The organism is Catenuloplanes indicus (assembly GCF_030813715.1).
Taxonomy (GTDB): Bacteria; Actinomycetota; Actinomycetes; order Mycobacteriales; family Micromonosporaceae; genus Catenuloplanes; species Catenuloplanes indicus.
On the sequence record NZ_JAUSUZ010000001.1, the window covers coordinates 2,046,924 to 2,162,266 of the forward strand.

Here is a 115,343-nt window from a genome sequence, read left to right on the forward strand (position 1 = left end):
ACCGAGTACGGCGTGCCGATGTCCACCGGCCTCGACGACGCGGACGCCAACAGCACGGACAACTTCGTCCGGCACATCCGCGCGGTCACCCAGGTCATGCGGGACAACCGGATGGGCGGTGTCTACTGGCCCGCGCTGGGCGGCAAGCCCACCGGCACGTCCGGCTTCGACCACTACTCGATGTTCTCGCTCACCGGCAGCGGCACCGCCCTGGACCTGACCGTCCGCAACGCCTCCGGCCGGGACCGCATCCGGTACGGCTGGGGCCTCTGACACCGCACGTCCAGGGCCGCCGCGATGCGTACGCGGACCCGCATGCCCACCTGCCTGCGGGGCGGGTCGCGCGCGTGGGCCCGGAGGCGGCGGGGACACCGACCGCCTCCGGGCCCGGCTTCGTCACGGCCCGGAAGACCAGCAAGGGTGCGAAGGGCTCATGGAGTGTCCGGGCGGAACAGTCGTGGGGCGAAATCGATGAGGTTCTTCTGCCAGGCGTCCCAGCCGTGCGGGCCCTGCGTGACCCCGGCGAACTCGTACCGGATGCCCAGGCGGTCGAACGCGGCCATCGTGGCCATCGTGAAGGGGTACACGAAGTCGGTCGCGTTGCCGACGTACACCCGGAGCAGTCGTGTGCCGTTGTTGATGGCCTCGGCGTCGTAGCCGGTGGGATCGACGCCGCCGCCCGGTGTGCCGATCGCCGAGGAGAAGGTGCCGATGTAGGCGAACTCGCCGGGGTGGTTCTTGAGAACGTCGTATGTCTGGAATCCGCCCATCGACAGACCGGCGAGCGCCTGCCGTGCCGGATCGTCGGCGATGCGGTAAGCGGCGCGGGCCGCCGGAACGATGTTCTCCCGCAGCTCCCTCGTGAAGTCGGGAACGTTGCCGTTGCCCATCACGACCACCATCGGGACGATGTCGCCGTCCCGGAACTGGTTGTCGAGGATCTGCTTGGCACGGCCCATCTCGACCCAGTCGGTGTAGCTCTGGCCGCCGCCGTGCTGCAGATAGAGCACGGGGTACGCAGCCGGCCGGTGCGGATCGTAGCCCGGCGGCGTCCACACGTACGCCGAGCGTTGCTCTCCGGCCACGGTGCTGTGATAGGTGAGCGTCTCGACCGTGCCGCCCTGGCCGGGCGGGGCGTCGGTGAGCAGGCGTGCCCGCTCACCGGGGACGAGGAACGTGCTCCAGGTCGGCTCCGTGGTGATGCTCGCCGGGTTCGAGGTGTCCTTCTTCGAGACGCCGTCCACGAGGAATTGGTAGTAGTAGAACCATGGCTTGAGCGGTCCCACGGTTCCCCGCCACCGGTCACCGGCGCGGGTCAGCGGAACGTTGACCCAGCTGCCGCCGGGGGCCCAGTTGCCCCAGAGCGTGACCCGCTCCGCGCCGGTGAACTCGGTGCCGGTCTCGACCGTGACGAAGGTGTCGCCGTTGGCGAGTGTGGTGAGCCATGGAGTCGGAGTCGTCCCGGGCGCCGGGGGCGTGAATTCGTGCCGTAGGGGAAGGTGACCGTGGCTCGGGCCGTGGTCCGGCGCGGAGCGGAACAGCCGGGGCACGAAATCGGCCAAATTCTCCTGCCAGGCCGTCCAGTTGTGACCGGCGTCGGGGTTGACCCCGTCGAATTCGTGCCTGATGCCGGCCCGGTCGAGCCGGCGCAGCAACCGGTAGCTGGGGTTGTACGACGGGTCGGTCACATTGCCGGTGTACAGCCGCAGCAAGCGGGTGCCCCTGTCGACCGACCGGGCGTCGGCGTGGAAGCCGTCCTCAGGGTAGGCACCGGCGAACGACCCGACGTAGGCGAATTCGCCCGGGTGGGTCAGTGCGGTGCGCAGGGCGTGCGTGCCACCGGCCGACGCGCCGGCGAGTGCCCGGTGCCCCGAGTCGCGGGCGACGTGGTACCGGGCGTGCACCGCGCGCACGAGGTGCTTCAGCTCGTTGCGGAAGTCGGAGGTGCCGCTGCCGCCCATCACGACGACCATCGGCTCCATCCGGCCCTCGGCCGAGAGACGGTCCAGGATCTGCCGGGCGCGTCCAAGCTCGGTCCAGTCGGCGTGGCCGCCGCCCGCACCGGGCTGGAGGTACAACACCGGGTACGGCCGGCTTCGGCGCGCGTCGTACCGCGGCGGGGTCCATACGTTCGCTGCCCGGCCCCGGTAGGTGATCGTCGTGATCGCCCCACCCCGGCCGGCGGGCACGTCGGTGAGGAACCGCGCGGAGTCACCCGGGATGAACACGGTGCGCCAGCTCGGATCCGAGGTGACGGTCGCGGTGTTCGTGGAATCCGCGAAGATCCTCGTGCCGTCGCCTCTGAGCCGGTAGTGGTACAGCCCGGCCGGCAGCGGCCCGATCACCGACGTCCAGGCATCACCGGAGCGGACCAGGCCGAGTTCCGACACGTTCGAGGACGGGCCGAAGTTCGCCTCGACCACGACCGACGACACGGTGCCGACGGCGCTCTGGACGTCGGCGGCCGGAACCCGGAACGACACGAAACCCTCGGACACGGTGACCCAGGGCGCCGCCGCGGCGGACACCGGTTGCGTCCCGGTCAACGCGGACGCGCCGCATATGACAGCGGCGACGAGGACCGCGACGAACCGGCGGCGTACGGCGGAACGGCGCGATCGCCGCCGCGGACGGGAAGTGGGCGTCATGTGGACTCCTCCTGGAAGGCGATCCGGCCCCTCAGGATTACATAGACGACAATAAATTTGCATGCCGCACCGGACGGCGCCGGGCTCTCGCGGGCCGTCACCCCGCCGGGCGAGGCGCGGCCGCCACCGCGAGCACTGTCGGGCCGGGCTGCGGGTCCGACTCGGTACAGTGCTTTCGCAAAAGCGCTTCGGAGGGAATCCGGGCGGCACACCGGAATGGGGCGGACGTGGCGGCGGATCAGCGGGTCACCATCTACCAGGTCGCCGACCGCGCTCAGGTGAGCATCTCCACGGTCTCCAACGTACTGAACAAGCCCGACCGGGTCAGCCCGGCCACCCGCGCCCGGGTGCTGGCGGCCGCCGACGAGCTGGGGTTCGTCCCCAAGGCGCAGGCGGTCAGCCTGGCCCGGCGGGCGGCCGGCCGGATCGGCGTGATGGCGCCGTTCACCTCGTACGGGTCGTACCTGCGCCGCCTGTCCGGGGTGCTGACGGCAGCGCGCGAACTGGAGATCGATGCCGTGGTCTTCGACCACGTGTCGGCCGCCCTGGCATCGTCGCCGGTACTGGCCAGCATGCCGCTGCACGGCCGGCTCGACGGCCTGATCGTGATGGGCCTGCGCATCGAGGACGCCATCGCGGACCGGCTCCGCGAGCGGGGCCTGCCGACGGTGGCCGTCGACGCGGACAGTTCGCTGTTCAGCCGCGTCGTGATCGACGATACCGACGGGGGCGGGCTGGCCGCCGCCCACCTGCGCGAGCGCGGGCATCGCCGGGTCGGGTACCTGCTGGAGCGGCAGGTGTCCGACTACGAGTCACAGGCGATCCGGCGGCTGTCCGGCTTCCGCCGGGTGATCGAGGCGGGCGGCGGCGAGGTGATCGTCGCGACCAGCGACAACTCCGTCGACGCGGCTCGACGCGCCGCTGCGGCGCTGCTCGATGCGGCGGACCGGCCGACGGCGATCATGGCGCATCACGACACGCTCGCCGTCGGCGTCCTGCTGGCCGCCCGCGATCGAGGGCTGCGGGTTCCGGCGGACGTGGCCGTGATGGGATTCGACGACGGCGAGACGGCGACGGCGGCCGATCTGACGACCGTCCGGCAGCCGTTCGAGGAGTCGGGCAGCATCGCGCTGTCGGTGTTGCTGGGTCACGTCGACGGCACCCGGCCCCGGTCCACCACCGTGCTCGACGTGCGGCTGGTGCAGCGCTCCACGACCTGAGAGACGCCCTGGTCGTCGGCGTCCTCCGGCGTCGCGCCGACAATAAAAGTGCTTTTATAGAAACGCTTGACACGCCTGTCTCGATGCGGTTTCGTGCTTGTTACGCGAACGCGGGACGGGCCGCCCGTCCGGCGTAGCGGGCCCCACCCCCTGATCCCAGCGCCGCCCGGCCCCCGGCGGCAGCCGCACGCCGGCCGGGGCGACGTACCGATAACCACGTCATCGCACGGCCGATGGTGATCTCCTCATCACCGGACGTTTCCGCGCTCCTGGAGGCCTCACATGGCTCACGGAACCACCAGCCGCTCACTGTTGACCGCGATAATCCTGGCCGCCCTTGTCGCCACCACCGCGTGCAGCCCGCCCGGCGGCGACACCGGCAGCCCCGAACCGGGCACCAGCGCCGCACCCGCCACCGCGACCTGCGGCACCGCCCCGGTCACGCTCAAGGCGTACTTCGAGACCGGCTTCCCGCTGCCGAAGAGCCTGGCCGACGAGTTCACCAAGCAGTACCCCAACGTCACCTGGGACATCCGTGAGGACCAGTTCGCGGTGATCACCCAGAACGCGCCGCGCGTGCTGGCCGACGACCCGCCGGACCTGATGCGCCTGCCGCAGGTCTCCGAGCTGGTCAAGGACGGCCTGCTGAAGAATCTCGACGGCTACGCCCAGACGCTCGGCTGGACCGGCTGGCCCGGCTCCCAGCTGCAACAGATGCGGGTCGGCGCCGACGGCGAGCGCGGCGACGGGCCGCTCTACGCGATGGGCCTCAACTTCAGCATGACCGGCGTCTTCTACAACAAGAAGCTCGCCGCACAGATCGGCATGACCGAGCCACCGGCCACCCTCGCCGACTTCGACACCGCCCTCCAGAAGGCCAAGGACGCCGGCATCACCCCGATCAACCAGTTCAACGGCGGCGCCACCGGCGGTCTGGCCTTCCCGCTGCAGAACCTGATGGCGGCGTACGGTGACGCGGGCGCCATCAACAACTGGATCTTCCAGCGGTCCGGCGCCACCATCGACACCCCGACGAACCTGCAGGCCACCCAGCACCTGCAGCGGTGGATCACGTCGGGCTTCTTCGCCCCGGACGTCAACTCCCAGGACTACGCCACGATGATGAGCCGCTTCATCGAGGGCAAGAACCTGTTCATCTTCAACGGCGACTGGGAGTCCGGCAACCTCGACAAGCAGATGGCCGGCAACGTCGGCTTCTTCCTGATGCCCCCGGCGCAGGCGGGCGGCAAGCGGGCCGCGATGTCCGCACCGCTGACCTACGGCATCGGCAGCAAGGCCAAGAACGCCGACTGCGCCGCCTTCTTCCTGAACTGGGTCGCCACCGACCAGAAGGCCCGCGACATCGCGGTCACGGTCGGCGGCTCGCACCCGATGGGCCCGGCCGACGCCTACATGCCGGCCGTCCAGGAGGGCAGCGTCACCGCGGCCACCCTCGCCGCCGGCGCGGTCATCGGCCAGGACAACGGCGCGATGGACTTCATCGCCAACGCCACGGGCGCCATCTACGCCAAGAGCTGGACCCCGCAGCTGCAGAAGCTGGTGGCCGGCCAGCAGAACCCGGAAGCCCTGCTCGACGAGGTGCAGAAGGACTACGAAGACCAGGTCAAGAACTGATGTCGGCACAGGTCGAGGGGCGGCGCGCAGGGCGTGCGCGCCGCCCCCGGGCGATCTGGCTCGGCTGGCTGTTCGCCGCGCCGGCCATCATCATGTACGCGACGTTCGTCATCCGGCCGCTGCTGCTGACCGTTCAGTACTCGCTGTACGACTGGAACGGCATCGGCGCCTCGACCTGGGTGGGCCTGGACAACTACCGGAGGCTGCTCACCGACGAGGACCTGTTCTCCTCGATCGTCCACGCCTTCGAACTGATCGTCTTCTTCAGCGGCATCCCGGTGCTGCTCGGCCTGTTCGTGGCCGCCACCATCCGCGACATCGCGGCCAGCCGGCTGGCCGTGATCGCCCGGACCGTGCTGTTCCTGCCCCAGGTCATACCCCTGGTGGCCGCCGGCATCATGTGGAGCTGGCTGCTGTCCACCACCGGCACGGCCAACGAGCTGCTGTCCGCCGTCGGGCTCGGCGACCTCACCCGCGCCTGGCTCGGCGACTTCGACACCGCGCTGCCCGCCGTCGGCGTGATCGGCGCCTGGGTGCTGGTCGGCCTCTGCACCCTGCTGCTCCTGGCCGGGATGAGCAAGATCGACCCTGCACTGTACGAGGCCGCCCGGCTCGACGGCGCCGGCCCGGTCCGGGAATTTTTGTCGATCACCCTGCCCAGCCTCCGGCAGGAGATCGGGGTCTGCGTCACGGTGACCGTGATCGCGGCGCTGGCCAGTTTCGACATCGTCTACATCGCCACCCAGGGCGGTCCCGGCAACGCCACCATGGTGCCCGGCCTGGAGATCTACTACCTGGCCTTCTCCGAGCGCGAGGTCGGCATGGCGTCGGCCCTGGCCGTCACCCTCGTCGTCCTCGTCCTGGCCTGCGTCCTGCCCATCCAGCGCCTCACCCGGGACGGTTCGTGATGACCACCATGCTGCGGGAGAACCTCACCGGGCGGATCCTGCTCGTCCTGCTGATGGCGATCACCATCCTGCCGTTCGGCAGTCTGTTCGTCACCGCGCTGCACCCGTCCGGCACCTACCCGTCCGGGCTGTCCTGGCCGGACGATCCGCAGTGGGGCAACTTCCTCGACGCCTTCCAGGCTGCCGACATGGGCACCCTGCTGTACTCCAGCGTGCTCATCGTGGTCGGCGTGGTGCCCGCCTCACTGCTGTTCGGCACCATGGCGGGCTTCGCCTTCGGTCACCTCCGCATGCCCGGTCACCGCGCCGGCTTCCTGCTCTTCGTGCTCGGCCTGACCCTGCCGTTCGAGGGGATCATCACCCCGCTCTACTACCAGGTCCGCGACATGGGGCTGCTCAACACCCGATGGGCGATCATCCTGCCGCTCATCGGCCTGTTCATGCCCTTCTCCGTGCTCTGGATGCGGGCGCACTTCGTGACCATGCCCAGCGACCTCTCCGAGGCGGCCCGGGTCGACGGCGCGAGCACCTGGCAACTGTTCCGCCGGATCCACGTGCCGCTGGCCATGCCCGCGCTCTCGTCCCTGGCGATCCTGCTGTTCCTCTGGACCTGGAACCAGTTCCTGCTGGCCATCGTGCTCGTCGACGAGCCCGCGAAACGCACCATGGCCGGCGCCCTCGGCGCCTTCCAGGGGCAGTGGGGCACCGACATCCCGCTGCTGTGTGCCGGCGCCCTGCTGATCCTGGTGCCGACGCTCACCGTGTTCCTGATCTTCCAGCGCCGGTTCGTGGCGGCGCTGCTCCAGGGTTCGATCAAGGGCTGAGACATGCAATCACCACTCCTGATCGCCGGCGTCGGCCGGCGCGGCGGGCGCACCGCGATCCCGCGAACCACCGCCGAGGACGTGCCGGCGCGGTCCAGGATCACCGATCGGCGGCCGGCATGAATCCGGCGCAGTCCTACACCGACGACGAACGGCGCCACTTCCTGCGCTACACCCGGACCGCGAAGTGGCCGATGCTCCAGCGGTTCCCGATAGACGAGGACGGCCATCTCGGGTTGCTCGCCGGAATGCTGGCCACCGATCCGGGCACCGTCCGGTCGATGATCCACGACATGTGCGACGAGAACCGGGCCACCGCCGCGCGCATGCTCGCCGACGACCACTACCGCAGCGCCGTCACCGGTCTGCCGTTCCGGCCGGGCGACCGCGTCGTCGCGATCGGCGACTCGATCACCGCCGACCGTCTGGGCTGGTTCGAGTTGCTGGCCGCCTCGGTGGACCCGGCCGCGGCCACCCTGGTCAACCTCGGGGTCAGCGGGGACACCACGGCCGACGTCCTCGAACGTTTCGACACACTGGAGGCGGCCCGGCCCAGCCACGTGCTGCTGATGATCGGCACGAACGACGCCCGCCTCCACGGCCGTGCCCACGCGTACCGGATGGCGACCGTCACGGAGACCGCACGCAACCTGGCGTCCCTGATCGACCTCATCACCCACCAGCTCGGCGCCGCGATCACCGTGATCACACCGCCCGCGGTCGACCAGGACCGCATCGACGCCCATTTCGCCACCGCACCCGTGGGCTGGACCGCCGAAGCCGTGGCCGAGATCGCCGGCGTGATCCGCACGATCGCACCACACGCCATCGACCTGCACGAGGCCACCCGGTGCCACGCCCCGCCCGGATTCCTGGAGGCCGACGGCGTTCACCCGACCCCCACCGGCCACCAGCTCATCCTGCGCCAGATCCTCCGCCGTCTCGGCCGCTGCTGACCGTACGGCCGGCGGCGACGAACGACGCCTCGGCACCCGGACCACCGAGATGATCTGTTCCCTGCGACCCTGCTGACGGCCGGGTTGTTCCTACCGGCATGATGTGCCGCTGTGGAAACGTGTCCGCAGTGCGCCGCCGGCCTCGTCGCGCCCGGTGGCGGACCGCCGTGGTGCCCCGCCTGTGAGTGGAACCTCGACGCGTACGACGAGCGGCGGGTGCCGCAGCTCGGGTGGCGGGTGCTGGACCGGCGTGCGCACCGGCTCGCCTACCGGCTGACCATGGACCCGTCCCGGGCCGGCGGGCGCGCGCGGTGGCTGCTGCTGGCCGCGTCCGTGCTGCTCCTGGCCGTGATCGCGGGAATCGCCGGGCTCGGCGCCTGGATCGTCTACACGACCTGGCTCAGCTTCGCCACGGTGATAGGCGTGCTGTTGCTGCTCCTCGGGTACGTGTTGCGGCCGCGCCTGGGCCGGCTCGACCCGGACGCCGACCGCCTCGCACCGCAGAACGCGCCGGCGCTGTTCGCGCTGCTGCGCCGCGTCGCCGACGCCACCGGCGTGCCGATGCCGGACGTCGTCCTGGTGGACAGCCGGCTGAACGCCTCCGCGTCCGCGGTCGGGTTGCGGCGCACGAAGGTGCTGACCATCGGCCTGCCGCTGTGGGCGGTGCTCACGCCGCAGGAACGGGTCGCGCTGCTCGGGCACGAACTCGGCCACTTCGTCAACGGCGACGTCCGGCGCGGGCCGCTGACCGGCGTCGCCACCCGTACCCTCGGCGAACTGTCGTTGATGTTCCGCCCCGCGGCGCCGAGCGGCGGCTCGCTGCTCATGATGGCCGCGGACCTGCTCGCACGGGCGGTGCTGCGCGTCGCCCACTCGGGCACGGTCGCGGCGTACGTGCTGCTGGTCTGGCTGAGCATGCGGGACAGCCGGCACGCCGAGTACCTCGCGGACGACCTCGCGGTCCGCGCCGCCGGCACCGAGGCCGCGGTCTCCTTCTTCGACCTGCTGGCCCGGTCCGAGACGCTGGACATGTACGTGCGGCGGGACGCCCGCGCCGGGCTGTCCCCGGCGGCGGCACGGGCCTCCGTGGCGGCGCTGCGGACCGCGGACCCGGTCGTGCGGCAGCGCTCGATCCGCGAGGAGGTGTCGATGTTCGCCAGCCATCCGCCGTCCGGGCTGCGAGCACGCCGGATCGCCCAGCTTCCACCGGCGGCGCCCGCGGTGCTGCTCACGGACGCCGACGACATCGCGATCGACGCCGAACTGGACAAACGGTACGCCTCCGCCCGGCGCGAGATCGCGATCGGCGGCTGAACGGCCAGGACGCCGCGGCGGCGTCCTGGCCGTTCCACCGGGTGATGACGACGCCGGTCGCGCGGGCCTGCGCCGGCGGCGGGACAGGCCCGCGGTGTGGGTGGTCTTTCCGCCACGGGCCGGCGCGCAGGATGCGGCACGTCGGCTGTCGTCGTCGTGCAGTTCCTGGTCGCGACCCGGAACCGAGGTGACCGGGACGACTCGGCCGGCTCGCTCCAACGACCGACCATGACGGCCGGATGTCGCGAGCCCGGTGTTGTCGCCCGAACGGTGAACGGTGATTCACACTCACTCCTTCGGGCGGACTGTGCGGTGTGGAGGTGCGGGTTACCCTCACTCAGTCCATCCAGTTCGGTCACGGGGAGCGACGTGCACCTGTCACTGCGCACCGACGACCTCGACCAGGCGCGTGGCGCGGTCGTCGACGGCTACTACGGCTCACGGCTCGACGTGCTCGGCACGTCGGCACCGGTCGGCGCGGTGTTCGACCTGCTCATCAACAACGCCATGACGATCGGGCTGATGCGCTTCGGCGTGGACGTGCGCACCCGCACGCCCGAGCTCGGCTCGTACCACGTGAACCTGCCGCTGAACGGCAGCATGACCTGGGAACAGCCGCACGCCGGGCGGCGGACCGCCACCCCGCAGGAGGCCGCGGTCTACCGGCCGCGGGGCTACACGCTGGTCGACCGCTGGCCGGCCGGCACCCGGCTGCTCGCGGTCAAGGTCGACCGGGACACGATGGAGCGCACGCTCGGCCGGATGATCGGCCGCCCGGTCGAGGAGCAGATTCTGCTCGGCCCGGCGATGAACGTGGCCGACGGCCCCGGCCACACCTGGACCGGCCTGGTCCGGCTGCTCGCCACCCAGTCCCGCGGCCCGGACGGGCTCGCCGGCCATCCGCTGCTCGGCCCGCAGATCGCCGAGGCCGCGGTACGCGCGCTGCTGCTGTCCGTGGACCACCAGTTCGCCGGCCTGCTGCACGACCCGTTCAGCCGGCCCGCCACCTCGGCGTCGATCCAGCGGGCGCTGGACGCGATCCACGACGCGCCGGAGCTGCCGTGGACGCTCGGCGAGCTGGCCCGCCGGGCCCGGGTCAGCACCCGCACGCTGCAGCTGGGGTTCCGGCGGCACTGCGGCGCGACGCCGACCGCGTACCTGCGCGACGTCCGGCTCACCCGTGCCCACCTGGAGCTGCGCGTCTCCGACCCGGCCGCCACCCGGGTCACCGAGGTCGCCAGCCGGTGGGGTTTCGTGCACATGGGACGGTTCGCCGCCAGCTACCGCGCCCGGTACGGCTGCCAGCCCTCGGACACGCTGCACGGCGCCGGCCCGTAGACGGGCTCAGCCGGCGGCCAGTACCAGCTGCAGCTCGAAGCGGATCACCGGGTCGTCCAGGTCGTCGCCGAACGCGTCGCGCAGCCGGCCGAGACGGTAGCTGACCGTCTGCGGGTGCACGAACAGCTCCGCGGCCACGGCCGTGCGCGAGCCCCAGTGCCGCAGCCAGCTCTCCAGCGTGCGCAGCAGCTGGGCGCGACGGGCCTGGGTGAGCCCGTCCAGCGGTGCCAGCCGGCGGGCGCGCAGCGTGGACAGCGCGCCCGGCACGCCGCGCAGCACCAGCGCGGTCAGGTGGTCGTCGGCGAACACCGGGGCCGGGCCGGTGCCGGCCAGCGCGGCGGCCCGCTCGGTCAGCGCGACCGCCTCCGGCAGCACGGCCCAGGCGGCGGCCGGGCCGACCACGGCGTCCCGGCCGGTCAGCGCCTCGGTCAGGACCGCCCGCTCGGCGCGCGGGCCGGTCCGGATCAACAGCACCGCGTCGGCCGCGCGCTCGGCGACCAGGCCGTCCCCGCCGAACCGGAAGCGCACGTCCCGCGCGTGCTCCAGTGGGAACAGCACCGGCACCAGCGTGTCCAGCGCCGGCCAGCCGATCGCGGCGGCCGCGTCCCGTACCGTGGTGGTCTGCCCGCCGCCACGCAGCAGCAGGTCGGCGACCTGGCGTCGGCGGCGCTCCCCCTCACCGGCCTGTTCGCGCAGCTGGCGGGTCAGGCCGTCGGTGCAGGCCGCGGCCAGCTCGTCGACGTAGGCGCTGACCGCGTCGGTGAGGTCGATCAGCTCGTCGACGGTGACCGGCCGGAGTCCGGCGAGCGCTTCCGAGGCCAGGCGCAGCATCAGCCGGGACGCGGTGCGCAGCGCGCCGAGCAACAGCTCCGGGCCGCGGTTCTCGCGCGCCTCGGCCGCGCCGAGCGCCACGAACACCTCGCGGATCCGCGGCGGGAGTGCGGGCTCGTCCGTGCCGGCCAGGTCCGCGAACCGTTCCAGCGCGACCTGCACCGGGGCCCGCACGTCCCGGTCCAGGTACGTGCCGTCCGCGAACGCCGGTGTGGTGGCCGCGACCGCGTCCGTGATCGTGCGCGCGGCCGAGGGCAGCCGGGGGCGCATCGCGGCGGCCAGATCGGCGGGCAGGCGATGCCAGGGAGTGGCGTCCACCCCGGCATTTTGTCACCCGGTGATAAAGCACGGCGGATATGTTGCTGTCATCGGGACGGTGCACTGCCCTGCGTACCGGCGCGACCATGGGGTTGGACACGCCCGCCGACAGGCAAGGACCCGCGACTGTGAAACACCGGATGTCACGCCAGCACGTGGTCGACATGTGCCGGACCATGCTCGACCGGGGCTACCTGAAGGCCACCGAGGGCAACGTCTCGGTGCGCGTGCCGGGCCACGACCTCTACGCGGTCACGCCCAGCAACTACGACTACGACCGGATGCGCGTCGAGGACGTCTGCATCGTCGACTTCGCCGGCAAGCACGTGCCGGACCCGGGCGGCGCCGGCGGCCTGGTCCCGTCGATCGAGTGCGGCATGCACGCCAACGTCTACCGCGAGCGGCCGGACGTCAACGCGATCGTGCACACCCATCAGCCGTACGCGTCCGCGCTGGCGTTCCTGCGCAAGGAGATCCCGGCGCTGACCGACGAGCAGGTGCGCTTCCTCGGCAGGAAGGTCGCGATCATCGACTACGCGCCGTCCGGCACCGGCTTCCTCGCCAAGAACGTGCAGAAGAAGGTGGCCGGCGGCGACAACGCGTTCATCATCGCCAACCACGGCGTGGTCGCGCTCGGCACCGACCCGAGCCGTGCGGTGTTCAACATGGCGCTGCTGGAGAAGGTGTCGATCGCGTACCTCATGGCACTGGCCAGCGAGGCCGGCAAGGTCTACACGATCCCGGCGCCGATCCGGGAGATCGCGTTCGGCAAGCTGCGCAAGGACGAGAAACGGATCGCCGCGCAGATCACCGAGGCCGTCGAGCCGGTGCGGATCGCCGACGACGAGGAACCGCCCAGCGTCGCGCAGACACCGGCGAAGCACGACAGAGCCGGCTACATGATCAGTGAGTATCTCGACGTCGACGACACCATGCGCCGGCTGAAGGCACTGGTGGCGCAGCCGGTCCGCGGGCTGCGCCACGACGCCATGCTGGACGTGCTCAACTACTTCGAGACCAAGTGCACGGCCAGCAAGGAGATCACCGAACGGGCCAAGCGGCGCATCCCCGGCGGCGTGCAGCACAACCTGGCGTTCAACTACCCGTTCCCGCTGGCGATCGAGGCCGCGCACGGCGCACACCTGACCGACCGGGACGGCAACGTCTACATCGACTTCCTGCAGGCCGGTGGCCCGACCATCCTGGGCAGCAACTACGCGCCGGTCAACGAGCGCGTGGCCGAGGTGATCAAGGAGTCCGGGCCGGTCACCGGCCTGTTCCACGAGTACGAGCTGAAGCTCGCCGAGATCATCCACCGGTACATGCCGCACATCGAGATGTACCGCTCGCTCGGCTCCGGCACCGAGGCCGTGATGGCCGCGGTGCGCGCCGCACGCGCGCACACCGGCAAGAAGATGGTGATCAAGGTCGGTGGCGCCTACCACGGCTGGTCCGACACCATGGTCCTCGGCCTGCGCGTGCCCGGCACGTACCGGATGAACGCCAAGGGCATCCCGTTCGGCGCCACCGGCCGTACCCGCGAGGCCTTCCCGCATGATCTCGGCGTGCTCCGGCGCAAGCTGATCGAGAACCGGGTACGCGGCGGCACCGCCGCGGTCGTGGTCGAGCCGTTCGGGCCGGAGTCCGGCACCCGCCCGGTGCCCAAGGACTACAACGCCGCGGTACGCAAGCTCTGCGACGAGTTCGGTGCCCTGCTGATCTTCGACGAGGTGGTGACCGGCTTCCGGACCGGCCTCGGCGGCGCCGCCGGCTACTTCGGCGTCACCCCCGACCTGACCGTGTTCGGCAAGGCGGTCTCCGGCGGCTACCCGATGGCCGGTGGTGTCGGCGGCCGGGCCGACGTGATGGCCGTGTTCGGCTCCGGTCTGGACGGCAAGAGCGGCGCGCACATCCAGGTCGGCGGCACGCTCTCGGCGAACCCGCTGTCCTGCGCGGCCGGCTACTTCGCGATCGAGGAGATGGCCCGCACCGACGCTCCGGTGATCGCCGGGCGAGCCGGTGACCGGCTCACCCACGGGCTGCGCAAGCTCATCGACACGTACGGCCTGCCGTACGTCGCCTACAACCAGGGCTCGATCGTGCACCTGGAGTGCAGCGGCGTGATGCTGCTCGACATGCGCAACCCGGTCAAGCTGCTCAAGGAGAACAAGGCCCGCAAGCGCCTGATGGAGCAGATGGGCGCCGCCTACGCCGCACACGGCATCATCACGCTCGCCGGCTCCCGGATGTACACGTCGCTGGCCGACACCGACGACGTCATCGACGACGCGCTCGCCCGCTTCGACCAGGTCTTCGCGCAGGTCGAGGGGGTGTAGATGGCCGTACCGCCGCAGGTCCTCGCCATCGATCTCGGCACCTCCGGGATGAAGGCCGCGCTGGTCGCGGCGGACGGCACGATCACCGGCTGGGCCGACCGGCCGGTGCCGCTGCACGTGCTGCCCGGCGGCGGCGCCGAACAGGACCCGCACGCCTGGTGGGATGCGCTCGGCGAGGTCGTCGCGGACCTCGGCCGGGCGTTCCCGGAGCACCTGCGCGCGGTCACCACCATCTGCTCGTCGACCCAGGGCGAGGGCACTATCGCGGTCGACGCGTCCGGCGAGCCGCTGACCCGGTGCATCAGCTGGCTGGACATGCGCGGCGCCGAGCACCTGCGCCGGCAGTTCGGCGGCTTCCCCTCGTACGACGGGATGTCGGTGTTGAAGATCGCCCGCTGGCTGCGGCTGACCGGCGGCATGCCGTCCCCGACCGGCAAGGACCCGGCCGCGCACATGCTGCTCGTCCGGGACACCATGCCGGAGATCTACGCGAGGACGGCCGCGTTCCTGAACGTGCTCGACTGGATCAACCTCAAGCTGACCGGCCGGATCGTGGCGACCGTCGACTCGATCCTCACCTCCTGGGTCACCGACAACCGCGACCCGGCCGCGATCCGCTACTCCCCCGCGCTCGTCTCCGCCAGCGGCATCGACCGGGACAAGTTCCCGCCGATCGTCGCCTGCACCGAGGTGGTCGGCGACCTCTCCCCCCAGGCCGCAGACCACCTCGGGCTCCCCACGTCCGTACGGGTCGTCGCGGGTGCGATCGACAACACCGCGGCCGCGATCGGCGCCGGCACGGTCCGCGACGGCGACGCCCACCTCTACCTCGGCACGTCGTCCTGGATCGCCGCGCACGTACCGGCGAAGAAGACCGACGCGCTCACCGGCATCGCCGCGGTCCCGTGCGCGGTCCCCGGCCGCTACCTGATGACCGCGCTGCAGGCCACCGCCGGGGCGAACCTCACCTGGCTGCGCGACAAGATCGTCGAGTACGACGACCCGCTGGTCGCCGCGGGTCACGTCAGCCGCGACGAGAACCGGATCTTCGACGCGTTCGACACGATCATCCCCACCGTGCCGCCCGGCGCCGACGGCGTGCTCTACATGCCCTGGCTGTACGGCGAACGCGTCCCGGTGGACAACCCGCACCTGCGCGCCGGCTTCCTCAACATCTCGCTGCACACCTGCCGCTCCGACCTGCTCCGCGCGGTCTTCGAGGGCGTCGCGCTGAACACCCGCTGGATGGCCGGGCCGGTCGGCAGGTTCCTCGGCGCACCGCTGTCCACCATCGTCATCACCGGCGGCGCGGCCCGCTCCCGTTCCTGGTGCCAGATCTTCGCCGACGTCCTCGACATCGAGGTCCGCCGGGACGCCGCACCGGTCGCGGTGAACGCGCGCGGGGCCGGCTGGATCGGCGCGGTCGGCACCGGGCAGCTGTCGTTCGCCGACATCCCGGGGCTGGCCCGCAACGACGAGGTGTTCACCCCGGGGCCGCAGCGGGCGGCCTACGACCAGATCTTCGACACGTACGCGTACGCGTACCGGCGGCTCGCACCGCTCTACAAGAGACTCAACGGCCGGTAACCGTCCGGGTGATACCCCCCAATTCATGCCAGCGTCGGCGGTGACGCGCGGCGCGCGGGTGGCGGCCGGTGAGAATTCCGGGCATGACCATTCGGCGATACGCAGACATATCCGGCACGTCCTCGACCAAGGGCTCGTTGCGTCGGCGGGCCGTCACCGGCGTGCTGGGGGCGCTGCTGGTGGCGCTCCCGCTGTCCGCGTGCGCGAACGGCGGCGGCGTGGCCGGCGCGGGGCCGGGCACGCCGGTGCCGTCGACGGGGGCGTCCGCCTCGGGTGAGCGGATCGACGAGGCGACGCTGAAGGAATCGACGCTGACGCTGCCGGCCTGGACGAACACCGCGGCCGACTTCTGCCCGGCCGGGGAGTACACGTTCACCGACGGCCAGGCGCCGACCAAGGACACGATGACCGTGGACATCGAGGACGTCGCGTACGTCGACATCGACGCGGACGGCTCCGAGGAGACCGTGGCGATGCTCGTCTGCTACATCGGCCAGGCCGGTGAGTACCAGGTGATCGCGTTCGACCGGGACGGCACCGGCCCGATCGAGACGGTCGGCACCGTGGTCATGGCGAAGCTGATGGACGAGCCGGACGGCAGCATCGTCAACATGGACGGCATCCGCGCGGACGGCAACGCGGTCGCGGTCCGGGTCGGCGACCGGTACGTCTGCTGCGGCGGCGACCCCGACCTGATCAACTGGCAGTGGCGTTCGTACGGCTTCAGCAACGGCGCGTTCACCCAGGTCTCCGGCGACCGCGAGTTCCCGCCGAGCCGCTGACCGCGGCTGCGCGTCGCCGCCCGGGCGGGTGCGCCCGGGCGGCCCGGCTACGCCGCGGTGGCGGCCGCGATCGCCGACCGGAAGTCGGGGGTCGCCCCGATCTGCGCGAGCAGCACGTTCGCCGCGTTGTAGCAGTCGAATCGTTCGATTTTCCCGTCGCGGAGATACCACAGGTCCGCAGTCGGTACGTCGATACGGTTTCCGGTCGGCGGGATCTCACCGGCCGGGGTCGGGAACGCGCCGAGATGCGTTCCCTGAATGCGTAGTTCGACGGCCACGACGTCGCCGAGCGCATGCACCTCGAGAAGCTCACGGTGCACGTCGGGGAAGACGCCGGCGAACCCGGTCAGCGCCTGCGGGATCTGGTCGCCGCGGAAGGTCAGCGCATTCGGCATGTCGTTGAACGTCCCGTCCTCGGTGAACAGGTCGCGGAACCCGTTGCCGTCGAGAACGGCACCTTCCGCCAGCCGGTAAGCCTCGCGCACGACCTCTTCGTTGGTTCTCATGTCCGCTCCCTCGTCGATGCCCACCCGAACGACGCTAGCAAGTTTTTGACCGAATGGTCAATAACGTAAGGTTGCTCACATGGCCCGCCCCCGCAAGTTCGTCGAGCGTGATGTCGTCAGCAACGCCAGCGAGGTGTTCGCGGTGCACGGCCTCGCCGCCGCGACGCTGGACGACCTGGTACGGGCGACCGGGCTGGGGAAACAGAGCCTCTACAACGCGTTCGGCGGAAAGCGGGAACTGTTCCTCCGCGCGCTCTCCGAGGACCGGGAAGAGGCGACGCGCGCGGTCACCGAAGCGCTCGGACACGACGACGCGTCACCACTGGAACGCATTCGCGGCCACATGCTCTCGATGGCCATCGACTTCAGCAGCAGTGACCGGCGGGTCTCACTCGCCACGCGCGCACTGGTCGAATCGACCGGCGAGGAGGATCCACTGTCGACGGCCACGAAAGCCGGCATCGACGAGCTCGCCGGAGTCTACGCACAGTGCCTCGAACACGCGCGGGAGAACGGGGAACTGCCGGCGGACGCGAACGTGCAGTCGCTCGCGGTCTACTTCGTCGCCGTCACCCGGGGAATGGAACTGCTCGGCCGCGCCGGCGTCGGCCGCGCCACCCTCACCGCGGTCGCACTCGACGCACTCCGCACGCTGCACGGCCCGCGCACGAAGGACAGCGACTGACGCCGCTAACCTGTGCCGGTGATCCGCGGAGCGGTGTTCTTCGACGTCGACGGCACGCTGGTCCCTCACACCAGCAGCGGGCAGCACCTGGCCGATTTCCTCGGGCACGCGGCGGCCGTCCGCGAGGCCGAGGCCGGCTACGCCGCGGGCACCCTGACCAACGAGCAGGTCTGCGACCTTGACGGCCGCGGCTGGGCGTCCCGGACCCCCACCGAGGTTTGCGGGTTCCTCGCATCGCTGCCGCTGCTGGACGGCATCGCCGAGACCGTCGGCTGGTGCCGCCGCCACCGGCTGGCGCCGCCCCTGGCCACGATCGCCTGGGACGCCGTGGGCGCCTACCTCTGCGACCGCTTCGGCTTCGACCGCTAGTGCGGACCCCGCCTGGAGGTGAAGGACGGCCGCTACACCGGCCGCGTCGCCGCCTACTTCGACGAGATCGGCAAGCGCGACTTCGCGCTCGCCGCGGCAGCCGACCTCGGCGCGGACCCGAAGCACTGCGCCGCCATCGGCGACAGCCGCTCCGACCTGCCGCTGTTCGCCGAGGTCGGCCTGGCCGTCGCCGTCAACGCCACCGCGGCCGCGCGCGGCCGCCCACGAGTCCGTCGACGGGAACGATCTGCGCGCCGTGCTACCGGCCCTGCACGCATGGCTGGAGGGTGCGCCCTGACCGCTTCAGTCCTCGTCCGGCGCGTGGTCGTTGTCGGTGAAGACGTGGTCGTTGTCGGTGAAGACGTAGTCGTTGTCGGTGAAGAAGTCGTGCAGTGCCTCGGTGACGGTGCCGACGTCGGAGCGGAAGTGGCTCTCCTGCTGGCGCACGAGGAACCAGGCCATGAACCCGAGGAGCAGGCCGCCGGGCACGCCGATCAGCAGCGGGCCCGGGTGCACGCCGTCGAACACCACGCTCGCGGTCGAGCAGACCAGCAGCAGCACGGCCGGGACGCCCATCAGCCACGGCCAGATCAGCCCGGTGGAGACCTTGTGGACCGTGGCGACGAGCACCGGCCCGGCGCCGTCGTCGATGACCCGGCCGGTGACGCGGGCCGGCGTGAGGAGGTGGCCGGCCGGGCCGCGGCGCCCGGTCACCTGCCCGTCGTCGGTGACGTCGAGCTCCAGCACCCCGTACGGACTGTCGTGCTCCCGGATCCACTCGATCGCCTCCGCGACCGACCCGGCCCCGGGTATCCGCACGGTCACCTCATGCTGTCGCGCCACCGCTCGCCCCCACACCGATCGACAAGATCCACAGGGTACGGCACGAGCCCCGCCGCGGCTGGACCGGCGGACGTACGATGACGCGGAACTCATTGACCTGCGCAAGTACGTCCCGACGATTTCCAGCGGGTGATGCGATGACAGCGGCGAACGGCGGCCGGCGCACACGAGCACGACCGGGATGGCGAAGTCTCGGCTGGTGGAACTCGCTGGCCGGCATCTTCACCGCCGTCGCCACCCTGGCCGCGGTCGCGAGCGCGGTGGTGGCGACGCTCGCCTGGCTGGTGCCACGGCCGGCCGGTGACGGCTCCGCCGCCACGAGCGGGCAGGGCACCCGCGCCGGCGCGCTCGGAACGCTGCCCCGCACGCCGGTGCTGGGCCTGGAGTTCCACCAGGCCGGCGCCGCACGCGCGCTGACCGAGCAACGCGAACTCGTGCCCGGCGCACCCGCGCACCGCAACGATGTTCCGGTCATCCGGGTCGGGCTGGCACGGCAGCCGTTCGAGATGCTCTTCCCGAGGCAGTACTCACGCCCCGGCCTGCACATCTGCGCCTGGCGGGACTCGTCCATCTTCTCCGTCCACGACGGCGCGGATCGGGAGGACGTGCCGTTCTTCCGGTCCGGCACCGGGATGGCCGAGTACGAGTTCGGGAGCGGCACGCTCGAGCTGGGCAACGACCGCCACAACTACAAGGCCGGCAACCGGATCGCGCGCCATTCGGAGACGCTGGACAAGATCGATGTCGCGTACCTGCCGCACGACGGCGACGTCTACCTGACCGTCTTCATCGACATGAATCAAAACTACGTCATCGACTACAACGAGTACGAGTTCCTGCTGCTGGCCATGGAGTGACCGGTCAGAGCGGCGCGGTGGAGCCGGCGGCGAGGGCGTCGCGGACGCGGACGAGCGCGTCACGGATCATGGCGCCGTAATCGTCGCCGGGGAGCGCGTCCAGGGCCGCGGTGGTCTCGGCCAGGTGGTGGCGGGCCAGGTCGGGGTGCCCGGCCCGCCGGTGCACGTCGGCCAGGTTGAGGTGCAGCGTCGGCAGGAACGCCCGCGCCCGCCAGGTGTCGTCGTAGGCACGGGTCCGCTCGTCGGTGAGATCGGGGAACGCGGCCAGCGCCCGCTCGTCCCAGCGCAGCTCGTCGGCCACCGTGTCCTGGAGATCGGCGAGGTAGTGCGCGACGCTGCACCGGTGCAGCGGGTCGCCGGCGGAGTCCCACAGACCTTCCAGCACGGTACGGGCACCGGCCCGGTCACCCGCCACGCTCATCTCCTGAGCCCGCCGGATCTCGTCCATCACCACGTCGGTCACTGCCCGTCCTCCTGCATCACGTGTCGTCACGGCACCTGGGGACGAGCGTGGACCCTCGACCTGGTCGAGGGTCCAGCGCGTGGAGAGACGTGGTCAGCTCATCGGCGTGACGTCCGGGGCCGGGCGGCCACTGGGCTCGCTCGTGCCGCCGCCCGGGTCGTCCTCGGACGGGTCGGAACGGTCGCGTTCGGGCGTGTCGGTGAGGTCGATGGGGCGTTCGATGTCGGGCATTCCGTTCGGATCCGGAACCGTGGTCATGGCATCCTCCTGATCTCGCTCCCCGTCCGCGTACCCCCGGTAACGCACACCATGCGGCCGTTCTCGTCGATGGACGGCCGCGGTGGTGGTCAGTCGAGGTACCAGACACGTGCAGCTCGTGGCCGAACGCGGTGTGCATGACGACCACGACGGCGACGGCGAGCGCGGTCAGGACCGCGAGCGCGGCGGCGGGCAGTGCGGGCCGCGGCCAGCAGGTAGTCGCGGCGGACGGCCCGGTCCGCGGACAGTGTCAGCAGGTCGGCGGCCCACTCGCCGCGCTGGCGGTCGCGGAACCCGGCGGGCAGCAGCAGGCCGAGTGCCCAGAGCCAGCGCCGGTCGGCGGCGCGCAGGGCCGCGCGGGCGTCGCTCACCACGCGAATCCCTCCCGCACCTGCCGGGTGCCGCGGCGGCGCCGCGCGGCCCGGGACCACTGCGCGGCCTCGGCGACGCCGTCCGCGGTCAGCCGGTAGTAGCGGCGTCGGGGGCGGCCCTCGACGTGCGGGTCGATGTCGTCGTCGCGGCTGGTCAGCCAGCCCGCGTTCTCGAACGCGACCAGGATCGGGTAGATCGTGCCGGGTTCGAGGCCGGCGCGCTGGGCGAGCTCCAGGCCGTACCGCTCCCGGGCCGGGTCGTCGAGGAACGCCTGCACGGCGAGCAGCCGTGGCGTGGTCATCCGCAGAGCCGTGGCAGAACTCTATATAGCTAGTCTTTGTTCTGCATAGGGTCCAGTTGTGCGGTCAGCCGGGCCAGGCCGTCCCGGATCAGGTCGCCGTAGTCATCGTCGCCGAGCGCGCCGATCCGGGCCCGGGCCTGGTCGAGGTGCGCGCGGGCGGCGCCGAGTTCGCCGAGCCGGCGGTGGCAGTCGGCGAGGTTGAGGTGCAGCGACGGATACAGCCCGGCGACGGTCAGCGGCACGCCGGCCCGCGCCAGCCGGTCGTCGGTCAGCTCCGCGACCGCGGCCAGCGCGCGCTCGTCCCAGAGCAGTTCCTGCCGTACGTCGTCCTGCACGTCGGCCATCGAGTGCGCCAGCACGCAGACGTGCAGCGGATCGGCCCGCTCACCACCGATGTCCGCCCAGACCCGCGCGAACATCTCCCGGGCCTCGTCCCGCCGCCCCTGGCCGTGATGCAGAGCCACGGCCTCGCCGATCCGCGTCATCGTAGGATCACCGGTCATGTGCAACACCTCCTCCGCGGGCATCGAACCATGGACACCTCGCGTGGTGGGGGCGGCGCCCGAACCCACGATGCAACCGGCAGGGAGGAGCGTCGGCGACGACCGGCGCCCCATGCCACCTGGCTTAAGTTGATCACGGAATCTGACCTGGGTTTCACGAAGCACCCCACCGCGTCTGCTCCCTGCCCGCGGTACCGCACGGGACGGCATCTGCACCGGCCAGGGACTCGCGGCCCAACCGGGTCCGCTTCAAGATCAAAATAGGCCGGGTGGCATGCGGCGCCGGCACTCCTCCCTGCCAGCCTGTGGGCGCAAGCCCTCCACCGTCATCGCTTTGCGCTGCTTACCTGACCACCCGCCCTACCCAAACACCCACATTTGCCTTGCATCCGCTCACTTCCTGACAACCAGCCGAAATGCCTCGCAACCGCGCAAGGCCCCACCCCCTACGGCGCACAGCACGCCCCGCTCCGGAGACTCGGCCCGCGCGGAGACTCGGCCCGCGCGGAGACCCGACCCGGCCCGGAGGCGCGGCCCGGCCCGGAGGCGCGGCCCGGCCCGGAGGCGCAGCCCGGCCCGGAGGCGCAGCCCGGCCCGGAGGCGCAGCCCGGCCCGGAGGCGCAGCCCGGCCCGGAGGCGCAGCCCGGCCCGGAGGCGCAGCCCGGCCCGGAGGCGCAGCCCGGCCCGGAGGCGCAGCCCGGCCCGGAGGCGCGGCCCGGATACCCGATCCGGCCGGAGTGCCGATTCGGCACGGAGGTACGGCCCGGCCCGGAGGCGCGACCCGGTCCGGCGCGGGAGCGCCGGGCACCACACGAACGCGCGAAGCGCAGCGTCGGGCCGCGCTGCGCGGCGCGGCGCAGTGGCTGCCTCGGAGCGCGTGCGAAGCCCGCGTCCGAAATATCGCCATATCTCGCGCCGCCGCCGAGCGTCCGTGTCCGCGGGAATCCCACCCGCCCGGCTGAGTGATCAATCAGTGGTACAAAATGGCGATCAACTTCGATATTTGATCTCCTTTTCGCACCACTGATTGATCACTCAGCGCTGGCGGCGTCGCCTTCGCGCCGGGGCGGCGGAGAACCGCCGGACGCCTCACCCCCCGATATCGCGATATTTCGGGCATGGGGTGCGGCGGCCACCGGCTCGGTGGTGCGGTGCGAGATCTGCACGCCGCTGCCGGCTGCCTCGATCCAGCGTGTGCCGGGTGAGCAGCGTCGGCACGCCGCGAAGCGGCCACCCCCACACCTCGGTCTTCGATCCACACGGATGGAAGATGATCCCGGGCATGTGACCCGCCTGCGGCGGCGAGCGAAGCGCACGGCCTGCACCGCCGGCGTCGGCCCGGGACCGGTCGCGTGCGAAGCACGTGGATCGCGGGCGGTGCGGGTGTGCACTGCCGGTGTCGAGGCGGGACCGGCAGGCAGGAGCGCCAGCGACGACCGGTACCCCATGCCACTCAGCTTAAGTTGATCACGGTCCTGACCTGGGGTTCACAAAGCACCCCACCGCGTCCGCTCCCCGCCCGCCGCACCGCACGAGACGGCATCTGCGCCGGCGAGGGACTCGCGGCTCACCAGGTCCGCATCAAGATCAAAACAAGCTGAGCGGCATTGGACCGGCGCCCGCGGGAGCACGCCCGGCGCAACCACGCCGGAAGCGGGAAAGGACCGTGCTCCCGCGAAGCGGGGTGGTCAGTGCTCGCGCAGGTGGGCGAGGGCCGCGATGAGGCGGTCCTCGATGTCGGCGGGCCAGGGGAAGGCGGCGGTGACGGCGCGCTGGTGGGCGAGGCCGTGCAGGCCGAGCCAGAGCGCGATCGCGTCGGCCGCGGGATCGGTGCCGGTGGAGAGACCGGCGGCGGCGCAGTCGGCGAGCGCACCGGCGATCAGGGCCAGGCTGTCCGCGCCGAGCGTGGCCAGGTCCTTCTCGGTGACCGAGGACTCGCCGAGCGCCGGGACCCAGAGGCCGCCGAACATCGTGCGGTAGCGCTGCGGGTGGGTGCGCGCGAAGTGCAGATAGGCGGCGCAGATCGCGCGCAGGCGGCCGCGCGGGTCTCCGGCGGCCGGCGCTGCCGCGCGCAGTGCCGCGTCCAGCTCGGCGAACGCGCTGCGGACCACGGCCAGCATGATGGCCGGCTGGTCCGGAAAGTGCGGATAGATCGACGGTGCCGCGATGCCGGCGCGGCGGGCGATCGAGCGGAGCGTGAGCGCGCGTTCGTCGCCGGTCTCGTCGAGCAGGTCCACGGCCGCTTTGACGATCTCGTCGCGCAGCAGTCCGCCCTGGCCGCGGCGGTTACGGGAGCGGGCGGGGGCCTCGGTGTCGGTCATGTGCCCAGCCTAACTTACGGCCGTTACCTTGCATGCGTTAGCTTACGTGTGTAAGCATATCGGCATGGAGGCACTCATGAACGCCACGCACACCGTCACCGAGATCGTCATGCCCGGCCCGGTCGAGCCGGACGGGCTGCAGGTCCGCACCCGGCCGATGCCGGAACCGGCCGCCGGGCACGCGCTGCTGCGGATGGACGCGACCGGCGTCAGCTTCGCCGAGCAGCAGATGCGCCGCGGCAAGTACTACGACCAGCCCGCGTTCCCGTTCGTCCCCGGCTACGACGTGGTCGGCACCGTGATCGCGGTCGGCGCCGGCGTGGACCCCGCGATGATCGGCCACCGGTTCGCCGCGATCACCAAGATCGGCTCCTGGGCCAGCCACCTGGAGCTGCACGCCGGAGACCTGGTCGGCATCCCGGACGGGGTGGATCCGGCCGCGGCCGAGACCGTGGTGGTCAACGGCCTCACCGCCTGGCAGATGCTGCACCGTACGGCCAAGGTCCGGCGCGGCGGCACGATCGTGGTCCTGGGCGCCAACGGCGGTGTCGGCACCACGCTGGTGCAGCTGGCCCGGCACGCCGGCATCACCGTGATCGGCACCGCGTCGCCGCGCCACCACGACATGCTCCGTGCGCTCGGCGTCACGCCGGTCGACTACCGCGACCCGGCGATGTACGACCGGATCCGCGAGGCCGCACCGGACGGCGTGGACGCGGTGTTCGACCACGTCGGCGGCCCCGGTCTGGAGCGCTCCTGGCAGCTGCTGCGGCACGGCGGGACGCTGGTCTCGTACGGTACCGCGGCCACCAAGGACGAGGCGGGCAACTCGCAGCTGCCGGTGCTGAAGCTGTTCGGCCGGCTCGCGCTGTGGAACTACGCCCCGAACGGCCGCGGCGCACACTTCTACAACCTGTGGGCCGGGCACCGGAACATCTCCGCGTACCGGGCCCGGATGCGCGAGGACCTCACCGCGGTGCTGCGCCTGCTCGCCGACGGCGTGCTCACCCCGCAGATCGCGGCGCGTTTCCCGCTCTCCGAGGCACCGGCCGCGCTCGCGCTCGCGGAGTCGCGCACGGTGGCCGGCAAGGTCGTGCTGGTCCCGGACGCGGCCTGAGCCGTGCACCGGCCGGCCGCACCCCGCACCGGCGCGGCCGGGCGGGACTGCCCGCGAGCGTCAGCGCCGTCAGCGCGTCCGGTCCCGGCCGGGCGGAGCCTGCTGAAGGCGGGCGGCCAGGCCGTCGGCCGCCCCGGCGGTGAGCCGGTCGCGCAGGTCCGTGGACAGGTGCAGAACCACCCGGCCGGCCGCGCCGCCGGCCCGGACGAGCGCGACCGCGCTGTCCGGGTCACCGTCCGGCACGCAGGGCAGCGGATCGATGCTCATCACAGGGCCTCCCGGTCCGGTCACGAGTCGACGGCCTCCTCGGCCTCGGCACAGGCGGTGATGCCCATCTCCAGCGCGGTACCGAGATCGTCGTCGTCATCCCGGCGCAGCGCGTCGAAGATCTCCTGCGCGCGCCGCATGCACGGCAGCAGCGCGTCGCGTTCACCGGTGATCTCGGAGAGCTGGTCCTCGGTGTTGTTCAGCCGCGCGTCGAGGTCGTCGGCGCGGCTCTCGGTCTCGGTGATCGTGGTGTCCCGGTCGCGCAGCAGCGCCTCGGTCGCGTTGTGCCGGCGGCGCTCGTTGACATACAGGCCGAGCCCGATCCCGGCGAGCACGAGCAGCAGCAGGCAGACCACGCCGAGCACCAGCGTGGTGACCGGCAACTGCTGGCGTGCCGGTGGCGGCGTGGAATAGGCGGGACCGGCCGGCGCGGGATACGGCTGACCCTCCGGCCCGTACTGCGGGTACGACATGACGCCCCTTTCGGCTCTGCTGCGAGCGTATTGACCATGGGGAGTACGCGGTGATGGTCGTTCGACCACCATCGCCATCGACGGGGATACGATGTGCGCGTGCCGGGCGCGGTGGAGCAGAGGCTTCTCGACCAAGGGGTGACATACGCGCTCGGGTTGCGGATCGTCGTGATCGGACTGTCCAGTTCGGTCAGTCTGGCGCTCGCCGCGATGCCCGACCGGGCGGTGGCGGCCGTCATGGTGACCGCGTTCAACGTGTGGAGCCTGCTCTACGCCCTCGTCATGGTGCGCGGCGGCGCACGTGCGCGTCAATGGCTGCCGGTCGCGGACGTGGCGGCGGTCTGCGGCATCTGCCTGAGCATGTCCTGGACCGTCACCCCGGATCCGCGCGGTGGCGCCACCTGGGTGCTGATCGCGCTGAACATGGTCGTGGTCACCTACCCGTGGCAGATCGGCGGCCGGGCGCTGGCCGTGGCGACCGCGGTGATCATCACGGTCTACTACGCCGGTGCGACGCTCGCCGATCCGGGCGGCTGGCTCGCCGATCCCACGCTCGGGCCGTGGACCGCGGCCGAGGCCGCGCTCTCCTTCGGCCTGTACCGGTTCGTCCGGCGCAGCGCCCGTACCTCGGACCGGATCATCGCCCGGACCGCCGGCCTGCGCCGGGCCGCGGAGATCGCGGCCGCGCGCCGGTCCGGCGAGCGGGAGTACCTGGCGGCACTGCACGACACCGCGGCGGCCACGCTGCTGATGGTCGGCGAGGGTGTGGTCGCCCGCCCGGAGCCGTGGCTGTCCGCGCAGGCCCGGCGGGACCTGGCCGAGCTGCACCGGTCCAGCGGCGCGCACGGCGAGGCCGACCTGATCCCGCTGCTGCGCGAGACGGTCCGGCACACGGCGCTGCGGGTCCGGTGGAGCGTGCCGGCCGCGGTGACGCTGCCGGCCGCGGACGCGGTCTCGCTCAGCCGCGGCGTGCGCGAGGCGCTGACCAACGTGGCCCGGCACGCGGGCACGGACACCGCCGAGATCCGGATACGTGACGACGGCGCGCTGGTCACGGCCGAGATCGTGGACACCGGCCGCGGCTTCGACCCGGCTCGGATCGACGCGGACCGCTACGGGCTGACCCGGTCGCTGATCGAGCGGATGACACGCACCGGCGGCCGCGCCCGGATCGACAGCCGCCCCGGCCACGGCACCACGGTCACGCTGACCTGCCCACGTCCGGCCGAGGACGACCGCGGCGACCGGGAGGTGATCACCGCGTCGTTCCAGCGGGGCCTGCGCTGGGCCGCGATCAGCATCACGCTGGCCGTCCTGACGCTGCTCGACCTGCCCCGGCTGCTGGCCGCCGGCGCCGCGTACACCGCGCTCTGGCCACAGCTGCTGGCCTGGTCCGGGCTGGTCGCGGTGACGCTCGTGGTGGCGGTCGCGACCTGGCGGGACCGGCCACCCGGCCGGTGGCGGTGGGCGCTGGTGGCGCTGGTGTTCGCGCTGTCCGCGCTGGCCACCGCGACGGTGCGCCCGGAGTTCCGGCTCGGCGCCGCGCACTGGTCCGAGGGTGACGCGGGCTGGCCGATCGTGCTGCTGCTGATGGGCGGGCGCGTCGGCGTGCTGATCGCCGTGTTGGCCGCGCAGTACCTGATGACGTTCGGGCAGGCCGCGCTGGCCGGGGAGGCCGCGCTGAGCGTCGCCGGTGCGATCAGCGCCACCTGGGCCGTGCTGTCCTACCAGCTGGCGATCGCGATGATCGCGGCGGTGCTGCGCGGCATGGCGGGCAGCACCGCGCGGGCGGTGCGCGCGGCCGAACGGGTGCGTACGTCCGAGGCGGTCGCCCGGCACCTGCACGCCGACCGCACCGGCCGGATCGCCGCGCTGGCGGCCACGGCCGTACCGTTGCTGGCGGGTCTGGCCTCTGCGGAGCTGGACCCCGGCGACCCGGATGTGCGGCGGGCCTGCGCGGCCGAGGCGGCCCGGATGCGGCGGCTGATCGCCTCTGACGACGCCCACCCGGACGCGCTCGCCCACGAGCTGCGCGCGGCCGTCGAGCAGGCCGAGCGCGACGGCGTCGCGGTGACGTTCGCGGCGCACGGCACCCGCCCGGACCTGCCGCCCGGGGTACGCCGCCGGCTGGCGGCACCGGCCATCGCCGCGCTCGCCACCGCGACCGGCCGGGCCCGGCTCACCGTCACCAGCACCGGCGACACCGTCACCGTCAGCGTGGTCGCGGCCTGCGCGCCACCGCCACCGGCCGCGGACGGCGACGGCGTCCGGCGGTCCGTGCTGGCCGACGGTGATCGACTGTGGATACAGGCGTCCTGGCAGGGAGAACGATGATCACTGCGGTCGTGGTGGACGATCACCCGGTCGTCATCGCCGGGGTGCGGTCCTGGTGCGCGACGGCCGAGACGCCGATCGAGGTGGTCGCGGCCGGGCCGACCGTGGCCGCCGCGTGGCTGCCGCCGGGCGACCGCGCCGGCGTCGTCGTCCTCGATCTGCAGCTCGACCCGTCCGGCCCGGCCTACGGCGACCTGAAACGCCTGGTCGACGCGGGACGGCAGGTCGTGGTCTACAGCATGCGCGCGGACCGGGAGACCGCGCTGACCGCGCTGGACATCGGCGCGTTCACCTACCTGACCAAGGCTGAGGGCGAGGAGCACCTGGTCGCGGCGATCGTCGCGGCCGCGCGCAACACGCCGTACACGCCGCCGACGCTGTCCGGTGCGTTCGGCACGGACGACCGGCCGCACCGGCCGCGGCTGTCCCCGCGCGAGCACCAGATCCTGATCGAGTGGTTCCACTCCGAGTCCAAGGAGATGGTCGCGCGCCGCCTGGACATCACCGTCCACCGGGTCAACTCCGGCCTGGAGCGGGTCCGGGTGAAGTACGCCAACGTCGGCCGGGAGGCGCCGACCAAGGCCGCGCTCGTCGCCCGCGCGCTCCAGGACGGCCTGATCACGACCGACGAGCTGTGACGATTTCACGCACCGACAAGATCAAATTCGCCCGGTGTACGTACGGTGCCGTCAGCATGGCCGCGACCTCGATCGCCCGCCAGCTGGAGTCAATTCATGATCGTCAGCCGCCGCACGCTGCTGCGCGCCACCGCCGCCGGCCTCGCCGCCCCGACCGCGGCCGGACTGCTCACCGGCTCACCCGCGTCGGCCGCGGCCACACTGCCCGGCGTCGAGTCGTTCGTGGCGACCTACAAGACCAACGTCAGCACCGACCTGACCGTGGCCGGCAACGCCGCGGTACGCATCCTCTCCGGCATGCGGCGGCTGTGGCGCACCGGCGCGGAGTGGAACACCGGCACGGTCCTCGACCACGCGGTACTGCGCGCCAACATCCGCCACGTCGCGAAGGTCACCCGGGCCCGCACGCCGCAGCAGGCCGCCCGCGCGTTCATCCAGGACCGGCAGCACCAGAGCTACGCCGCGGCCGCCGGGCTCGGCCCGCTCACCGCGCTCTACCGGGAGGGCGCGCTCGCGGTCACCGGCATCACCACCGCGCCGGACGGCACGCCGCCCACCAAGATCGACGACGCGGTCCCGGCCGGTGCCCCCGCCGGTGCGGCGCTCGGCGCGGGCTCCGTCACGTCCGCGCTCGGCGCGGTCGTCACGCTGGTCAACACACTGCGCGGCCCGTTCTCCTCCGGCAACCCGGCCAAGACCGCCTACCAGTACCCGCGGCCATGGCGGATGACCGAGTCCAACCGGGTCGTCGACACCGGCACGGTCGACGCGCTCGGCTACCCGGTGTACGACTCGCCGGTCACGGTCGCGGCGCAGCTGCTCCGCCAGCGCAGCACCACCCCGGCCGAGGACGGCGGCCTGCCCAGCGGGCACACCAACGCGTTCCACCTGGCCGCGCTCGCCTACGCGTACGCGATCCCGGAACGCTTCCAGGAACTCATCACCGCGGCGCTGGACCTCAGCGACACTCGCATCGTCTCCGGCATGCACTCCCCGATCGACGTGATCGGCGGCCGGATCCTGGCCACCGCGCTCGCCGCCGCGATCCTCAACGACCCGGCTAACGCGCAGCTCAAGGCGCAGGCCCGGGAGCAGGCTCGGACCTACCTGACCGCGCGGGCCGGCGGCGACCTGTTCGCGTTCGCGCACAACGGCACCGGCGACGACTACCGCGACCGGGCCGCGAACGCCCGGCTGGCACTGCCGAAGCTGACCTACGACCTGCCGCGGACCGGCGCGCGCGGCGTGCCGATGATGGTCCCGGCCGGGGCGGAGGTGCTGTTGGAGACGCGCCTGCCGTACCTGACCGCGGAACAGCGCCGTGAGGTCCTGCGCACCACGGCGCTGGAGTCCGGTCACCCACTGCTGGACGGCCCGGAGTTCTGGGGACGGCTCAACCTGTTCGCCGCCGCGGACGGCTACGGCGCGTTCGACCGTACCGTGCAGGTGGTCATGGACGCGGCGGCCGGCGGTTTCGCGGCCGCGGACACCTGGCGCAACGACATCGGCGGCCGCGGCGGCCTGGTCAAGTCCGGCTCCGGCACACTCACGCTGACCGGCGGCAACGACTACCGCGGCGGCACCCGGCTGCGCGCGGGCACGCTGGTCGCGGGCACGGTCGACGCGCTCGGCCGCGGCGACGTCGAGGTGACCGGCGGCGAACTGCGGGTGCCGGGCGCGCTGCGGGTACGCGGCCGCTACGACCAGCGGGCCGGTGCGCTCGCGGTCACGGCCCCGGCGCGCGGCGCGGCCGTCACGGTGGAGGACGAGGCGGTACTGGCCGGCACGCTGACCGTGGACGGCCGCGGCGGCGAGGCCACCGTGCTGCGGGCGCGGCGGGTGCGTGGCCGCTTCGCCAGGGTCGTCGCCACCGGCGGCCGCCGCGCCACGGTCACCTACACCCGCACCGAGGTCCGGATCCGCCTGCACGGCTGACCACCCGGCGTGCCCACGCCCCGTCGTGGGCACGCCGCGTCATCGCCTGGTGGCGACGCCGGCTCCGGCGGCACCGAGGCGCCGATGCACCTGTCGTGATGTCCCGGGCGCGGCGTGCCCGGACGCCGGCCTTCCGCACGTATGAGCGGCCGGAGTGGCATGGGCCCCGGTGCCCGCGGAAGCACCGGGGACGTGCCCACGCCGGAAGCGGAAGGGCCGGGGTGCGAAAGCGCGTCGCTATCTCTGGTAGACGTCCGGGATGCCGTCCGCGTCCGCGTCGCGGGTCTCCGCGATGGCGAGGCGTTTGTAGTGACGGTTGCGCAGGCGCAGGACCACGGTGGCCAGTAGTGCGGAGATCAGCGACCCGGTGAGAATGCCGATCCGGGCGTGGTCGTCCTTCTCGCTGCCGACGCCGAAGGCCAGCTCGCCGATCAGCAGCGACACGGTGAAGCCGATGCCGGCCAGCAGGGACAGGCCGAGCACGTCCCACCAGCCGATCTCGTCGCCGAGTGAGGCGCGGGTGAAGCGCTGCACCAGCCACGTCGTGCCGAGCACGCCGAGGCACTTACCGGCGACCAGGCCGAGGATGATGCCGATGGTGACCGGGTCGCGCAGCGTGGCACCGAGCCCGCCGGCACCGGCGACGGAGACACCGGCGGCGAAGAACGCGAAGACCGGTACGGCCACGCCGGCGGACAGCGGCCGCCACCGGTGCTCGAAGTGCTCGGCCAGGCCCGGTCCCGGGCCCTCGGATCTCCGCACGACCGGGACCATGAAGCCGAGCAGGACGCCGGCGACGGTGGCGTGGATGCCGGATGCGTGCACCAGGCCCCAGGTGAGCGCGGCCAGCGGCAGCAACAGCCACCATGAGCGGACCCGTTTCTGCACCAGGAACGCGAACAGGCCGAGCGGGACCAGCGCGGCCAGCAGCGGCAGCACGGCCAGCGAGCCGGTGTAGAACACCGCGATGATCACGATGGCCAGCAGGTCGTCGACGACCGCGAGCGTGAGCAGGAACGTACGCAGCGCGGACGGCAGGTGGGTGGAGATCACGCCGAGCACGGCGAGCGCGAACGCGATGTCGGTCGCGGTCGGCACCGCCCAGCCGGACAGCGCGCCCTGCGCCGAGGTCGCGTTGACCGTGGTGTAGATCAGCGCCGGTACGGCCATGCCACCGGCCGCGGCCGCGATCGGCATCACCGCCCGCCGTGGGTCCCGCAGGTCACCGGCGACGAACTCGCGCTTGAGCTCCAGCCCGGCGACGAAGAAGAAGACGGCCAGCAGCCCGTCCGCGGCCCACTGCGCCAGTGTCAGGTCCAGGTGCAGCGCATGCGGGCCGACCCGGAACGCGCCCAGCTGCTGGTACGCGGCGGACCACGGCGAGTTCGCCCAGATCAGTGCCGCGACGGCGGCGGCCAGCAGGAGTATGCCGCCGACGGTCTCCGCGCGCAGGATGTCCGCGATCCGGCTGACCTCGGGCCAGCTGCCGCGGCCGAACAGGTGGCGGGCGGGGCGGGTCGGGGCACCGGACACGGGACTCCTCTGGGCAGACTGCGGCTGGGACTCGCCGACCAGTCTTCCCGGCACACCTGGGTTCGAACCTACCGTGCCCGGCCGCCCGGCACAGCGTCGCAGGTCACGAGCGGCGGGCCGCGACCTTCCAGGCGACCTGCTGGACCAGCAGCGTCAGCACGCCGGCGAGCACGATCGCCACCAGGTTGATCACCAGCTGGAGCGCGGAGCCCCAGGCCTCATTGCCGACGCCGTAGGCGATCGCCACCGCCGCGTTGGCCGCGGCCGGGACCGTGGTGACCGAGATCAGCACGCCGACCAGCGTGCCGGCCTTGGACGAGGTCAGCGACAGTATCCCGGCGACACCGGCGAGGAACCCGACCACCCAGGACAGCGCGTCCGGCCGCCAGATGAAGTCGGTCAGCGGCCGCTCGGCCACCAGCATCGACGCGTCGAACAGGCCGAACGCGGTCAGCAGCCAGGTGGCCAGCACGGTCACCGCCATCCCCACCGGGAAGCCGATCACCAGCGCGAGCACGGACCGGCGCAGCAGGTCACCGCGCCGCTGGACCAGCCCGACGCACAGCGCGGCCAGCGGCCCGAACTCCGGGCCGACGACCATCGAACCGACGATCAGGATCGGCTGGTCGAGCAGTACGCCGATGCCCGCGATCACGCAGGCCACCGACATGAACGCGAGGAACGACGCGGACAGCGCGGTCTCCTCGCCGGTCTTGTGCTCGATCTCGTGCCAGACGACCGCGTCGACGCCCAGACCGGGGGTACGGTCGGCCGCGCGCTCCGCCGCACCGGAGATCGCCAGATCGACGCTCTCCACCGAGATGGCGCCACGCTCGTCGACGCCGAGCCCGCGCAGCGCGTCCAGCACACCGCTGGCGCCCTCCCGCACCACGTCGAACTCGATCAGGTCACCGCGCGGCGACCGGGCCGCGCCCGCGACCACGGTCAGGTGCGTGACCGCCTGGTCGGCCAGCAGCATCTGCTCGACCTTCGCGGTCATCGACTCCGGCGAGATAACCCGAATATGCAGCACGACGGCAGTTTAGAGGCGCTTGAGCCGCCTGCGGCCGGCGGTCAGCACCTCGTCGGCGAGGCCGGGGTCGGCCCCGGCGACGGCGCGGGCGATCACCATCGCGCCGACCATCTGGGAGAACAGCGCCACCGCCTGCTCGCGGGCCTCCGCCGGGGTCGTCCGGGTGCCGGACTGGCGCGCGCGGTCCTGGACCATCTCGGTGATGGCGCCGAGGTATCCCTCGAGCCCGTGCCGGTACTCGGCCTGTGCGGCGGCACCGTGGCGTCCGGCGTCGGCGGCCAGCGCGGCCGAGGGGCAGCCGGTCTCCGGGTGGTCGCGGTGCTCGGCCGTCAGGTAGCCGTCGACCATGTCGTGCAGGGCCGCCCGGGCGGAACGGGGGTGCGCCTCGCGGATGGCGGCCAGCGCGGCGAGTGAGTCGGCGAACCCCTGGCGGTAGACCTCGAGGGCGAGGTCCTCCTTCGAGGAGAAGTGGTTGTAGAACCCGCCGTGTGTCATCCCGGCGGCCTTCATCAGCTCCTCGATGCCGATGCCGCCGACGCCGCGCAGCCGGAACCCCTCGCCCGCGGCCTGCACGATCTTCTCTCGGTTGCGCTTCTTCTGCTCCTGGGTGATGCGTGGCACCTCGGGCACCTCCTCCGCCGACGATGATATCCGACATCAAAGTGCTCCTCGCTTGACAGTTTACGATGTCGGTCATCATCATTTTTTGATGTTGCATGACATCAAAATTGTGCGGAAGCACCGGGAACGGAGACGTACGTGAAAGCCCTCGCCTATGAGAAGGCCCACTCGCTGGACGCGTTCGCGATCGAGCTCGTCGACACCGCGGAGCCACGGATGCGCGACACGGACCTGCTCGTGTCGGTCCGCGCCGTGGGCATCAACCCGGGTGAGGCGGCGATCCGGCGGACGCGCAGCGCCGCACCGGGCGGGCGCGTCATCCTCGGTTTCGAGTTCGCCGGCGTGGTGAAGGCGGCCGGGCCGCGGGCACCCGGTTTCGCGGCCGGTGATCGCGTGCTGGGCACCGGCGACTGGTCGCGGGACGGCGCCTGGGCCGAGCGGGTCGCGGTCGACCACCGCGTGGTGGCGCGGATCCCGGACCGGCTGTCCTTCGTCGACGCGGCCTCCCTGCCCATCGGCGGCCTCACCGCCTGGGAGGCGGTGTTCCGCGATCGGGACGGCCTGGCGGCCGGCATCGACCGGGTGCTGATCGTCGGCGGCGCGGGCGGCGTGGGGACGATGGCGGCGCAACTGCTGAAGACCCGGACCTCGGCCGTGGTGGTGAGCACGGCGTCGCGTCCCGAGTCCCGCGAGTGGTGCACGGCGGCGGGTGCGGACCTGGTCGTCGACCACACCGGGGACGTACCCGCCCAGCTGCGCGACGCCGGCCTCGATCGGGTCGACCTGGTGCTGTCCACGGCCGGGACGGCCCACAACCTCGGCTGGATCGCGGCGGCGCTGCGGCCGTTCGGTCACCTCGCGGCCGTCGACCTGAACGGCCCCGTCGATCTCGGGCCGCTCATCGACAGGTCCGTGTCGCTGCACACCGAGACCGTCTTCAGCCGGATCACGGCCGGCGGTGACGCCGCCGCCCAGGGCGCCGTCCTCGCCGAGCTGGCGGCGGACGCAGCGGCGGGCCGGCTGCGCCCGATCGTCACGACGGTGCTCGACGGCCTGCGGGTGGAGACCATGCGAGCGGCGCACGAGCTGGCCGAGAGCGGCCGGACGATCGGGAAGACGGTCATCGCCGTCTGAGACGCGTCAGCCGGGCCGCCCAGCGGGTGCGATCAAGGGCAGGGCGGGGTAGACCGTCGATATGACACCGGTGCTGCCCGTGCTGTTGATGACCACGATCGGACTGGTGCCGGTGGGCCCGGCGCCCGGCGCGCCCGGCGTCGACCAGCAGTATCTTCCGGCGGACAAGTCGGGCCTGCTGACCTCGCGCACGCCGCAGAGCCTGGTCTGGGCGACCGTGCAGCGCGAGGGCGGGCTCGGCGAGATCTTCTATCCGACGATCGGCGGGCCGAGTGCCCGGTCGCTGACGTTCGCGGTGACCGCGCGCGGCGGCCTGGCCGAGGCCACCTCGGTACGCACGGAGCAGCGCGACGGGCTGCGCTTCCGGCAGGTCCTCGACGGCCGCGGGTGGCGGCTGACCGCCGACTACACCACCGACCCCGCCAGGTCGTCCGTGCTGGTCGACCTGGACTTCGCGGCGCCGCGCGGCCACGAGCTGTTCGCGATCTACGACCCGGCGCTGGGCAACTCCCGGGGCGGCGACGCGGGCCGGACCGTCGACGGCGCGCTGACCGCCACGGACGGGGACGTGTCCAGCGCGCTGGCCGGTGCGTTCACGGCCACGTCCAGCGGGTTCGCCGGGGTCAGCGACGGGCCGGCCGACCTGCGCGACGGGCGGATGGACTGGCGTCACCCGTCGGCCGAGGCCGGTTACCTGGTGCAGACCGCGGCATTGCGCACCGGGCGCAGCACGCTCGCGCTCGGCTTCGGCGGCACCGAGAAGGAGGCGCTGGACACCGCGAGAACGTCGCTGCGCACCGGTTTCGACCGGGTCGCACGCGCGTACGCGTACGGCTGGCAGGGTTACCTGAAGGGGTTGAGCGCGCCGCCACGGGTCGCTTCGCGGCAGCTGTGGGAGACGTCCGCGATGGTCCTGGCGGCGCTGGAGGACAAGACCCACCCCGGCGCGTACGTGGCCGCGCCGGCCTCGCCGTGGGCGTTCGGCACGGACGATCCCTCCGGTCCGTACCATCTGGTCTGGTCCCGTGATCTCTATCAGATCGCCACCGGCTTGCTCGCGGCCGGGGACCGCGCCGGCGCGAACCGCGCGCTCGACTTCCTGTTCGGCGTGCAGCAGAGGCCGGACGGCTCGTTCCCACAGAACTCGCAGGTCGACGGCACCCCGGTGTGGGGCGGGCTGCAACTGGACGAGGTGGCGCTGCCGATCGTGCTGGCCTACCAGCTCGGCCGCGCGGACACCTGGCCGGCGGTCAGACGCGCGGCGGACTTCCTGGCCGGCTACCCCGGTGCGCCGTTCACGCCGCAGGAACGCTGGGAGAACCAGTCCGGCTACTCCCCCAACACGATCGCCACCGCGATCGCCGGGCTGGTGTGCGCGGCCTCGGTCGCACAGGGCCACGGCGATGCCGCCGCGGCCGGGCGCTATCTGTCCGTCGCCGACGACTGGCGTGCCCGGGTCAAGGCGTGGACCGTGACCACGACCGGCCCGTACTCGGACGAGCCGTACTTCCTGCGCCTGACGAAGGACGGCAACCCGGACGCGGGTACGGCGTACGACATCGGCGACGGCGGGCCGGCCGGCGTGGACCAGCGCACCGTGGTCGACCCGAGCTTCATCGAGCTGGTCCGGCTCGGCGTGCTGCCACCGTCGGACGCGGACGTGCGCAACAGCCTCGCGGTCGTCGACGCGCAGCTCGGCGTGGCCACCCCGCGCGGGTTCTTCTGGCACCGCGCGTCGTTCGACGGGTTCGGCGAGCAACTCGACGGCAGCCAGTGGGAGTACGACGAGCCGCCGGGCTCGCGCGTCTCCCGGGGCCGGGCCTGGCCGCTGCTCAGCGGCGAACGCGGCGAGTACGAGATCGCGGCGGGTGATCTCCGGTCGGCGCGCACCCGGCTGGACGCGATGGCCCGCGCGACCGGGCCCGGCGGCATGTTGCCCGAGCAGGTCTGGGACCGCACTCCCCCGGCCGGGCGACCCGGCTTCGCGCCCGGCACGCCGACGTTCTCCGCGACGCCGCTGGCCTGGACGCACGCGGAGTACCTGCGGCTGGCCCGCAATCTCGCGGCGGGCCGGATCGTGGAGACCCCGGCGGCGGTCACCGACCGGTACGGCCGCTGATCGGTCGATCCCGGACGAGTGACGCTCTGCGACTGCCCGCCGACCGCGGGTACCGTGACGAAGGCTGTCGCTGTCGGGAGGAGACATGCCTGAGCCCGTCCGCCGGTCGTCGTTCTCGTCCAACGACGACGGCGAGATCATCGAGTTCATCCGGCGGACCTACGCGGACAATCGATCACGGTTCGCACCGATCCGCGACGGCGCCCGGTTCTCCGCGCTGACCCACGACGTCCCGGCGCTCGGCGCGGACCGGGTGCGCACCTCAATCGACTACGCCGGCACCAGCGCCGAGGGTTTCCAGGACTACGTGTTCTTCGTCGTGCACGCGGGCAGCGTGCAGATCGGCAGCCGGGCCGGCGGCACCGTCGCCACCCGCGGGGACGTCTCGTTCTACCCGCTGCGGGTCCCGATCGAGTTCAGCATGCGCGGCTTCGACGTGACCACGCTGCGGCTGCCGGCCGACCGGATCCAGCGGGCCGCCGAGGACACGGCCGGGGTGCCCGCGGCGGCGGTGCGCTTCCACGGCGTCACCCCGGTCTCGGCGCCCATGCGCCGCTACTGGCACTCCCTGATCGCGTCCGCCGCCGGCGCGCTGATGGATCATCCGGCGTCACCGCTGAGTTCGCCGCTGCTGGCCGAGGATCTGGCCCGCACCGTCGCGACCGCCGCGCTGCACGTCTTCCCGAACACGACGCTGGACCAGCACCGCACACCGGGCCCCGGTGACGTCGCACCGGCCGCGATCCGGCGTGCCGTCGCCCACATCGACGCCAACGCCCACCTGCCGATACAGCTGAGCGAGATCGCGGCGGCGGCCGGCATCAGCGCCCGCGCGCTGCAGTACGGCTTCCGCCGGCACCTGGACATGACACCGCTGGAGTATCTGCGCCGGGTGCGGCTGGACCTGGCCCGGCGGGACCTGCAACGCGCCGATCCGGCCCGCGGCGCCACCGTGCGGGCGATCGCGGTGCGGTGGGGCTTCGGCAACACCGGCCGTTTCGCCGCCGACTACCGCGCCGCCTACGGCGTGCTACCCGGCGAGACCCTGCGGAGCTGAACCCCGGATTCGCCGCCCGGGGGCCGCGCGGCCGCGTCCGCGGCGAACCGGTCGGCGCGTTTCACCGCGCCTTTCCTGAATGCCGTATGTGCGCGGCGTAACGGGACGGTGTGATCTACCTATCCATTTTCGCGCGCGGAAATGGCAACCGGTTCCCCGGTCACGGACTCTGCCTGATCGGGGGCCCGATGAAACACCCAGCCCGGCGAGGTATCAATGGAGCGTTCATGATCTCCTGATCGCCGCACGACGACCGCAAAAGATAACCGCGCGCATTTCGAATAGCACGGTGCGTGCCCATCACCATCGACGAGGGGTTCTTCGCGTAATGCAGGAATCGGCGACACCGCTGGTCCCGGGGACCGAAAAGGCCGAACCGACCGACCGCTCGAAAGCGACCATCGGCCGCAAGGTGCTCACACTGGTGCTGCTCGGCGTGATCGTCGGCGGCGTCATCGCGGGCGCCACGCTGCCGGTGAGCGCCGGCGTCGGCATGGCGGCGAAGCTGGCCGGTGACTCGTTCGAGGACCTGCCCAGCGACCTGCAGACGCCACCGACCCCGCAGGCGTCGTACATCTACGCCAGCGACGGCAAGACCCAGATCACCCAGTTCTGGGAGGAGAACCGCACCGACGTCGGCATCGACGACATCGCCACGGTGATGAAGGACGCGATCGTCGCGGCCGAGGACACCCGCTTCTACCAGCACGGCGGCGTGGACGTGAAGGGCCTGATGCGCGCGTTCGTGTCGAACACGCAGGGCGGTGAGGTGTCCGGCGCGTCCACGCTGACCATGCAGTACGTCCGCAACGTGCTGAAGAACGACCAGACCGCCTCGGACGAGGAGCGCCAGGCCGCGACCGAGCTGAGCACCGGCCGGAAGCTGCAGGAGATCCGGTACGCGGTCACCATCGAGGACGAGCTGGACAAGGAGGAGATCCTCCGCCGCTACCTCAACATCGCGTATTTCGGCAACAAGGCGTACGGCATCTCCGCGGCCGCCCGCGCCTACTTCTCCACCACGCCGGACAAGCTCACGCTCGGCCAGGCCGCCATGATCGCCGGGCTGGTGAAGTCACCGGACGCGTACGACCCGGTGAACAACAAGGAGGACCAAGCGGTCGGACGCCGCGACTACGTGCTGAACGCGATGGTCGGCACCGGCGCGATCACGCAGGCGGAGGCGGACGCGGCGATCGCGGAGCCGCTGAACCTCAAGCCGACCACGGCCACCAGCAACTGCACCGCGGTCCCGAACACGCACAACAGCTGGGGCTTCTTCTGCGACTACTTCCTGTCCTGGTGGAAGCAGCAGGAGGAGTTCGGCGCCACCCCGGAGGACCGCGAGGAGCTGCTGAAGAAGGGCGGCCTGCGGATCGTCACGTCGATGGACCCGGCGCTGCAGGACAAGGCGGCCGCGGAGGCGGTGCGCATCTACCCGGTGGACAACCCCCGCGCGGCGCCGCTGGCCGCGGTCGAGCCGGGCACCGGCAAGGTGAAGGCGCTGGCGATCAACCGGCGGTTCAGCATCGAGCCGAACCCGGGCGGCGGCAACTACCCGAACACGGTCAACCAGTTCATCGCGGGCAGTGAGGACTCGGCCGGTTACCAGTTCGGCTCCACGTTCAAGGTCTTCGTGATGCTGGCCGCGCTGGAGAACGGCTTCTCGCTGGACACCGGCTACACCACCAAGAGCCCGTTCAAGACGATCTACCCGGACGGCAGCGCGACCGCGTGCGGCGGGTTCTGGTGCCCGAGCAACGCGGACAAGACCTACCAGGACGGCTACCAGAACATGTGGACCGGGTTCGGCAAGTCGTCGAACACGTACTTCATCAAGTTGCAGCAGGAGGTCGGCGTCACCAAGGCCGTGGAGATGGCCAAGCGGCTCGGCATCCAGTTCCGCAACCAGCAGGACGCGGCCCTGGCGGCCGACCCGAGCGGCTGGGGGTCGTTCACGCTCGGCGTCTCCGCGACCACGCCGCTGGACATGGCCAACGCGTACGCCACGCTGGCCGCGGACGGCAAGTTCTGCAAGCCGACCCCGGTCGTGTCGATCACCGATTCCACCGGCACGGTCAGCGACGCCGCGGCCAAGGTGGCGCAGCCGGAGTGCACGCAGGCACTGGACAAGGACGTGGCCCGGGCCGCGGCCGACGCCGGCCGTTGCGTGGTCGGCCAGGCGCCGGCCTACGGCAGCTGCAACAGCGGTACGTCCACGGAGGTGAACGACATGGTCGGCCGTCCGGTCTCCGGCAAGTCCGGCAGCTCGGACAACTACTCCACCGAGTCGTTCGTCGGCGTCACGCCGCAGCTGGCGATCGCCGGGATCGCGGCGAACCCGGACAACCCGGCCGACCTGGTCGGCTCGGCCATCCAGGAAGAGGTGATCCGCTCGGTCGCCACGCTGCTGCGCGACGGCCTGGAGGGCCAGCCGGTGAAGGACTTCCCGAACCCGAGCGAGACGATCGCGTTCAAGTCCGGCTCCGCGTCCAGCCAACAGCAGGCGCCGTCGCCGTCCACGACGAAGCCGCCGTCGTCCGAGGACGACTGACCGGCAGCACACCGATCGGGGCGCCCCTCACCGAGGGGCGCCCCTTTTTCGTCCGGTGGGTCTGCCTCAGGAACGGCGGCTGAGCGCGCCGTCCAGCATGCCCAGCGCGGCGGTCACGTCCTCGTCGGCGACATTGCACGGGGGTACCAGGTGCAGCCGGTTCGCCGTGCTGAACGGCAGCAGCCCGGCCCGCTTGCACGCGGCCACCACCTCGGCCGTGGCCGCGGCCGGCAGCGGTTCGCGCGTGTCCCGGCCGGCGACCAGCTCCACCGCCCAGAAGACGCCCACGCCGCGCACGTCACCGACGACCGCGTGCTTGCCGGCCAGCTCACGCAGGCCGGGACCGAGCAGGTCACGGCCGAGCCGGTCGGCGTTGGCGACCGTACCCTCGCCGGTCATCGCCTCGATGGTGGCGACCGCGGCCGCGGTCGCCAGCGGATGCCCGGAGTAGGTCAGGCCGCCCGGGTACGCGGTGTGCGCGAACGTGCCCGCGATCGCGTCGCTGATCACCACGCCGCCGAGCGGGACGTAGCCGGAGTTGACGCCCTTGGCGAACGTGATCAGGTCGGGACGCACGTCGTAGCGGTCCAGCGCGAACCAGGCACCGGCCCGGCCGAACCCGGCCATCACCTCGTCCAGGATCAGCACGATGCCGAACCGGTCGCACAGCGCGCGCACGCCGGGCAGGTAACCGGGCGGCGGCGGCATGATCCCGGCCGTACCCGGAATGGTCTCCAGGATGATCGCGGCGATCGTGGCCGGCCCCTCCGCCTCGATCGTGCGCCGCAGGTGCGCCAGCGCCCGCTCGCACTCCTGCTCCTCGGTCACCGCGTGGAACTCCGACCGGTACCGGAACGGGCCGAAGAAGTGCACCACGCCGGCCGTACCGGTGTCGCTGGGCCAGCGGCGCGGGTCGCCGGTCACGTTCACCGCGGTCTGCGTGCCGCCGTGGTACGACCGGTAGGCGGCGAGCACCTTCGGGCGGCCGGTGTGCAGGCGTGCCATCCGGATCGCGTGCTCGTTCGCGTCCGCGCCGCCGTTGGTGAAGAACACCTTGTTCAGCCCGTCCGGCGCCAGGCCGGCGATCAGCCGCGCGGCCTCGGACCGGGCCTCGGTGGCGTGCTGCGGCGCGATCGTGCACAGCCGCGCGGCCTGCTCCTGGATCGCGGCCACGACGCGCGGGTGGCCGTGGCCCAGGTTCGTGAAGACCAGTTGCGAGGAGAAGTCCAGATACTCCGTACCGGCCTCGTCCCGGACCCGGGAACCCCACGCCTCCGTGATCACCATCGGGTCGATCTCGGCCTGCGCGGACCAGGAGTGGAAGACGTGCGCGCGGTCCAGCTCGTACGTGCGTGAAGTCATCGCTGCCCAGCCTACGGGGGTCCCGTGCGACGGGACCCCCGTACCGCTCAGGGTGTGAGCATCCGCTCGTACAGCTGGGCGTAGCCGGCTGCCATCACGGCCGGGGTGAAGCGGCGGGCCGCCTCGGCCCGGCACTCCGACTCGGTCAGGCCGCCGACCGCGTGCATCAGCTCGCCCAGCTCGTCCTCGTCCGTGGTGAGCAGGCCGGTGCGGCCGTGCTCGATCAGCTCGGGCAGGCATCCGCGGGCGATGCCGACCACCGGCGTGCCGAGCGCCAGCGACTCCACCACCGCGGTGCCGCCCGGCTCGTTCCAGCGCAGCGGGAACAGCGCGGCGCGGGCACCGGCGACCAGGTCGTCACGTTCCTGGCCGGCGACCGTGCCGACCCACCGGACCCGGACGCCGTCGACGTGCGGGGCGACCTGCTCGTGCCAGAAGCGCACGTCGGGGTTCTGCGGGTCGGCCGCGGCCAGCGCCTCCGGCGAGTGGTACGGGCCGACCGGGCCGGCCAGCACCAGGTCGAAGCCGTGCCGGTGGGCCAGCCGGGCCGCGAGGTCCTGGCCCTTGCCGGGGTTGATCCGGCCGAGCACCACGGCGTACCCGTGCTTCTCGGTCTTCTGCCGCTTGTCCGCGTCGATCGCGAGCGGCGTGGCCAGGTGCACGTGCCCGATCGCGTGGGCGCGCAACGCCGCCGGCGCGTGGGTGAGCTGGTCGGCGGAGACGCCGTTGACCCGGACCCGGGCGCCGCCGTCGAACGTGCCGTAGAGGTCGGGGTGTTTGCGCAGGTCCCAATGCAGCGTGTGCAGTCCGGGGAGATCCAGCGCCGCCAGCATGGCCAGCCCGGCCGCCTCCACGTGGTCGTGGATGAGGTCGATGTCACCGGCCGCGACCCGGCGCAGCACCGCGGCCTGGTGCGCCGGCACCACGCCGCACGCCTGGTTGTACGGGCGCTGCAGCATCGCGAACTGCCCGGTGCCGAACGCGTGCACGTGCTCGTCGGCCGGCAGCGTGCTCTCCCCGACCGTGGCCAGCACCACCTCGATGCCGAGCGCGCGCAGCTCCGGGACCAGCGTGGCGACGATGTTCTCGATGCCGCCGTAGCCGTGCGGTGGTACCGGCAGCCAGGGTCCCGCGTTCATCAGGACCTTCACGAGGCCACCAGCCCGGGTACGCGGCGCAGCGAGGCGAGCGGCGGGCGCTCGGTCACGCCGACCTCGTGCGTGACGATCTCCCGGTCCAGGCGCGGCAACCCACCGTCGTGGCCGCGGCGGAACTGCGTCATCAGCGTGGACGGCGGCAGTTCCTCGGTGACCATCCCGGCGCGGTGCAGCCGGCCCCACGCGGTCACCATGATCTGCGCGGACATCCGGCCGAGCGCCTCGGTGCTCTGGTGCCGGTGGTGGCGCACCCCGAGGTCGACCTGGGCCAGCGCGTCCAGCCCGGCCTCGGCCAGCAGGTCGATCAGCATGGCGATCTCCACGCCGTAGCCGGAGACGAACGGGATCCGCTCCAGTACCCGGCGGCGGCCCGCGTACTCCCCGGCCAGTGGCTGCACGACGCCGGCCAGCTCCGGCCAGAACAGGTTGATCAGCGGGCGCGCGGCCAGCTCGGTGACCCGGCCGCCGCCGTCCGGCTCGACGCCGGTGGCCCGGTGCAGCGGCCGGTGGTAGAAGCCCTTGACGAACTCGACCGACGCGTCGGTCAGCAGCGGGCCGAGCAGCCCGGTCACGAAGTGCGCGGAGAAGTCCTCCAGGTCGCCGTCGACGAACGCGACCACGTCTCCGGTGCTGGCCGCCAGCCCGGCCCAGAGCGCGTCGCCCTTGCCCTCCATCCGGGGCAGGCCGCGGGTCACGTCGTCCTGACCGACCACGCGCGCACCGGCCGCCTCCGCGATCAGCGCGGTGTCGTCGGTGGACCGGGAGTCGACCACGAGGATCTCGTCGACCAGTGGTATCTCGTCCATCAGCCGCTCGCGGATCGTGGTGACGATCGCGCCGATGGTGGCCTGTTCGTTGCGGGCGGGGATGACCACGCTGACGCGGTCCTCCCCCTTGGCCCGGACCAGTTCCGCGTCCGACCACTCGGTGTAGGTGAAGGTGCGGGACGAGGCCCAGGCCTCAAGGACGGGAGAGACATCGTGCGTCATGCGTACCCCCGGGTAGTTGATCTTCTCGCCTGTCGTCCCTCACTTCCCGCCCGGCGGGATTTCCAAGCGCATCTGTGACGTGAACATTTGTCATCCGGCAAGAGTTTGCGGAGGGCGTCCACCGAGCAGTGCAACGGCGACACCACCGCCGAGAAGCGAGGAGACGCCGGTGACGAGAGTGGGACTGGTCGGTGCGGGAGGCGTGGCCCAGCGCCACGCACGGGTACTGTCGAGCCTGCCGGACGTGCAGGTCACGGCCGTGACGGACGTGGTGCCGGAGGCGGCGGCCGCGCTCGCCGGACCGCACGGCGCGCGGGTCGCGCCGGACGTGGCGGCACTGCTGAACGAACCGCTGGACGCGGTCTACATCTGCGTTCCGCCGTTCGCGCACGGGCCCGCGGAACGCGCCGTGATCGAGGCCGGATTGCCGCTGTTCGTGGAGAAACCCATTTCCGTCGATATCACCACGGCACAGGACATCGCGGACACGGTCGCGGAGCGCGGGCTGCTCACCGCGGTCGGCCACCACTGGCGGTACCTCGCGGTCGTCGAGGAGGCGCGCAAGCTGCTGGCGGACCGCCCGGTGCGGCTGGTCACCGGCGCCTGGCTGGACAAGGTGCCACCGGTCGGCTGGTGGCCGCTGCGCGAGAAGTCCGGCGGGCCGATCGTCGAACAGGCCGCGCACGTGCTCGACCTGGCCCGGCACCTGGCCGGCGAGGTCACGTCGGTGACCGCGGCCGGTAACGGCACGCCGCCGGCCGGCGACGGCGCCGACATCGACGGCGCGACCGCCGCCGTGCTCCGCTTCGCGAACGGTGCCGTCGGCACGCTCGCCGCGACCTGCGTGCTCGGCTGGAAGGAGCGCGCCGGGCTGGAGATCTACGCGGACGGGCTGGCGCTGCACGTCTCCGAGACCGGGCTGACCGTCCGCGACGCCGACGGCGAGCGCACCGTGGACAGCGATCCGGAATCGGCGCGCGTCGCGGTCGACCGCGCGTTCATCGCCGCGGTCCGGGGCGAGGAGCAGGACATCCGCGTGCCGTACGCGGAGGCGCTGCGCACCCACGCGCTCGCGCTCGCGGTCGCCGCCTCCGCCGCGACCGGGGAGACGCGCGATGTCTGACCGCAACCTGATCGTCAGCGCGCCCGGGAAGCTGGAGATCGTCGAGGAGGAGGTCGCGCCCGGCCCGTTCCGGGTGCGCACGCTGTTCAGCGGCGTCTCGGCCGGCACCGAGCTGAGCTTCGTGAAGAACACCAATCCCGCGCTGCACCACGGCTTCGACGCCGAACTGGGCCTGTTCGGCGGGCCGGCGGACGACGCCTATCCGGTCACCCGGCTCGGCTACATGGAGGTCGGCGTCGTCACCGAGAGCAGCACGCCCGCGGTGACCACCGGCACGACCGTGGCCATGACGTACGGCCACCGGACCGGCTGGACCGGCGACCCGCTGCGCGACCGGATCGTGCCACTGCCGGACGACCTCGACCCGATGCTCGGCATCTACGCCGCGCACATGGGCCCGATCTGCGCGAACGGCCTGCTGCACGCGTCCTCGGACGCGGCCGGGCCGGCCGCGCGCGGACTCGGCGACGGCGTGGCCGGCCGCCGGGTCGCGGTCACCGGCGCCGGCGTGGTCGGGCTGCTCACCGCGCTCTTCGCCCGCGCTCACGGCGCCGCCTCGGTCGTCGTGGTCGACCCGTCCGCGGAGCGCCGCGCCGTCGCGGAGTCGCTCGGGCTGGACACACTGGACAGCGGCAGCCCGGACGACCCCGCGGTGCTGCTCAAGACCGCGTGGCGGCACTGGCCCGGCGACCGCGGCGCGGACGTCGTCTTCCAGTGCCGCGGCCAGGCGTCCGCGCTGCAACTGGCGCTGCGGCTGCTCCGGCCGCAGGGCACCGTGATCGACCTCGCGTTCTACCAGGGCGGCGCGGACGAGGTACGGCTCGGCGAGGAGTTCCACCACAACGGGCTGCGCCTGGTCTGCGCGCAGATCGGCCGGGTGCCGCGCGGCCTGGCCGGCACCTGGGACCGGGAACGGCTCTCCGCCGCCACCGTCGACCTGCTGCGCCGCGACGGCGACGCGATCCGCCGCCACGTGATCACCGCGGTCGTCCCGTTCGACGAGGCGCCCACGCTGCTCGACGACCTGGCCGCGCGCCGGCGCCAGGAGGTGCAGTCGGTCCTGACCTTCTGATCTTCTTGATATGCAAGCATTGACTTGCCTATCATCGTCGCGTGGACGATGACCGCGTCTTCAAGGCCCTGGCCGACCCGACCCGCCGGAAAATACTGGACGAACTGGCGGATCGGGACGGCCAGACCCTGTTCGAGATCTGCGCGCGGCTGAGTTCCAAGCACCGGCTCGGCTCGTCCCGCCAGGCCGTCTCCCAGCACCTCGAGGTGCTGGCCGCGGCCGGCCTCGTGCACAGCCGTCGTGACGGACGCCACAAGTTCCACCATCTCGACACCGGCCCACTGGAGCACCTCACCGACCGGTGGCGGCACCGCGACACCGAGGAGATCTGATGCGCATCACCATCACCAGCGTGCTCGTCCACGACCAGGCCGTGGCGGAGAGGTTCTACACCGAGGTCCTCGGCTTCGTGAAGAAGCACGACGTCCCGATGGGCGGCGGCGCCCGCTGGCTCACCGTGGTCTCCCCGGACCACCCGGACGGCACCGAGCTGCTGCTCGAACCGGACGCCCACCCGGCCGCCAAGCCGTGGAAGGAGGCGCTGGCCGGCGACGGCATCCCGTACACCCAGTTCGCGGTCGACGACGTCCGGGCCGAGTTCGCGCGGCTGAGCGGGCTGGGGGTCCGCTTCACCCAGGAACCGGCCGACATGGGCGCCTTCACCACCGCGGTCTTCGACGACTCCTGCGGCAACCTCATCCAGATCATCCAGACTCACTGATGGCATAGGATGGTGGGCGTGCGGGAGATAGTGGACGGGGTCTTCGAGGTCAATATCGGGTTCGTGCACGCGCACCTGGTGGTGACGGACGACGGTGTGGTGCTGGTCGACACGGGGCTGCCCGGCCGGTCCGGGCGGGTCGGTGCCGCGCTGCGGGAGTTGCGCCGCGAGATCGGGGACATCACCGCGATCCTCGTCACGCACCGCCACGCCGACCACGTCGGCGGGCTGGCCGCGCTGCGTCGCGAATCCGGGGCGCGGGTGGTCGCGCACGAGCGGGACGCGCCGTCGATCGACGGCACGCGGCCGGTGCCGCTGACCCGGCTGCAGCGGTTCATCAGCACGGTGACCGGCACGGCGGAGGTGGTGCCGGTCGACGAGACGCTGTCCGCGGACGGCGCGATCTCGGTGCCCGGCTTCTCGGCGGTGCATACGCCCGGTCACACCGACGGGCACGTCTCGTACCTGCTCGACCGCGCCGGTGGCGTGCTCTTCGCCGGTGACGCCGCGTCCGGCGGCCGGCGCGGGGTGCAGCGGTCACCGAAGATCATGAGCGATGATCCGGCACGGGCCGAGGAGAGCCTGCGCCGCCTGGCCGCACTCGACTTCGAGACGGTCGTCTTCGGCCACGGCACCGCGGTCACGGCCGGTGCGGCGGACCGGTTCCGGGCGCTGATCGCCTGATCAGCCGCGGCCGGTGACGGACAGCGTGAACGCCTCGGCCGCGGACAGGACCGCGGCGTGGACCATGACCTCGTCGACCGCGCCGCGCCAGCGACCGGGCGGGAACCGGCACCGATCCGCAGCGGACCCTCGACGTGCCGGGAGCGGCCCGGCAGCTCGATACCTTCGGTGACGGCGTTGACGTAGAGGACCACCCGGCGCAGGGCGGCGTCGTGCACCGCGGCCAGATGCGTCCACGACCGCGGGTGCGGCACGCGCGCGGACGAGACGGTCCACGGCTTGCCGTCCTGGATGACCGAGAACGCCCAGCGGTCCGCGCCCGCGTCGACGACAGCGACGGCCAGGCGACCAGCGCGTGCACGGCCAGGAACAGCACGATCGCGGCCACGGCCAGTCGCAGGAAGGACATTCCCCGGGTACGCCGTGGGCCCGCCGCGGCAGCGCCCGGCGGATCCGTGGGCTCGGACGACGCGGCCGGACCGGTTCTTCAGCATCCGCAGGTGTCCGGCGAACGCGACCGATCGTCCTCTCCGGACATTCCCGGCCCCTTTCGCCGCCGTCCCACGCCCGTCCCGTCCCGGCGCCATTGTGGCAGGCCAGCGACCCATGATCCGTCCCGTCGTCCCGAATTCTTGACCGGTGCGGAACGCGCGGCCGAAGCTGTCGTCGCCGGTCACGGCCGCCGGGTGCCCGGCCCTCGGGGAGACCGGGCACCCGGCCCTCGCCGGTCAGGCGACCGTCACCGGGTGCCGGACCTGCGCGCCGAACAGGTAGCCCAGCGCGTTGTGCGGCACCGTGGCCGGCTGGCTCGCGCCGGTCACGTCGGTGGCGCGGGCGATCAGCGTGTGCGCACCGGCTGCGGCCGGAGTCCAGTCGATCCGCCAGCGCTGCCAGGCGCTCGGCAGGTTCGGGCCGGTGCTGTGCGCGCGCCGCCAGCTGGTGCCGCCGTCCGTGCTCACGTCGACGTGCCGGATCGGGCCGTTCGCCGACCACGAGCGGCCGGTGAGCGTGGTGCGGGCCAGCGGCAGGGAGGCGCCCCAGGCCAGCTCGAACGCGCTCTTCACCACCTGCTCGTCGATCAGCGTGCCGCCGGGCGGGTGGTCCGCGCCGAACAGCCGGTAGAACTGCGTGTTCCACGGCGAGAACAGCGGCTCCGCGGCCACCTCGATCGCGCCCACCCACTTGATCGACGCGATGCCGATCCAGGACGGCACGACCACGCGCAGCGGCGCACCGTGGTCCGGCGGCAGCGGCGCGCCGTTGAGGTCCCAGGCGAGCAGCACGTCGTCCAGCGCCTTGCCGACCGGCAGCGGCCGGCGCACCGGCCCGAGGTCGACACCGCCACTGACGAAGTGCGCGTCCAGGCCCTGCGGCTGCACGTCGACTGCCTCCCGGCGCAGCCCGGCCGCGCGCAGTACGGTGCCGAGCCGCACACCGTGCCAGCGGCCGACACCGATCGCGCCGAGCTTCCACGCCGTACCGCTGACCGTCTGGCCCTGCTGTGTGGTGAAGAAGCTGCGCGCGTTGCCGGCGCACTCGACCGCCGCCGTGATCGTCTCCCGGGGCAGCCGTTTGAGCTGGTCCAGGCTGAACTCCGCGGGCGCGCGAAGCCCGCTGCCGAAGAGCCTCAGCCGGTACGCCGCCGGATCGATGATCGGCGTGCTGGTGTGGTTGCGTACGAAGAACCGGTCCACCGGCACCAGGTAGCCGGTGTCCCGCAGCGCCTCCCACCTGGTCTCCGCGTTCGTCCCGAAGACCGTGAACAGCTCCGGCGGCAGCGGCTTCACGATCGGCCCGTCCGCCGCCCGCGCGGTCCCGCCCGCGGCGCCGACCGCACCCCCGGCGCCGACCGCGGCGGCCAGCCGCATCAGATCCCGCCGCGTGAACCCGCGACCGCTCGCCCGCCCGTCCCGCCACTGTTCCAGCCGCAGCCGGTCATACGTCATCTCGTCCATCGATACAGCCAACCATACCTATCGGCGTGATAGGAATAAGCGACGCCGCGCAACGGCGGGAACCATCCAGTACCAGACGATGTCTTTGCTGGGTATCGGCCGTTTCGATGGTTCGGCCGGCCGTTGTCCGAACTTCAGGGTACGGGCGGCCAATTCTCGCCGCTCGATTTCGATCCCCGTGGGCGCCGTGCAAGGCTGCGCTGAGCCGTCCCAAGATCGACTCACGGACGGTAGTCGCATGGAAGCGAAATGGCAACAGTACCGAGCGGGGAAGAAGACGTATGGCCAGCATCGACATCGCACTGAAGGAAGCCATGACGATCGACGGCGCCATCGGCGTCGCGCTCGTCGACTACACCAGCGGCCTGACGCTCGGCGTGCTGGGCGGCGGCACCATCGACATGACGGTCGCCGCGGCCGGCAACACCGACGTGGTGCGTGCCAAGCTGCGCACCCTCGAGATGCTGGGTCTTTCCGACGGCATCGAGGACCTGCTGATCACACTCGACACCCAGTACCACCTGATCCGGCTGATGCAGCCGCGGCGCCCGGGTGAGGCGCTGCTGCTCTACATGGTGCTGGACCGCAGCCGGGCCAACCTCGGCCTGGCCCGGCACCGCCTGCGCCGCGTCGAGGCGGAACTCGAGGTCTGACCGGCACCGCGGGGGCGGGCGTGCCGCAGATCACGCGAGCGCGCCCGCCGGCGCATTGACAATCCACAGTGGCACGCCGAGTATTTCCTGGTTCACGGTCGACGCCGTCGGACACCAGGTCGTTTATCGACGTGGATGGCCGGGCTGCGGCGAGGCCCGGGCGCCGTCTGGCCGCACGTCGCAAAAGCCCACACACAACACCGGTATGAGGGCTTCCGCGCCGCACACCCGGACGACAACTGGACCACGCCTCGCTCCGACCCCCACTTCGATACACGACTAGACGCTGCTGAGCGACGCCGGAGGCGTTCGGTGACCGAACCGGGAAAGAACCCCGCGGAGCAGGAGGCCGACCGTCGTCCGCCGCTCCAGCGGGCCATCCCACTGCGCGGCCTGACCTCGCCGGACGCGCCGGAACCACAGTCCGAGGACTCCGGCTCCTGGGGCACGCCGAAGCTCCCTTCCTGGCCCGCGCAGCCGGTGCCGGCCCCGAGCGACGGCCCGGTGCCGCCCGCGGGCGCCGCACCGGCTACCTTCGCGCCGCCGTCGCCCGCGACCTCCGCGGGCGGGCCGACGGTGGCCACGTCACCGGCCGCCGCCGTATCGCCGCCCGCCGTCGAGGTCGCTGCGGCGTCCGCCGACAGTGGATTGCCGACGGTGGCGGCGTCGCCGGAGGCATTCCGCGATCACCCCTCCGGGAAGCGGGCGGCTTCCCACGGCGACGCGGCCCGGGAGCCGGCGGCTTTCCACGGCGACGCGGCCCGGGGACCGGAGGCTTTCCGCGGTGACTCGGCGCGGGAGAGCGCGGAGACCACCGCCGGGCTGGCCGTGACCGGGACATCGGCCACGGCAGCGGAGGCCGGCCCGGCCGCCGGCGCCCGGCCCGCACCGCGTCCGCGGCTGTGGCTGGTGCCGCTGGTCCTGATCGGCGCCATCGTGATCACCGCGGCCGCGCTCGCCGGCCGCGGCCTGGACCCCGACGGCGCGGACCGGCCGGTCGCGGTCCCGCCGGCCACGTTCGGCGCACCCGCGACCGGCCAGGTCACCATCATCACGCCGTCCGCCGGGCCGACGTCCGCCGTACCGTCGGCCGGCGCCACGCCGTCGTCCCCCGCACCGAGCCGGACCGCGTCGCCCACCCCCGCACCGGCCCGCACCACCGCGGCCGCCGCGGCCCAGGCCCCGCCACCGGCCACCCGGGCACCGGTGGCGAGCGGCCCGATCACCGGCTACTCCGCGTGCACCACCGGCAGCGCCGTGGTCCTCGCCGTGACGTTCACGAAGCCGTTCGACTGGCACCACGCCTACCTCGACGTCGACGGCAACGCCTCGACCGGCTACGACGTACCCGACATCGGCGGCCGGCTCGGCGCCGACTACATGGTGGAGAACGACGGCCTGTTCCGGGCGAACGACACCGAGTGGGACTGGTCCGAGGTCGAGAGCAGCGGCCTGCAGACCGCCCGCACCGGCACCACGTTCCGCTGGCAGGTGCCTCGCTCCGCCCTGAGCCCCACCACCACGCTCCGCGTCGTCTTCAACGGTTCCGGCAACACACCGGACACCAACACCCCCGTCCTCACCGCCGGCCCCTGCTGAGACCGGCGGTCCGCCGGTCCCCCGATCATGCGACGACGGTGGGATTCTCCGATGTGGGGTGTCGTCGGAAGGGGCGGTCGTGGCGGGGCAGTCAGCGCATCTGGACAACGCGGGGTTCGAGAAGTTGTATGCGGAGCACACGGCGGAGAAGCCGGCCGTGTCGTGGGATCTCGGGGCGCCGCAGCCGGTGGTGGTGGTGGAGCTGGCCGGGCGCGGGGCGTTCGGCGGTGACGTGCTGGAGGTGGGGTGCGGGTTCGGGGAGAACGCCATGTTCCTCGCCGGGCGAGGGTTGCGGGTGACCGGGGTCGACGGTGCGCCGTCGGCGATCGCGCGAGCGCGGGAGACCGCCGCGGAGCGCGGGGTCGACGTCACGTTCGGGGTGGCGGACGCGCTGGTGGCTGACCGCGGACGAGGCGGGACACGTCCTGCTGCCGATGTGGCGCCTCAGCGACACCGCCGGCCGGCCTGAGCACGGAGCCGCAGACCGGCCTGGACAAGACGTCGCGTGGCCTACGGAGCGGCGGTGGCCAGCGCCTCCTTGACCGCCGCCGCCACGCGGGCGTCCTCGCGCGCCTTCCGGCGGCGGCGCAGCCACACGGCGAGCGCCACGAGACCGAGCAGGACCACGAGACCGAGCAGGAGCAGCCACGGTACGGCCCACGCCGTCGCCTCCGCGGAGACCGGTGCCAGCATCGAGCGGGAGCCGGACGGGTCGACGATCAGCGGGGTCACCGTGGCGGTGCCGGTCAGCAGCAGCGCCGCGGGGACGTCCGCGACCGGCACCGTGACCGGCCAGGATTCGCCGGGCAGCAGCTCCGGTGGAGCCGGCACGTCGCCGGAGGACGCGCGGAACCAGCCGAACGGGCCGGCCACGGACGCGACCTGGGTCGCGGACAGCCGGGTGTTGCCGGTGTTCTCGATCGTGTACGACACCGTGGCCGCGCCGCCCGCGAACGGATTCCACGTTCCGTCGTAGGTGACGCGCAGCCCGGAGACCGCGAGCGACGGCGCCAGTTCACCGCCGACGCGCAGCGTGATCCGGATGCCGAGGCGGCGCTCCACGTTGACCTGCTGGGTGGTGTCCGGACTGGTCAGGGACGTGACGATGCCACCGACGTAGTCGCCTGGCGTGGCGTCGGCCGGGACCGCGACGGTGAACGGTACGTCCGCGGTCCGGCCCGGCGCGACGGTCACCGTGCCGCCGGCGGTGGCCCACGCACCGACGCCGGTCTGTGCCACGGTCCGGTTGCGCAGGTCCAGGCCGCCCTCGCCGGTGGTGAAGCCGTCCGCGGCGTACACGGCCAGGGTCAGTGGGGCGGTGCCGCGGTTGGCGACGACCATGGCGTCGGAGACCGTACCGCCGGGGTTGATGGCGTAGCTGTAGCTGGACCGGTCGGCGCCGAGGCTGTTCGAGGCGGTCCGCACCGTCCAGGTCACGTCGCCCTCCTCGGCCATCGCCGGGGTGGCCCACAGGCCGGCCGAGACGGCGGCCGCGAGCACGGCCAGGACGGTGTTCTTCCAACGCATGACGGGTTTCCTTAACCAGAGGTGGAGCGAGCCCGAGGCCCGCCCCACCGACTTCCGGAATGCGATCAGCTGCTCAGCGCGGTGATCGTCAGGGTGGTGCGGTACGAGCCCTTGTCGACCTCGCCCGGGATCTTCAGGTCCAGGTCGGCGCCGACCTTCGCGGAGCCACGCGCGTGGCCCTGCGCCGCCGAGGCCAGGCCGCGCGAGACGGACAGGCCGTCGCCACCGGCGGTGTACGCGGACGGCGCCACCGGCCCGGCCACGGCACCCGCGCCGGCGGTGATCACCTTCGGCGCCCAGCCGAGGTAGGCGCCCGAGAACGACTTGTCGCCGTCCACGAAGTCGCCCACGCCGGCCGACACCGACCACGGCGCCAGCGAGCGCCGCGTGTCCGTCACCAGGATCGGGTTGATCTGACCGGACGCGGCGAAGTAGGTCGTGTCGACCTCCGTCGCCGTGCCCAGGTCGACCAGGCCGTTGTAGCCGTCGATCGTCCACCCGAACTCGCCGGGCGCCGCCGTCGGCACGTTGACCTGGATCTCCTGGTTGTCGCCGTGGAACGGGCGGACCGTCACGGAGTCGACCAACGAGCCGACCGGGGCGTCGCCCTTGGCCTGACTGCGCACGGTCTCGACGACCAGTTCGTCGTTGCGCACCTTCACCTTCGTGTAGCTGCGCACCTTCTCCTGGCTCTGGACCGAGTTGTACCAGTAGTTCTCCGGCTTCAGCGGGTCCGGCCCGTTGGTACCGGAGGCGTCCGGCTTGGTGATGTCGTAGTACTTCGAGCCCGAGGCCGAGTTCGAGGTCACGTAGATGACACCACCGGGGCCGGGGAAGACCTCAGCGGCGTTCGGCTGCTCGTCGGGGTTCTCCTTGACGCCGTTCTTGATCGAGTAGCTGCGCGAGTACGCGTGGTCGTGGCCCTGGAGCACCAGGTCGACGCCGAGGTTGGAGAAGGCGGTCGGGAAGTCGTTCCGCCGGACCTTGGCGTCGCCGTCCTTGGCGTGCGCCGCGGGCGAGTAGATGGCGTGGTGGTAGACCAGCACCGTCCACTTCGCCTTGGCGCCGTGCTGCCGGATCGTCTCGGCCACGTACTGCAGGTGCGCCGCGTCACCGCCGCCACCCTGCGAGGTGGCGTAGGAGTTGCTGTTCAGGTCGATGAACAGCGTGTCCTTGTAGATGAACCAGTAGTCGCCACCGGAGGTGTTCGACGCCGGGTTGCCGTTGGCGTAGTACTTGCCCGAGTAGTCCGTGTTCGGGGTGAACATGTGCTGCTCGTACGCCTTGGAACCGACGTCGTGGTTGCCGATGGTGGCGGCCCACGGGTAGGAGCGCAGGCCGTCCGGCGCGAGGAACGCCGACCACTGCGCCTCGTTGCCCGCGGTCTCGACCTGGTCGCCGCCGGACACCAGAAGCTCGGCGCCCGGGTTGGCGGCCAGCGACACGTTCATCGTGTCCACCCAGCCGGCCTGGTCGTTGGCCAGGTTGCCGGAGGCCCCGATCTGCGGGTCGCCGTAGAACAGGAAGTCGTAGTCGCCCTCGAAGTCCTGCGTCCTGAACGAGTACGCCGGGGACCAGTTCCCCTCCGCACCCACCCGGTACGAGTACGCGGTGTGCTCCGCGAGCCCGGTGATGGTCGCGTGCCGGTTGAAGCCGCCGCTGGCCGCGACGTTCGCTCCGCCGATCGCCGCGATCGTCGCCGCGTCCGCCGGGAACTGCCCGTCCTTCACCTGCGCGGCCGGCGCGAGCTGGATGGACTGCGCCGTGTCCGCGGACGAGTACCAGGTCACGATGCGCTGGGTCTCGTCCGCGCCCACCCCGAGGATGATGCCGCTCAGCGTGGCGGCATCGGCCGCGAACACGGGGTTGCCGAGTCCGCTGCCGAGGGCCCCGGCGAGGCCCACGAACGCCGCGGCGAACCCTGCGGTCGCCCGGCGCCCCGCGGGGCCGGGGCCCCACGAGAGGTTGCTGTTTCTCATCGGCTGTTTCTTCCTCATTTCCAGATGAGAGTGTGGTGCTGAAAAAGCGTTGATCAACTTGGTGGTACGTCGTGAACCGCTCGTGAACCGGGCCGGGCGGAACGGTGGCGTACCCAGGAAGAGCTGGCCGTCTGTGACGCGGGCGACGTGCCCCGGCGGCGCAGGACCAGCAGCACCAGGGCCACCGCCACGGCGAGTAGGCCCGCATGCACCCACGGGTTACGCCACCACCGCGTACCGGTGGAGAACTCCGGCGCGGCCCCGGTCAGCACGACGCTGCCGCCGCGGCCGTCGAGTGTGTACGTGACCCGCGTCGTCGTGTCCCGCACGTATCCCTCGTCGTCCGGGAACAGCTCGCTGCGGATCGCGTGGCCGCCTCCGGCCGGGCAGTTCCAGGTCAACGGCAGCACCGCGTACGGCACGCCCTCCTGCTCGGCCATGGTGATCGCACCGGCGTCCGCCGCGGTGCACGCGCGCCCACCGGCGGTGACCGTGAAACGCTCCGACACGTACCCGATGACCGTGTCCCTGTGGTCGTTGACCGCCGCGGCCCGGGCCACGGTGTCCCCGGCCTTCAACGCCGCGTCCCCCGCGCGGAACAGCGGGTCGTCCGCCATGTAGTCGGCCGCGGACACGAACAGCAGGTCGTACTCGAGCTGCAGGGTGGTGGCGACCCGGTCCCGGTCCGCGGTCACGTCGACGTAGACGGTCGAGGTGAACCCGTGTGCCTGCGCCGGTGCGGCGGCGAGCACGGCGAGCGCCGCCGCGGTGAGGCCGAGAGCGGCTGCGCGTCTGAACATGAGAGTGCACGCTGCACCCCGCGGATTAACAAGATCCAGATCGGGGACGAACGGTTGGCGACAAGCCTTCCAGGTCACACCGCACCCGGAGTAGTAAGGACGCGCACCTGCCCCCTGCCCGCCTGCCCGCCTGCCCGCCTGCCCGAGGAAAATCCGTGCGACTCCGGTCATTGGCCATGCTCACCGCGGTGATCATCACCGCCTCCGGCTGCGCTGGCGGTGACGACTGGGCCGCGGGACCGCACCCGTCCCCGGCCCCGATCGGCGCGCTCGGCCCCGGCTTCACCGACCCGTCCGCACCGCCCACCCCGGCCGGTACGGTCACGCCGTCGCCCGGCTCGTGGTCCCGGGTGCGCCCGTCCGAGGGCTACCGGGTCGTGCTGCTCACCGCCGGCCCGGACGCACCGGCGCAGGCGGTGATCGACGCGGTCGAGGAGTGGGCCGGCGCGGAGCACGTCGACCTGCGCACGGTCGACGCGGCCGCGCACCACGTGGACGGCATCGTCGCGGCGATCGAGATGCGCCCGGACCTGATCGTCAGCGCCGGCAACGACTTGATCGACGCGCTCGCCGTGGTCACCGCCAGCCACCTCGACCAGCAGTTCCTGGTCGTCGGCGCGGAACTGCCCGAACCCACCGGCAACGTCACCTCGGTCGGCTGGACCGGCGCGTCGTTCCGCGGCACCGGCAACGGCGCGGCCACCGTCTTCGACCCGGCCTCGTTCACCGCCGGCCGCTGTGCCGCCGCCGTCCGCGCCGGCGTCGCCGCGGTCCTGCACGGCGTGACCGGCGTCGTCATCTGGATGGACACGTTCTGACCGAGGTCACCGCACCACGGTCAGCGCTATGTCGTCCTCCGCGTGCCCGGTGTAGCGGTCCAGCAACAGGTCACAGATCTGCTCGGCGTCGAGGTCCGCCCGGCCGGTGAGCGTCTCCGTGAGGTCCCGCAGCGACTCGTCCAAGGCAACACCGCGACGCTCGATCAGGCCGTCGGTGTAGAGGACGACGGCGGCGCCGGGCGCCAGCTCGATCTCATGGTCCGTCCGCGCCGGCGGATCGGCCACACCGAGCAGGATCTCCGACGGCCGGCGCAGCAGTTCCGCCCGCCCGTCCGGGTGCAGCAGCACCGGCGGTGGATGACCCGCGTTCGCCCAGCGGAACGTGCGCCGGCCCGGCTCGTCACGGAACTGGCCGAGCACCACCGTCACGAACCGGTCCACCCCCAGCCCGAGCATCGCGTCGTTCAGCGCGTCGAGCAGCTGCGACGGCGGCCGCTCGACCGTGTACGCGATGCCGCGCAACATGTTCCGGATCTGCGCCATCACGGCCGCGGCGTCCCGGTCGTGCCCGGTCACGTCGCCGACCACCACCGTGTGCAGGCCGTTCACCAGCTGGAATGCGTCGTACCAGTCGCCGCCGATGTGCGCCTGCGCGATCGACGTGCGATAGCGGACCGCGACCCGCAGATTGTCCGGCTGCGCCGCGTGAGTGAGCAGGCTGTCCTGCAGCGCCTCGGACATCGCCCGCTCCATCGACGTCAGCAGCCGCTCCGCCTGCCGGGCCTGGAGCCGGTCCAGCACCTGGGAGAGCGCGCCGCCGATCAGCCGCAGAAAGCCGAGGTACCGCTCGTCGACCGGCAGGTGCGGGCTGAGCGTCGCGGTGAGCAGACCCGCGCCGCCGCCGAGCCGGACCCGGGCGACCGCGCCGTCCACGGTCACCTCGGCCGGTGCCGGCTCCCAGGGCTCCGGAATCCACGGATTCGGCACGGTCAGCGTGACACCGGTCAGGTCCTCGGGCGCGGAACGCAGCACCGGCAGCGCCCGGCCGAGCAGCGCGGCCGGGTCCTCCACGTCCGCCAGCCGGTCGGCGAGGCGGTGCAGCAGCGCCAGCCGGCGGTTGCCGATCACCTGCCCGGTCGTCTCGGACGCAATGTCGATCACGCCTTCGACCACGCCGTCCGGGTTCGCGACCGCGGAGTAGGAGAACGTGAAGAACGTCTCCTCGAGGTAGCCGTGCCGGTCCATCAGCAGCCGCAGGTCACTGACCCAGGTGGCCCGCTCCCCCGCGGCCTTGTCCAGCATCGGGCCGATCGTGCCCCAGATCTCCGGGAAGACGTCCCGGGCCGGACGGCCGAGCGCGGCCGGGTGCTTGTCCGCGATCATCTGCACGTACGCCTCGTTGTAGACCAGCACGTACTCCGGTCCCCACAACAGCGTGACCGCGAATCGGGTCCGCAGCGCCATCCGCACCGTGGCGATCAGCGTCGGACTCCACGACGAGACCGGCCCGAGCGGCGTCGCCGCCCAGTCCACCGCGGCATACGCCTCGCGCAGCGACCCGGCCGACTCGAAAACATCATCCACCAGGAGAAAATAGCCTCCGGCCGGCACACCGGGCGTCGGTGCGGGCCGGACATCGACGGAATACCATGCCGGTACGTCCGTCGATGGGGGACCTGAGGATGACCGACGCGCTGGAGTTCGGTGTGCTGGAGTTCGGTGTGCTGGGGCCGTTGCGGATGTGGCCGCCGGGTGCCGATGCCACGCTGACCGCACCGAGGCTGCGCGGGCTGCTGACGCTGCTGCTGGTGGAGGCGGAGCCGGTGCCGGCCGGGCAGGCCGCGGCCGCGTGCGGCGGACGGGGCACGGCCGGGCCGGTGCACGTGGCGATCCACCGGCTGCGGCGCTGGCTGGGCGAGCACGGCGGGCCGCGGCTGGACCTGACCCCGGCCGGCTACCGGCTGGACGTACCCGTGGAGGCGGTGGACGTGGGCCGGTTCCGGCGGCTGGTCGCGGACGGGCGAGCCCGGCGGGACACCGGCACGCTGATCGAGGCGCTGGAACTGTGGCGCGGCCCGGTCGCGGCCGACGCGCCGCACACGCTGCGCCAGCGGTACGCGGTGCGCACGCTGGACCGGGTGCGCCGCGAGGTGACCACGGAGGTCGCGGCCGCCTGCCTGGCCGACGGCACCGCGCACCGGTCGCTGCCGCTGGTCGAGCGGATGGCCGAGTCCGCACCGCTGGACGAGCTGGCCCAGTCGCTGCGCGCGCTCACGCTCGCCGCGTGCGGCCTGCAGGCGGAGGCGCTGGACGTGATCGCCCGGACCACCCGGCTGCTCGCCGAGGAACTGGGCGTGGACGCGGGCGCGCACCTGGCGGAGGCCCGGCTCCGGGTCCTCCGCCAGGATTTCGCCGTGGGTCAGTTGCCGTTGATCAGCCACATGGCGTAGTCGGGGCTGAACGTACCGGCCGGAAGACCCTGGATCCGGCCGCAATCCGCCCCGTCGGAGTCACCCGGCACCTTCAGCCACAGCAGCATCTCCGCGCCGGACGCGTTGACCCGCGAGGTGTCGCCGAGTTTCACGCCGGCCGGGTTGCACCAGTCGCCCTTGTGCCCGTTGCCGTTCCGGCTGGTGTCGATCACGAACGGCTTCGCCGTGGTCAGGCCCGCGTTGATCGCGTTCGCGTAGGTGGTCGAGTCCGCGGTGGGCCAGAAGTTCGCGGTGTTCACCGCGAAACCGTGCGCGTTCGCGATCCCGGCCGCCGTCAGCCGGGTCGCCATCTCGTCCGCCGCGATCCAGCCGGCGTTGCCCGCGTCCAGGTACGTCCACGCCTGCCCGCTGAACGCGTTGATCGCGTGCGAGACCAGCCCGTACCGCTCGGTGATCTGGGTCTGGCTCAGGCAGTCGATCTGGGTGACCGCGTCCGGTTCCAGGACCACGATCGCCGGCCGCCCGGCCACGCCCGCGGCGAACTCGGTGATCCACGTCCGGTACGCGGCCGCGTTCGCCGCGCCGCCGGCGGACTGACCGTCGCAGTCACGCTTCGGGATGTTGTACGCGACCAGGATCGGCACCTTCCCGGCCGCGGTCGCGCCGTCGACGTAGGCGTCGGTCGCGGCCCGGACGTCCCCGCTCCAGTCACCGAACCAGCGCGCGCCCGGCTTCGACGCGAGGTTCGTGCGGATCGCGGCGATCCGGGAGTCGTTCGGGTTGGCCGCGACCCACTGCTGCGGGTTGGAGTCCGGGTCGACGTAGAAGCCGTTCTTGACCGCGAGCTCCTTCGGCGTCTGCCCGGTGGCCGGCGGGGTGGCCGGGTCGTCCCGCACCCAGTCGCCGGCCAGCGGCCGGTCGCCGTTCTGGCCGAAGGTGAACTCGGCGTAGTCGGCGTTGCCCGACGCGTTGGTGTCCTTCAGGAACCAGCTGTTCGGGGCGCGGAACACGCCGACGGTGTCGGTGCCGTCGCCGTTCCAGTCGCCGACCACCGGTTTGTCGCCGACGCTGCCGTAGACGAACGGGGACTCCGAACCCGTGTTCGCCAGTTCGTTGCGCAGCCAGAACCGGCGCTCGGCGGCCCGGTGGTAACCGAGGCTGTCCTTGCCGTCGCCGTCCCAGTCACCGACCAGGATGGTGTCGCCGACCGCACCGATCTTCACGCTCTGCTGCGCGGCGCCGGCTTGGTGGTCGTTGCGGATCCGCACCGTCTGGTCGCCGGGCCGCCAGGTGGCCACCGTGTCGATGCCGTCGCCGTCCCAGTCGCCGACGAGCGGCACGTCGGAAGCCGCCGCGTAGGACGCCACGAAGTCATGAACGGTGACCGGCTTCACGATGGTATTGCTCAGCCCGACCCTTCTCGTGGACGGTCGCCAGATACCGACGCCGTCCACGCCGTCACCGTCCCAGTCACCGACCAGCGCTACATCGCCGGCGATGTTGAAACCGACCCGGACGTCCGCGACTCCGGTCGACAGGCTGTTGCGGAAGTACACCCTGGGCTCCGCCGGCCGGAAGACGGCGATGGTGTCCTTCTTGCGCTGCGGCTCGGGCTCCGGGTCCGGGCCGGTGCCGCCACCGCCGCCCTTGCCGAGCAGCGCGAACGCCAGCAGCCCGGTGGCCGTGAAGTCGATGGCCGGCTCCGCGCTCATCCACGCGTCCACGTCGTCCATGAATCGGGCGCCCTGGCCGGTGAACGCCGCGTACCGGTCGACGCCGTCGGCCGGGCAGGTACCGCTGTCGTAGAGGCCGTCGAACAGATCCTCGCCGTTCGGCCCGTTGACCGCGGCGCCGGTCAGGATGTTGCCGGTGCCGGTCAGGCTGCCGGCCAGGTTCGCCACCTGGTGGTGCGGGCACCTCGGGAACGTGCTGCCGACGCCGATGATCAGCGAGACGCCCCACGGGTTGCCGCCCAGCGCCCAGTTCGCCTGGGACTGCGCGAACGCGCCGTACGTGTTCGTCACGCTGACCTCGTCGTAGCGGCGCGCCTGCGCGATCAGGCCGAGCGTGTACGAGGTCGAGTCGTAGTTCGTGTACTCCGCGCCCGCCCCGAACCGGTCGCTGTTCGCGCGCTGCACGGCCGCGTCCAGCTTCGCCCGCTGGTGGGCCAGGATCGCGTCCGGTGTGACCGCGAGCCCGGTCTGCCCGGTCTCGATCAGCTCCTCGGCCAGGTCCGGCAGCGCGACGCCGCCCACGTCGTACAGGTTGAGCGTGCTGCCCTCGCCGCCGTCGATGTAGTTCTTCGCCCACAGCGCGGCCTGACTGAGCCAGGTGATGGCGCGGGTGTCGCCGAGCGCGCGGGCGGCCCGGGCCAGCTCGGTCGCACCGTAGGCCATGTCGTCGTGCCAGAGCGTCTCCGGGTAGAAGTCCCACGGGTACGCGGTGACCAGCTGGCCGATCGTGCCGGTGGTCTTCGCCTTGCCGTAGATCGCGGCGGCGGTGGTGAGGTCCCGCTGCGCGCGCGCCGGGTCGCTGGTCGCGTGCAGCTGCGCGGAGAGCGCGAACGCGGCGGAGACCCGGCCGGCCAGGTTCGGGCTGATCTGCGCGCCGGGCGCGTTCGCCCGCAGCACCGGCCGGTAGCGCAGGTAGTACCCGCCGGTCCCGGCCGCGTCGGTGATGGTGTCGTCCGCCTGCGGCAGCCGCCAGCGGTCGTGGTCACCCTCGAACGTGCCGTTGCCGCCGCCCAGGCCGACCTGGACGTAGAGCACGCCGTTGCTCTCGTCCCACATCTTGTCCAGCCAGGTCATCGCGTGGTCGATCTCCGCGGCGCGGGCCGGGTCGGCGCTGCCGGAGCGCTGCGCGATCTGCAGTGCGCCGGCCGCGTACGCGGTGGTGTGGGTGAACTTGAGGTAGTCACCGGCGTCGAACCAGCCGCCGGACACGTCGACCTTCGGCACGCCGCTGATCGCCCGCAGGTTGCCGACGATCGCGTCGCCGCCCTCCTCGAACGTGGGCACGTTGTAGACGGTCGCGGACGAGTCCGCCAGGTGCGCGGGCTGCCGGTTCAGCGAGCCGGGGACGACGTCCGTACCGTCGCGCTGGGTCTGGAAGAACGTGGTCATCGTCGCCGCGACCGGCGCGTAGAGGTCGGCTCCGCTGCCGACCGTGAACGCCGGTGACGTGGTCACGCCGGCGATCTGGATCGTGTACGTGCCCGGCGTGGTGACCGCCGAGAAGTCGATCGCGGACACGCCGGTGTACCCGCTGTTCCACGAGCCGCGGCTGGCACCGGCGGTGCCGCTCAGCACGGTGGCGCCGGCGGAGTCGACGACCCGGAACGCGGAGCCGGCCTGTGCCGCCGTGCCCATCAGGTAGGCGATCTTCGGCTGGTCCGCCTGGTAGCCGACCTGGTTGAGCCGGATGTACGAGGTCACGGCCGCACCGGCGGGTGACGGTGTGACGGTCAGGCCCCCGGCCGCGAGCAGCAGCGCTGCGGCGAGGGCGGTGGCGGTTCGTACCGGTGGTCTCATGGGTGTCCCCGTTGCTCGGAGGGCGTGGAAACGCTCACCTGAAGCTAGGAAGGGGGGACTTACCGACGACTTACCGATGCCTTTCAGGCAGGCACCATCGCGGCCTTGTCGCAGGCCACGCGGCCGCTGCACGCCACCAGCGCGGTCAAGGCCGCGTCCATCGCCGCCCGGCGGGCCGGGCTGAGCGCCGCCGCGGTGTTGCGTAGCTGGTGCGGGTCGGTGCGGCGGTCGTAGAACTCGCGGGTGCCGTTCGCGTAACGCACGAACGTCCACTCCGGAGTCCGGAGTGCCACATAGGACTCCGGAATCACCTTCTGCCGGTCCGGATCGTCCGGACGTGACTCCGGACGGCCCGCTCGTGGATCGCGGTGCTCGACCAGCGCGGCGGTTCGCCAACCGGCCCCCACGATACCGGAGTTCTCCGGGATTCCGGAGTCCTTCGGCATCCCGGAACGCGCCGGAATTCCGGAGTGGGTCACCGGCCGGGCGTCACCCGCGGTGATCAGCGGCAGCAGGCTGCGGCCGTCCACGTCCGGCGGCGTGACCGCGCCGCCCAGCGCGTCGAACGTGGGGCGCAGGTCGATGTTCTCCGCGGTCTGTGCGATCGTCACGCCGCGCCGCAGACCGGGACCGGCCATGATCAACGGCACCCGCACATCCGTCTCGAACGCGGTCTGCTTGCCCACGGTCAGCCGGTACTGACCGAGGTGGAACCCGTTGTCCGAGCTGAACACGAGCACGGTGTCGTCCGCGACGCCGGTCTCCGTCAGCGCGGCGCGCAGTCCGCCGATCATCCGGTCGATCGACAGCACCGACTGCGCCCGTTTGCGGTAGGCGTCGTCGATCCGGGCGCGCTGGTCGCCGGTCAGCGGCGGGCGCCCGGCCAGCCACGGCGGCGGGTTCGCGGGCAACCGGTCGAACGCGGGCCCGCGCGGCGCCGTCAGCCCGGGGAACGCGCGCGCGTCCTGCGGCGCCGGCGTGAACGGCGAGTGCGGTGCGAACGTGGAGATCTCCACCAGGAACGGCTGCTTCCGCTGCGCGGACGTGCGGACGAACGCCTCCGCCTTCGCGCCGAGCACCGTGGTGAGGTACTGCCCGCCGTACCCACGGATCCGCCCGTTCTCGTTGAGCGTGTAGCCGACCTGCGCGTACGCGTTGCCGGCGACCGCCCACTCGTCCCACCCGGGCGGTACGTGCCCGGACGCGGGGTCGTACCCGTTCATGTACTTGCCGAACATCGCGGTGCGGTAGCCGGCCGCGCGCAGCCCGGTCGCGAACGTGTTCTCCTCGTTGCCGCGCCGCCGGAACACCGGGAACCCGCCGTCCGGGCCCGCGTTGGTGAACACGCCGGTGTTGTGCGGGAACTTGCCGGTCAGGATCGACGCGCGGGACGGGCAGCAGAGCGAGTCGGTGACCACGTAGTTCGAGAACGACACGCCCTCCGCCGCCAGCCTGCGCACCTGTGGCATGAACCGCAGCAGGTCCACGGTCAGGTCGTCGGTCAGCACGAACACGATGTTCGGACGCCCGGCCGCCCGCTCCGGCGCCGCCGGCCCCGTCCCACCCCGGGGCCCGCACGTCACCGCCAGGCACAGCGTCATCAGCGCCGCACCGGCACCCCGCAACACGGACCTCAACCCACACCCCTTTCCGACATAACAGACAATAAGCCCGGAACGGGCGCGGCGGTTGGAGGTTCCGCCGCGCCGTTCATCGAAGGGAAACGAAGCCGAAACCTTGACAACGATGCGGGCCATTCATAGCCTTTACGCCATTAAATCGTTTCATCAATCGCCCGGTAGCCCGCTTCGACGAGGAGACCTGATGAGACCCCGCTACAGAAACCTCGCCTCGGCCTGCGCGATGGCCGTCGTCCTGGCCGGGCTTTCGGCGTCGGTGGCGATCGCCGCACCGGGCCACGGCCCGAGACTCGAACGGCTCGACCGCGGGCTGGTGGCCGCGTCGACGGCGGACGGTGTGTTCCTCAGCTGGCGGCTGCGGGCCGGCGAGGCGACCGGGCACTCGGCCACCGGGCTGACCGGCGTGGACTTCCACGTGTACCGGGACGGGCGGCGGGTCGCCACGGTCACGGACAGCACGAACTTCCTGGACCCGGCCGGGACCGGCACGTCGGCGTACCGGGTCGCGGCGGTGGTGAACGGGCGGGAGCGGGACCGCAGCGCGACCGTGAAGGCCTGGCCGGCGAACAGCTACGACCTGCCGCTGCGCAAGCCGGCGGACGGCGTGACGCCGAAGGGCGAGACGTACACGTACTCGGCGAACGACATGAGCGCCGGGGACGTCGACGGCGACGGGCAGTACGAGTACGTGGTCAAGTGGGACCCGTCGAACTCGAAGGACGTCTCGCAGGCCGGCTACACCGGCAACGTCTACATCGACACGTACGAGCTGGACGGCACGCTGCTGCACCGGATCGACCTGGGCGTGAACGTCCGGGCCGGTGCGCACTACACGCAGTTCCTGGTCTACGACTTCGACGGCGACGGCCGGTCGGAGACGATGTTCAAGACCGCACCGGGCACGAAGATCACGCGGTACGCGGCGAGCGGGCGCGTGCTGTCCGAGCGCTACATCACGCTTCCCCGCGAGGACGTCCGGGCCGGCTACCGCAACACCGACGACTACCGGCTCAGCGCGGCGGGCTACTACGCGCACCTGGTCGACATGTTCCAGGGCTGGCACGCGCACCCGGAGGTGGTCGCGGGCCGCTGGCCGGCCACGCTGGAGGCGGCGTTCGGCATCGCGCCGCGGTACCCGTACCCGCTGAGCCGGGCGGACGCGGCCGCGCTGGCCGACCACTTCATCGACGTCTACGCACCGGCGCGCAGCACCCGCAACGTACTGCGCGCGTTCGAGGGCTTCATCCTGGACGGGCCGGAGTACCTGACCGTGTTCGACGGCGCGACCGGCCGCGAACTGCAGACGATCCACTACAAGCCGGGCCGGCACGACGACGGCCTGATGTGGGGCGACTACGCGATGGCGCGGATCGAGCCCGGCAACCGGGCCGACCGGTTCCTGTCCGGCGTCGCCTACCTGGACGGCAAGCACCCGTCCGCGGTCTTCGCCCGCGGCTACTACACGCGCAGCACGCTCGTCGCGTACCGCTGGGACGGCCGGAAGCTCGTCGAGGACTGGTACGCCGACAGCGGCTGGACGCCGATGACGAACCCGTTCAACGACTCGCCGCACGGGCGGGACGGCACGAACCCGGAGTTCGCGACCCTCACCACGCAGGGCTTCCACTCGCTGTCCGCGGCGGACGTGGACGGCGACGGCAAGCAGGAGATCGTGTACGGCTCCGCGACCATCGACGACGACGGTGACCTGCTCTACTCGTCGTTCGGCACGCTGCCGGCCGGTAGCGCCGCACCGGGGCAGCAGGCACGGCTCGGGCACGGCGACGCCATGCACGTCACCGACATCGACCCGGCTCGCCCGGGCCTGGAGATCTTCACGGTGCACGAGGGCGCCACGTCCGCGCCGTACGGCATGGCGATGCGCGACGCCCGTACCGGCGAGGTGTTGTTCGGGGTCTATTCCGGCCGGGACACCGGCCGCGGCATGGCCGGCGACGTGCTGCCCGCCTCGCCCGGCCTGGAGGCGTGGGCGAGCCTGCCCGGCGGCACCGACTCGCTCGGCCTCTACACCGCGCGGGGCCGGGTCACGCCGGGCCCGATCCCCGGCACGAACCAGAGCATCCGCTGGTCCGGCGACCTGACCACGCAGATCCTGAACGGGTCCGGGGAGGCCACGCCCACGATCGACGACTGGACCCGCGGCACGCTGCTGACCGCGACCGGCACCAGGGCCAACAACGGGACGAAGGGCAACGCCTCGCTGATCGCGGACGTCCTCGGCGACTGGCGGGAGGAACTGCTGGTCCGGACCGCGGACAGCTCCGCCGTCCGGATCTACCTGAGCACCGAGGTGACCGGGCACAAGCTGTACACGCTGATGCACGACCCGCAGTACCGGGCCGAGGTGGCGCGGCAGCAGACCACCTACAACCAGCCGTCGTACCCGGGCTTCTACCTGGCCTCGGACACGGACTGGTCGCGCGTACCGCTGCGGGGTTAGCCCGCGTTGCCGATCGTCCGGCTGCCCGATCGCGGGCAGCCGGACGTATGTCCGAACCTCGCTGGTCTTCCACGACAGCACGTTCCGCCAGCTGGTCTGACCAACCGCCCGGCGGCTCCGGTACCGGAGCCGCCGGGTGTCACCCGAGCTCACGGACGTGGGTCATGGTCCTCCTCCGGGAGCAGCACGATCACCTCGGCACCGAGCCGGCGCAGGATCCGGAGGATGCGGTCGAGCAGCAGCGTGGTTGCCCCGGCTTCGATCCGGGCCAGGTAGGTGCGCTCGACGCCGGCGAGTTCCGCGGTGGCGGCCTGGGTCAGACCACGGATCGCGCGTGCCTCCGCGACAGCCACGCCGAAGTCGGAACCCGAGCGCACCAAGGCTCGCCTCGCCATCACACCCACCTCTCGGCTGTGGGCATTTGCCACAGCGCACGCGTACGACTCGTCGTGCTGTCTTTCCCACAACGGGCCCAGGAGCGCCGTTATGGGAAAATCAGCGCAGACGCCGAAGGCGTCCTCCCGGTGGGAGGACGCCTTCGGCGCGGGGTGGCCGGTCAGCCGATGGTGACGTCGAAGATGTGCATGATGCCGCGGTCGCTGCCCTGGGGGAGGATGACGGCGTCGACGGTCCTGGCCGGGTCGAGCGGGGCCGGGTCGGTGGCGAAGACGCGGAAGGTGCCACCGCCGGTGGTGCCGTTGGCGTTGTTGCGGCCGTCGACGGTGAGCAGCGCGGTGCTGCCGGCCGAGGCGGTCGCGGCCCAGTCACCGAAGGTGAGCCGGACGTCCTGGGTGCTGCCGTCGGTGTAGACGACCTGGGCCGTGCCGGTGGCCGGGCCGTTCGTGGCCAGGCCGAGGAACGAGACCGCGCCGGCCGGGCGGTCGGTCAGGTCGACGCGCTGGCCGTGCGGGATCCAGTTGTCCGGTGTGCCCGGCGCGGCCGTGGGCCAGGTGAACGTGAGGTCGCCGTGCCGGATCGCCGCGCCCGGTGCGGCACCGGCGGCGGCGAGCGCGTCCCGGGAGTACGACCAGTCGCTCAGGTCCATCGAGCCGAGGTTGCCCTGGCCGGCCGGCGTGGTGCCGACGTTGTTGCGCGCGTCCGTGCCGTCCGGGTAGGACGGCGGCACGTCGGCGGCGCCGGTTCCCCACGCCGTCGGCGTGGCGGACATGACGAAGCGCAGCTTGCCGCCCTCGCGGACGAACTCGGCACCGACCCAGGACGCGGTCCGGCGATCGCCGTCGACCCGGAGGTCCTTGACGTAGCGCTTGCCGTCCTCGACGCCGGGCGCCTGGATCTCGATGCCGGCGTCGCCGCCGATCGGGCGGATGTCGATCTGCGCGAACATCGGCGCGTGCACGACCAGCGTGCCGGTGCCGTAGATCGCCGGGTAGACGCCCAGATAGGCGAAGACCAGCCAGGCGCTGAGCGCGCCCTGGTCGTCGTTGCCGGGCAGGCCGGACGGCGTGTTGTCGTACATCTCGGTGACCGCGCGGTAGAGCACGTCCACGGTCCTCGACGGCGTCCGCAGCCAGTTGTAGACCCACGGCGTGCCGAACGCGGGCTGGTTGGACAGGTAGTTGCCGGTCTGGGTGTACGCGCCCGCGTCGAGCTGTGCCATCAACACGTCAACCTGTTGACGGGACGCGTCAACACCACCGCGCTTGGCAATCAACGTGGACAGGTTGTGCGGGACGAGCCAGCCGTACTGGTAGCCGGTCGACTGGTTGAACTGGCCGCGGCCGGCACCGTCCTCGCGTACCCGCAGGTCGAAGTTCTGGTCGAAGCCGGTGCGCTCGCGGGGACGGATGTGCCCGGTGGCCGGGTCGAACACGTTCATCCAGTTCTGGGCGCGCGCCATGAAGAAGTCGTAGGAGTCACGATCCCCCAGCCGCCGGGCCTGCTGCGCGATCGCGAAGTCGTCGATCGCGTACTCCAGCACCCGGGACGTGGCGAAGTCCCCCTTCCGGTTCTCGATCAGGCCGGTCGCGAAGTACTGGTAGGCGTCCGTGCGCTTCGACCCGGTCGCCGGCAGCTTCTGCGTGGTGATCATCGACTGCAGCGCGGCCGCGCGGTCGTAGTCGGTGATCCCCATGTCGTCCAGCGTGGACAGGATCACCTGCAGGTTGTCGCCCTGCATGCGGGACGCGCCGGGCGCCCAGCCACCGGTCTGCCGGGTCAGCAGCACGATCGACGCGTTGATGTCCGACGCGACCTTCGGGTGCGTCAGCGCGATCAGCTGCGCCTGACTGCGGTACATGTCCCAGCCGGACCCGGCGAAGTTGATGTTGGTGTAGAAGTGCCGGCCCTTCTCGACCTGGTGCACCTGCTTGTCGTACCCCAGGTATTGGCCGTTGACGTCCTCGCGCGCGTTCGGGTGCAGGAACGAGTGGTAGAGCGCGGTGTAGAACTCGACCCGCTGTTCGTCCGAGCCGCCCTTGACGTCGACCGTGCCGAGCGCCTTCTCCCAGGCCTTCCGCGCGTCCTTGCGGACCGTGTCGAACGTCTTCCGGCCGACCTCCGCGGTACGGTTCGCGGCCGCGTTCGCCACGCTCACGTAGCTGAACCCGGTGCTCGCGGTGACCGTCGCGCCGGCCGGGAACGTGAGCCACGCGCCGTTGTCGTGCCGGAAGTCGACGCCGGTGTCCGTGCCGCTCTTCTCGACCGAGGTCGCGCCCGCCGTCAGCACGTCGTCCTTCCACACACCGTACGACGCGAACTCGGTGTCGTACACGGTGGAGAAGTAGGCGCGGTAAAGGTTGCCGTTGTCGCAGACGTCGGTGCCGTACATCCAGCCGGACACCGTACGCGTCGCCGGGTCGATGGTCACCGCGCTGCCGAACGTGCGGTTGTTCGGCCCGGACACGTCCAGGATCAGCGTGGCGTTCCCCGCGAAGCCGAACCGGCTCACCGCGGTACGGGTGGTCGCGGTCAGCTCCGTGGTGACACCGTTGTCCAGGGCGACCCGGTAGTAGCCCGGCTCGGACACCTCGTTCGCGTGCGCGAACCTCAGGTAGTACGGCGTGATGTCGGCCGCCGGGCCGGACGGCAGCACGCCGCCGGGCAGCTCCCCCGCGTACGGGATGACCGGGAACTCGTAGCCGCCGAACCGGCCGGTGCACCCGGTCCCGGAGTGGCGCGTCATGCCGAAGCCGCGGATCAGGCCGGCGGTGTACTCGTAGCCGCCCTTCTCCCCCACCAGCGCGTTGCCCGGCTTGTACGTCGTCGGGCTCGGCTGCACCATGCCGAACGGCAGCGCCGCGCCCGGATACGTGTTGCCGTACGCGTCGTTGCTCTTGTTCTGCGTCGTGTCCATCTCGGTGCCGATGAACTGGTCGACCGCGTCGAACGGCGCGATCACCTTCGCCGCCGCGCTCGCCGGCGCACCGGCGAGGGACGCCAGCACGGCGGCCGCGATCGCGGCCGCCACCCACCGGCGCGGGGTACTCCACCCGAGCATGCGATGTTCCTTTCAGGGGGTTGTGCGTCCGGCAGTATCGTGGCCCCACCCGACTTCGTGATGAACACCGACGCAACCCAAGGATCAACACCACGCGTCGGTACGTGGATGAGCGCGCTCACCCGCAAGAGGACCGGACCGGACTTCCGCGGCGGCGCCACGACCGTGCGCGTCCGTGCGGCCGCCGGTGTGCCCGTTCCCTGCCGGCCGGTGGATCGGCGAGTCGTCCGGTGCGGCACCGGCCTGGGGGCAGGCGGTCGTCCGCACGCCGCTGCGGGTCGTGGACGGCATGTTCTTCTACCTGGTCGCGTTCATCGCGGTGCTGGCCAACGGCAAGCGTCAGCGCCTCGGGGACATGGCCGCCAAGACCGTGGTCGTGCGCTCCTGACCGTGCCGGCCGGTGAAGCGGAACCGCCCCGCCATGGTCCATGGCGGGGCGGTTCGCGTTCCGGGATGGTCAGGCTTCCGGTGTGGTGCCGGGCCGGGCGCCGGCCGGACCGGCCGGTTTCGCGTCGGGCTGGGCGCCCGGCGCGGCCGCTGCACCGCCATCGGAGGCCGGCTCGGGCGTGGCCGCGGCCGCCGTGCCGGGCGTGGCCGCACCGGTCTCGGCGGCGTGGTCGTCGCCGTGCTTGCCGCGGTGGACGGTGAACGTCATGATCACCACGATCACCGCGCCGACGATCAGGCCGAGGATCGCGCTGAAGATCGTGTTGACCAGCCAGCCGACCACGCCGCCGAGCGGGCCGGTCGCGTCGTGCGCGGCCTCCTCCATGTGGTGCACGGCGTCGTAGATCAGGTGGAAGCCGAGCTCGTGCGTGCCGACCAGCAGGATGTGCCCGCCGACCCAGAGCATCGCGGCCGTGCCGACGACGGTCAGCGCGGTCAGCACCTTCGGCATCGCCTTGACCAGGCCACGGCCGAAGCCGGCGACCGCGCCGCTGGACCGCTCGGACAGCGCGAGGCCGACGTCGTCCATCTTCACGATGATCGCGACCGCGCCGTACACGGCGACGGTCATCACGATCGCGACGACGCACAGGATGGTCAGCCGGGACACGAAGCTCTGGTCGGCGACCTCGTTCAGCGAGATCACCATGATCTCGGCGGAGAGGATCAGGTCGGTCCGGATCGCGCCGGAGACCAGCGTCTTCTCGTCCTTGAGCTTCTCCTCGCCGGCACCGTGGCCGTGACCGGACACCTTCGCCCAGACCTTCTCCGCGCCCTCGTAACACAGATAGGCGCCGCCGAGCATCAGGATCGGCGTGAGCAACCAGGGCACGAACTGGCTGAGCAGCAACGCCACCACGATGATGACGGCCTTGTTGCCCAGCGACCCCAGCGCGATCTTCCTGATGATCGGCAGTTCCCGTTCGGCGGCGAGACCGCGCACGTACTGCGGCGTCACCGCCGCGTCGTCGATGACGACACCCGCGGCCTTCGAACCCGCCTTCGCGGCCGCCACACCGACGTCGTCGATGGAGGCCGCGGCCGCCCGCGCCAGCACCGCGATATCGTCCAGCAGGGCTGCTAGTCCACCGCTCAAGGCAGATCCCTTCGATCGTTCCCCACGTCTCTCGCCGATGATTATCCCTGCCCCCGGCCACCCTGGCGCGCCAGACGTCACCCACCCGCCACGATCACGCTTGGTCGATCATCTCGGTACCCGGCGTCGCCTATCCTGAATGCCCCGGCGGAACGGAGCGCAGGCCATGAACCAGGCGGACGTCACGATCGTGGGCGCGGGCATCATCGGTACGGCGCTGGCCGCGGCGCTCGCCGGACGCGGCCGGCCGGTCACGCTGCTCGATGCCGGCGAGCCCGGCGGCGGCACCAGCGCGACCAGCTTCGCCTGGATCAACAGCCACAAGAAGGACCCGCTCGACTACCACGCACTCAACCTCGCCGGCGTGGCCGCGTGGCGCCGGATCGCGGCGGAGTTCCCGGACGCGGCCACGTTCGCCGGTCACGTCTCGATAGCGACCGGCGCGGCGCACCGCGCGAGCCTCACCGCGCGCGTCGAACGGCTCACCGGTCTCGGCTACCCGGCCCGCCGGGTGACACCGGCCGAGGCCCGCGAACGCACGCCGGTGCCGGTACCGGACGACGCGCTCGTGGCGATCTTCGACGGCGAGGGACACGCGTTCCCGCGCCGCTGGATCGCGCACCTGCTCACCCGGCCGGGCATCACCGTACGCTCCGCGACCGCGACCGCCGTCGTGCCGCACGGCGATCACGCCACCGTGCACCTGGCCGGCGGCGGCACGGTCACCGCCGGCACCGTGGTCATCTGCGCCGGCACCGGCACCGCCGCGCTGGCCGCGTCCGCCGGTGGCCGGCTGCCGCTGGTGCCGCCGGTCGCCGACTCCCCCGCGTTCGGCTACCTGACCGACGTGATCGCGCCCGGCCACGGCGTCACCGGCATCGTCAAGACCGACCGTCTCGGCCTGCGTCCCGGCGACGGCGGCGGGCTCCTCGTCCAGACCCTCGACCTCGACGGTACGGCGCAGCCGGGCCGGGAGCCGCCCGCCACGGTCGCCGCCGAGATCGCCCGCCGGGTCGCCGAGGCGCTGCCGCACACCAGCCCGCGGATCGCCGCGGTCCGGGTCGGCCACCGCGTCGTCCCGGCCGACGGCCGCACCGCCGCCGGGCCCGTCCTGCCCGGCTCCCCGGTCTGGGCGATCGCCACCCACAGCGGCATCACGCTGGCCCCGTGGCTCGCCGACACGATCGCCGCCGAACTCACCGACGGCACCCCGGAACCGCTGCTCACCGCGTTCCGCCCGACGCGTTTCCGCACCGTCCCCCACCACCCCCCGCTGACCGCACCCCGCGCCCCGGGCGACCAGTGACCACCCCGGTGACGGCCCACGGCCGCACCAGCCGCACACACGTCGACACTGGTGTTGACTGCGACCGGATCCTGAACCGACGTTGCGGTGTGAGCGCGACACCAGCCGAGTCAGTACCGTTCTCAGAAACTTCTCCGCCGACCGACCGAGACCGCTGAGCGTGCCTCCCGTACGCGAGCCGTTCGTCTCCGCCGGCGTGACGCCGCGGACCTCGTGCTGATGTCCGCCGACCGCGCCGAGGCCGAGGGCCAGGTCCTCGACATCACCGCCCGCATGCTCGCTCAGTGGCCGGCCGGAACCCGGAGTTGATCCGCGAGGTCCTGCCGACCGTCCTGCCCTGGTCCCGCTTCCGCCGGCGGCCGATGCCGGGCAACTCGCCGACGAGTTCATCGCCACGGCGCGGGCGTCCGCGTCCCTCGGCGATTCGGCTCCCGTCTCGCAACTGCTCACCGAATGGCGGCACACCGCGGAGGTCTACGCCGACTCCGATCTCCGCCAAGCCTTGCCCGTGACCGGCTAGGGACCGACCTGGACGACCGTCGCCCAGGACGGCGGGGGTGCGGCGCGGTGGCCGACGAGGGCGGCGATCAGCCGGGCGGGCGGGGGCTCGGCGGGCCATGGGGTGTCGCCGTCGGTGAGGACGATGATGACGTCGGGGGCGAGCGGGAGTGCGGCGGCCGCGGTGATGCCCGCGCGCATGTCGGTGCCGCCGCCGCCGGTGAGCGTGAGGTCCTCGACGCGGGCGATGCGCTGGGTGGTGGCGACCGCGGCGTCGCAGGCGAGGACGGCGACGCGGTTGCCGCCGATGCCGACCTGGCGCAGCACACCGGCGATCTCGGCCATGGCCGCGGCGAGGTCGGCGCCGGACATCGAGCCGGACGTGTCGACCACGACGGCCACGCCGGGCATCGGGCGGCGCAGGCCGGGCAGCACCACGCCGCGCTGCGCGGTGGAGCGGCGGGACGGACGACGGTACGTGTAGTCCACCGCGCCGGACGCCCAGGCGACCGCGGACCGTACCGTGCCGGCGAGGATCTGCCGCCAGTCGACCGTCGGCTCCAGGATCTGTGAGGACCAACGCTGCCACCCGGCCGGGAGCGTGCCGCGACCGCGCTGGTGGGCCCGCATCGCCTCGGCGGCCTGCCGGCGCAGCGTCTGTGCCTCGGTCGCGCCGACCCCGACGCCGCCGGCGGGCAGATCCCAGGGCTCCCGGCCGCCGTACGCGCCGGAGCCGCACCGATGCGGCCGCGCGGACGCCGGGACGCGCGGCAGGTACTCCTCGAACAGCCCGCCGTCGGCCAGGCCGAACGTGCGCGGGCTGACGTGACCGGCCGGCAGCGCGATCCCGTCCGCGACCAGGTCGTCGTTGATCTCGCAGTCCTGCGCGAGGTTGACCCGGACGTGGTCGTCGCGCACCGTCGCGGGCAGCCGCCCCGCCCGGCCGTGGTGGTCGCGCAGCAGGTGGGACACCTCGTGGATCCAGACGCCGGCCAGCTCCGGCACCGGTGTGGCGTCGACGAATGCCGGGTTGACGTAGCAGCGCCAGAACCGGTCGACGCCCATCGTCGGCACCGCGACGGACTCCACCACGTGCAGCGCGTAGAGCGCGGCCGCGAGGTAGGGCCGGTCGCCGGCGGCGCGCAGCCGGGCGGCGAGCAGCTTCGTCCGGGCCACCGTCACAGCGCCCCGGACAGGGACAGGACCTCAACGAACGCGTCGAGCTGCGCGGGTACGGTCCAGTCCGGCTCGCGCAGCGCCGCCAGGTCCATGGCGGCGCGGGCGGCGACGTCCGGCACGCCCGCGTCGACCGCCTTGGCGAGCACCACCCACCCGGCCTCCCACCGTTCCCGGGTCGGCGTGGCCTGCACGGCCGCGACCACCGCGGTCAGGAACGCCAGCTGCCGGTCGCCGCGCCCGGGCAGCGTGAACGTCTCCGGCCGGGCCAGCACCCGGTCCGGGTCCGGCAGGTCCAGCTCCTCCGCGAACGTGAGCAGTTCGATGCCCGGACCGTCGCCCACCGCGCCGGCCAGCGCCAGGCCGGTCGCGTCCCGGCTGGCGTCGCAGGCGTACCCGAACGCCAGCAGCCGCAGCGCCATCTCCCAGGTGCGCGGCGACGGCCAGGCGCCGCCGCGGGACGCCGGATCGGCCGGCAGCGCGTGCGCCAGACCGGGCCGGGCGGCGAGGAAGCCGGACACGATGCCACGGGCACGGGCGACCGCGGCCGGGATCCGCGCCTCGCGCACCGCCGGCACGGTCACGGCCGGCCAGGTGCCGGACAGGCCGCGGGCGACCACCCGCGGGTCGTGCGTCCAGCGCAGGTGCACGAACCGGTTCGCCAGCGGCGGGCTCAGGTGCCAGCCGTCCGCGGCGCTGCCCGGCGGGTTCGCGGCCGCGACGATCCGCACCGGCTCCGGCAGGCGCAGGCTGCCGACCCGTCGTTCCAGCACCACGCGCAGCAGCGCGGCCTGCACCGCGGGCGGTGCGGAGGACAGTTCGTCGAAGAACAGCAGACCGCTTCCGTACGCGGCGGTCCGCACCGCCCAGTCCGGCGGCGCCATCGGCACACCCTGCGCGGCCGGGTCGTCGCCGACGATCGGCAGACCGGCGAAGTCGCTCGGCTCGTGGATGCTGGCGATCACGGTCTCCATCGGCAGCCCCAGCCCGGCCGCGAGCTGCCCGAGCGTGGCCGACTTGCCGATGCCGGGCTCCCCCCAGAGCAACACCGGCAGGTTCGCCGCCACCGCCAGCCCCAGCGCCTCCGCCTGCGCACTGACACCGGCTTCGGTCCGGCTCCGCCCCAGCGCCCCGACCAGCACATCCGCACGCACAAGCGGGTTCGTCACGATGTCGCCTCCGGTGTGGGCCGGGTGCGGAGGAAGTCGAGGTCGGTGCGGTGGGAGGTGGTGATGGCGGTCTCCAGGGTGTCGCCGGCGTGTGGGTCGGCGCCCGCGGCGAGCAGGGCGGCGATCGGCTCCGGTGGGGCGTGGTGGTGGATCAGGCGGAACAGCGGGGTGCGGCCGGCGTGGTCCCGGGCCTCAAGGTCCAGGCCGGTGGCGAGCAGCCAGGGCAGGATCGTGGTGGCGTCCGGTGAGTGCAGCAGGTGCAGCGGGGTGGCGCGGTCGAGGGCGGTGACGTCGGTGCGGGCGCCCGCGTCGAGCAGCGCCCGGACGACCGGTGCGGCGGCGCCCTGGAGGAGCGTGGCGGCCAGCGGTGTCCGGCCGTGCCGGTCGCGGTCGTGCACGGAGAGCCCGGCCGCGATCAGCCGGGTGATCAGCTCGGGGCGGTTCAGGTGACCGGCCAGGTGCAGCAGGTTGCCGCCGTCGATGCCGGTCACGGCCGGGTCGACGCCGTGGTCCAGCAGCCGGGTGACGCCGTCAGGGTCGCCGTGCGCGGCCGTCAGCAGCAGGTGCCGGCGCAGGACGCGCAGGCGTTTCGGCAGCCGGCCGGCCGGGCCGTGCCGCCAGCCGTCCTCGATCGTGAAGCAGCGCGGCACCGGGGCGCCGAGCGCACGCATCGCGCGTTCCCGGCGTGCCTCGTCCGGCCCGTGCGCGGACAGCTCGAGCCGGCCGTCGCGCCAGCCGGCCGGGTGCCAGACGGTGCCGCACCGGACCCGGATCCGCTCCGCGTCCGCGACCGGGCCGGGACGGTAGTCGTCCGGCGCGTCCGGGAACAGCGCGGCCCGGACCAGCGGGTGCAGTCCGGCCGGCCGGATCAGGCCGAGCCGCAGCAGTTCCAGGTCGGGCGAGCGCCGCCACAGCGCGACCGGCAGCACCGGGACGTCCGGCGTGTCCGCGGTCGGTGCGATCCGCGCGGACAGCCCGGCCGGGCCGCGCGACACGATCACCCGTCCCTCGCGCTCGGACGGCCAGAGCAGCACCGCGTCGTCCGGGCCGGCGGCCATCCGGTCCAGCGTGTCGCGCAGCAGCGGCAGGAACACCTGCCGGGCCGTCCACGGGAGACGGTGGCGCGGCGGGTGCAGCGCGATCCCGGCGGCGGCCCACGCCTCGATCTCCGCGTCGTCGTCGAGCAGCCGGATCGTCCACTCGGCCAGCGCGGCCCGGTCGTCCGGCGGCGCCGGCGCCGCGGCCGGCCGGCCGATCCGGCGCATGCCGTCGAAGAACGGCAGCCGGTCACCGCCGAGGACCGCGCGCAGGCCCGGGGCGGCACGCACGTCCCACAGGTGCCGGGCCCCGGCCCAGCTGTCCGTGCGCACCCACGGGTCGTCGTGGTCGAGCGGCCCGAAGTGCAGGCTCATCCGCTGGACCGCGTGCGCGGTCGCGGGTGTGCGCAGGTACAGCGCATCCGGGCCGTACCGGGCCAGCGTGATCGCCCGGCGTGGCGCGAGCACGCCGCGGTCCTGGCCGCGTTCCCGCGGTGCGTGCCAGCGGGTCAGGTCGGGTGCGAGGTGCCGCAGGTCGGCGGCGAGCCGGGCGGCCACCTCGGCGCCCCGGGTGCGGTGCACCGCGGCCAGGTCAGCCCGCAGGTCCACGGCGGCGGCCGCGCAGGCACCGGCTACGTCCCCGGCCTCGCGGCGCGCGGTCGCGGCCGTCACCATGCCGGCCGGCACGGCGAAGCGGCGTGCCTCCCGCCAGACCGGCAGCAGTTGCACGAACGGGTACGGCAGTGACACTCATCCCCCTCAGCGGTACGTGCCGTCCACCGCGAGCTGGCCGGCCGGCGGGCTCACCATGCGGACTCGCGGTAGTCCTTGAGGAACACGCCGTGTACGGGTTCGCCGCGCACGCCGCGCACGATCGGGTCGTAGACGCGTGCCGCGCCGTCGATCACGTCCAGCGGCGGCCGGAAACCGGCCTCCCGCTGCGCGGTCTTGCTCGGGTGCGGGCGCTCGTCGGTGATCCAGCCGGTGTCCACGCTGCACATGTGGATGCCGTCCGCCGCGAACTCGCCCGCGACCGTGCGGGTGAGCATGTTCAGGCCGGCCTTGGCCATGTTCGTGTGCGGGTGCCGCGGCGTCTTGTAGGCGCGGCCGAACACGCCCTCCATCGCGGAGACCTGCACCACGTACCGGTCGGGTGACGCGCTTTTGATCATCAGGGGTTTCAGCCGCGCGGTCAGCAGGAACGGCACGAACGCGTTGACCACGTGGGTCTCCAGCCACTCGGCCGGGCTCACGTCCTCGACGCCGAGCACCCAGCTGTTGACGTCGCGGAGATCCAGTTGCTCGCCCGTCTCGTCCCGCAGACCGGCCGGAAAAAGATCATTCAACGGTACGGGAAGAGCCGCCCGCGCTTCCTCACCACCGGTGCGCCGGATCGCCCGCGCCGGGCCGGGCAGCTCCGCCCGCTCGCCGGCCCGGACCTCACGGTGGTAGCCGGCCGGCCGGCGGATCGTCTGCGCCGCGTTGTTGACCAGGATGTCCAGCGCGCCCCAGCGTTCGGCGACCGCGTCGACCAGCCCGAGCGCGCCCGGCAGGTCCAGCAGGTCCACGCCGTGGATCCACAGCCGGTCCCGCCACTCGCCGACGTCCGGCACGGCCGCGAACCGCCGGGCTGCGTCCACCGGGAAACGCGTGGTGACCAGCACGTCCGCGCCGTCGCGGAGCAGCTTCAGCGCGGTCTGGAAGCCGATCTTGATGCGTCCGCCGGTGATCAGCGCGCGCCGCCCGGTCAGGTCGCAGCGCGCGTGCCGCCGGGTCGCGTTCTCCGTCGCGCACGCCGGGCAGAGCAGGTGGTAGTCCGCGTCCACGTCCCGGTAGCGCTGCTTGCAGACGTAGCAGCGGCGCCCGCCGTACAGTCGGCGCTCCTGATGGTGATCGTGGTGCTGCGGGGTCTGCACCGCCGGTGACGGGTTCTCGTCGCGGAACCGGGTGGCCGAGGCCAGCAGCGCCCGGTCGTGCGCGCGCCGCTCGGTGTGCCGGGCCGCCTTGCGCTGCTTCTTCCCGGCCCGGTACGCGACGTCGACCGCGGCCCGCACCTCGGCCAGCGCCGGGTCCGCCGGGTCGACGGTCAGCGCCGCGAGCACCCGGAGCGCAGCCGCCACCTCGTCCATGACCGCGCCCCTCCCCGTCTCGCACCGGCGATCCACGCCGACCGTTCCCGGCTCACGACCGTCGCGACGTGACGCTGCGCGCACGGGACACCACGAGTCGCAGACATCGACTACTGTGCCGTCGGTTGCGAAGATCAACGGGAGGATACATCGTGGAGATGATCAGCAGGCGGGGCGCGCTGCGCGCCGGGCTGGCGTCGACGGCGGCCGTCGGTGCGGTCGCGGTGACCGGCTCGGCGGCGCAGGCGGCACCGGCCGACGCGGCGGCGGCCGGCGGCGAGGGATGGATCTCGGTCCTCGACCACGGCGCGGCCGGCGACGGCACGACGGACGACACGGCGGCGATCCAGGCGGCGCTGAACGCGGCGGCGACCAGCAGCAAGAGCGTGGTCTTCCCGGCCGGCCGCACCTACAAGATCACCGACCAGCTCAGCGCGCGCAACCTCACCGACGTGGTGATCTCCGGGTACGGCGCGACCGTCGCGCTCGTCGGCGGCCGGCGGGCTCCCGACCCGGCCGAGAAGGATCCCTACGCGCTGCTGCTGCTGGAGAACTGCACCCGGGTCAAGCTGGTCGGCCTGACCCTGCACGACACGACCCGCACCTACCGGCAGAACGGGGTGCGGATCATCAAGGGCACCGGCCTGGTGATCGACAGCGTCCGGGTGCAGAGTATGCGCTACAACGGGATCGCCGTGTTCGACGCGACGCCACGCACGTCCGACGACATCCTGATCACCAACTGCACGACCGAGGACACCCGCTTCGGCATCTCGACCAACGGCCGGGACGTGCGCATCGTCAACAACCACGTGGCAATGGATTACACGTCGACGGAGGAGTACAAGCGCCTCGGCGCCCACCCCGGGCCGACCAAACCCTATGAGTCGGACTACTTCGACGGCATCTGCGTCTGGGCCGGCGGCACCCGCACGGTCATCGCCGGGAACACGCTCGCCGAGATCGGTCAGTCCGCGATCTGGACGCAGGCCGTCACGCACGTGACCATCGCGAACAACACCATCTTCGCCCCGCACCTGCACGGCATCGAGATCGACGGTACCGCGGAAGCGTCGAAGAGCCCGGTGGGGCGCACGATGGGCATCTCCATCACCGGCAACACGATCGTCAACTCCGTCAAGGGCGCGCTCACGCTGCTGTCCACGACCGACGCGACGATCGCCGGCAACAGCGTGATCAACACCGTCGCGAACGCGGAGGCGACCTGCATCGCGATCAACTCGCGCAGCCACAAGGTCACGGTCACCGGCAACGTGGTCCGCCAGGCGAACCCGAAGCTGCCGGCGATCTTCGTCAAGGACAACACCGATGCCGCGGGCGAGGCCGACGCACGTTCCACCGACGTCACCGTCGCCTGGAACACAGTGGAGGCGGTACAGCCGATCTGGGCCCACCCCGGCACTGTGATCATCCAGCGTGTCGACTCCACACACGCCCCCGGCGGCACCGAGCGCGCCGAGATCGCTACCCAGGGCACCCTGAAGGCCGTCGGCAAGGTGCTCGCGACGGAGGGGCTCGGTGTGGGCAACTACGTCGCGGCGACCTCGGTGGGGGCGATCGTCCGCAAGATGCAGGTGTTCTCGGCGACCGGGGAGCCGATCGGCTGGATCCCGATCTACAACAGCTGAGTTCCCGGCCGCGTACCCGGTGCGGGTGCGCGGCCGGTCCACAATCGTCACACAGGGCGTTTACGCTGTCGCACTACGCTTGAGACACCTTCCGTCCGACGGGGAGGATGGACATGCGACGAGATCGCTTCCGGCGTGCGGTGACCGGCGCCTCGGTGATACTGACGCTCGGGCTGGCCACGATCGCGGGGTGCCAGCCGGAGGCGGCCGGGCCGCCGTCCGTGGACGAGCTGTTGCGGCAGACGAGCATCTGGCAGCAACCGACGCTGCGGATCGGCGTCGCCGCGAACGAACCGCTGATGGGCGAGATCAAGGACGGCGTCCGCAGCGGCTTCGACGTGGAGCTCGCCCGCTACCTGGCCCGCTCGCTCGGCTACACCGACGAGAGCGATGTCGAGTTCGTGACCGTGCGCACGGACGAGCGGATCCGGTTCCTGCTGGCCGGTCACGTCGACATCGTGGTGGCCAGCCTGTCGTACACGGAGGAGCGCGCCAAGCTGATCGGGATGGCCGGGCCGTACTTCGTGACCAATCAGGCGTTCCTGGTGCCGAAGGCGTCGGCCGCCACGCTGCGGACCGAGGACGACTTCAAGGAGAAGAAGGTCAAGGTCTGCACCAGCGGCAGCTCGACCACGGAGGACGAGCTGACCCGGCGCGGCTTCGACCGGTCCGTCGTGCAGGACCTGCAGGACTGCGCGGACGGCGTGCGGTCCGGCAAGTACGGCGCGATGAGTTCGGACAAGACGATCCTGGCCGGCTACTACTCGCAGCATCCGCAGGACCTCTCGTACGTGCAGCTGCCGTTCGGTGCGGACGAGCGGCTGCACGTCGGCGTGTCGATCAACGACCGGGCGCTGCGCGACCTGATCGCGTACTTCCTGAAGAAGAGCTACGACGAGGGGCGCGAGACCGGCGCGAGCCCGTGGCTGACGGCCTACAACAACACGCTCGGCGCGTGGTACCTCGCCGACGTCGACGACATCAGCCAGCCGGAGCCGCTCGACGTACCGGACCTGGTGGATCATGACGACAAGGTCTCGCCCCGGTGAGTTCGCCCGAGCCGGCCGAGCCGGCGGCGCGGGCCGGGCAGTCGTTCTGGAGCGTGGTCGTCGGCGTACCGGCGATCTTCTCGGTGCTGCGGCTCGGCGTCGAGGCCGGCGGTGAGCTGCAGACCACGCTGCTACTGGTGGCGAACGTGGACCCGATCAACCTGATCGCGGCGCTGTTCACCACCGCGGCCCGGTTCGTGTCCGCGACGCTGGTCGGGGTGCTCGCGATCGGCGGCGTGGCGCTGGCCGGGCACACGCCGGACCAGGGGCGGCTGCCACTGTTCGCCCGCTGGCTGCGCGCGGCGCCGCTGTGGTTCGCGGTGGCCGCGTTCGGGCTGGCCGCGATCACCTGGCAGATCATGTACCTGCCGCTGCTGCTGCCCTGCGCGGTCGCGGCGTTCCAGTCGATCGTGACCGTGCCGCGCGAGTCCCGGCGGACCGTGGCGGCGGTGGCCGTCGCGGGCGTCGTGGCGTACGGCTGGCTGGTCGGGCCGACCGTCGCGGCCGCCGCCGGGCAGGGCGCTTGGCTGGTGTGCACGCTGTTCGTGGCGCCGCCGCTGCTGGCGCCGGGCGTCCGGGGGCCGCTGCCGCGGCGCTTCGTCGGGGTGCTGACGGTGCTGGCGCAGTCGGTCGCGCTGATCATGGTCGTCACGGCGGCGGTCCCGATGATCACCACGCCGGTACTGCCGCTCACCGTGACCACCGTGCTGCGCGCCGACCCGGCGGACGCCGCTTCCCCGGCCGGCGCGCGGGAGACCGAGGACATCCTCGGTCACGTGATCACGGTCGACGACGTGCACATGGTGATCCTGCAGGAGAGCGGCGGCGTCCGGTACGTACCGACCGGTCTGGTGCGCGCGCAGGTGCTCTGCCCGACCGAGGGCGAGCTGCCGCGCTACCGCCTCTGGGTGCGCGGTTTCCACGTCGAGGACTCGCTGCTGGAGGGCCTCGGCCGCCAGGTACGACCGGCCAGCCGGCTGGACGCGGCCTGCCGCAACCCGGTCGCCGGCTGACCGCGCGCCCGCCCCTGGGGCCCGTCCGTTTCGACGCCGGTTCGCCGATGTTCCGGTTCTGGTTCGAAAATTTCGACGCCGGAGACCGGCAGAAAGACCTACCGAATTCATCGATCGGCGTACTAGCATCGGCCGGGCGGGGGCGCTTACGGCCGTACCGTCTCCGATGTTCTTCCGGAAGGTTTTTCGGACTCAGCGACTGAGATGGAACCCATGACCTCCACGACCGGCAACGCCCTGCAGGCACCGAACCGCGCGGCCACGCCGCTGCTGAGGAACCCGGTGCTGCCCGGCTTCCACCCGGACCCGTCGATCCTTCGCGTGGGGACCGACTACTACATCGCCACGTCCACGTTCGAGTGGTTCCCGGGGGTGCGCCTGCACCACTCCACCGACCTGGTGCACTGGCGCCCGCTCGGCGGCATCCTCACCGAGGAACGCCTGCTCGACCTGCGCGGTGCCGGTGACTCGTGCGGCGTCTGGGCGCCGGACCTGTCCTACGTGGACGGCCAGTTCCACCTGGTCTACACGGACGTGTCCAGCTTCTCCAGCGGCTACTGGGACTCGCAGAACTACCTGACCACCGCGCCGTCGCCGGACGGCCCGTGGTCCGACCCGGTGGTGCTGCACGCGCGCGGCTTCGACGCCTCGCTGTTCCACGACGACGACGGCAGCACCTGGATGCTCTCGATGACCGCGGACTGGCGGCCCGGCCGCAACCGCTTCGCCGGCATCCAGGCCCAGCGCTACGACCGCGCCACCCGCACCCTGACCGGCGACGAGTTCCAGATCTTCCCGGGTACGTCCGCCGGCCTGGTCGAGGGGCCACACCTGTACAAACGGGACGGCTGGTACTACCTGCTGGTCGCGCAGGGCGGCACGAGCTGGGAGCACGAGGCGCTGGTCGCCCGGTCCCGCACGCTGCTCGGGCCGTACGAGCCGGACCCGGCCGGCCCGATGATCACGTCGCTGCACCGCCCCGACCTGGCGATGCAGAAGGCCGGCCACGGCAGCCTCGTCGCCACGCCGGACGGCCAGTGGTACCTGGCGCACCTGGTCGGCCGGCCGTACTCGCCGCGCGGCGCCTGCGTACTCGGCCGGGAGACCGCGATCCAGCCGGTGACCTGGGAGCCCGGCGGCTGGCCGCGGGTCGACGGCGGCGTGCCCGCGGACCTGGTGCCGGTGCCGGACGGCGTCGACGAGATCCGCGCCCGGCCGGACACCGCGGTCGACGACTTCGACACCCCCGCGCTCGGCCCGGACTGGTCGACGCTGCGCCGCCCCGCCACCCCGGACTGGATCGACCTGTCCGCCCGCCCGTCGCACCTGCGCGTGCACGGCGGGCAGTCACCGGTCGGCCGGCTGCGGCCCAGCCTGGTCGCCCGGCGGGTCACCGCGCGGCGGTGCAGCCTGGAGACGACCATGGAGTTCCGCCCGGCGAACTTCCGCCAGCTGGCCGGCGTCACCGCGTACTACAACACCCGCAACTGGCACTACGCCTACGTCACGCACGGCGACGAGGGCCAGCCGGTGCTCGAGGTGCTGTCCTGCGACAACGGCCGCCGCGCCACCTACCCGGACAGCCGCGTGCCGCTGCCCGGCGTCGACCGGCTGCGCTTGCGGGTCACGTTCGACGGCCCGGTCATCCGGTTCGCGTACGCCACCGGCGACACCTGGACCGAGCTGCCCGCCGCGCTGGACGCCACGATCCTCTCCGACGAGCACGCCGCCCACAAGGTCGACGGCGAGCCCGAGGCCTGGGGCTTCACCGGCGCCATGGCCGGCCTCTGGGTCCAGGACCTCGGCGCCGACGGCGCGTACGCCGACTTCGACCAGGCGATCTACCGCACCCTGGGCGACTGAGTTCGGCGCGGGATCGTCCGGTACCTGGGTGGCGTCGCCCCGGCAGCGGTGCCACCCAGCGCCTGGCCGGCGGCTGATACACATGGGACCGTGATCGGGGACGCGTTCGGCGCACTGCTCGGAGAGGCCGCGGCGACCGGCGCCGCCACGGAGGTCGTGGAGCGTGACGACGGCTTCGTCAGCCGCGGGGACGCGGGCCGCTACCTTCAGGGGCCGGAGTTCTGGGCGGCGCACGAGGTAGCGCTGCTGGAACGGGCCCGTGGGCGCATCCTCGACATCGGCTGCGGTGCCGGACGGCACATGGCCGCGTTGCGGGACCGCGGTGCGGACGTGCGCGGCATCGATCCGTCACCGGGGGCGGTGGCGGTCTGCCGCGCGCGCGGTCTGACCGCCGAGGTCGGTGACATCGAGGCGCTGCCGGCCGGACCGTTCGACACGCTGCTGTTGATGGGCGGCAACCTGGCGCTGCTCGGCTCGCCGGCGGCCGCGGCACGGCGCCTGTCGGCAATGGCTGCGGTGGCCGGCCCGGACGCCGTGGTGCTCGGTTCCAACATCGATCCGTACCACTCACCCGACCCGGCGCACGCCGGCTACCACCGGCGGAACCGCGCGCTCGGCCGTCCCGGCGGCCAGCTGCGGGTACGCGTCCGGAACGGCGATCTCGTGACCGAGTGGATGGACTACTGGCTGGCCAGCGTGGCCGAGCTGGAGACCGTGCTGGCAACCTCGCCGTGGCGTGCGGAGCGGGTCGAGGGCGGCCCGTTCTACTCGGTCGTGCTCGTCCGGCGCTGAGCGGCGGCTCGGTCACCCGGCGCTCCGCAGCGGATCGGGACGCGCGTGACGCGGCGCGGGCGGCGCCGGGATCGCGGCTCGTCCCGGCCACGGCGGCACCGGCGCCGATCAGCAGGAAGGACCGCGCGAGAGCCCGCTGGAAGCCGAACCGAAGCAGCTGGCGCATGACGCCCGGTCTGCCGGCGGCCTCGGGACGACGGGTGGAGCCGTTGTGCAGGTTTCGTGAGCAAGGGCTCGGTATGTTCACTATCGTCGATGGGGGATGTCCGTCGACGAGAGGTGCCGTCATGCCCATGTCCGTTCCCGCCGTCACGACCGCGGCGGCGCTGTCGCTCGGGCTGGTGGTGACGCTCGGCCCGCCCGCGGCGCACGCCGCCGTCCGGCTGTCGCCGGTGGCACTGACCGTGGCCGGCGGGGTCGACCCCGGCTCCGCCGCCGGCCGGTCGCTGAACCTGCGCCCCGGCTGGACCGCCGAGGTCTGGGCGAACGTGCCCGGCGCGCGCCGCCTGGCCTGGACGCCGGACGGCCGGCTGCTGGTCTCGACCGGCGCGGCCGGTGCGATCAAGCTGCTCACCCCGGCCGGCGGCGGCCGAGGACCGGTGGTGACGACGCTGGCCGACGGCCTGCAGCACCCGCAGGGCCTGGACGTCGCCACCCGGCACGGCCGGCACCTCGTCGTGGCCGGTGACCGGAACCGCATCCTGGTCTGGGACTACGCGGACGGCGCCGCGACGAACCAGCGCGCGATCGTGACCGGGCTGCCCAGCGGCGGGCACGACCGGATCACTCCGGTGGTCCGCGGCGACCAGGTCTTCTACAACCTCGGCTCGCTGACCAACGACGACCCGGTCGACCGCACCGGTACGACGCCGGAGCGGGCCACGATCCGCCGGGTCGGGCTGGACGGCACCGGCGATCGCACGATCGCCACCGGCGTGCGCAACGGCTCCGGCCTGGACCTCGCGCCGGACGGCACGCTGTGGGCCTCGATCAACCAGGCCGACAACCAGCCGTACCCGTTCCGCGACGACACCGGGCAGTACGGCCAGGTCGTGCCGGCGTACGTCAACGAGAACCCGGTCGACCAGGTCGCCCGGATCTCGTACGGCACCGAGCTGGGCTGGCCCTACTGCGTGCCGGACACCCGGGGCAGCAAGAACCTGACCGATCTCGGGTACGTGGCCCAGCCGCTGCGCAACCCGGACGATTCGGTGCTGGACTGCTCCATCGTGGACCGCACCGCGGTCGGCCTGCCCGCGCACAGCGCACCGCTCGGCTTCGCCTTCACCCACGGTTCCGCGCTGCCGCGGTCGTTGGCCGGCGGCGCGCTGATCACCGCACACGGCTCCTGGAACCGCACGCCGCCGCGCGAGCCGTACGTCGTCTACAGCGCCTGGGACCAGCGCAAGCGCACGCTGACCGCACCCCAGCCGCTGGTCACCGGCTGGCAGAACCCGGACGGCACCCGCTGGGGCCGCAGCGTCGACGCCGTCCCCGGCCCGGACGGCGCGCTCTACGTCTCCGACGACGCGGCCGGCCTGATCTACCGCCTGGCCCCCGCGAAGCGCTGAGGTCGCGGCGGACCCCATCCGGACCACCCCGGACCGGCCGCCCCGGTCCGGGACCTGGTCATGGTCGCCGGCCAGAGCGCGGCCCGGCGGGTGACCTGGCGGGACGGCTCACGCCTTTCTCGTTGATGGGTCGTCACTGCCATCGCGGCAGACCCGCGCCGCGCGTGCGGCTGCGGGCGCCGTGGGGATCGCCGTCCAGCGCGGCGATCCGGGCCATGTCCTCGGCATCGATCCGGAAGTCGAAGACGGCGATGTTCTCCCTGATCCGAGCGGGCTTGACCGATTTGGGCAGGGGAATGTTCCCCAGCTGGACGTGCCAGCGCAGGATCAGTTGTGCCGGAGTTGTCTCGTACTTCCTCGCCAGCGCCCGGAGCGTCGGATCCGTCAGGGACTCGCCCTCGGCAAGCGGACCCCACGCCTCGGTGACGATCCCGTGCGCGTCGTGGTACCGGCGCAGTTCAGCCTGCTGCAAGCCGGGATGGAGCTCCACCTGGTTGACGTCCGGCACGGTGTCCGACCGCTCGGCCAGCCACGCCAGATCGACGACGGTGAGATTGGAGACCCCGATCGCACGGACCTTGCCCTCGGCGAGCAGGTCAGCACAGGCCCGCCAGCTCTCCAGGTAACGGTCCCGGCCGGGTGACGGCCAGTGCAGCAGGAAGAGGTCGACGTACGAGGTCTGGAGTCTCCGCAGGCTCTCGTCGAGTTCCTGGCCGGTCGAGGCGTACCCGTGACGTTGTGGATTCAGCTTGGTGGTCAAGAAGACGTCCTCGCGCGGCAAGCCGGACTCCCGGATCGCCGTGCCGACCTCCGCCTCGTTGCCGTAGACCTGCGCGGTGTCGATGTGCCGATAGCCGGCGTCGAGCGCGATCCGTACCGCCTCGGCGGTTCTCGACGCGGGAATCCGGTAGACACCAAAACCGACGTGCGGGATGTCGTTGCCCATGCATCCACCGAAGCGCGTGTCGCGGGGCCGGTGGGAGTCACGCCTCTTCCGGGTAACGCCAGTACCTCCCAGCGCCCCGCCACGCGACCTACGCTGGTCAGGTGAGCGACAGCCGGAGGCGTGTGCGGGAATTCCTCAGCACCCGTCGCGCCCGCATCACGCCCGAGCGGGCGGGACTACCCGTCTTCGGCGGCAATCGACGGGTGACCGGATTGCGCCGCGAGGAGGTGGCGCTGCTGGCCGGGATGAGCATCGACTACTACATCCGGCTCGAGCGCGGAAACCTGAGCGGCGCCTCCGACTCGGTGCTGGATTCCCTGGCCCACGCGCTGCAGCTCGACGACGCCGAACGGGCCTACCTCTACGACCTCGCCCGCGCGGCCACAGCGCCGGGGCGCCGACCACCGGCCGCGACCGGGCGGGTCCGGCCGGTGGTGCTGCGGATGCTCGACGCGATGACCGGCGTGCCGGCCTACCTCCGCAACGGGCGGTTCGACATCGTCGCTGCCAACACCCTCGGTATGGCCCTGTACGCCCCGGTCTACGGCTCGCCGCTGTTCGCGCAGCGCGGCCCGGTCAACACCGCACGGTTCCTGTTCCTCGACCCGGGATCCACCGACTTCTGGCCCGAGTGGGACAAGGCCGCCAACGACTCGGTCGCCTTCCTGCGGGCCGAAACCGGCCGCGCGCCGCACGACAAGGGCCTGACCGACCTGATCGGCGAGCTGTCCACCAAGAGCGACGAGTTCGCCCGCCGCTGGGCCCGCCACGACGTGAAGTTCCAGCACTCCGGCGTGAAACGGCTCCGCCACCCGCTCGTCGGCGACCTTGCCCTGCCGTACGAGGCCCTCGACCTGCCCGCCGACCCGGCGCTGCGCGTCACCATCTACTCACCCGAGCCCGGCTCCCCCGAACGCCAAGCCCTCGACATACTGGCCAGCTGGACCGGCTCACCCGCCCCCCGCTAGAAACCGAAGAAGTCCGCGATCGCGGCGGTGGTGTGCAAATCCGTGGTGGTGCGGCCCATCACGGCCGGGGACGGTACCGGCCCCGGGATCGTGTGCCCGCCACCGTGGACGGTGAACAGCCGCACCGGCTCGCGGCCGGGCTGGTGGAAGTCGGTGCGGCTCACCTCGGCGGTCAGCGTGCTGGTCACCGGGGCCGCGGTGATGCCGTTGCGGGCGGCGAAGTACGCGGCGGTGTCCGGTGCGGACAGCAGCGCGCCGTGGGCGCGGAAGACGTAGCGGGCCCAGACCGGCAGCGGGCCGCCCTGATACGGCACGATCGGGTCGCGGGTGCCGTGGATGAGCAGCACCGGCCGGGGCACCACCGGCAGGTCCGGTGACAGCAGGAAGTTGTCCGGGGCCGGCTGGCCGGCGGCGATGATCGCGCCGCCGGCGATCAGGTCGGGGCGCTCGTGCAGCAGCCGGATCACCATGCCGCCGCCGTTGGAGTAACCGGCGGCGTACACCGGGCGCCCCTCGCCGAGGCGTGCCGCGACCGCGGCGGTGAACGCCACGTCGTCGATGTTCGCCCGGCGGGCCGGGAAGCGGCTGCCGAGGCGCGCGTCGTTCCAGTTGCCCTTGAAGCCGTCGAGGTACGCGACGGCCGTACCCGGGACGGTGTCGAAGGTGTTTCGGGTGAACGACCGGAACCGGTCCGCGTCGAGGCCGGACCCGTGGAAGGCCAGCAGCAGGCGGTCGAAGCCGCCGGTGGGGGCGGCCAGCGTGTAGGCGCGGGTACGCCCGCCGGCCTCGATCGTCCCGTGGCGAAGCTGCACCGTGGTCATGAGAACACTCCCCGACAGAAAAACGGATAGCTGATCCACTTCAACGTAGCATGAAGTGGATGAGCTATCCGGTTATTCTCGTCTCATGACCATGCGCAAGGACGCTGCCCGCAACTGGCAGCTGATCGTCGACACCGGGCGGCGATTCGTGGACGAGGGCATCCCGGTGCAGCTCAACGAGGTGGCGCGGGCCGCGTCGGTCGGCGTCGCCACGGTCTACCGGCACTTCCCCACGCCCGAGGCACTGCTGGAGACGATCGCGACGCCGCGCCTGGAGGAGCTGGTCGCGCACGCGGAGCGTGCGGCCGTGGCGAAGGACGCCGGCGACGCGCTCGCCGGTCTGATGATCGCGATGCTGGACGCACAGCTCGACGACGCGTCCGTGCAGCCGGCACTGGCGTCCGTCGCCTACGCACTCCCGCGCACGGCCGAGCTGCGCGCCCGGCTGGACACACTCTCCGGCCGGCTGCTCGACCGCGCGCGGGACGCGGGCCAGGTCCGGCCGGACGTGACGCAGGCGGACCTGCTACCGCTGATGTGCGGCGTGATCTTCGCGGTGCGGGTGCACCCGGGCGCGGCGGACCGGCGCACGGTCACCCACCGCTATCTCGACGTCATGCTGCACGGGCTGCAAACGCGGTAGAGACGTCCCAGAGGCGCCGCGCCGCGGCCGGGTCCAGCGCCCAGCGGCGCACACCGGGGTCGGCCAGCCCGGCCTCCGCGTCGTCGTCGATGACCTCGGCCTCGGCGCAGTCCTCCAGGTAGCGGCCGCCGATCCGGTCGAACTCCGGCGCGAGCGCCGCGACCATGGTGGTCGCGGCACCCTGCTGCGGCGTCTTGAGGATCGGCGCCGTGGCCCACTGCGCCCGGGTCTCCGCCGGGATGTACCGCTGCAGGTTCGTCATGATGCCGCCCGGCGACACCGCGTTGACGTAGATGCCGTCCGCGGCCCAGCGGCGGCTCGCCTCCACCGCGAACAGCACGGTCGCGGTCTTCGCCTGGCCGTAGGCGACCCATGGATCGTACGGCCGGTGCGCGAAGTTGACGTCGTCGAAGTCGACCGGGGCCACGTGGTGGCCGGCGGAGGCCAGCGCGACGACCCGGGCACCATGCGCCGCCGCGAGCGCGCCGTGCAGGCCCCCGGTCAGCGTGAAGTGGCCGACGTGGTTGACCGCGAACTGCCATTCGAGCCCGCCGGCGGTGCGCCGCAGGTCCGGCACCGCCATCACGCCGGCGTTGTTGATCAGCAGGTGCAGCGGGCCGTCCCAGGCCGCGGTGAACGCGCGGACGCTCGCCAGGTCGGCCAGGTCCAGCCGGGCGATGCCGGCCCGCACGCCGGCGAGCGCGTCCCGGGCGGCGTCGACGTCGCGGACCGCGACGGTCACGTCCGCGCCGGCCCGGGCGAGCGTGCGGACGGTCTCCAGCCCGATACCGGAGGCGCCACCGGTGACGATCGCCCGCCGGCCGGCCAGGTCGTGACCGGCCGCGACCTCGTCGGCCGTGGAGCCCGCGTGGAAGGGCGTGGTGATGCGAGACATGCGTGTGCTCCCGTCAGCAAGGGTTCTTTGCTGACAGCTTATGCCGAACATGTCAGTAACTGCCACACCTGTCAGTTACTGCCTCCCGAACGCGTGGACCAACCGGTCGGTGATGTCGCCGCCGCGCGTCGCCCAGTACGCGAGCGCGGTCTCGAAGACGGCCAGGCCGGACGCGATCAAGGCGCGCGCGACGAGCTCGGCGTCCGGCACGTCGCCGAGCCGGCGCTGCACGTCCGGCAGCAGCAGCTCCTGCCACACCACGTTCTTCTCGATGTGCTTGGCCCGCAGGCCCGGCGTGCTGAGCGTGAACATGATCTTCGAGATGCCGAGCGCGGCCGGGTTGCGCTTCACGTCGCCGGTGAACGCCTCCAGCGCCCGCCGCACCGCCTCCGCCGCCGGCTCGCCCGCCGGGCGTGCCTCGAGGTGGCCGCGCAGGACCGTGCCGAACTCCATCGGGTCGCCGACGACCAGGTCCTCCTTGGTCGGGAAGTACCGGAAGAACGTCCGCTGCGACACGCCGGCCTCGGTCGCGATCCGGTCGATCGTGACCGCGTCGAACCCCGACTCCAGGAACAGGTCCATCGCGACCGTCTCGATCTGCCGCCGGACCGCACGCCGGGAGATCTCCCGGCTGGAAAGCCGCTCGCTCATGCCCGGCAGTCTAGATCAGCCGTTGACACTGTCACGATGACAGTGTCACGATGACGGGCATGTGGACGATGGACGAGCTGCTGGAGCGCGTGCGGGAGGCCCTCGCGGCCGAATACCCCGGCGCACCCAACGGCCGCGTCCGCGAGCTGCCCGACCGCCGCGCCGTCCGGTGGTATGCGACGACCGGCCTGGTCGACCGCGCCACCGCGATGCGCGGGCGCACCGCGCTCTACGGGCCGCGGCACCTGCTGCAGATCGTCGCGGTCAAACGGCGGCAGGCGGCCGGGCAGTCGCTCGCGGCGATCCAGGCGGAGCTGGCCGGTGCCACCGACGCGGAGCTGGCCGCGATCGCCCGCGTACCCCCGGAGCTGTTGCGAACCGGCGAGAGACCGGCGGCCCGGCCGCGTTTCTGGGCCACGCCGCCGGCGGCGGCACCCGAACCCCCGGCAACCGGCGGCGTGCGGGAGGTGGGGGGCGTCGCGCTGGGCGGCGGCGCCTTTCTCCTTCTGCCGGTACGGCCGTCAGCTCACGACCTGGAGGACCTCACCCACGCCGCCCAGCCGCTGATCGGCCTGCTGCGGGCCCGTGGCCTGCTTCAAGATGGGGGAACCGCATGACCGTACTGCCCGTCGTCCCGATCGCGCCGCCGGAGCCCCGGCCGGACGCCGGTCTCGGCGCCCTCCGCACGCCCCGCGGCAACCTGCCGCTCGACCGGCTGGACGTGCAGGCCCGGATCAGCGGCCTGGTCGCCCGCACCGTCGTCACCACCGAGTTCGTCAACGCGTTCGACGAGCCGCTGGAGGCCACCTACATCTTCCCGCTCCCCGACCGCGCGGCCGTGACCGGCATGACCATGACCGCGGACGGCCGCACTGTCGAGGCGGACCTGCGGGAGCGCGGCGCCGCCCGGCAGGCCTACGACGCCGCGATCGGCGCCGGCCAGCGCGCCTCGATCGCGGAGGAGGACCGGCCGGACGTGTTCACCATGCGCGCCGGCAACATCGTGCCCGGCGAGCGCGTCACCGTGACACTGTCCCTGACCGGCCCGCTCGCCTGGGAGGACGACGCCGCCACGTTCCGGTTCCCGCTGGTCGTGGCGCCGCGCTACATCCCCGGCACGCCACTGCCCGGCGAACAGGCCGGCGACGGCCGGGTCCCGGACACCGACGCGGTCCCCGACGCCTCCCGGATCACGCCGCCGGTGCTGCTGCCCGGCTTCCCGCACCCGCTGCGCCTGTCGATCGGCGTCGACGTCGACCCGGCCGGGTTGCCGCTGCCCGAGGTGCGGTCCAGCCTGCACGCGGTCACCCGCGAGGGCGGGCGGATCGAGATCCGGCCCGGCGAGCGCGCGGACCGCGACTTCATCCTGCGGCTGCCGTACGCCGGCGCCGGTTCCGGCGCGGTCTTCGTGCCCGATGCCGACGGGGGTACGTACCAGCTGGTGGTCCTGCCGCCGGCGGCATCCACGGCGTCCGCGGCCCCCCGGCCGAAGGACGTGGTGCTGCTGCTGGACCGGTCCGGCAGCATGCACGGCTGGAAGATGGTGACCGCGCGGCGTGCCACCGCCCGCATCGTGGACACGCTCACCGCGGCCGACCGGTTCGCGGTGTTCACCTTCGACAACCACATCGACCGGCCGGCGACGCTCGGCGACGGGCTGTCGCCGGCGACCGACCGCAACCGATTCCGCGCGGTCGAGTGGGTGGCCGGTGCGCAGGCCCGCGGCGGCACCGAGATCCTCGCGCCGCTGCAGGCCGGGCTGCGGCTGCTGGCCGGCTCCGCGGAGGACCGCGACCGGGTGCTGGTGCTGATCACGGACGGGCAGGTCGGCAACGAGGACCAGATCCTCGCCCGGGCCGGCACGCTCGCCACCGGCGTCCGCGTGCACACGGTCGGCATCGACCGCGCGGTCAACGCCGGCTTCCTCGGCCGGCTGGCCGCCACCGGCGCCGGCCGCTGCGAACTGGTCGAGAGCGAGGACCGTCTCGACGAGGCCATGGACCGCATCCACCGGCGCATCGCCGCCCCGCTGGTCACCGGCGTGACCGTCGACGGCTTCCCGGCGCGGCGCCCGGAGTCGATCTTCCCGGGCGTACCGCTGGTGATCTTCGAAAGGTCCTCGGAGCCGGCGCCGGAATCGCTGACCGTACGCGGGCGCACCCGGGACGACGAGGATTTCGTCGTGGAGGTGCCGGTCCGGCGCGGCGACGAGACCGCGGTGACCGCACAGTGGGCGCGGGCGCGACTGCGCGAGCTGGAGGACCGCTACACGGCCGGCGAGGTGCACCTGGAACCGGAGATCGTCGCGACGTCGCTGCGGCACCGGGTGCTGTGCCGCTTCACGGCGTGGCTGGCCGTGGACACGCGGGTGGTGACCGAGGGCGGGCGGACCCGGCGGGTGACGCAGCCGGTCGAGTCACCGTCCGGCTGGGAGAACCCCGCCTTCGACGCGCTCACCGTGCCGCCCACGCCCGCGGGGTACCGGCCGCTCGTGGGTGGCCGGGGCGGGCCGGCGGGTGGATTCCGGGCCGCTCGCGCGGCGTCGTTCAGCGAGGCACCGGAGTTCAGCGCGCCGCTGCCCGCGGGCCCGGCACCGATGGCGTCCGCGCCGCCACCGCCGCCCGCGACCGGGGGCCCGGCACCGTCCGCTCCCGGCGGCGGTGTCCGGTCCGCGCCCCGCGGCGGTGTCCCGGCGGCGCCGGGTGGCGGTGTTCCGCCGGCTCCGCGACCCGCGATGGCGCCGGTCGCCGGGGTCGCGCCGAGCGGCCGGCGAGATGCGCGCGCGGATCTCGCCGCGTTCGCCCGCACCGAGGCCGCCGGCCTCCGCGCGGCGGCCGGGCTGTCCACGATGGAGCGCCGCGACCTCCTCGACGACCTCGGCACCCGCCTGCACGCCGTCCTCACCGGCATCCCCGAGTCCGAGGTCCGCCCGCTGGCCGAACTGACGCGCCTGCTCCTCAGCGGCATCGCCGACCTGGCCACCCTGTGGTCCGAGGCGTTGCGCCTGCTGGACGCGTTCACCGCCACCGCCGGCCCGAGTGAGCACGAGACCGGCCCCAGCGTCGACGCGGCCGGCGGACCGAGCGGGACGGCGGCCACCGGCCCGCGTGCCGAACCGGCGGAGGAGCCGAAGCGGCGCAAGCCGTTCTGGAAGTAGGCTCACGGCACACAGTGAACGGGCCCGGCCGTACGGCCGGGCCCGTTCGTTGCTCTAGCAGCGGATCACTTCAGGTCGAAGCGGTCGTTGTCCATGACCTTGACCCACGCCTTGACGAAGTCCTCGACGAACTTCTCGCGGGCGTCCTCGGACGCGTAGACCTCGGCCAGGGCCCGCAGCTGCGAGTTGGAGCCGAAGATCAGGTCGACCGCGGTCGCGGTCCAGATGACCTTGTCGGTGGACAGGTCGCGGATCTCGTACACGTGCTCCTCGGTCTCCGACGCCTTCCAGCGGGTCCCGGGGGACAGCAGGTTGGTGAAGAAGTCGTTGGTCAGCACGCCGGGGCGCGAGGTGAGCACGCCGTGCTGCGCGCCGCCCACGTTGTTGCCGAGCACGCGCAGGCCGCCGATCAGCGCGGTCATCTCCGGCGCGGTCAGGTCGAGCATGTAGGCGCGGTCGACCAGCAGGATCTCCGGCTGGGTCTTCTCGCCCGGCCGCAGGTACTGGCGGAACGCGTCGGCGCGCGGCTCCAGGACCTTGAACGACTCGACGTCGGTCTGCTCCTGGGAGGCGTCCGTGCGGCCCGGGTGGAACGGCACGGTGACCTCGATGTTCGCGTCCCGCGCGGCCTTCTCGATGGCGGCGCCACCGGCCAGCACGATCAGGTCGGCGAGCGAGATCTGCGCACCGCCGGCCGCGTTGAACTCGGCCTGGATGCCCTCCAGCTTGGTCAGCACCTCGGAGAGCTGCGCCGGCTGGTTGACCTCCCAGTTGCGCTGCGGCTCAAGGCGGATGCGGGCGCCGTTCGCGCCGCCGCGCTTGTCGGTGGAGCGGAAGCTCGCGGCCGACGACCACGCGGTGGAGATCAGCTGGGACACGGTCAGGCCGGAGTCCAGGATGATCTGCTTGAGGCCGGCCACGTCCTCGGCGGAGACCAGCGGGCCCTCGACGGCCGGCACCGGGTCCTGCCACAGCTGGGCCTCCGGCACCCACGGGCCGAGGAAGCGGCTGACCGGGCCCATGTCGCGGTGCAGCAGCTTATACCAGGCCTTGGCGAACGCGAGCTGGAACTCGTCCGGGTTCTCCAGGAAGCGACGGGAGATCTTCTCGTACGCCGGGTCGACGCGCAGCGACAGGTCGGTGGTCAGCATCGTCGGGCGGTGCTTCTTCGACGGGTCGTGCGCGTCCGGGATGATCTCGTCGGTGGTCTTGGCGACGTACTGCTTCGCACCGGCCGGGCTGGTGGTCAGCTCCCACTCGTACCCGAACAGGATCTCGAAGAAGCGGTTGGACCACTGCGTCGGCTTGTCGGTCCAGGTGACCTCGAGGCCGGACGTGATGGTGTCGCCGCCCTTGCCGCTGCCGTGCGTGTTCAGCCAGCCGAGACCCTGCGCCTCCAGCGGCGCGGCCTCCGGCTCCGGGCCGACGTGGCCGTCCGCGGGCGCGGCGCCGTGCGTCTTGCCGAACGTGTGGCCGCCGGCGATCAGCGCGACGGTCTCCTCGTCGTTCATCGCCATCCGGGCGAACGTCTCGCGGATGAACTTCGCGGCGAGCAGCGGGTCGGCGCTGCCGCGCGGACCCTCGGGGTTGACGTAGATGAGGCCCATCTCGGCCGCGCCGACGCCCTCGGGCAGCGCGTCGGTGGCGTAGCGCTCGTCGCCGAGCCAGGTGTCCTCCGGGCCCCAGAAGATCTCCTCCGGCTCCCACACGTCCTCGCGGCCGAAGCCGAAGCCGAACGTCTTGAAGCCCATCGACTCCAGCGCCACGTTGCCGCCGAGGACGAGCAGGTCGGCCCAGGAGATCTTCTGGCCGTACTTCTGCTTGACCGGCCAGAGCAGGCGGCGGGCCTTGTCCAGGTTCGCGTTGTCCGGCCAGCTGTTCAGCGGCGCGAACCGCTGCCCGCCGTCACCGGCGCCGCCGCGGCCGTCCTGGATGCGGTACGTACCGGCGGCGTGCCAGCTCATCCGGATCATCAGGCCGCCGTAGTGACCGAAGTCGGCCGGCCACCAGTCCTGCGAGGTGGTCAGCACCTGGGTGATGTCGCGCTTGATCGCCTCGACGTCGAGCTTCGCGAACTCCTTGGCGTACTCGAAGTTGTCGCCGAGCGGGTTGCCCTTGGACGAGTGGGCGTGCAGCACCGACAGGTCGAGCTGGTTCGGCCACCAGTCCCGGTTGCTGCGCGGGCGACCGCCGGTCTTCGGCGTCGGGGAGTCGATCGCCGGGTTCTCGCTCTCGCTGCCGGTCGCGGTCACCGAGTCGTGCGCGACCGGGCAGCCGCCGGCCTTCGGGTCCAGACTGTCGCTCATTGGTTTCCTTCCACTCACGTTCACGAACAAGCAGGGCAGGTGCCCCAGAACACGACCTCCGCCTCGTCGACCGCGAACCCGTGGTCGTCCGAGGCGGTGAGACAGGGAGCCTGGCCGGTGACGCACTCGACGTCGACGATCGCGCCGCAGGAGCGGCACACGAGATGGTGGTGGTTGTCCCCCACCCGGGTCTCGTATCGCGCGGTAGCGCCGGCGGGCTGGATGCGCCGCACCAGGCCGGCGTCCGTGAGCGCACGCAGAACATCGTAGATCGCCTGGTGGGAGACCATGGGCTGGTCCGTGCGCACCAGGGAGATCACGGTGTCGGTGTCGGCGTGCGGGTGGTCGTGCAGCGCGGCGAGCACCGCCAGACGGGGGCGGGTCACGCGCAACGAGACCGCCCGCAGCTGCGCCGCGAGATCGGACGTCACGCCGACGACCTTAGGGCACTAGATTGGAATCATTCAAGTTTTGACACTCGGGAAGTGAGAAGCGGCCCATTGGTCGAACCGGCGCAACACCGCAGCCCGGACATCGGGTGCGGAAAGCGTCAGATCGTGCAGCGCGCCGGGAAACCGGACGAGCGTGACGTGCTCGCCCAGCGCCGCGCCCCACCGCCGGATGTGCGCCACGTCCAGCACGATGTCGGTGCGGTGGATGTCCTCGCGCGGCCCGGACACCCAGTTGAACGAGCGGTCCGACGAGCCGACCAGCACCGGTACGCGCAGACCGAGCCCGCGCCGGACCCGCCGGTGCGCGTCCCGGATCGCGGCCAGCCAGCCGACCCGGATCGGGTGCCCGCGGGCCGGCTTCAGCGCCAGGTCGTAGAACCACTCGCCGCCCAGCGTGGCGTGCGTGGCCACGGCGAACGCGTCCGACGTCGGGTGCGGCACGGACGCCAGCGGGACCAGCGGCGCCAGCGCGGTCACCGCGGCCATCAGTGGCCGGCGCAGCACCCAGGGCAGCGCGAAGTCGAGGAACGGGCTGTTCAGGAACGCGCCACGGATCACCGGAAGAGGCCGGTCCGCCGCCCACAGCGATCCGATCAGCCCGCCGGTGGAATGGCCCCAGAGCACGATCTCGCGTACGCCGTCCGCCGTCATCCGGACCACCGCGGCGTCCAGCTCCGGGTAGTACTCGGTCAGCGACCGGCAGAAGTTCGGCGTCTGGTGCGGCAGCAGGCTCCGCCCGTACCGCCGCACGTCCAGCCCGTAGACGCCCCAGCCACCGGCCGCCAGATGATCGGCGACGTGCGTCTGGAAGAAGTAGTCGCCGAGCCCGCCGAGCATCAGCACGGCCCGCCGCCCGCCGCCCCGGTCCGGCCGGCGACGCACCAGCGTGGCGATCAGCGGCCCCTGCGCATCCCGCCCGCAATCAAGGACGAACCGCTCATACGGTACGCCGAGCAGGTCCGTGCCGTCCGCTTCGAACATCGGCACCAGGCTACCGCTCCACACCCAACCCGAGCCGTTCCCGGAGCTCTCGATGTCCCTCGACCAGCGCGTCGGTGATCTCCCGCGGGTCGTCCGCGATCTCCACCACCAGCTCGTCCCATACCTCCAGCGCGTCCTCGACCAACTCCAGCGCGGCCGTGCTCGCCGGGAACTGCAGCAGGATCTCCAGCTCCGCGGCCAGCCGGGTGCCGGCCTCCCACGCGTCCTCGTCCTCGGCCGCCGCGTCGACCGCGGCCCGGAAGTCCGCCAGCCCGTCCGCCGCCGCCTCCGCGTCCAGCAGCCCCGCCTCGCCGAGCAGCCGCACCGCGAACAGCCGGTCCCGCATCGCCGTGTCCACCACCAGCGCCGCCACCTGCCGCCCGGTCAGCCCGCGCAGCGCCGCCAGGTAGCGTGCCTGCTCCGGATCGGTCACGTCCGGCCCCGGCGGCGTGGCCGACGCCAACAGCGGAAACCCGGCACCGACCGCGGACAGCGCCAGCGCCACCGCGTGCGCGCACAGCGGTTCACCGGACCCGCAGTCACAGTCGCCGCCCAGCTCGCCGCCGACGATGCCGGTCCACGCCTGCACGTCCGCGACCTCGGCCAGCACGCCGCCGCCGGACGACTCCAGCTCACCGACCGCGCCGTCCGCCACCAGCCGGTCGGCCGCGGCCAGGACCGGCGCCGGAACGGACTCCCGGAAGGCTTCGATGTCAATGCGTACCGCCACGGGCGATCACCCTACCGGCGACCCGGGCGGCCCATACTGGCGACGGCTTTGTACAGTTTCGCCGCCAGTCTTTTCGACCCCCGAGGAGCCGCATGTCAGGCACCGTCTACGGCAAGGGCGCGCTCGACCCCCGCCCACCGCGAAACGGCCTGTTCAACCGCGTCCACCCCGGCATCACCGCGGCCGTCGCACTCGGCATGGTCGCCGCGTTCGCCCTCGGCTGGCTCGTCTGGCGCAGCGCCTCCGCCCCCGACCCGCTGCGCGACCTCAACGAGGCCGCGAACCAGCCCGTCGCACCGGTCGCCACCACGCCGTCCGCCGCACCGTCGTCCGAGCCCCCGGCCGAGCTGGCCGCCGGCCCGCACAAACTGGAATCCGTGGCCTCCCCCGGCTCCCTGATGTCCGACGTGGACAACATGGCCGTCATCACCGCGAACGCGCCCGCGCTCGAGGTCGTCGAAGGCCTCGCCGACCCGGCCTGCTTCACGTTCCGCTCCGGCGACCGCTACATGCGCCACTCCGGCTACCGCCTGCGCTTCGACCCCGACGACGGCTCCGACCTGTTCCGCCAGGACGCCACCTTCTGCCCCGAGGAGGGCACCGCCCCCGGCACGGTCACGCTGCGCTCGGTCAACTACCCCGATCACGTGGTGCATCATCGCAATGTTGAGCTTTGGATCGACGAGTCGGACAACTCCGACGACTTCGCCGAGTCCAGCAGTTTCACCATCCACAAGGGATAGAAGAGCCGACATTCGCTCTTCCCGCTCCCGGCGTGGCCGAGTTCCGCATGCTCCCGCGGGCACCGGTCGGCCGCGGGCGGCCTCCCTTCCGGTCGCGTGGGCGGTCACCACGAACCCACGCCCCCGTTTCCGCACATCACCGCGATTACCGGCCGGGCGCTGCGCGCCCGAGATATCGCGACAGGGCGGCAGGTTCCCGCACGTCCGGCGCCTGCGGCCCGATCACATCATCCAAACCGGACAGGCGAATACACGCCCGGCTCAGCCCGCGGCCACCTTGCGCCCCGAATGTCCAACCGGCGCCCCGCATGGGATCACCAGACGTTGCAGACGCGAAGCCGCACTGCTTCATTCCGAATCTCAGGCAGAAGGTCGCCCTTACCGGCGCTCGGCCGGAGGCCGTCGCAACATTTCGTCCTCGATGTCGTCGAGCAGGTCGAGAAGGCGGCGCAGGGGTTCGCGGACGCGGACCACGTCCTCGTGTTCGTGGGTTGCCGTGTCCGTGCTGTCGAGGAAACGGGCCGCCTCACGGTCGATCTCGGCGAGGCGCGGGTCGAGCGGCACGGCCGGGGCGCACAGCCGGCGCACCGTGGACACGCGGGCGTCGATGCGCAGCGTGAGGCGGTCGCGGCGGATCGGCTTCGTGGTCATCAGCCAGTGCCACCAGCCGATCGTGAAGGTGAGCGCGGCGGCGTAGTCGCGCAGGACCCGGCGTTCGACGGCCAGGTCGGCCGCGGTCGCGGCCCACCAGGGTGCCAGTGGGTGCACGGGTCAGCCCAGCTTCGCGATCGGGCGCAGGTCGAGCTCGATCCGCCCGGACGGGTCGCGCATCGGCACCGGCCGTCCGATGTGGAATCCCTGCGCGAAGTCGACGCCGTAGCGGCGCAGCAGCGCGGCGGTCTCCGCGTCCGGCACCTTCTCGGCCACGACCCGGATGCCGAGGTCGTGGCAGATCAGCGTGAGCCGTTCGACCAGCGACCGGTCCGCCGGCGTACGGGTCAGCCCGGTCACGAACCGTCCGTCGATCTTGACGAGGTCGATCGGCAGCGTACGCAGGTGCAGCAGTGACGCGTGGCCGGTGCCGAAGTCGTCCAGTGCCAGCTGCGCGCCGAGGTCCCGGACGCCGGTCGCGAATGCCAGCGCCTCGTTGCGGTTGTCGATCGCCGCGGTCTCGGTGATCTCGAAGGTGAGCCGGTCGGCCCGCACCCGGTGCCGGGTCAGCGCGCGGGTGACGTGGTCGAGCAGGCCCGGGTCGGCCAGCGAGCGGCCGGACACGTTGATCTGGCAGTGCGAGTCGAGTGCGCCGCGGCCGATCAGCTTGATCGCGTGGTCGATCACCCAGCGGTCGACCGCGAGGATCTCGCCGACGCGTTCCGCGGTGTCCAGGAACGCCCACGGCGCGCTCGCCTCGCCGGACTCGCCGCGGACCCGGAGCAGGATCTCGTGCCGGGTGATCCGGTTCAGGTCGAGGTCCAGGATCGGCTGCGCGGCGAGCGTGAACCGGTCGTTCGCGACCGCGCCGCGCACCGCGGTACGGCAGCGCCGCAGCCGGGCCGCACGACCGGCCGGGACGGCCGTGACCTGTGCGGGGTGGCCGGCGCGGCGGGCCTCACCGGCCGCGTGCTCGGCGTCGGTGAGCAGCTCGAAGCCGTCCGCGTCGGTGCCCCGCGCGAAGCAGGCCGCACCGGCCCAGGCGGTGACCCGTACGCCGGAGAACAGGTGGTTGCGGACCCGGCCGACGGCGGTGACCGCGAGCCGTTCCGCCTCGGCCGGGCTGGTGGTGCCGCGCAGCAGCACGCCGAACAGGCCGGGCGCGACCAGTCCGAGCGTGGCGTGCGGCGGGTTCGCACCGGTCAGCAGCCGGCCGATCTCGGCGGCCAGGATGTCCCGGTCGTCCTCGCCGAGCGTGGCCGCGCCGGGTTCGGCGGCGATCACGTACACCAGGCCGTCACCGGTACGCCGGGCACGGTCCACCTCGTCGATCAGGTACTCCCGGGTCGGCAGTCCGGTGGGCGGTGCGGCCGGCAGCGTCTCCGCGCGGACCGCACGCCGGGCCCGTTCACGCCGGGCCAGCTCCGGGGCGGTGACGTCCTGGCAGGTGGCGACGATGCCCTGGGCCGGGATCTCGATCAGCGCGTGCAGGTACCGGGTGCTGCCGTCGGCGCGGCGGGCACGGAACGTGACCTCGGCCGGCCGCGTCTGCGCGTAGGCGTCCTCGACCGCGGCGGTGACCGCGACCAGGTCGTCCGGGTGGATGCAGGACATCAGCGCGGCCGGGGTGACCGCGTCGTCGGGCGCGCCGGTGGACGCGTGCCGGGGCGCGGCCGGGGCGCGGCCGAGCAGTTCCGTCATGCCGGCCGACCAGGTCAGCCGCCCGGCGGCGCGGTCCCAGGCGATCACGCCGAGGCCGGCGGCGCGGGCCGCCTCGGTGATCCGGGTGACCTCGTCCTGCGAGGTGGTGAGCGGGTCGGTGAGGTCCGTGTCCGGCGTGGGCGCGGCCTGGCGGTGGTCGAGCATCACCTGCCGGGCGACGCGGCGGAAGCGCGCCTGCTCCAGCGCGCTGGGGGTGTGCCCCGCGGCGAGGCGCAGCACGTCATCGAGTCGCATCGGCGGCACCTGCCAGTTCCTGGAGCCGGCGGCGCGCATCGGACTTGTAGAACCGCACGCTGCTGTCCGCGAGCCCGAGCGTGCGGCCGATCTCCGGGTTGGAGAAGCCCTGCTCGGCGAGTTCGAAGACCTGGGCCTGCCGAGGCGGGAGCTGGGCCAGCCAGAACCGCCGCAGCTGCTCCGCCTCCCAGGAGTCGGTGGTGGTGGCGGGTGCGCCGGGGATCTCGTCCGGCAGCGCGGTCTCCCGGTCGGTCCTGGCCCGCTCGCGGCGCAACACGTTGTGCGCCGTCTTGATCACCCAGCCGAGCGGCGCCTCGAACTCGCGGATCTGCCCCCATTTGCGGCGCGCGATCAGGTACGCCTCGTGCAGCGCGCCGCGGACCAGGTCGGAGTGGTCGCCGCCGAGCCGCAGCACGGCCTCGGCCCGCGCGTAGGTGTCCTCGATCATGGCGTTGCACTCGGCGTCGTACTGCGCGTCGAGGCGCCCCGCCTCGTCCCACCGGGCGGCGTGATTCGACTGGCTCACGCCGCCCGCTCCCCCATCTCGATCATCGATCCCCCACAGAAAAGTCGTCCCCGCTCGCATATAACTCTCTGTGGGGCGCGGAATGTAGATGCCGTCCGGCTCGATTTCTTCGCCAAGATCTGCGATCACGGCCGTGAGCTGCGCATTCCCCGATAAATTCGCGCAACTACACTGAGTACCCGACAAACCGCTCAGCGTGCTTTATCGCAATCGGTAGCTGTATCAAACACGCACGGTTCGAATTTGCGGACCATGACTATCGTCGATGCGGTGGACACACTGGACATGACCGCGCCGTCGGATCCGCCGCCACCGGCCGATCCCGGCGAGCCGCCGACGCCGCCGACGCCGACCGATCCCGACTGGCCCCCGCCGCTCGACGATCCGGACGACCCGGCGCCGCCGCCGAAGACCACCGACCCGGACTGGCCGCACGGCCGCACCCCTGCGTCCTGAATCACGTCTCCGACCAGGAAGAACGTCTCCTGCCGCGCGTTCTGACCGGTAGCCGAGTCGTCCGCGTCACCAACCGTGGCGCGGACTGTCAATTAAACCTACCGACGTTGTAGGTTTCTCGGCGTCACGGACAGGACCCACAGCCGGGAGGCGTGAAAGGCATGGCGCTCGTCGTACCGCCGGATGATTTTCTGGAATGGCAGCGGGCGCGGCACGCGCGGCTGACGGCACCACAGGGCAATCTCGCGCTGATCGAGACCCGGTGGGGTGCCGACGACCCGGACGCGGCCCTGGCCGGGCAGCGCGACACGGTGACCGCGACCCGGCTGCGCCGCACCGACCCGCTGACCGGCGAGACCGAGCGCGGCGTGCGGCTCTGGGACGCCGACTCCGCCGCGATCAACGCGTTCGACCACGTGGACCGCTTCGACTACGACCCGGCGTGGGTCCTCGAGGCCGCCTACACCGAGGTCCCCGGCGCCCGGAAGATCCCGTTCGAACACATCAAGGACAACGGGGGTACGCGTGAGCTGGCCGTCCCCGGCGACATCGCGCTGACGCTGGACGGCCGCGACTACACGCTCAGCGCGTTCGACGACGGCGGCACGCTGCTGCTGGTCTTCGCGGACGCGCTCACCGGCAACGGCGTCTACGCACCCGGCCGGTTCCTGTCCGTGCCGCGCGAGCCGGGCGCGACCACGGTGACGCTCGACTTCAACCGTGCCTACGTGCCGCCGTGCGGGTTCTCCGCGCACTTCAACTGCCCGATGCCGCCGCCGCAGAACCGCCTGCACCTGCCGGTCCCGGCCGGCGAGAAGCTTCCCGTCTTCACCAACGGTTTCACCATTTACTAGGAGTTCCAGTGAAAAGGGCTTGGATAGCCGTCGCGGCCGCCTCGGCGTTGCTGCTGTCGGCCTGCGGTGGCGGCGGGAACGACACCCCCGTCGACAGCGCGGCACAGACGATCAACATCGGTTCGGTCTACGAGCCGCAGAACCTGGACAACACCGCGGGCGGCGGCCAGGGCGTCACCGAGGCGCTGAACGGCAACGTCTACGAAGGACTGTTCACGCTCACCGACACCGGTACGGTCGAGCCGCTGCTGGCCACCGCGCACACCGCGAGCGAGGACGGGCTGACCTACACGTTCACGCTCGCCGACGGCGTGACGTTCCACTCCGGCAAGGCGTTGACCAGCGCGGACGTGAAGGCCAGCATCGAGCGGGTGACCGCGGAGACGTCGAAGTCCGCGCGCAAATCCAGCCTCGCGGTGGTCAAGGAGATCGCCACGCCGGACGACAGGACGGTCACGGTGACGCTCTCCGCGCCGTCGATCTCGTTCGTCTACAACCTCAGCTACGTGTGGATCGTCAACACCGCCGCGGGCGACCTGACCACGACCGCGGACGGCACCGGCCCGTACCGGCTCGGTGAGTGGAAGCGCGGCGCCACGCTGTCACTGACCCGCAACGACGCGTACTGGGGCACGAAGGCGAAGAACGCGGGCGCGGTCTTCCACTACTTCACGGACGCGACCGCGCTGAACAACGCGCTGCTCACCAACGCGGTGGACGTCGTGACCAGCGAGCAGTCCCCGGACGCGCTCGCGCAGTTCGAGTCCAACCCCCAATACAAGATCAACGAGGGTACGTCGACGACGAAGCTGCTGCTGGCGTTCAACGACCGGGTCGCGCCGTTCGACAAGGTGCAGGTGCGCAAGGCGGTCAGCGCCGCGATCGACAACGCGAAGCTGCTCAACTCCGTTTGGGGCGACTACGGCACGCTGATCGGCTCGATGGTCCCGCCCGGCGACCCGTGGTACGAGGACCTGACCGCGGTCAACGCCTACGACGTCGAGGCCGCCAAGCGCCTGCTCGCCGAGGGCGGCCAGCCGAACGGCTTCACGTTCACGCTGGACACGCCGAACTACGACCCGCACCCGACCGCGGCCACGTTCATCAAGAGCGAGCTCGCCAAGATCGGTGTCACCGTCGAGATCAACACGATCACGTCCGACGAGTGGTACACGAAGGTCTACCAGCAGCGCGACTTCCAGGCCACGATGCAGGAGCACGTCAACGACCGCGACGTGGTCTGGTACGGCAACCCGGACTTCTACTGGGGCTACGCCAACGCTACGGTGACCGACCTGGTGAAGCAGGCCGAGGCGGCGAAGACCGAGGCCGCGCAGGCGGATCTGCTGAAGCAGGCGAACAAGATCATCGCGGAGGAGGCGGCCAGCGACTGGCTGTACCTCTACCCGCAGATCGTGGTCGCCTCCGCCGACCTCTCCGGCTACCCGCTCAACGGCCGCAACTCGCAGTTCTTCGTGTACGACATCGTGAAGAGCTGAGTTCCGCAAATCATGATCACCTACCTGGTACGCCGGACCGCGCTGCTGCTGGCATCGCTGTCCCTCGCCAGCGTGGTGCTGTTCCTCCTGCTCCGGTTCCTGCCGGGCGACCCGGTCAACGCGCTGCTCTCCGTGGGAGCGACCGACGCGCAGATCGAGGCCGCCCGGCACCAACTGGGCACGAACGAACCGGTGGCCGCGCAGTTCGTCTCCTGGCTCGGTGACGCCGTCACCCTCGACCTCGGCCGGTCGCTGATCAGCAACCTGGAGGTCGGGCCGGAGATCGCCGCGCGGCTGCCGGTGACCGTGCCGCTCACGCTCGCCGGCTTCGTGCTGGCCGTGCTGATCGCGGTCCCGATCGGATTCCTCGCCGCCTACCGCGCGGAGAAGTGGGACGGCCCGCTGCTCAACGGCGTCGCCCAGCTCGGGCTGGCCGTACCCGCGTTCTGGCTCGGTCTGCTGCTCGTCACGATCTTCGCGCTGAACCTGCGCGCACTCCCGGCCGGCGGCTTCCCGGCCGGCGGCTGGTCCGACCCGGCCGCGGCCATGACCGCGCTGGTCCTGCCGGTCCTCACGATCGCGCTGGTCATGTCCGCGTCGCTGATCCGGTACGTACGCGCGGCCACGCTCGACGTGCTCGGCAGCGACTTCCTGCGCACCGCCCGCGCGCTCGGCTCGTCACTGCCCGCCGCGATGTGGCGACACGGCCTGCGCAACGCGGCAGCCCCGGTCATCGCGGTCCTCGCGATCGAGCTGGCCACCACGTTCCTCGGCGCGGTCGTGATCGAGAGCGTGTTCGCGCTGCCCGGTCTCGGCTCCATGCTCACCCGCGCGATCGCCCAGCGCGACTACCCGGTCATCCAGGGGGTCATGCTGGTCAGCACGTTCGCGGTACTGGCCGTCGGCTTCCTCGGCGACGTCGCCCAGCGCGTCGCCGACCCACGCCTGCTGCGGAGCCGGTCATGAGGCGCCTGCACCTGCTTACCGGACTCGTCCTGATCGGCGTGATCGGCGGCGCGGTGCTGCTGTCGTACCTGTGGCTGCCGTACGCCCCGGACGACACCACCGGCGGCCGGCTGTCCCCGCCGTCCGGCGACCACTGGCTCGGCACCGACAAGCTCGGCCGCGACGTGTTCACCCAGCTGCTGATCGGCGGCCGGATCGCGATCGGCACCGCACTCGGCGCGGTCACGGTCGGCGGCGTCCTCGGCGTCCTCTTCGGACTGCTGGCCGGTTTCGCGTCCCGTTGGCTCGACGACGCGGTCGCGGTCACGCTGGACATCCTGATCGCGTTCCCGACACTGCTGCTGGCCATGCTGATCGTGGCCGGGTTCGGCGCGTCCCTCGGCGCCGCCGTCCTCGCGATCGGCCTGGCCATGGCCGCGATCGTGGCCCGGCTGACCCGCATCCTGGTCAAGCAGGTGCTGTCCCGTGACTACATCACCGCCGCCCGCATCTCCGGCGTATCGTGGCCGCGGATCGTGATCACCCACGTCCTGCCGAACATCTGGCCGGTCGTGCTGGTCAACCTGGCGCTCCAGGCCGGCCTCGCGGTCCTGGCCGAGGCGTCACTGTCCTACCTCGGCCTCGGCACCCCGCCGCCGAACGCGTCCTGGGGCCGCCTCCTCTTCGAGGCCCAGGCCACCGTGCTCACCGCCCCGACCGCCGCGATCGCCCCCGGCCTGGCCCTGGTCGCCCTGGTCATCGGCATCAACCTGACCGCCGACGGCCTCCGCGACCTCGCCGACCCCACCCGCCGGAGATCCCGATGACCGCGCTGCTGTCCGTCTCCGGCCTGACCGTCCGCAGCGGCGGCCACGAACTCGTGCACGACGTGTCGTTCGAGGTCGCGCCGGGCGCGCGGGTCGGGCTGATCGGCGAATCGGGCTCCGGCAAGTCGCTGACCGCGCTCGCGGTCACCGGCCTCCTCCCACCGGGCCTGACCGCCACCGGTTCCGCGCTCCTCGACGGCTCCGCCGACAGTGCCGCGCACCCGGTGGCCACCGGCCGGCCGGCGGCCACCGGCACCGGCGCAGCAACCGTCGCCGGCCGTGCGGCGAGCGGCACCGCGCGGGGCGCCGCGGCGGACGGCCGCTCGACCCGCGGTGCGGCGAGCGCCACCGCGGGTCGTGGCGCGGCCGTGATCGACATGGTCGGCACGCCGGAGCGGCAACGGATCCGGGCTCGTGGTGGCGTCGCGGCCGTGGTGTTCCAGGAGCCGCTGACCGCGCTGGATCCGCTGATGCGGGTCGGGAAGCAGATCGCGGAACCGTTGCGGCGCTGGCGGAAGCTACGCGGCCCGGCGCTGGACGCGGCGGTCACGGCCGCGCTCGACGAGGTGCGGCTGCCCGCGGACGCGGCCCGGTCCTTCCCGCACGAACTGTCCGGCGGGCAGCGGCAGCGGGTGGCGATCGCGATGGCGCTGGCCTGCCGGCCGCGGTTGCTGATCGCCGACGAGCCGACCACCGCGCTGGACGTGACCGTGCAGGCGGAAATCCTCGGCCTGCTCGACGGCCTGGTCCGCGACCGCGGCATGGCGCTGCTGTTCATCACACACGACCTGCCGGTCGCGGCCCGCGTCGCCGACCACCTGCTGGTACTGCGCGACGGCCGGGTGGTCGAGTCCGGCCCGGCCGCGACCGTGATCGGCTCGCCGTCCCACGACTACACCCGCATGCTGGTCGCCGGCGCCCGCCGTTTCGACGCGGCCCTCGCCCTCGCGACATCACCCACCACCGCCGATCCCACGGCCTCGCCGGCCACCGCCGATCCCGCGGCCGCCGGTCTTGCGCCATCACCGGGCACCACGGGTCCTGCGGCACCGTCTGCTTCCGCCGGCCGCGCGGGGGGTTCCGGCGGCGGTGCCGAGTCGGGGCCGGGAGGCGGCACCGCGGCTGATCGGGATGGGGATGCCGGGTCCGCGGAGCGCTCGGAACCGGCCGGAAGCGGTGCCGCGTCCGGCGGCGGTGCCGGGGCGGTCATCGCCTTCGACGAAGGCGTTCGCAAGAGCAGCGACGGGGATGCGCATGACTGAGCCGATCATCGAGGCTGCCGCGGCCGGATTCGCCTACCGGGCCGGGGTGCCGGCGCTCAGCGACGTGTCGCTGGCTGTCCATCGAGGGCGGAGCGTGGCGCTGGTCGGTGAGTCGGGGGCGGGGAAGACCACGTTGCTGCGGCTGTTGCTGGGGCTGGCGCGGCCGACGTCCGGGGAGGTCCGGTTCGACGGGGTGCCGCTGCACCGTGGGCGGCTGCGGGACTATCGGCGCAGCGTGCAGACCGTGTTCCAGGATCCGTACTCGTCGCTGGATCCGCGGCAGCGCGTCGACCGGATCGTGGCGGAGCCGTTGCGCGGGCTGGGTGTGGCGACCGGGCGGGCGGAGATCGGTGGCCGGGTCGCGGAGGCGCTCGAGTCGGTCGGCCTGCCGTCCGACGCCGCGTCCCGCTATCCGCACGAGTTCTCCGGCGGACAGCGGCAGCGGATCGCGATCGCTCGCGCCATCGTCTGCCACCCGCGCGTGCTGCTGGCCGACGAGCCGGTCAGCGCGCTCGACCTGACCACCCGCGTGAAGATCATCGACCTGCTGGCCGAGCTGTGCGCCACCCGCGACCTGACGCTGCTGCTGGTCTCCCACGATCTCGGCGTGGTCGCCACGCTCTGCGCGCACACGGCCGTGCTGGAACGCGGCCGCATCGTCGAACAGGGCGACACCACCGCCGTCCTCGGCGCACCGTCCCACCCGTACACCCAGCGTCTCCTGAGCAGCGTGCCCCGCCTGCCATGAACACCCCCACGGCGGCCCGCCCGGGCTTCATGCGGCGCGGGCCGGATATAGCCCTAATGCGTATATGTCGGTTTCGCGCTCGGGTGTGACGCGAGACGCTCCGGCAGCGAGATGCGCAGGGCCGCGGCGCTCGCGACAGCAAAGCGCTCACGGCACCGGCCCACGCGAAAGCCGCTACCCACGAAGCCACCCGCGCGCGCATATCCGCAACCCGGGCGCGGCGGCAAAGCCCGCGGCCGCAACCCGCACGTGGCGGCGACCCGCGCGCGGCAACCGCACGGGCGGCGAAGCCCGCGTGGCCGGCCGGGTCTGTCGCCGCGAGCCGGCCGAGGCACCGCGCCGCAACCCGCGGAGTCCGCGGAGTCCGCCGTGCCGGATGCCGTCCAAGCCGGTGCCGGCCAAAGCGGAACCTCAGCCCGCCCGGATGGCCACCACACCCGGTTCGGAGCCGGCCTGGTGCTGGAGGCGTTCGAACATGCCCGGGACCGTCCAGCTCACGTCGAACCACGGCGTGGCACTCGTGCAGCCGATGGACAGCGTGGTGGTGCCCGCGCGGCTGTCGGCGCCGCGCCAGAGCGGGCTGCCGCCGGCCCGGCCGATCGCGGCCTGGATCAGGTTGCGCTGGTCCTCCGTGGCGGCCGGGGAGACGTACACCTGGGCCGTGGTGCTGTCCGGGGCGGCGGCCGCCGGTGCCGGGATGCCGCACGGGCCGAGCGCACCGGCCACCCACACCGCACCGCCCGCGACCAGCGCCGTCGTCGCGCCGGCCAGCCAGCGGCGGGGATGCCGGGCGACGAACGCGAACGGGAACGGCCGCCGGCACGCGGCGACCAGCAGCGCACCCAGGGTCAGAAAGATCAGCAGGTACGTCGGCCCGGCCGCGAAGTCGTACACCAGTGGCTGCCAGAACGGGATCACCGGCGGGTAGCCCGGCTCCGGGCCGGACCACCAGATCGTCACGCCCTGCCACCCGAACAGCAGCACCGGCGGCAGCGGCAGCACCCAGAACATCGCGAGCGGCCCGATCGGGGCGTCGCCGTGTTCGGTGCGCCGGCTGACCCAGCCGAACGCGAGGAACGCGACGATCACACCGGCCAGCGCGCCGGGCAGCGCGGCCCACCGCATCCACTCCGGCGCGGCGCGGCTCAGCGAGTAGGAGACGCTGCCGTCCGAGTCGTAGGCGGGAAGGTCCGGCCAGTAGTGGGTGGCGAACTCGAGCACCAGGCCGTCGCGCCGGGCCCAGAAACCGGGGTCGGCCGGCTCGCCCGGGATGGCCACGAGGTCGTGAACGGTCCAGCCCGCCGCGGTGAGCCGCTCGCGCGCGCCCGCGGTGTAAGCAGCCACGTCGCGGGTCGCGTCGGTGTGCTCGACGACGTATGTCACGTAGCCGTGGATCGGCCCGCCCTCGGCGTCCGGCGCGGACACGAAGTCGGGCACGTCGCCGCCGCCGTAGACGTGCAGGCCGGGGAAGACGAGGTCGTTGAGCGCGGCGGCCCGGTCACCGCCGGGCAGCGCGGGCACGGCCAGCCACGCGACCCGGGTCGAGGCGACCGCGCCGGCGAACGCGCCAAGGATCATCACGAGCACCGCCAACGGTACGACCAGTGGGTTCTTCGGCCGCCCGAGCCGGGCCCGGGCGCCGTGCCACAGGATGTCGGCGGCCTCCCGCACGCCCAGCCGCGCCCCGGACTCGGCCAGCGTGTCCAGCAGCTCCTCGCGGCGCGGCCCGGGCGGGAACGCGAGCGCGGCGAGCCGGTGCGGCAGCGGCGGCGTCACCAGGCGATCCGGTGCGCGTGGCCGAGCCGGCGGCGGGCCGCGAGCTGCGCGGCGGCGGCCTCGGCGGCGCGGCGCAGACGCTCGCTCTCCGCCTCGAGCGCGGCCTCGCCGTCACCGGTCAGCCGGTAGTAGCGCCGGTTGCGGCCGCCGACCAGCTCGTCGCGGTCGACCGCGATCAGCCCGTCGGCGGCGAGCCGGTCCAGCGCGCCGTAGAGCGTGCCGGCCAGCAGCCGGACCTTACCGTCGGAGAGTCGCTGCACCTCGCGGATGACGCCGTACCCGTGCCGGGGTGTGTCGGCGAGCGCGGAGAGGATCCACAGCGTGGCTTCGTGCATGCGGCCCAATATAAAGACCTTCTGAATATCAGGGCAAGAAGATATTCAGAGCCTCTGACTATGGTGTGGCCGTCCCGGCAGGAACCGGGCCGGCGAGGCAGGATGGACCGATGAGCGGAACCACGATCATCAGCGTCGTCCTGGCGCTCCTGACGGTGCTGGTCGCGTTCGGCGCGGTCGCGGCCGGCCGCCCGGCCGCGCGACGGCTGCGCCGGGTGCAGCGCGGCCGGAACGCGCTCGACTGGGTGCTCGCCCGCGTCCCGCCGAGCCTGCTGGTCGCGACGGCCGGGCTGCTGCTGGTCGCGACGCTGCTCAACGTGTTCCTGGAGATCATGGACGCGGTACTGGAGGGCGACGACCTGACCGTGATCGACCGCCCGGTCGTGGCCTGGGTCGCGGAACAGCGCGAGGCCTGGCGGGACACGCTCGTGATCAGCCTGACCGACATCGGCGGCAAGATCGGGCTCACGTTGCTGCTGGCCGCGGCCGCGATCACGGTGGCGGTGCGGCTGCGCGCGGTGCGCCCCGCGCTGATCGCGGCACTGGCCGGTGGCGGCGGCGCGATGCTGGTCACCGGCATCAAGGCGCTGATCGCCCGGGACCGGCCGGACCCGCTGCTGCGCGCGGTCGTGGAGGACGGCTTCTCGTTCCCGTCCGGGCACGCGACCACGTCCATGGTGGTCCTCGGCACGGTCGCCTGGCTGGTCTGCATGGCCACCGCGTCGCACACGGTCCGCGCGACCGCGTGGGTCGCCGCCGGCCTGCTCGTCGCCGGGATCGGGCTGTCCCGCGTCTACCTCGGCGTGCACTACCCGACGGACGTGCTGGCCGGCTGGATCCTGGGCGCGGCCTGGCTGGCCACGGTCGCGTTCGCGGACCGGCTGCCCGCGTTGCGGCTGCGGCTCGACGGCCCGGCGCCGCTGGCCCGCCACCCGCGCGCGGTGCTGATCGCGACCACGGTGCTGGGCTTCGCGCTGATCCTGGCCGCGGTCTGGTTCATGGCGTCCGTCGAGGACTGACCACATACGCAGCGTCACGGGTACGCGGGGGTGCTCCCCGCGTACCCCACCGGATTGCCTTGTTCTTGTAGGGTCTGCCCGGCCGGTGCATCGATGAGACCCGGCTACCGTTCGATCACGCTCAGTGATGGAGGACATGTGGGTAGACGCTGGCTGCCGATCCTGGGGGCGCTCACGCTGCTCGCGGGATGCTCGCTCCCCGCCGACGACGAGGCCGGGACGCCGTCCCTGGAGGCACCGGGCACGGTGCTCACCACGGTGACCCCGACCCGCCAGGACCTCAGCAACACCATCAGCCTGACCGGCAAGGTCACCATCGACCCGGTCTTCGGCATCACCGCGCCGGTCGACGGCGAGATCCGCTACCTCGACCGGCAACCCGCGACCGAGCCGGCCACCGCCGACCTGTGGGTGGCCAGCGTCTGGAAGGACGGCGAACCGCACGAGGTCACCATCCCGGCCGGGTCGATCCTGGCCGGACGGCTGCTCACCGACGGCGCGCGGGTGACCACCGGCATGCCGGTCGTCTCCGCGAAGCACGCCGGCTACGGCATCGTCGCGGACATCACCACCGAGCACGCGTACCGGCTCGCCGCGAACGTCGGCACCGTCAAGGCGCAGATCAAGAACGGTCCCGGGCCGTTCGACTGCAAGCCGCTCGGCGCCATCTCCGCGCTGCCGGCCGGCACCATCCCGGAGGCGCCCGCGCCCGGCCCCACCGGCACCACGCCGCCGGAGGCGCAGGCGCCGGGACAGACCGGCTCCGAGGCCACCGGGCTCCGGCTCGTCTGCACCGCGGCCAAGGACGTCAAGCTGATCAACGGCGTGGACGTGACGCTCGAGATGATCACCGGCAAGGCCACGAACGTGCTCGTGCTGCCGGTCGAGGCGGTCGCGGGCAGCCAGGGCAAGGGCAAGGTGGACATCGTCGACGGCGAGCAGCAACGCCGTACCGTGGATGTGACCCTGGGGTTGACCGACGGCAAGGTCATCGAGATCAAGTCCGGGCTGAAGGGCGACGAGAAGATCGCCATCCCGGGGCCGAACCTGCCGGAGGCGCAGGCGCCCGTGCAGGACCCGGCCAGCGGCGGCGCGGTGCTGGTCCCCGGGACGGTCGGATGAGTGCGCTGATCGAACTGGCCGGCGTCACCAAGACCCTCAAGGGCCAGCAGCAGAGACGCACCATCCTGCACGGCGTCGACCTGCGCGTCGACGCCGGCGAGAGCCTGGCCATCGTCGGCCGGTCCGGCTCCGGGAAGAGCACGCTGCTCAGCATCGTCGGCCTGTTCGACCGGCCGGACGAGGGCAGCTACCTGCTCGACGGCCGCGAGATCAACCGGCTGCCGGAGCGCAAGGCCGCGAAGCTGCGCAGCTCCCACTTCGGCTTCGTCTTCCAGCGCTTCTTCCTGCTCAAACACCTGACCGCGGCGCAGAACGTGGCGATGGCGCTGGTCAACGGCCAGGGCTGGCTCCCCCGCCGGGAACGCCGCC

The 115,343-nt window shown here is 72.4% G+C and carries 101 protein-coding genes and 1 pseudogene (2 of these 102 cut by a window edge); 56 read left to right on the forward strand and 46 right to left on the reverse strand.

What is annotated here, in order from left to right; translation table 11 throughout:
• Nucleotides 1-273, forward strand: partial view of a glycoside hydrolase family 5 protein gene (locus tag J2S42_RS09330; RefSeq protein ID WP_307237590.1) — the end only. It extends 723 nt beyond the left edge of the window; only the last 273 of its 996 coding nucleotides appear in the window; its start codon lies beyond the left edge, outside the window; it ends in the stop codon at nt 271-273.
• Nucleotides 274-431: 158 nt separating this feature from the next.
• Here J2S42_RS09330 and J2S42_RS09335 read toward each other — a convergent pair whose 3' ends face one another.
• Entirely contained in the window at nt 432-2,648 is a 2,217-nt protein-coding gene (locus J2S42_RS09335; protein WP_307237593.1) for an alpha/beta hydrolase, read from the reverse strand.
• 227 nt (nt 2,649-2,875) lie between these two features.
• Here J2S42_RS09335 and J2S42_RS09340 point away from each other — a divergent pair, with 227 nt between their 5' ends.
• The 7 genes from J2S42_RS09340 (at nt 2,876) to J2S42_RS09370 (ending at nt 10,843) form a co-directional block, all read left to right on the forward strand.
• Nucleotides 2,876-3,868, forward strand: coding sequence for a LacI family DNA-binding transcriptional regulator (locus tag J2S42_RS09340; protein ID WP_307237596.1), 993 nt, complete (start codon nt 2,876-2,878; stop codon nt 3,866-3,868).
• A gap of 282 nt (nt 3,869-4,150) precedes the next feature.
• On the forward strand, nt 4,151-5,503 hold the full coding sequence (locus J2S42_RS09345; RefSeq protein ID WP_307237599.1) for an ABC transporter substrate-binding protein: 1,353 nt from the start codon (nt 4,151-4,153) through the stop codon (nt 5,501-5,503).
• On the forward strand, nt 5,503-6,411 hold the full coding sequence (locus J2S42_RS09350; protein ID WP_307237601.1) for a carbohydrate ABC transporter permease: 909 nt from the start codon (nt 5,503-5,505) through the stop codon (nt 6,409-6,411). Before J2S42_RS09345 ends, J2S42_RS09350 begins: the two co-directional genes overlap by 1 nt.
• Nucleotides 6,411-7,235: a carbohydrate ABC transporter permease gene (locus J2S42_RS09355; RefSeq protein WP_307237603.1), complete on the forward strand. Its 825-nt coding sequence runs from the start codon at nt 6,411-6,413 to the stop codon at nt 7,233-7,235. Before J2S42_RS09350 ends, J2S42_RS09355 begins: the two co-directional genes overlap by 1 nt.
• Before the next feature lie 119 nt (nt 7,236-7,354).
• A complete protein-coding gene (locus tag J2S42_RS09360) occupies nt 7,355-8,191 on the forward strand; it encodes an SGNH/GDSL hydrolase family protein (protein ID WP_307237606.1) in 837 nt (278 codons plus the stop codon).
• A gap of 111 nt (nt 8,192-8,302) precedes the next feature.
• Complete coding sequence (locus tag J2S42_RS09365) at nt 8,303-9,505, forward strand: M48 family metallopeptidase (protein WP_307237608.1); 1,203 nt, start codon at nt 8,303-8,305, stop codon at nt 9,503-9,505.
• Nucleotides 9,506-9,874: 369 nt separating this feature from the next.
• Complete coding sequence (locus tag J2S42_RS09370; RefSeq protein ID WP_307237611.1) at nt 9,875-10,843, forward strand: AraC family transcriptional regulator; 969 nt, start codon at nt 9,875-9,877, stop codon at nt 10,841-10,843.
• 6 nt (nt 10,844-10,849) lie between these two features.
• On the opposite strand, the gene J2S42_RS09375 is transcribed toward J2S42_RS09370, so the two are convergent.
• Complete coding sequence (locus tag J2S42_RS09375) at nt 10,850-11,992, reverse strand: PucR family transcriptional regulator (protein WP_307237614.1); 1,143 nt, start codon at nt 11,990-11,992, stop codon at nt 10,850-10,852.
• A 140-nt stretch (nt 11,993-12,132) separates the two neighbouring features.
• Between J2S42_RS09375 and J2S42_RS09380 the strand changes: the two genes are divergently transcribed.
• The 3 genes from J2S42_RS09380 (at nt 12,133) to J2S42_RS09390 (ending at nt 16,697) form a co-directional block, all read left to right on the forward strand.
• Nucleotides 12,133-14,328, forward strand: a complete 2,196-nt coding sequence (locus tag J2S42_RS09380) for an aminotransferase class III-fold pyridoxal phosphate-dependent enzyme (RefSeq protein WP_307237616.1) — start codon at nt 12,133-12,135, stop codon at nt 14,326-14,328.
• On the forward strand, nt 14,329-15,915 hold the full coding sequence (locus J2S42_RS09385) for a xylulokinase (RefSeq protein WP_307237618.1): 1,587 nt from the start codon (nt 14,329-14,331) through the stop codon (nt 15,913-15,915).
• An 83-nt stretch (nt 15,916-15,998) separates the two neighbouring features.
• The gene (locus J2S42_RS09390; RefSeq protein WP_307237620.1) at nt 15,999-16,697 is read left to right on the forward strand and encodes a hypothetical protein; all 699 of its coding nucleotides are present in this window, start codon (nt 15,999-16,001) and stop codon (nt 16,695-16,697) included.
• Between the two features lie 47 nt (nt 16,698-16,744).
• Here the strand turns inward: J2S42_RS09390 and J2S42_RS09395 are convergent, their stop codons facing one another.
• Nucleotides 16,745-17,227, reverse strand: coding sequence for an ester cyclase (locus J2S42_RS09395; RefSeq protein WP_307237622.1), 483 nt, complete (start codon nt 17,225-17,227; stop codon nt 16,745-16,747).
• A gap of 55 nt (nt 17,228-17,282) precedes the next feature.
• On the opposite strand from J2S42_RS09395, the gene J2S42_RS09400 reads away from it, so the two are divergent.
• Nucleotides 17,283-17,888, forward strand: a complete 606-nt coding sequence (locus tag J2S42_RS09400; protein WP_307237624.1) for a TetR/AcrR family transcriptional regulator — start codon at nt 17,283-17,285, stop codon at nt 17,886-17,888.
• An 18-nt stretch (nt 17,889-17,906) separates the two neighbouring features.
• Nucleotides 17,907-18,257, forward strand: coding sequence for an HAD family hydrolase (locus J2S42_RS09405; RefSeq protein ID WP_307237626.1), 351 nt, complete (start codon nt 17,907-17,909; stop codon nt 18,255-18,257).
• Between the two features lie 303 nt (nt 18,258-18,560).
• Here J2S42_RS09405 and J2S42_RS09410 read toward each other — a convergent pair whose 3' ends face one another.
• Nucleotides 18,561-19,100: a hypothetical protein gene (locus tag J2S42_RS09410; protein WP_307237628.1), complete on the reverse strand. Its 540-nt coding sequence runs from the start codon at nt 19,098-19,100 to the stop codon at nt 18,561-18,563.
• A 137-nt stretch (nt 19,101-19,237) separates the two neighbouring features.
• Between J2S42_RS09410 and J2S42_RS09415 the strand changes: the two genes are divergently transcribed.
• Entirely contained in the window at nt 19,238-19,957 is a 720-nt protein-coding gene (locus tag J2S42_RS09415) for a hypothetical protein (RefSeq protein WP_307237629.1), read from the forward strand.
• A 4-nt stretch (nt 19,958-19,961) separates the two neighbouring features.
• On the opposite strand, the gene J2S42_RS09420 is transcribed toward J2S42_RS09415, so the two are convergent.
• The 6 genes from J2S42_RS09420 to J2S42_RS09445 form a co-directional block, all read right to left on the reverse strand.
• Nucleotides 19,962-20,405 carry a hypothetical protein gene (locus J2S42_RS09420; protein WP_307248670.1) on the reverse strand — a complete coding sequence of 148 codons (444 nt, stop codon included), beginning with the start codon at nt 20,403-20,405 and terminating at the stop codon, nt 19,962-19,964.
• Between the two features lie 108 nt (nt 20,406-20,513).
• Complete coding sequence (locus tag J2S42_RS09425) at nt 20,514-20,678, reverse strand: hypothetical protein (RefSeq protein ID WP_307237631.1); 165 nt, start codon at nt 20,676-20,678, stop codon at nt 20,514-20,516.
• Nucleotides 20,679-20,767: 89 nt separating this feature from the next.
• A complete protein-coding gene (locus J2S42_RS09430; protein WP_307237633.1) occupies nt 20,768-21,049 on the reverse strand; it encodes a hypothetical protein in 282 nt (93 codons plus the stop codon).
• Nucleotides 21,046-21,351, reverse strand: coding sequence for a PadR family transcriptional regulator (locus tag J2S42_RS09435; RefSeq protein WP_307237635.1), 306 nt, complete (start codon nt 21,349-21,351; stop codon nt 21,046-21,048). Before J2S42_RS09435 ends, J2S42_RS09430 begins: the two co-directional genes overlap by 4 nt.
• Before the next feature lie 29 nt (nt 21,352-21,380).
• On the reverse strand, nt 21,381-21,854 hold the full coding sequence (locus J2S42_RS09440) for a hypothetical protein (protein WP_307237637.1): 474 nt from the start codon (nt 21,852-21,854) through the stop codon (nt 21,381-21,383).
• Between the two features lie 1,688 nt (nt 21,855-23,542).
• The gene (locus J2S42_RS09445; protein WP_307237639.1) at nt 23,543-24,175 is read right to left on the reverse strand and encodes a TetR/AcrR family transcriptional regulator; all 633 of its coding nucleotides are present in this window, start codon (nt 24,173-24,175) and stop codon (nt 23,543-23,545) included.
• A 64-nt stretch (nt 24,176-24,239) separates the two neighbouring features.
• On the opposite strand from J2S42_RS09445, the gene J2S42_RS09450 reads away from it, so the two are divergent.
• The gene (locus tag J2S42_RS09450) at nt 24,240-25,292 is read left to right on the forward strand and encodes a medium chain dehydrogenase/reductase family protein (RefSeq protein ID WP_307237641.1); all 1,053 of its coding nucleotides are present in this window, start codon (nt 24,240-24,242) and stop codon (nt 25,290-25,292) included.
• A 69-nt stretch (nt 25,293-25,361) separates the two neighbouring features.
• On the opposite strand, the gene J2S42_RS09455 is transcribed toward J2S42_RS09450, so the two are convergent.
• Together J2S42_RS09455 and J2S42_RS09460 are read right to left on the reverse strand one after the other, a co-directional pair.
• Nucleotides 25,362-25,559 (reverse strand): hypothetical protein, encoded by a 198-nt coding sequence (locus J2S42_RS09455; protein ID WP_307237643.1) that lies wholly within the window; start codon nt 25,557-25,559, stop codon nt 25,362-25,364.
• Between the two features lie 20 nt (nt 25,560-25,579).
• Nucleotides 25,580-26,032 (reverse strand): hypothetical protein, encoded by a 453-nt coding sequence (locus J2S42_RS09460; RefSeq protein ID WP_307237645.1) that lies wholly within the window; start codon nt 26,030-26,032, stop codon nt 25,580-25,582.
• Nucleotides 26,033-26,131: 99 nt separating this feature from the next.
• Here J2S42_RS09460 and J2S42_RS09465 point away from each other — a divergent pair, with 99 nt between their 5' ends.
• The 3 genes from J2S42_RS09465 to J2S42_RS09475 all read left to right on the forward strand — a co-directional run bounded on the left by J2S42_RS09465 (nt 26,132) and on the right by J2S42_RS09475 (nt 30,939).
• On the forward strand, nt 26,132-28,366 hold the full coding sequence (locus J2S42_RS09465) for a sensor histidine kinase (RefSeq protein ID WP_307237647.1): 2,235 nt from the start codon (nt 26,132-26,134) through the stop codon (nt 28,364-28,366).
• Nucleotides 28,363-29,004, forward strand: a complete 642-nt coding sequence (locus tag J2S42_RS09470) for a response regulator (protein WP_307237649.1) — start codon at nt 28,363-28,365, stop codon at nt 29,002-29,004. Before J2S42_RS09465 ends, J2S42_RS09470 begins: the two co-directional genes overlap by 4 nt.
• Before the next feature lie 96 nt (nt 29,005-29,100).
• Entirely contained in the window at nt 29,101-30,939 is a 1,839-nt protein-coding gene (locus J2S42_RS09475) for a phosphatase PAP2 family protein (RefSeq protein WP_307237651.1), read from the forward strand.
• Nucleotides 30,940-31,176: 237 nt separating this feature from the next.
• On the opposite strand, the gene nhaA is transcribed toward J2S42_RS09475, so the two are convergent.
• The 3 genes from nhaA to J2S42_RS09490 form a co-directional block, all read right to left on the reverse strand.
• Entirely contained in the window at nt 31,177-32,472 is a 1,296-nt protein-coding gene (nhaA, locus tag J2S42_RS09480; protein ID WP_307237653.1) for a Na+/H+ antiporter NhaA, read from the reverse strand.
• A gap of 103 nt (nt 32,473-32,575) precedes the next feature.
• Nucleotides 32,576-33,505 (reverse strand): DUF389 domain-containing protein, encoded by a 930-nt coding sequence (locus J2S42_RS09485; RefSeq protein WP_307237655.1) that lies wholly within the window; start codon nt 33,503-33,505, stop codon nt 32,576-32,578.
• 9 nt (nt 33,506-33,514) lie between these two features.
• Nucleotides 33,515-34,126, reverse strand: a complete 612-nt coding sequence (locus J2S42_RS09490) for a TetR/AcrR family transcriptional regulator (RefSeq protein ID WP_307237657.1) — start codon at nt 34,124-34,126, stop codon at nt 33,515-33,517.
• 138 nt (nt 34,127-34,264) lie between these two features.
• Here J2S42_RS09490 and J2S42_RS09495 point away from each other — a divergent pair, with 138 nt between their 5' ends.
• The 4 genes from J2S42_RS09495 (at nt 34,265) to J2S42_RS09510 (ending at nt 40,990) form a co-directional block, all read left to right on the forward strand.
• Nucleotides 34,265-35,260, forward strand: a complete 996-nt coding sequence (locus J2S42_RS09495; RefSeq protein ID WP_307237659.1) for a zinc-binding dehydrogenase — start codon at nt 34,265-34,267, stop codon at nt 35,258-35,260.
• A gap of 61 nt (nt 35,261-35,321) precedes the next feature.
• Entirely contained in the window at nt 35,322-37,379 is a 2,058-nt protein-coding gene (locus J2S42_RS09500) for a glycoside hydrolase family 15 protein (protein ID WP_307237661.1), read from the forward strand.
• An 85-nt stretch (nt 37,380-37,464) separates the two neighbouring features.
• Nucleotides 37,465-38,436 carry an AraC family transcriptional regulator gene (locus J2S42_RS09505; RefSeq protein ID WP_307237663.1) on the forward strand — a complete coding sequence of 324 codons (972 nt, stop codon included), beginning with the start codon at nt 37,465-37,467 and terminating at the stop codon, nt 38,434-38,436.
• Between the two features lie 412 nt (nt 38,437-38,848).
• On the forward strand, nt 38,849-40,990 hold the full coding sequence (locus J2S42_RS09510; protein WP_307237665.1) for a transglycosylase domain-containing protein: 2,142 nt from the start codon (nt 38,849-38,851) through the stop codon (nt 40,988-40,990).
• Between the two features lie 66 nt (nt 40,991-41,056).
• On the opposite strand, the gene J2S42_RS09515 is transcribed toward J2S42_RS09510, so the two are convergent.
• Genes J2S42_RS09515 through J2S42_RS09525 form a run of 3 tightly spaced genes read right to left on the reverse strand, consistent with a single transcriptional unit; the run spans nt 41,057 to nt 44,498 of the window.
• Nucleotides 41,057-42,352, reverse strand: coding sequence for an aspartate aminotransferase family protein (locus tag J2S42_RS09515; protein ID WP_307237667.1), 1,296 nt, complete (start codon nt 42,350-42,352; stop codon nt 41,057-41,059).
• 47 nt (nt 42,353-42,399) lie between these two features.
• Nucleotides 42,400-43,491 (reverse strand): glycosyltransferase, encoded by a 1,092-nt coding sequence (locus J2S42_RS09520; protein WP_307237669.1) that lies wholly within the window; start codon nt 43,489-43,491, stop codon nt 42,400-42,402.
• A gap of 8 nt (nt 43,492-43,499) precedes the next feature.
• Nucleotides 43,500-44,498 carry a glucosyl-3-phosphoglycerate synthase gene (locus J2S42_RS09525; RefSeq protein WP_307237671.1) on the reverse strand — a complete coding sequence of 333 codons (999 nt, stop codon included), beginning with the start codon at nt 44,496-44,498 and terminating at the stop codon, nt 43,500-43,502.
• Between the two features lie 178 nt (nt 44,499-44,676).
• Between J2S42_RS09525 and J2S42_RS09530 the strand changes: the two genes are divergently transcribed.
• From J2S42_RS09530 to J2S42_RS09550, 5 genes are read left to right on the forward strand one after another with little or no spacing between them, the layout of a single operon-like run.
• Nucleotides 44,677-45,621 carry a Gfo/Idh/MocA family protein gene (locus J2S42_RS09530; protein ID WP_307248673.1) on the forward strand — a complete coding sequence of 315 codons (945 nt, stop codon included), beginning with the start codon at nt 44,677-44,679 and terminating at the stop codon, nt 45,619-45,621.
• Nucleotides 45,614-46,693 carry a zinc-dependent alcohol dehydrogenase gene (locus tag J2S42_RS09535; RefSeq protein ID WP_307237672.1) on the forward strand — a complete coding sequence of 360 codons (1,080 nt, stop codon included), beginning with the start codon at nt 45,614-45,616 and terminating at the stop codon, nt 46,691-46,693. The genes J2S42_RS09530 and J2S42_RS09535 overlap by 8 nt, the downstream gene beginning before the upstream one ends.
• 41 nt (nt 46,694-46,734) lie before the next feature.
• Nucleotides 46,735-47,025, forward strand: coding sequence for an ArsR/SmtB family transcription factor (locus J2S42_RS09540; protein WP_307237674.1), 291 nt, complete (start codon nt 46,735-46,737; stop codon nt 47,023-47,025).
• Nucleotides 47,025-47,414 carry a VOC family protein gene (locus tag J2S42_RS09545; RefSeq protein ID WP_307237676.1) on the forward strand — a complete coding sequence of 130 codons (390 nt, stop codon included), beginning with the start codon at nt 47,025-47,027 and terminating at the stop codon, nt 47,412-47,414. The genes J2S42_RS09540 and J2S42_RS09545 overlap by 1 nt, the downstream gene beginning before the upstream one ends.
• Before the next feature lie 9 nt (nt 47,415-47,423).
• Nucleotides 47,424-48,098, forward strand: a complete 675-nt coding sequence (locus J2S42_RS09550) for an MBL fold metallo-hydrolase (protein ID WP_307237678.1) — start codon at nt 47,424-47,426, stop codon at nt 48,096-48,098.
• A 65-nt stretch (nt 48,099-48,163) separates the two neighbouring features.
• Here the strand turns inward: J2S42_RS09550 and J2S42_RS41935 are convergent.
• Nucleotides 48,164-48,706: pseudogene (locus J2S42_RS41935) on the reverse strand (LamG-like jellyroll fold domain-containing protein); the annotation flags it as partial.
• 120 nt (nt 48,707-48,826) lie between these two features.
• A complete protein-coding gene (locus tag J2S42_RS09555; protein WP_307237680.1) occupies nt 48,827-50,053 on the reverse strand; it encodes a sulfite oxidase in 1,227 nt (408 codons plus the stop codon).
• 281 nt (nt 50,054-50,334) lie between these two features.
• Between J2S42_RS09555 and J2S42_RS09560 the strand changes: the two genes are divergently transcribed.
• From J2S42_RS09560 to J2S42_RS09570, 3 genes are all read left to right on the forward strand, one after another.
• Complete coding sequence (locus J2S42_RS09560) at nt 50,335-50,706, forward strand: hypothetical protein (RefSeq protein ID WP_306827725.1); 372 nt, start codon at nt 50,335-50,337, stop codon at nt 50,704-50,706.
• Nucleotides 50,707-51,018: 312 nt separating this feature from the next.
• Complete coding sequence (locus J2S42_RS09565; RefSeq protein ID WP_307237682.1) at nt 51,019-52,305, forward strand: hypothetical protein; 1,287 nt, start codon at nt 51,019-51,021, stop codon at nt 52,303-52,305.
• A gap of 79 nt (nt 52,306-52,384) precedes the next feature.
• The gene (locus J2S42_RS09570; RefSeq protein WP_307237684.1) at nt 52,385-52,774 is read left to right on the forward strand and encodes a class I SAM-dependent methyltransferase; all 390 of its coding nucleotides are present in this window, start codon (nt 52,385-52,387) and stop codon (nt 52,772-52,774) included.
• Between the two features lie 41 nt (nt 52,775-52,815).
• Here J2S42_RS09570 and J2S42_RS09575 read toward each other — a convergent pair whose 3' ends face one another.
• The 3 genes from J2S42_RS09575 to J2S42_RS09585 form a co-directional block, all read right to left on the reverse strand.
• A complete protein-coding gene (locus J2S42_RS09575; protein ID WP_307237686.1) occupies nt 52,816-53,832 on the reverse strand; it encodes a COG1361 family protein in 1,017 nt (338 codons plus the stop codon).
• A gap of 65 nt (nt 53,833-53,897) precedes the next feature.
• Nucleotides 53,898-55,811, reverse strand: coding sequence for a fibronectin type III domain-containing protein (locus tag J2S42_RS09580; RefSeq protein WP_307237688.1), 1,914 nt, complete (start codon nt 55,809-55,811; stop codon nt 53,898-53,900).
• Between the two features lie 53 nt (nt 55,812-55,864).
• A complete protein-coding gene (locus J2S42_RS09585; RefSeq protein WP_307237690.1) occupies nt 55,865-56,611 on the reverse strand; it encodes a hypothetical protein in 747 nt (248 codons plus the stop codon).
• Between the two features lie 155 nt (nt 56,612-56,766).
• Between J2S42_RS09585 and J2S42_RS09590 the strand changes: the two genes are divergently transcribed.
• Entirely contained in the window at nt 56,767-57,429 is a 663-nt protein-coding gene (locus tag J2S42_RS09590) for a type 1 periplasmic-binding domain-containing protein (protein ID WP_307237692.1), read from the forward strand.
• A 6-nt stretch (nt 57,430-57,435) separates the two neighbouring features.
• Here J2S42_RS09590 and J2S42_RS09595 read toward each other — a convergent pair whose 3' ends face one another.
• Nucleotides 57,436-58,974 carry a PP2C family protein-serine/threonine phosphatase gene (locus J2S42_RS09595; protein WP_307237694.1) on the reverse strand — a complete coding sequence of 513 codons (1,539 nt, stop codon included), beginning with the start codon at nt 58,972-58,974 and terminating at the stop codon, nt 57,436-57,438.
• Between the two features lie 98 nt (nt 58,975-59,072).
• Here J2S42_RS09595 and J2S42_RS09600 point away from each other — a divergent pair, with 98 nt between their 5' ends.
• Nucleotides 59,073-59,840, forward strand: a complete 768-nt coding sequence (locus J2S42_RS09600; RefSeq protein WP_307237696.1) for an AfsR/SARP family transcriptional regulator — start codon at nt 59,073-59,075, stop codon at nt 59,838-59,840.
• Here J2S42_RS09600 and J2S42_RS09605 read toward each other — a convergent pair.
• Nucleotides 59,810-63,352 (reverse strand): glycoside hydrolase family 9 protein, encoded by a 3,543-nt coding sequence (locus J2S42_RS09605; RefSeq protein WP_307237697.1) that lies wholly within the window; start codon nt 63,350-63,352, stop codon nt 59,810-59,812. The two genes, J2S42_RS09600 and J2S42_RS09605, sit on opposite strands and share 31 nt — an antisense overlap.
• An 83-nt stretch (nt 63,353-63,435) precedes the next feature.
• Nucleotides 63,436-64,980, reverse strand: a complete 1,545-nt coding sequence (locus tag J2S42_RS09610; RefSeq protein WP_307248675.1) for a sulfatase family protein — start codon at nt 64,978-64,980, stop codon at nt 63,436-63,438.
• Between the two features lie 196 nt (nt 64,981-65,176).
• Here J2S42_RS09610 and J2S42_RS09615 point away from each other — a divergent pair, with 196 nt between their 5' ends.
• On the forward strand, nt 65,177-67,453 hold the full coding sequence (locus J2S42_RS09615) for a rhamnogalacturonan lyase (protein ID WP_307237699.1): 2,277 nt from the start codon (nt 65,177-65,179) through the stop codon (nt 67,451-67,453).
• A gap of 149 nt (nt 67,454-67,602) precedes the next feature.
• On the opposite strand, the gene J2S42_RS09620 is transcribed toward J2S42_RS09615, so the two are convergent.
• Both J2S42_RS09620 and J2S42_RS09625 read right to left on the reverse strand, forming a co-directional pair.
• Entirely contained in the window at nt 67,603-67,848 is a 246-nt protein-coding gene (locus J2S42_RS09620; RefSeq protein ID WP_307237701.1) for a helix-turn-helix domain-containing protein, read from the reverse strand.
• Nucleotides 67,849-68,009: 161 nt separating this feature from the next.
• Complete coding sequence (locus J2S42_RS09625; protein ID WP_307237703.1) at nt 68,010-70,910, reverse strand: GH92 family glycosyl hydrolase; 2,901 nt, start codon at nt 70,908-70,910, stop codon at nt 68,010-68,012.
• Between the two features lie 175 nt (nt 70,911-71,085).
• Between J2S42_RS09625 and J2S42_RS09630 the strand changes: the two genes are divergently transcribed.
• The gene (locus J2S42_RS09630; RefSeq protein WP_307237705.1) at nt 71,086-71,298 is read left to right on the forward strand and encodes an RDD family protein; all 213 of its coding nucleotides are present in this window, start codon (nt 71,086-71,088) and stop codon (nt 71,296-71,298) included.
• A 69-nt stretch (nt 71,299-71,367) separates the two neighbouring features.
• On the opposite strand, the gene J2S42_RS09635 is transcribed toward J2S42_RS09630, so the two are convergent.
• Nucleotides 71,368-72,453 (reverse strand): DUF808 domain-containing protein, encoded by a 1,086-nt coding sequence (locus J2S42_RS09635; RefSeq protein ID WP_307237707.1) that lies wholly within the window; start codon nt 72,451-72,453, stop codon nt 71,368-71,370.
• A 166-nt stretch (nt 72,454-72,619) separates the two neighbouring features.
• Here J2S42_RS09635 and J2S42_RS09640 point away from each other — a divergent pair, with 166 nt between their 5' ends.
• The gene (locus tag J2S42_RS09640) at nt 72,620-73,759 is read left to right on the forward strand and encodes an NAD(P)/FAD-dependent oxidoreductase (protein ID WP_307237709.1); all 1,140 of its coding nucleotides are present in this window, start codon (nt 72,620-72,622) and stop codon (nt 73,757-73,759) included.
• A gap of 516 nt (nt 73,760-74,275) precedes the next feature.
• Here J2S42_RS09640 and J2S42_RS09645 read toward each other — a convergent pair.
• The 4 genes from J2S42_RS09645 to J2S42_RS09660 are packed head-to-tail and all read right to left on the reverse strand — an operon-like array spanning nt 74,276 to nt 79,768.
• Nucleotides 74,276-75,433: a vWA domain-containing protein gene (locus J2S42_RS09645; protein WP_307237711.1), complete on the reverse strand. Its 1,158-nt coding sequence runs from the start codon at nt 75,431-75,433 to the stop codon at nt 74,276-74,278.
• A 2-nt stretch (nt 75,434-75,435) separates the two neighbouring features.
• Nucleotides 75,436-76,605 carry an AAA family ATPase gene (locus J2S42_RS09650; protein ID WP_370879374.1) on the reverse strand — a complete coding sequence of 390 codons (1,170 nt, stop codon included), beginning with the start codon at nt 76,603-76,605 and terminating at the stop codon, nt 75,436-75,438.
• The gene (locus tag J2S42_RS09655; protein ID WP_307237713.1) at nt 76,599-78,389 is read right to left on the reverse strand and encodes an ankyrin repeat domain-containing protein; all 1,791 of its coding nucleotides are present in this window, start codon (nt 78,387-78,389) and stop codon (nt 76,599-76,601) included. Before J2S42_RS09655 ends, J2S42_RS09650 begins: the two co-directional genes overlap by 7 nt.
• 53 nt (nt 78,390-78,442) lie before the next feature.
• Nucleotides 78,443-79,768, reverse strand: a complete 1,326-nt coding sequence (locus tag J2S42_RS09660; protein ID WP_307237715.1) for an SDR family NAD(P)-dependent oxidoreductase — start codon at nt 79,766-79,768, stop codon at nt 78,443-78,445.
• Between the two features lie 158 nt (nt 79,769-79,926).
• Between J2S42_RS09660 and J2S42_RS09665 the strand changes: the two genes are divergently transcribed.
• From J2S42_RS09665 to J2S42_RS09690, 6 genes are all read left to right on the forward strand, one after another.
• Nucleotides 79,927-81,417, forward strand: a complete 1,491-nt coding sequence (locus J2S42_RS09665; RefSeq protein WP_307237717.1) for a right-handed parallel beta-helix repeat-containing protein — start codon at nt 79,927-79,929, stop codon at nt 81,415-81,417.
• 113 nt (nt 81,418-81,530) lie between these two features.
• Entirely contained in the window at nt 81,531-82,466 is a 936-nt protein-coding gene (locus J2S42_RS09670) for a transporter substrate-binding domain-containing protein (protein ID WP_307237719.1), read from the forward strand.
• Nucleotides 82,463-83,479, forward strand: coding sequence for a hypothetical protein (locus J2S42_RS09675; RefSeq protein WP_307237721.1), 1,017 nt, complete (start codon nt 82,463-82,465; stop codon nt 83,477-83,479). Before J2S42_RS09670 ends, J2S42_RS09675 begins: the two co-directional genes overlap by 4 nt.
• Nucleotides 83,480-83,692: 213 nt before the next feature.
• Nucleotides 83,693-85,342, forward strand: coding sequence for a glycoside hydrolase family 43 protein (locus J2S42_RS09680; RefSeq protein WP_307237723.1), 1,650 nt, complete (start codon nt 83,693-83,695; stop codon nt 85,340-85,342).
• Nucleotides 85,343-85,432: 90 nt separating this feature from the next.
• On the forward strand, nt 85,433-86,134 hold the full coding sequence (locus J2S42_RS09685; RefSeq protein WP_307237725.1) for a class I SAM-dependent methyltransferase: 702 nt from the start codon (nt 85,433-85,435) through the stop codon (nt 86,132-86,134).
• A gap of 287 nt (nt 86,135-86,421) precedes the next feature.
• On the forward strand, nt 86,422-87,705 hold the full coding sequence (locus tag J2S42_RS09690) for a PQQ-dependent sugar dehydrogenase (protein WP_307237727.1): 1,284 nt from the start codon (nt 86,422-86,424) through the stop codon (nt 87,703-87,705).
• A gap of 133 nt (nt 87,706-87,838) precedes the next feature.
• Here J2S42_RS09690 and J2S42_RS09695 read toward each other — a convergent pair whose 3' ends face one another.
• Nucleotides 87,839-88,651, reverse strand: coding sequence for an aldo/keto reductase (locus tag J2S42_RS09695; protein WP_307237730.1), 813 nt, complete (start codon nt 88,649-88,651; stop codon nt 87,839-87,841).
• Nucleotides 88,652-88,752: 101 nt separating this feature from the next.
• Here J2S42_RS09695 and J2S42_RS09700 point away from each other — a divergent pair, with 101 nt between their 5' ends.
• A complete protein-coding gene (locus J2S42_RS09700) occupies nt 88,753-89,619 on the forward strand; it encodes a helix-turn-helix transcriptional regulator (protein WP_307237732.1) in 867 nt (288 codons plus the stop codon).
• Here the strand turns inward: J2S42_RS09700 and J2S42_RS09705 are convergent.
• Nucleotides 89,616-90,440 (reverse strand): CE1 family esterase, encoded by an 825-nt coding sequence (locus J2S42_RS09705; RefSeq protein WP_307237734.1) that lies wholly within the window; start codon nt 90,438-90,440, stop codon nt 89,616-89,618. The two genes, J2S42_RS09700 and J2S42_RS09705, sit on opposite strands and share 4 nt — an antisense overlap.
• An 85-nt stretch (nt 90,441-90,525) precedes the next feature.
• Between J2S42_RS09705 and J2S42_RS09710 the strand changes: the two genes are divergently transcribed.
• Complete coding sequence (locus J2S42_RS09710; RefSeq protein ID WP_307237736.1) at nt 90,526-91,083, forward strand: TetR/AcrR family transcriptional regulator; 558 nt, start codon at nt 90,526-90,528, stop codon at nt 91,081-91,083.
• Here the strand turns inward: J2S42_RS09710 and J2S42_RS09715 are convergent.
• Entirely contained in the window at nt 91,055-91,978 is a 924-nt protein-coding gene (locus J2S42_RS09715) for an SDR family NAD(P)-dependent oxidoreductase (RefSeq protein WP_307237738.1), read from the reverse strand. The genes J2S42_RS09710 and J2S42_RS09715 overlap by 29 nt on opposite strands.
• 75 nt (nt 91,979-92,053) lie before the next feature.
• Nucleotides 92,054-92,629, reverse strand: coding sequence for a TetR family transcriptional regulator (locus J2S42_RS09720; protein WP_307237740.1), 576 nt, complete (start codon nt 92,627-92,629; stop codon nt 92,054-92,056).
• 50 nt (nt 92,630-92,679) lie between these two features.
• On the opposite strand from J2S42_RS09720, the gene J2S42_RS09725 reads away from it, so the two are divergent.
• The gene (locus J2S42_RS09725; RefSeq protein ID WP_307237742.1) at nt 92,680-93,246 is read left to right on the forward strand and encodes a MerR family transcriptional regulator; all 567 of its coding nucleotides are present in this window, start codon (nt 92,680-92,682) and stop codon (nt 93,244-93,246) included.
• Nucleotides 93,243-95,786 carry a VIT domain-containing protein gene (locus J2S42_RS09730; protein WP_307237744.1) on the forward strand — a complete coding sequence of 848 codons (2,544 nt, stop codon included), beginning with the start codon at nt 93,243-93,245 and terminating at the stop codon, nt 95,784-95,786. The genes J2S42_RS09725 and J2S42_RS09730 overlap by 4 nt, the downstream gene beginning before the upstream one ends.
• Nucleotides 95,787-95,851: 65 nt before the next feature.
• Here the strand turns inward: J2S42_RS09730 and katG are convergent, their stop codons facing one another.
• Genes katG through J2S42_RS09750 form a run of 4 tightly spaced genes read right to left on the reverse strand, consistent with a single transcriptional unit; the run spans nt 95,852 to nt 100,255 of the window.
• Nucleotides 95,852-98,092, reverse strand: coding sequence for a catalase/peroxidase HPI (gene katG, locus J2S42_RS09735; protein ID WP_307237746.1), 2,241 nt, complete (start codon nt 98,090-98,092; stop codon nt 95,852-95,854).
• A gap of 20 nt (nt 98,093-98,112) precedes the next feature.
• Nucleotides 98,113-98,523, reverse strand: a complete 411-nt coding sequence (locus J2S42_RS09740; protein ID WP_307237748.1) for a Fur family transcriptional regulator — start codon at nt 98,521-98,523, stop codon at nt 98,113-98,115.
• A 33-nt stretch (nt 98,524-98,556) separates the two neighbouring features.
• A complete protein-coding gene (locus tag J2S42_RS09745; protein ID WP_307237750.1) occupies nt 98,557-99,525 on the reverse strand; it encodes an alpha/beta hydrolase in 969 nt (322 codons plus the stop codon).
• Nucleotides 99,526-99,535: 10 nt separating this feature from the next.
• On the reverse strand, nt 99,536-100,255 hold the full coding sequence (locus J2S42_RS09750; protein WP_307237752.1) for a hypothetical protein: 720 nt from the start codon (nt 100,253-100,255) through the stop codon (nt 99,536-99,538).
• A 92-nt stretch (nt 100,256-100,347) separates the two neighbouring features.
• Between J2S42_RS09750 and J2S42_RS09755 the strand changes: the two genes are divergently transcribed.
• Nucleotides 100,348-100,998 carry an AbfB domain-containing protein gene (locus J2S42_RS09755; protein ID WP_307237753.1) on the forward strand — a complete coding sequence of 217 codons (651 nt, stop codon included), beginning with the start codon at nt 100,348-100,350 and terminating at the stop codon, nt 100,996-100,998.
• Between the two features lie 378 nt (nt 100,999-101,376).
• Here J2S42_RS09755 and J2S42_RS09760 read toward each other — a convergent pair whose 3' ends face one another.
• The 3 genes from J2S42_RS09760 to J2S42_RS09770 are packed head-to-tail and all read right to left on the reverse strand — an operon-like array spanning nt 101,377 to nt 104,131.
• Nucleotides 101,377-101,766, reverse strand: a complete 390-nt coding sequence (locus J2S42_RS09760; RefSeq protein WP_307237755.1) for a hypothetical protein — start codon at nt 101,764-101,766, stop codon at nt 101,377-101,379.
• A 3-nt stretch (nt 101,767-101,769) separates the two neighbouring features.
• Nucleotides 101,770-103,605: an EAL domain-containing protein gene (locus J2S42_RS09765; protein ID WP_307237757.1), complete on the reverse strand. Its 1,836-nt coding sequence runs from the start codon at nt 103,603-103,605 to the stop codon at nt 101,770-101,772.
• Nucleotides 103,592-104,131, reverse strand: a complete 540-nt coding sequence (locus J2S42_RS09770; RefSeq protein WP_307237759.1) for an RNA polymerase sigma factor — start codon at nt 104,129-104,131, stop codon at nt 103,592-103,594. Before J2S42_RS09770 ends, J2S42_RS09765 begins: the two co-directional genes overlap by 14 nt.
• Nucleotides 104,132-104,383: 252 nt before the next feature.
• Between J2S42_RS09770 and J2S42_RS09775 the strand changes: the two genes are divergently transcribed.
• The 7 genes from J2S42_RS09775 (at nt 104,384) to J2S42_RS09805 (ending at nt 110,722) form a co-directional block, all read left to right on the forward strand.
• The gene (locus J2S42_RS09775; RefSeq protein WP_307237761.1) at nt 104,384-104,587 is read left to right on the forward strand and encodes a hypothetical protein; all 204 of its coding nucleotides are present in this window, start codon (nt 104,384-104,386) and stop codon (nt 104,585-104,587) included.
• A 161-nt stretch (nt 104,588-104,748) separates the two neighbouring features.
• On the forward strand, nt 104,749-105,441 hold the full coding sequence (locus J2S42_RS09780) for a DUF1684 domain-containing protein (protein ID WP_307237764.1): 693 nt from the start codon (nt 104,749-104,751) through the stop codon (nt 105,439-105,441).
• 8 nt (nt 105,442-105,449) lie between these two features.
• Nucleotides 105,450-106,940, forward strand: a complete 1,491-nt coding sequence (locus J2S42_RS09785) for an ABC transporter substrate-binding protein (protein WP_307237766.1) — start codon at nt 105,450-105,452, stop codon at nt 106,938-106,940.
• Between the two features lie 12 nt (nt 106,941-106,952).
• Entirely contained in the window at nt 106,953-107,906 is a 954-nt protein-coding gene (locus J2S42_RS09790) for an ABC transporter permease (RefSeq protein WP_307237768.1), read from the forward strand.
• Nucleotides 107,903-108,712 carry an ABC transporter permease gene (locus J2S42_RS09795; RefSeq protein ID WP_307237770.1) on the forward strand — a complete coding sequence of 270 codons (810 nt, stop codon included), beginning with the start codon at nt 107,903-107,905 and terminating at the stop codon, nt 108,710-108,712. The genes J2S42_RS09790 and J2S42_RS09795 overlap by 4 nt, the downstream gene beginning before the upstream one ends.
• The gene (locus J2S42_RS09800; RefSeq protein ID WP_307237771.1) at nt 108,709-109,974 is read left to right on the forward strand and encodes an ATP-binding cassette domain-containing protein; all 1,266 of its coding nucleotides are present in this window, start codon (nt 108,709-108,711) and stop codon (nt 109,972-109,974) included. Before J2S42_RS09795 ends, J2S42_RS09800 begins: the two co-directional genes overlap by 4 nt.
• Entirely contained in the window at nt 109,967-110,722 is a 756-nt protein-coding gene (locus tag J2S42_RS09805) for an ATP-binding cassette domain-containing protein (protein ID WP_307237773.1), read from the forward strand. Before J2S42_RS09800 ends, J2S42_RS09805 begins: the two co-directional genes overlap by 8 nt.
• A gap of 411 nt (nt 110,723-111,133) precedes the next feature.
• Here the strand turns inward: J2S42_RS09805 and J2S42_RS09810 are convergent, their stop codons facing one another.
• On the reverse strand, nt 111,134-112,498 hold the full coding sequence (locus tag J2S42_RS09810) for a hypothetical protein (RefSeq protein WP_307237775.1): 1,365 nt from the start codon (nt 112,496-112,498) through the stop codon (nt 111,134-111,136).
• Complete coding sequence (locus J2S42_RS09815) at nt 112,495-112,833, reverse strand: PadR family transcriptional regulator (protein WP_307237777.1); 339 nt, start codon at nt 112,831-112,833, stop codon at nt 112,495-112,497. Before J2S42_RS09815 ends, J2S42_RS09810 begins: the two co-directional genes overlap by 4 nt.
• Before the next feature lie 110 nt (nt 112,834-112,943).
• Between J2S42_RS09815 and J2S42_RS09820 the strand changes: the two genes are divergently transcribed.
• The 3 genes from J2S42_RS09820 to J2S42_RS09830 form a co-directional block, all read left to right on the forward strand.
• On the forward strand, nt 112,944-113,852 hold the full coding sequence (locus tag J2S42_RS09820) for a phosphatase PAP2 family protein (protein WP_307237779.1): 909 nt from the start codon (nt 112,944-112,946) through the stop codon (nt 113,850-113,852).
• Between the two features lie 138 nt (nt 113,853-113,990).
• Nucleotides 113,991-114,974, forward strand: coding sequence for an efflux RND transporter periplasmic adaptor subunit (locus tag J2S42_RS09825; protein ID WP_307237781.1), 984 nt, complete (start codon nt 113,991-113,993; stop codon nt 114,972-114,974).
• On the forward strand, nt 114,971-115,343 hold the 5' portion of the coding sequence (locus J2S42_RS09830) for an ABC transporter ATP-binding protein (protein WP_307237783.1). Its footprint extends 317 nt past the window's final position; the window shows 373 of its 690 coding nt (coding positions 1-373); its start codon is at nt 114,971-114,973; its stop codon lies beyond the right edge, outside the window. Before J2S42_RS09825 ends, J2S42_RS09830 begins: the two co-directional genes overlap by 4 nt.

What these genes read in the sequence shown, in the direction of transcription:
- J2S42_RS09335 (WP_307237593.1), bottom strand. Translation starts at nt 2,648, where the DNA reads ATGACGCCCACTTCCCGTCCGCGGCGGCGATCGCGCCGTTCCGCCGTA.
- J2S42_RS09345 (WP_307237599.1), top strand. Translation starts at nt 4,151, where the DNA reads ATGGCTCACGGAACCACCAGCCGCTCACTGTTGACCGCGATAATCCTG.
- J2S42_RS09350 (WP_307237601.1), top strand. Translation starts at nt 5,503, where the DNA reads ATGTCGGCACAGGTCGAGGGGCGGCGCGCAGGGCGTGCGCGCCGCCCC.
- J2S42_RS09355 (WP_307237603.1), top strand. Translation starts at nt 6,411, where the DNA reads ATGACCACCATGCTGCGGGAGAACCTCACCGGGCGGATCCTGCTCGTC.
- J2S42_RS09360 (WP_307237606.1), top strand. Translation starts at nt 7,355, where the DNA reads ATGAATCCGGCGCAGTCCTACACCGACGACGAACGGCGCCACTTCCTG.
- J2S42_RS09380 (WP_307237616.1), top strand. Translation starts at nt 12,133, where the DNA reads ATGTCACGCCAGCACGTGGTCGACATGTGCCGGACCATGCTCGACCGG.
- J2S42_RS09385 (WP_307237618.1), top strand. Translation starts at nt 14,329, where the DNA reads ATGGCCGTACCGCCGCAGGTCCTCGCCATCGATCTCGGCACCTCCGGG.
- J2S42_RS09390 (WP_307237620.1), top strand. Translation starts at nt 15,999, where the DNA reads ATGACCATTCGGCGATACGCAGACATATCCGGCACGTCCTCGACCAAG.
- J2S42_RS09400 (WP_307237624.1), top strand. Translation starts at nt 17,283, where the DNA reads ATGGCCCGCCCCCGCAAGTTCGTCGAGCGTGATGTCGTCAGCAACGCC.
- J2S42_RS09415 (WP_307237629.1), top strand. Translation starts at nt 19,238, where the DNA reads ATGACAGCGGCGAACGGCGGCCGGCGCACACGAGCACGACCGGGATGG.
- J2S42_RS09420 (WP_307248670.1), bottom strand. Translation starts at nt 20,405, where the DNA reads ATGGACGAGATCCGGCGGGCTCAGGAGATGAGCGTGGCGGGTGACCGG.
- J2S42_RS09425 (WP_307237631.1), bottom strand. Translation starts at nt 20,678, where the DNA reads ATGACCACGGTTCCGGATCCGAACGGAATGCCCGACATCGAACGCCCC.
- J2S42_RS09435 (WP_307237635.1), bottom strand. Translation starts at nt 21,351, where the DNA reads ATGACCACGCCACGGCTGCTCGCCGTGCAGGCGTTCCTCGACGACCCG.
- J2S42_RS09440 (WP_307237637.1), bottom strand. Translation starts at nt 21,854, where the DNA reads ATGACCGGTGATCCTACGATGACGCGGATCGGCGAGGCCGTGGCTCTG.
- J2S42_RS09445 (WP_307237639.1), bottom strand. Translation starts at nt 24,175, where the DNA reads ATGACCGACACCGAGGCCCCCGCCCGCTCCCGTAACCGCCGCGGCCAG.
- J2S42_RS09450 (WP_307237641.1), top strand. Translation starts at nt 24,240, where the DNA reads ATGGAGGCACTCATGAACGCCACGCACACCGTCACCGAGATCGTCATG.
- J2S42_RS09455 (WP_307237643.1), bottom strand. Translation starts at nt 25,559, where the DNA reads ATGAGCATCGATCCGCTGCCCTGCGTGCCGGACGGTGACCCGGACAGC.
- J2S42_RS09460 (WP_307237645.1), bottom strand. Translation starts at nt 26,032, where the DNA reads ATGTCGTACCCGCAGTACGGGCCGGAGGGTCAGCCGTATCCCGCGCCG.
- J2S42_RS09470 (WP_307237649.1), top strand. Translation starts at nt 28,363, where the DNA reads ATGATCACTGCGGTCGTGGTGGACGATCACCCGGTCGTCATCGCCGGG.
- J2S42_RS09475 (WP_307237651.1), top strand. Translation starts at nt 29,101, where the DNA reads ATGATCGTCAGCCGCCGCACGCTGCTGCGCGCCACCGCCGCCGGCCTC.
- J2S42_RS09500 (WP_307237661.1), top strand. Translation starts at nt 35,322, where the DNA reads ATGACACCGGTGCTGCCCGTGCTGTTGATGACCACGATCGGACTGGTG.
- J2S42_RS09505 (WP_307237663.1), top strand. Translation starts at nt 37,465, where the DNA reads ATGCCTGAGCCCGTCCGCCGGTCGTCGTTCTCGTCCAACGACGACGGC.
- J2S42_RS09515 (WP_307237667.1), bottom strand. Translation starts at nt 42,352, where the DNA reads ATGACTTCACGCACGTACGAGCTGGACCGCGCGCACGTCTTCCACTCC.
- J2S42_RS09520 (WP_307237669.1), bottom strand. Translation starts at nt 43,491, where the DNA reads ATGAACGCGGGACCCTGGCTGCCGGTACCACCGCACGGCTACGGCGGC.
- J2S42_RS09525 (WP_307237671.1), bottom strand. Translation starts at nt 44,498, where the DNA reads ATGACGCACGATGTCTCTCCCGTCCTTGAGGCCTGGGCCTCGTCCCGC.
- J2S42_RS09535 (WP_307237672.1), top strand. Translation starts at nt 45,614, where the DNA reads ATGTCTGACCGCAACCTGATCGTCAGCGCGCCCGGGAAGCTGGAGATC.
- J2S42_RS09545 (WP_307237676.1), top strand. Translation starts at nt 47,025, where the DNA reads ATGCGCATCACCATCACCAGCGTGCTCGTCCACGACCAGGCCGTGGCG.
- J2S42_RS09550 (WP_307237678.1), top strand. Translation starts at nt 47,424, where the DNA reads ATGGTGGGCGTGCGGGAGATAGTGGACGGGGTCTTCGAGGTCAATATC.
- J2S42_RS09555 (WP_307237680.1), bottom strand. Translation starts at nt 50,053, where the DNA reads ATGGACGAGATGACGTATGACCGGCTGCGGCTGGAACAGTGGCGGGAC.
- J2S42_RS09560 (WP_306827725.1), top strand. Translation starts at nt 50,335, where the DNA reads ATGGCCAGCATCGACATCGCACTGAAGGAAGCCATGACGATCGACGGC.
- J2S42_RS09575 (WP_307237686.1), bottom strand. Translation starts at nt 53,832, where the DNA reads ATGCGTTGGAAGAACACCGTCCTGGCCGTGCTCGCGGCCGCCGTCTCG.
- J2S42_RS09580 (WP_307237688.1), bottom strand. Translation starts at nt 55,811, where the DNA reads ATGAGAAACAGCAACCTCTCGTGGGGCCCCGGCCCCGCGGGGCGCCGG.
- J2S42_RS09585 (WP_307237690.1), bottom strand. Translation starts at nt 56,611, where the DNA reads ATGTTCAGACGCGCAGCCGCTCTCGGCCTCACCGCGGCGGCGCTCGCC.
- J2S42_RS09600 (WP_307237696.1), top strand. Translation starts at nt 59,073, where the DNA reads ATGACCGACGCGCTGGAGTTCGGTGTGCTGGAGTTCGGTGTGCTGGGG.
- J2S42_RS09605 (WP_307237697.1), bottom strand. Translation starts at nt 63,352, where the DNA reads ATGAGACCACCGGTACGAACCGCCACCGCCCTCGCCGCAGCGCTGCTG.
- J2S42_RS09615 (WP_307237699.1), top strand. Translation starts at nt 65,177, where the DNA reads ATGAGACCCCGCTACAGAAACCTCGCCTCGGCCTGCGCGATGGCCGTC.
- J2S42_RS09620 (WP_307237701.1), bottom strand. Translation starts at nt 67,848, where the DNA reads ATGGCGAGGCGAGCCTTGGTGCGCTCGGGTTCCGACTTCGGCGTGGCT.
- J2S42_RS09625 (WP_307237703.1), bottom strand. Translation starts at nt 70,910, where the DNA reads ATGCTCGGGTGGAGTACCCCGCGCCGGTGGGTGGCGGCCGCGATCGCG.
- J2S42_RS09640 (WP_307237709.1), top strand. Translation starts at nt 72,620, where the DNA reads ATGAACCAGGCGGACGTCACGATCGTGGGCGCGGGCATCATCGGTACG.
- J2S42_RS09660 (WP_307237715.1), bottom strand. Translation starts at nt 79,768, where the DNA reads ATGGACGAGGTGGCGGCTGCGCTCCGGGTGCTCGCGGCGCTGACCGTC.
- J2S42_RS09665 (WP_307237717.1), top strand. Translation starts at nt 79,927, where the DNA reads ATGATCAGCAGGCGGGGCGCGCTGCGCGCCGGGCTGGCGTCGACGGCG.
- J2S42_RS09670 (WP_307237719.1), top strand. Translation starts at nt 81,531, where the DNA reads ATGCGACGAGATCGCTTCCGGCGTGCGGTGACCGGCGCCTCGGTGATA.
- J2S42_RS09680 (WP_307237723.1), top strand. Translation starts at nt 83,693, where the DNA reads ATGACCTCCACGACCGGCAACGCCCTGCAGGCACCGAACCGCGCGGCC.
- J2S42_RS09690 (WP_307237727.1), top strand. Translation starts at nt 86,422, where the DNA reads ATGCCCATGTCCGTTCCCGCCGTCACGACCGCGGCGGCGCTGTCGCTC.
- J2S42_RS09695 (WP_307237730.1), bottom strand. Translation starts at nt 88,651, where the DNA reads ATGGGCAACGACATCCCGCACGTCGGTTTTGGTGTCTACCGGATTCCC.
- J2S42_RS09705 (WP_307237734.1), bottom strand. Translation starts at nt 90,440, where the DNA reads ATGACCACGGTGCAGCTTCGCCACGGGACGATCGAGGCCGGCGGGCGT.
- J2S42_RS09710 (WP_307237736.1), top strand. Translation starts at nt 90,526, where the DNA reads ATGACCATGCGCAAGGACGCTGCCCGCAACTGGCAGCTGATCGTCGAC.
- J2S42_RS09715 (WP_307237738.1), bottom strand. Translation starts at nt 91,978, where the DNA reads ATGTCTCGCATCACCACGCCCTTCCACGCGGGCTCCACGGCCGACGAG.
- J2S42_RS09720 (WP_307237740.1), bottom strand. Translation starts at nt 92,629, where the DNA reads ATGAGCGAGCGGCTTTCCAGCCGGGAGATCTCCCGGCGTGCGGTCCGG.
- J2S42_RS09725 (WP_307237742.1), top strand. Translation starts at nt 92,680, where the DNA reads ATGACGGGCATGTGGACGATGGACGAGCTGCTGGAGCGCGTGCGGGAG.
- J2S42_RS09730 (WP_307237744.1), top strand. Translation starts at nt 93,243, where the DNA reads ATGACCGTACTGCCCGTCGTCCCGATCGCGCCGCCGGAGCCCCGGCCG.
- katG (WP_307237746.1), bottom strand. Translation starts at nt 98,092, where the DNA reads ATGAGCGACAGTCTGGACCCGAAGGCCGGCGGCTGCCCGGTCGCGCAC.
- J2S42_RS09745 (WP_307237750.1), bottom strand. Translation starts at nt 99,525, where the DNA reads ATGTTCGAAGCGGACGGCACGGACCTGCTCGGCGTACCGTATGAGCGG.
- J2S42_RS09755 (WP_307237753.1), top strand. Translation starts at nt 100,348, where the DNA reads ATGTCAGGCACCGTCTACGGCAAGGGCGCGCTCGACCCCCGCCCACCG.
- J2S42_RS09765 (WP_307237757.1), bottom strand. Translation starts at nt 103,605, where the DNA reads ATGCGACTCGATGACGTGCTGCGCCTCGCCGCGGGGCACACCCCCAGC.
- J2S42_RS09775 (WP_307237761.1), top strand. Translation starts at nt 104,384, where the DNA reads ATGACTATCGTCGATGCGGTGGACACACTGGACATGACCGCGCCGTCG.
- J2S42_RS09780 (WP_307237764.1), top strand. Translation starts at nt 104,749, where the DNA reads ATGGCGCTCGTCGTACCGCCGGATGATTTTCTGGAATGGCAGCGGGCG.
- J2S42_RS09790 (WP_307237768.1), top strand. Translation starts at nt 106,953, where the DNA reads ATGATCACCTACCTGGTACGCCGGACCGCGCTGCTGCTGGCATCGCTG.
- J2S42_RS09795 (WP_307237770.1), top strand. Translation starts at nt 107,903, where the DNA reads ATGAGGCGCCTGCACCTGCTTACCGGACTCGTCCTGATCGGCGTGATC.
- J2S42_RS09800 (WP_307237771.1), top strand. Translation starts at nt 108,709, where the DNA reads ATGACCGCGCTGCTGTCCGTCTCCGGCCTGACCGTCCGCAGCGGCGGC.
- J2S42_RS09805 (WP_307237773.1), top strand. Translation starts at nt 109,967, where the DNA reads ATGACTGAGCCGATCATCGAGGCTGCCGCGGCCGGATTCGCCTACCGG.
- J2S42_RS09815 (WP_307237777.1), bottom strand. Translation starts at nt 112,833, where the DNA reads ATGCACGAAGCCACGCTGTGGATCCTCTCCGCGCTCGCCGACACACCC.
- J2S42_RS09820 (WP_307237779.1), top strand. Translation starts at nt 112,944, where the DNA reads ATGAGCGGAACCACGATCATCAGCGTCGTCCTGGCGCTCCTGACGGTG.